At 68.9% G+C, this 98,266-nt stretch carries 95 protein-coding genes, 1 tRNA gene and 2 pseudogenes (1 of these 98 cut by a window edge); 31 read left to right on the plus strand and 67 right to left on the minus strand.

What is annotated here, in order from left to right; translation table 11 throughout:
* Positions 1-209, plus strand: partial view of a sterol desaturase family protein gene (locus IFS44_RS12015; protein ID WP_031439740.1) — the 3' end only. Its footprint begins 547 nt before the window's first position; only the last 209 of its 756 coding nucleotides appear in the window; the start codon falls outside the window, past its left edge; it ends in the stop codon at positions 207-209.
* A gap of 147 nt (positions 210-356) precedes the next feature.
* Here IFS44_RS12015 and IFS44_RS12020 read toward each other — a convergent pair whose 3' ends face one another.
* Both IFS44_RS12020 and IFS44_RS12025 read right to left on the minus strand, forming a co-directional pair.
* A complete protein-coding gene (locus IFS44_RS12020) occupies positions 357-626 on the minus strand; it encodes a hypothetical protein (RefSeq protein WP_031393429.1) in 270 nt (89 codons plus the stop codon).
* Positions 627-833: 207 nt separating this feature from the next.
* Positions 834-926: transfer RNA gene (locus tag IFS44_RS12025), tRNA-Ser, on the minus strand.
* Between the two features lie 162 nt (positions 927-1,088).
* On the opposite strand from IFS44_RS12025, the gene IFS44_RS12030 reads away from it, so the two are divergent.
* The gene (locus IFS44_RS12030; RefSeq protein WP_192098593.1) at positions 1,089-1,838 is read left to right on the plus strand and encodes a DUF1134 domain-containing protein; all 750 of its coding nucleotides are present in this window, start codon (positions 1,089-1,091) and stop codon (positions 1,836-1,838) included.
* A gap of 244 nt (positions 1,839-2,082) precedes the next feature.
* On the plus strand, positions 2,083-2,433 hold the full coding sequence (locus IFS44_RS12035) for a hypothetical protein (RefSeq protein ID WP_192098594.1): 351 nt from the start codon (positions 2,083-2,085) through the stop codon (positions 2,431-2,433).
* A gap of 91 nt (positions 2,434-2,524) precedes the next feature.
* Here the strand turns inward: IFS44_RS12035 and pyrC are convergent, their stop codons facing one another.
* Positions 2,525-3,565, minus strand: a complete 1,041-nt coding sequence (pyrC, locus tag IFS44_RS12040; RefSeq protein ID WP_192098595.1) for a dihydroorotase — start codon at positions 3,563-3,565, stop codon at positions 2,525-2,527.
* A gap of 82 nt (positions 3,566-3,647) precedes the next feature.
* Here pyrC and ygfZ point away from each other — a divergent pair, with 82 nt between their 5' ends.
* On the plus strand, positions 3,648-4,400 hold the full coding sequence (gene ygfZ / locus IFS44_RS12045) for a CAF17-like 4Fe-4S cluster assembly/insertion protein YgfZ (RefSeq protein WP_192098596.1): 753 nt from the start codon (positions 3,648-3,650) through the stop codon (positions 4,398-4,400).
* A 368-nt stretch (positions 4,401-4,768) separates the two neighbouring features.
* Here the strand turns inward: ygfZ and IFS44_RS12050 are convergent, their stop codons facing one another.
* The 19 genes and pseudogenes from IFS44_RS12050 to IFS44_RS12140 form a co-directional block, all read right to left on the minus strand.
* Positions 4,769-5,893 (minus strand): OmpA family protein, encoded by a 1,125-nt coding sequence (locus IFS44_RS12050; protein WP_056673813.1) that lies wholly within the window; start codon positions 5,891-5,893, stop codon positions 4,769-4,771.
* A 118-nt stretch (positions 5,894-6,011) separates the two neighbouring features.
* Positions 6,012-6,515, minus strand: coding sequence for a DUF2793 domain-containing protein (locus IFS44_RS12055; RefSeq protein ID WP_192098597.1), 504 nt, complete (start codon positions 6,513-6,515; stop codon positions 6,012-6,014).
* A gap of 17 nt (positions 6,516-6,532) precedes the next feature.
* On the minus strand, positions 6,533-8,713 hold the full coding sequence (locus IFS44_RS12060) for a phage tail protein (protein ID WP_192098598.1): 2,181 nt from the start codon (positions 8,711-8,713) through the stop codon (positions 6,533-6,535).
* On the minus strand, positions 8,701-9,138 hold the full coding sequence (locus IFS44_RS12065) for a peptidoglycan endopeptidase (RefSeq protein ID WP_192098599.1): 438 nt from the start codon (positions 9,136-9,138) through the stop codon (positions 8,701-8,703). The genes IFS44_RS12060 and IFS44_RS12065 overlap by 13 nt, the downstream gene beginning before the upstream one ends.
* Positions 9,135-9,900 (minus strand): DUF2163 domain-containing protein (locus tag IFS44_RS12070; RefSeq protein WP_192098673.1); only part of this gene is annotated, 766 nt, incomplete at its 5' end. The genes IFS44_RS12065 and IFS44_RS12070, both read right to left, overlap by 4 nt.
* A gap of 303 nt (positions 9,901-10,203) precedes the next feature.
* Positions 10,204-12,479: pseudogene (locus IFS44_RS12075) on the minus strand (DUF2460 domain-containing protein).
* Between the two features lie 334 nt (positions 12,480-12,813).
* Positions 12,814-13,383, minus strand: a complete 570-nt coding sequence (locus IFS44_RS12080; protein WP_192098600.1) for a tail tape measure protein — start codon at positions 13,381-13,383, stop codon at positions 12,814-12,816.
* Positions 13,376-13,570, minus strand: a complete 195-nt coding sequence (locus IFS44_RS12085; protein ID WP_107930597.1) for a phage tail assembly chaperone — start codon at positions 13,568-13,570, stop codon at positions 13,376-13,378. Before IFS44_RS12085 ends, IFS44_RS12080 begins: the two co-directional genes overlap by 8 nt.
* Entirely contained in the window at positions 13,570-13,884 is a 315-nt protein-coding gene (locus IFS44_RS12090) for a gene transfer agent family protein (protein ID WP_107930599.1), read from the minus strand. The genes IFS44_RS12085 and IFS44_RS12090 overlap by 1 nt, the downstream gene beginning before the upstream one ends.
* 292 nt (positions 13,885-14,176) lie before the next feature.
* Positions 14,177-14,584, minus strand: a complete 408-nt coding sequence (locus IFS44_RS12095) for a phage major tail protein, TP901-1 family (RefSeq protein ID WP_159512218.1) — start codon at positions 14,582-14,584, stop codon at positions 14,177-14,179.
* Between the two features lie 14 nt (positions 14,585-14,598).
* Positions 14,599-14,982: a tail completion protein gp17 gene (gene gp17 / locus IFS44_RS12100; RefSeq protein ID WP_166746353.1), complete on the minus strand. Its 384-nt coding sequence runs from the start codon at positions 14,980-14,982 to the stop codon at positions 14,599-14,601.
* The gene (locus IFS44_RS12105) at positions 14,979-15,326 is read right to left on the minus strand and encodes a head-tail connector protein (protein ID WP_107930605.1); all 348 of its coding nucleotides are present in this window, start codon (positions 15,324-15,326) and stop codon (positions 14,979-14,981) included. Before IFS44_RS12105 ends, gp17 begins: the two co-directional genes overlap by 4 nt.
* Positions 15,327-15,441: 115 nt before the next feature.
* Positions 15,442-16,434 (minus strand): phage major capsid protein, encoded by a 993-nt coding sequence (locus IFS44_RS12110; protein WP_192098601.1) that lies wholly within the window; start codon positions 16,432-16,434, stop codon positions 15,442-15,444.
* A 129-nt stretch (positions 16,435-16,563) separates the two neighbouring features.
* The gene (locus tag IFS44_RS12115) at positions 16,564-16,986 is read right to left on the minus strand and encodes an HK97 family phage prohead protease (RefSeq protein ID WP_342366420.1); all 423 of its coding nucleotides are present in this window, start codon (positions 16,984-16,986) and stop codon (positions 16,564-16,566) included.
* Entirely contained in the window at positions 16,983-17,300 is a 318-nt protein-coding gene (locus IFS44_RS12120; RefSeq protein WP_243845577.1) for a DUF6127 family protein, read from the minus strand. The genes IFS44_RS12115 and IFS44_RS12120 overlap by 4 nt, the downstream gene beginning before the upstream one ends.
* On the minus strand, positions 17,300-18,421 hold the full coding sequence (locus IFS44_RS12125) for a phage portal protein (protein WP_192069546.1): 1,122 nt from the start codon (positions 18,419-18,421) through the stop codon (positions 17,300-17,302). Before IFS44_RS12125 ends, IFS44_RS12120 begins: the two co-directional genes overlap by 1 nt.
* 139 nt (positions 18,422-18,560) lie before the next feature.
* The gene (locus IFS44_RS12130) at positions 18,561-19,883 is read right to left on the minus strand and encodes a DNA-packaging protein (protein ID WP_192098602.1); all 1,323 of its coding nucleotides are present in this window, start codon (positions 19,881-19,883) and stop codon (positions 18,561-18,563) included.
* Entirely contained in the window at positions 19,883-20,428 is a 546-nt protein-coding gene (locus IFS44_RS12135) for a hypothetical protein (RefSeq protein ID WP_192098603.1), read from the minus strand. Before IFS44_RS12135 ends, IFS44_RS12130 begins: the two co-directional genes overlap by 1 nt.
* Before the next feature lie 139 nt (positions 20,429-20,567).
* On the minus strand, positions 20,568-21,437 hold the full coding sequence (locus IFS44_RS12140) for a 3-hydroxyacyl-CoA dehydrogenase NAD-binding domain-containing protein (protein WP_192008197.1): 870 nt from the start codon (positions 21,435-21,437) through the stop codon (positions 20,568-20,570).
* 90 nt (positions 21,438-21,527) lie between these two features.
* On the opposite strand from IFS44_RS12140, the gene IFS44_RS12145 reads away from it, so the two are divergent.
* Positions 21,528-22,679: a DUF1176 domain-containing protein gene (locus IFS44_RS12145; protein ID WP_192098604.1), complete on the plus strand. Its 1,152-nt coding sequence runs from the start codon at positions 21,528-21,530 to the stop codon at positions 22,677-22,679.
* Between the two features lie 133 nt (positions 22,680-22,812).
* On the opposite strand, the gene IFS44_RS12150 is transcribed toward IFS44_RS12145, so the two are convergent.
* The 3 genes from IFS44_RS12150 to ispG all read right to left on the minus strand — a co-directional run bounded on the left by IFS44_RS12150 (position 22,813) and on the right by ispG (position 25,864).
* On the minus strand, positions 22,813-23,289 hold the full coding sequence (locus IFS44_RS12150) for a GNAT family N-acetyltransferase (protein ID WP_192098605.1): 477 nt from the start codon (positions 23,287-23,289) through the stop codon (positions 22,813-22,815).
* Entirely contained in the window at positions 23,286-24,188 is a 903-nt protein-coding gene (locus tag IFS44_RS12155) for a DMT family transporter (protein ID WP_342366415.1), read from the minus strand. Before IFS44_RS12155 ends, IFS44_RS12150 begins: the two co-directional genes overlap by 4 nt.
* A 536-nt stretch (positions 24,189-24,724) precedes the next feature.
* Positions 24,725-25,864 carry a flavodoxin-dependent (E)-4-hydroxy-3-methylbut-2-enyl-diphosphate synthase gene (gene ispG / locus IFS44_RS12160; protein WP_192098607.1) on the minus strand — a complete coding sequence of 380 codons (1,140 nt, stop codon included), beginning with the start codon at positions 25,862-25,864 and terminating at the stop codon, positions 24,725-24,727.
* Positions 25,865-25,979: 115 nt separating this feature from the next.
* Here ispG and IFS44_RS12165 point away from each other — a divergent pair, with 115 nt between their 5' ends.
* From IFS44_RS12165 to IFS44_RS12180, 4 genes are all read left to right on the plus strand, one after another.
* Positions 25,980-26,501 carry a DUF1993 domain-containing protein gene (locus IFS44_RS12165; RefSeq protein ID WP_192098608.1) on the plus strand — a complete coding sequence of 174 codons (522 nt, stop codon included), beginning with the start codon at positions 25,980-25,982 and terminating at the stop codon, positions 26,499-26,501.
* A gap of 84 nt (positions 26,502-26,585) precedes the next feature.
* On the plus strand, positions 26,586-27,767 hold the full coding sequence (locus IFS44_RS12170; protein WP_192098609.1) for an acyltransferase family protein: 1,182 nt from the start codon (positions 26,586-26,588) through the stop codon (positions 27,765-27,767).
* An 8-nt stretch (positions 27,768-27,775) separates the two neighbouring features.
* The gene (locus IFS44_RS12175) at positions 27,776-28,705 is read left to right on the plus strand and encodes an isoaspartyl peptidase/L-asparaginase family protein (RefSeq protein WP_192098610.1); all 930 of its coding nucleotides are present in this window, start codon (positions 27,776-27,778) and stop codon (positions 28,703-28,705) included.
* Positions 28,702-29,568, plus strand: coding sequence for a S1/P1 nuclease (locus IFS44_RS12180; protein ID WP_192098611.1), 867 nt, complete (start codon positions 28,702-28,704; stop codon positions 29,566-29,568). Before IFS44_RS12175 ends, IFS44_RS12180 begins: the two co-directional genes overlap by 4 nt.
* A gap of 220 nt (positions 29,569-29,788) precedes the next feature.
* On the opposite strand, the gene pal is transcribed toward IFS44_RS12180, so the two are convergent.
* From pal to IFS44_RS12225, 9 genes are all read right to left on the minus strand, one after another.
* On the minus strand, positions 29,789-30,316 hold the full coding sequence (gene pal, locus IFS44_RS12185) for a peptidoglycan-associated lipoprotein Pal (RefSeq protein ID WP_031395926.1): 528 nt from the start codon (positions 30,314-30,316) through the stop codon (positions 29,789-29,791).
* A gap of 52 nt (positions 30,317-30,368) precedes the next feature.
* Positions 30,369-31,724: a Tol-Pal system beta propeller repeat protein TolB gene (gene tolB, locus IFS44_RS12190; RefSeq protein WP_192098675.1), complete on the minus strand. Its 1,356-nt coding sequence runs from the start codon at positions 31,722-31,724 to the stop codon at positions 30,369-30,371.
* A 200-nt stretch (positions 31,725-31,924) separates the two neighbouring features.
* Positions 31,925-33,001 carry a cell envelope biogenesis protein TolA gene (locus IFS44_RS12195; protein WP_107045508.1) on the minus strand — a complete coding sequence of 359 codons (1,077 nt, stop codon included), beginning with the start codon at positions 32,999-33,001 and terminating at the stop codon, positions 31,925-31,927.
* A gap of 27 nt (positions 33,002-33,028) precedes the next feature.
* The gene (gene tolR, locus IFS44_RS12200; protein WP_037531582.1) at positions 33,029-33,466 is read right to left on the minus strand and encodes a protein TolR; all 438 of its coding nucleotides are present in this window, start codon (positions 33,464-33,466) and stop codon (positions 33,029-33,031) included.
* Between the two features lie 35 nt (positions 33,467-33,501).
* A complete protein-coding gene (tolQ, locus tag IFS44_RS12205) occupies positions 33,502-34,194 on the minus strand; it encodes a protein TolQ (protein ID WP_031440027.1) in 693 nt (230 codons plus the stop codon).
* On the minus strand, positions 34,191-34,652 hold the full coding sequence (locus IFS44_RS12210; RefSeq protein WP_031440026.1) for a YbgC/FadM family acyl-CoA thioesterase: 462 nt from the start codon (positions 34,650-34,652) through the stop codon (positions 34,191-34,193). The genes tolQ and IFS44_RS12210 overlap by 4 nt, the downstream gene beginning before the upstream one ends.
* A gap of 93 nt (positions 34,653-34,745) precedes the next feature.
* A complete protein-coding gene (locus tag IFS44_RS12215; protein WP_192098612.1) occupies positions 34,746-35,546 on the minus strand; it encodes a hypothetical protein in 801 nt (266 codons plus the stop codon).
* A gap of 133 nt (positions 35,547-35,679) precedes the next feature.
* Entirely contained in the window at positions 35,680-36,699 is a 1,020-nt protein-coding gene (locus IFS44_RS12220; protein ID WP_031440024.1) for an NAD(P)H-dependent flavin oxidoreductase, read from the minus strand.
* 97 nt (positions 36,700-36,796) lie between these two features.
* Positions 36,797-38,050 (minus strand): aspartate kinase, encoded by a 1,254-nt coding sequence (locus IFS44_RS12225; RefSeq protein ID WP_192098613.1) that lies wholly within the window; start codon positions 38,048-38,050, stop codon positions 36,797-36,799.
* A gap of 52 nt (positions 38,051-38,102) precedes the next feature.
* Here IFS44_RS12225 and ubiG point away from each other — a divergent pair, with 52 nt between their 5' ends.
* Complete coding sequence (ubiG, locus tag IFS44_RS12230; RefSeq protein WP_107930641.1) at positions 38,103-38,843, plus strand: bifunctional 2-polyprenyl-6-hydroxyphenol methylase/3-demethylubiquinol 3-O-methyltransferase UbiG; 741 nt, start codon at positions 38,103-38,105, stop codon at positions 38,841-38,843.
* 371 nt (positions 38,844-39,214) lie between these two features.
* Positions 39,215-40,714 carry an ArnT family glycosyltransferase gene (locus IFS44_RS12235; protein ID WP_192098614.1) on the plus strand — a complete coding sequence of 500 codons (1,500 nt, stop codon included), beginning with the start codon at positions 39,215-39,217 and terminating at the stop codon, positions 40,712-40,714.
* Here IFS44_RS12235 and IFS44_RS12240 read toward each other — a convergent pair.
* From IFS44_RS12240 to IFS44_RS12250, 3 genes are read right to left on the minus strand one after another with little or no spacing between them, the layout of a single operon-like run.
* Complete coding sequence (locus IFS44_RS12240; RefSeq protein WP_166746371.1) at positions 40,596-41,792, minus strand: glycosyltransferase; 1,197 nt, start codon at positions 41,790-41,792, stop codon at positions 40,596-40,598. The genes IFS44_RS12235 and IFS44_RS12240 overlap by 119 nt on opposite strands.
* Positions 41,793-41,810: 18 nt before the next feature.
* On the minus strand, positions 41,811-42,338 hold the full coding sequence (locus IFS44_RS12245; RefSeq protein WP_446740855.1) for a DUF2141 domain-containing protein: 528 nt from the start codon (positions 42,336-42,338) through the stop codon (positions 41,811-41,813).
* Between the two features lie 20 nt (positions 42,339-42,358).
* Complete coding sequence (locus IFS44_RS12250; protein WP_244650217.1) at positions 42,359-43,342, minus strand: hypothetical protein; 984 nt, start codon at positions 43,340-43,342, stop codon at positions 42,359-42,361.
* An 88-nt stretch (positions 43,343-43,430) separates the two neighbouring features.
* On the opposite strand from IFS44_RS12250, the gene IFS44_RS12255 reads away from it, so the two are divergent.
* Positions 43,431-44,612 carry a glycosyltransferase gene (locus tag IFS44_RS12255; RefSeq protein ID WP_342366417.1) on the plus strand — a complete coding sequence of 394 codons (1,182 nt, stop codon included), beginning with the start codon at positions 43,431-43,433 and terminating at the stop codon, positions 44,610-44,612.
* Here the strand turns inward: IFS44_RS12255 and IFS44_RS12260 are convergent.
* From IFS44_RS12260 to pyrE, 5 genes are all read right to left on the minus strand, one after another.
* Positions 44,557-45,624 (minus strand): AI-2E family transporter, encoded by a 1,068-nt coding sequence (locus IFS44_RS12260; RefSeq protein WP_192098615.1) that lies wholly within the window; start codon positions 45,622-45,624, stop codon positions 44,557-44,559. The two genes, IFS44_RS12255 and IFS44_RS12260, sit on opposite strands and share 56 nt — an antisense overlap.
* A 1-nt stretch (position 45,625) precedes the next feature.
* Positions 45,626-46,621 carry a signal peptidase I gene (gene lepB, locus IFS44_RS12265; protein ID WP_192098616.1) on the minus strand — a complete coding sequence of 332 codons (996 nt, stop codon included), beginning with the start codon at positions 46,619-46,621 and terminating at the stop codon, positions 45,626-45,628.
* Entirely contained in the window at positions 46,618-47,040 is a 423-nt protein-coding gene (gene acpS, locus IFS44_RS12270; protein WP_031439336.1) for a holo-ACP synthase, read from the minus strand. Before acpS ends, lepB begins: the two co-directional genes overlap by 4 nt.
* A 171-nt stretch (positions 47,041-47,211) precedes the next feature.
* A complete protein-coding gene (locus IFS44_RS12275) occupies positions 47,212-47,952 on the minus strand; it encodes a pyridoxine 5'-phosphate synthase (protein ID WP_107045503.1) in 741 nt (246 codons plus the stop codon).
* Positions 47,949-48,533, minus strand: coding sequence for an orotate phosphoribosyltransferase (gene pyrE, locus IFS44_RS12280; RefSeq protein WP_192098617.1), 585 nt, complete (start codon positions 48,531-48,533; stop codon positions 47,949-47,951). The genes IFS44_RS12275 and pyrE overlap by 4 nt, the downstream gene beginning before the upstream one ends.
* 269 nt (positions 48,534-48,802) lie before the next feature.
* On the opposite strand from pyrE, the gene coxB reads away from it, so the two are divergent.
* From coxB to IFS44_RS12335, 11 genes and pseudogenes are all read left to right on the plus strand, one after another.
* Positions 48,803-49,990, plus strand: coding sequence for a cytochrome c oxidase subunit II (gene coxB / locus IFS44_RS12285; RefSeq protein ID WP_244650261.1), 1,188 nt, complete (start codon positions 48,803-48,805; stop codon positions 49,988-49,990).
* A 1-nt stretch (position 49,991) separates the two neighbouring features.
* Positions 49,992-51,656, plus strand: a complete 1,665-nt coding sequence (gene ctaD / locus IFS44_RS12290) for a cytochrome c oxidase subunit I (protein ID WP_031393246.1) — start codon at positions 49,992-49,994, stop codon at positions 51,654-51,656.
* Between the two features lie 271 nt (positions 51,657-51,927).
* A complete protein-coding gene (locus IFS44_RS12295; RefSeq protein WP_192098619.1) occupies positions 51,928-52,569 on the plus strand; it encodes a L,D-transpeptidase family protein in 642 nt (213 codons plus the stop codon).
* 91 nt (positions 52,570-52,660) lie between these two features.
* Positions 52,661-53,560, plus strand: a complete 900-nt coding sequence (locus IFS44_RS12300; protein ID WP_192098620.1) for a heme o synthase — start codon at positions 52,661-52,663, stop codon at positions 53,558-53,560.
* Positions 53,557-53,700, plus strand: a complete 144-nt coding sequence (locus IFS44_RS12305) for a hypothetical protein (protein ID WP_166746380.1) — start codon at positions 53,557-53,559, stop codon at positions 53,698-53,700. The genes IFS44_RS12300 and IFS44_RS12305 overlap by 4 nt, the downstream gene beginning before the upstream one ends.
* Complete coding sequence (locus IFS44_RS12310; protein WP_031441785.1) at positions 53,700-54,239, plus strand: cytochrome c oxidase assembly protein; 540 nt, start codon at positions 53,700-53,702, stop codon at positions 54,237-54,239. The genes IFS44_RS12305 and IFS44_RS12310 overlap by 1 nt, the downstream gene beginning before the upstream one ends.
* Before the next feature lie 29 nt (positions 54,240-54,268).
* Positions 54,269-55,195, plus strand: a complete 927-nt coding sequence (locus tag IFS44_RS12315) for a cytochrome c oxidase subunit 3 (RefSeq protein ID WP_031441784.1) — start codon at positions 54,269-54,271, stop codon at positions 55,193-55,195.
* A gap of 257 nt (positions 55,196-55,452) precedes the next feature.
* A pseudogene (locus IFS44_RS12320) lies at positions 55,453-55,786 on the plus strand (DUF983 domain-containing protein); the annotation flags it as partial.
* A complete protein-coding gene (locus tag IFS44_RS12325) occupies positions 55,783-56,415 on the plus strand; it encodes an SURF1 family cytochrome oxidase biogenesis protein (RefSeq protein ID WP_342366418.1) in 633 nt (210 codons plus the stop codon). The pseudogene IFS44_RS12320 and the gene IFS44_RS12325, both read left to right, overlap by 4 nt.
* A gap of 11 nt (positions 56,416-56,426) precedes the next feature.
* Positions 56,427-57,827 carry a threonine synthase gene (thrC, locus tag IFS44_RS12330; protein WP_192098621.1) on the plus strand — a complete coding sequence of 467 codons (1,401 nt, stop codon included), beginning with the start codon at positions 56,427-56,429 and terminating at the stop codon, positions 57,825-57,827.
* Positions 57,824-58,699, plus strand: a complete 876-nt coding sequence (locus IFS44_RS12335; protein WP_056017567.1) for a class I SAM-dependent methyltransferase — start codon at positions 57,824-57,826, stop codon at positions 58,697-58,699. The genes thrC and IFS44_RS12335 overlap by 4 nt, the downstream gene beginning before the upstream one ends.
* Positions 58,700-58,808: 109 nt before the next feature.
* Here IFS44_RS12335 and IFS44_RS12340 read toward each other — a convergent pair whose 3' ends face one another.
* The 3 genes from IFS44_RS12340 to IFS44_RS12350 are packed head-to-tail and all read right to left on the minus strand — an operon-like array spanning position 58,809 to position 60,453.
* Positions 58,809-59,450: a heme exporter protein CcmB gene (locus tag IFS44_RS12340; protein ID WP_192098622.1), complete on the minus strand. Its 642-nt coding sequence runs from the start codon at positions 59,448-59,450 to the stop codon at positions 58,809-58,811.
* Positions 59,450-60,034: a heme ABC exporter ATP-binding protein CcmA gene (ccmA, locus tag IFS44_RS12345; RefSeq protein WP_192098682.1), complete on the minus strand. Its 585-nt coding sequence runs from the start codon at positions 60,032-60,034 to the stop codon at positions 59,450-59,452. The genes IFS44_RS12340 and ccmA overlap by 1 nt, the downstream gene beginning before the upstream one ends.
* A complete protein-coding gene (locus IFS44_RS12350; protein ID WP_244650221.1) occupies positions 60,031-60,453 on the minus strand; it encodes a metallopeptidase family protein in 423 nt (140 codons plus the stop codon). The genes ccmA and IFS44_RS12350 overlap by 4 nt, the downstream gene beginning before the upstream one ends.
* 47 nt (positions 60,454-60,500) lie before the next feature.
* On the opposite strand from IFS44_RS12350, the gene IFS44_RS12355 reads away from it, so the two are divergent.
* On the plus strand, positions 60,501-60,797 hold the full coding sequence (locus tag IFS44_RS12355) for a 4a-hydroxytetrahydrobiopterin dehydratase (protein WP_031394518.1): 297 nt from the start codon (positions 60,501-60,503) through the stop codon (positions 60,795-60,797).
* A gap of 137 nt (positions 60,798-60,934) precedes the next feature.
* Here the strand turns inward: IFS44_RS12355 and IFS44_RS12360 are convergent, their stop codons facing one another.
* Entirely contained in the window at positions 60,935-61,720 is a 786-nt protein-coding gene (locus IFS44_RS12360; RefSeq protein ID WP_192098624.1) for an SDR family oxidoreductase, read from the minus strand.
* A 53-nt stretch (positions 61,721-61,773) separates the two neighbouring features.
* On the opposite strand from IFS44_RS12360, the gene IFS44_RS12365 reads away from it, so the two are divergent.
* Entirely contained in the window at positions 61,774-62,535 is a 762-nt protein-coding gene (locus IFS44_RS12365; RefSeq protein WP_192098625.1) for an ABC transporter ATP-binding protein, read from the plus strand.
* Entirely contained in the window at positions 62,532-64,073 is a 1,542-nt protein-coding gene (locus tag IFS44_RS12370; protein ID WP_192098626.1) for an ABC transporter permease/substrate-binding protein, read from the plus strand. Before IFS44_RS12365 ends, IFS44_RS12370 begins: the two co-directional genes overlap by 4 nt.
* A 43-nt stretch (positions 64,074-64,116) precedes the next feature.
* On the opposite strand, the gene IFS44_RS12375 is transcribed toward IFS44_RS12370, so the two are convergent.
* The 13 genes from IFS44_RS12375 to IFS44_RS12430 form a co-directional block, all read right to left on the minus strand.
* Positions 64,117-66,747, minus strand: a complete 2,631-nt coding sequence (locus IFS44_RS12375; RefSeq protein WP_192098627.1) for a TonB-dependent receptor — start codon at positions 66,745-66,747, stop codon at positions 64,117-64,119.
* A 65-nt stretch (positions 66,748-66,812) separates the two neighbouring features.
* On the minus strand, positions 66,813-69,212 hold the full coding sequence (locus IFS44_RS12380) for a DUF3772 domain-containing protein (protein WP_192098628.1): 2,400 nt from the start codon (positions 69,210-69,212) through the stop codon (positions 66,813-66,815).
* A gap of 400 nt (positions 69,213-69,612) precedes the next feature.
* Complete coding sequence (locus IFS44_RS12385; protein WP_192098629.1) at positions 69,613-71,625, minus strand: acetyl-CoA carboxylase biotin carboxylase subunit; 2,013 nt, start codon at positions 71,623-71,625, stop codon at positions 69,613-69,615.
* Positions 71,626-71,680: 55 nt separating this feature from the next.
* Positions 71,681-72,052 carry a lysozyme inhibitor LprI family protein gene (locus IFS44_RS12390; protein ID WP_192098630.1) on the minus strand — a complete coding sequence of 124 codons (372 nt, stop codon included), beginning with the start codon at positions 72,050-72,052 and terminating at the stop codon, positions 71,681-71,683.
* Positions 72,043-73,086 (minus strand): biotin synthase BioB, encoded by a 1,044-nt coding sequence (gene bioB, locus IFS44_RS12395; RefSeq protein ID WP_192098631.1) that lies wholly within the window; start codon positions 73,084-73,086, stop codon positions 72,043-72,045. The genes IFS44_RS12390 and bioB overlap by 10 nt, the downstream gene beginning before the upstream one ends.
* Before the next feature lie 113 nt (positions 73,087-73,199).
* Positions 73,200-75,350 carry a methylmalonyl-CoA mutase gene (gene scpA, locus IFS44_RS12400; RefSeq protein ID WP_192098632.1) on the minus strand — a complete coding sequence of 717 codons (2,151 nt, stop codon included), beginning with the start codon at positions 75,348-75,350 and terminating at the stop codon, positions 73,200-73,202.
* Entirely contained in the window at positions 75,347-75,541 is a 195-nt protein-coding gene (locus IFS44_RS21905) for a hypothetical protein (protein ID WP_206757836.1), read from the minus strand. The genes scpA and IFS44_RS21905 overlap by 4 nt, the downstream gene beginning before the upstream one ends.
* Before the next feature lie 130 nt (positions 75,542-75,671).
* Complete coding sequence (locus tag IFS44_RS12405; RefSeq protein WP_183936157.1) at positions 75,672-76,457, minus strand: enoyl-CoA hydratase-related protein; 786 nt, start codon at positions 76,455-76,457, stop codon at positions 75,672-75,674.
* 130 nt (positions 76,458-76,587) lie between these two features.
* Positions 76,588-77,007, minus strand: a complete 420-nt coding sequence (gene mce / locus IFS44_RS12410; protein WP_192098633.1) for a methylmalonyl-CoA epimerase — start codon at positions 77,005-77,007, stop codon at positions 76,588-76,590.
* On the minus strand, positions 77,004-77,522 hold the full coding sequence (locus IFS44_RS12415) for a hypothetical protein (RefSeq protein WP_192098634.1): 519 nt from the start codon (positions 77,520-77,522) through the stop codon (positions 77,004-77,006). Before IFS44_RS12415 ends, mce begins: the two co-directional genes overlap by 4 nt.
* Entirely contained in the window at positions 77,519-77,731 is a 213-nt protein-coding gene (locus IFS44_RS12420) for a hypothetical protein (protein ID WP_037530777.1), read from the minus strand. Before IFS44_RS12420 ends, IFS44_RS12415 begins: the two co-directional genes overlap by 4 nt.
* Positions 77,728-78,027 carry a hypothetical protein gene (locus tag IFS44_RS12425; protein WP_192098635.1) on the minus strand — a complete coding sequence of 100 codons (300 nt, stop codon included), beginning with the start codon at positions 78,025-78,027 and terminating at the stop codon, positions 77,728-77,730. The genes IFS44_RS12420 and IFS44_RS12425 overlap by 4 nt, the downstream gene beginning before the upstream one ends.
* A gap of 59 nt (positions 78,028-78,086) precedes the next feature.
* Positions 78,087-79,613, minus strand: a complete 1,527-nt coding sequence (locus IFS44_RS12430) for an acyl-CoA carboxylase subunit beta (RefSeq protein ID WP_192098636.1) — start codon at positions 79,611-79,613, stop codon at positions 78,087-78,089.
* Between the two features lie 101 nt (positions 79,614-79,714).
* On the opposite strand from IFS44_RS12430, the gene IFS44_RS12435 reads away from it, so the two are divergent.
* Positions 79,715-81,109 (plus strand): helix-turn-helix domain-containing protein, encoded by a 1,395-nt coding sequence (locus IFS44_RS12435; protein ID WP_192098637.1) that lies wholly within the window; start codon positions 79,715-79,717, stop codon positions 81,107-81,109.
* A gap of 419 nt (positions 81,110-81,528) precedes the next feature.
* Here IFS44_RS12435 and IFS44_RS12440 read toward each other — a convergent pair whose 3' ends face one another.
* A complete protein-coding gene (locus tag IFS44_RS12440) occupies positions 81,529-81,930 on the minus strand; it encodes an acyl-CoA thioesterase (protein WP_107931458.1) in 402 nt (133 codons plus the stop codon).
* Between the two features lie 170 nt (positions 81,931-82,100).
* On the opposite strand from IFS44_RS12440, the gene clpB reads away from it, so the two are divergent.
* Complete coding sequence (gene clpB / locus IFS44_RS12445; protein ID WP_192098638.1) at positions 82,101-84,680, plus strand: ATP-dependent chaperone ClpB; 2,580 nt, start codon at positions 82,101-82,103, stop codon at positions 84,678-84,680.
* Between the two features lie 69 nt (positions 84,681-84,749).
* On the opposite strand, the gene IFS44_RS12450 is transcribed toward clpB, so the two are convergent.
* Together IFS44_RS12450 and IFS44_RS12455 are read right to left on the minus strand one after the other, a co-directional pair.
* Positions 84,750-87,830, minus strand: a complete 3,081-nt coding sequence (locus IFS44_RS12450; protein WP_031396144.1) for a TonB-dependent receptor domain-containing protein — start codon at positions 87,828-87,830, stop codon at positions 84,750-84,752.
* A 415-nt stretch (positions 87,831-88,245) separates the two neighbouring features.
* Positions 88,246-91,341 (minus strand): TonB-dependent receptor domain-containing protein, encoded by a 3,096-nt coding sequence (locus IFS44_RS12455; protein WP_244650223.1) that lies wholly within the window; start codon positions 91,339-91,341, stop codon positions 88,246-88,248.
* 348 nt (positions 91,342-91,689) lie between these two features.
* Here IFS44_RS12455 and IFS44_RS12460 point away from each other — a divergent pair, with 348 nt between their 5' ends.
* The gene (locus IFS44_RS12460) at positions 91,690-92,226 is read left to right on the plus strand and encodes a hypothetical protein (protein ID WP_192098640.1); all 537 of its coding nucleotides are present in this window, start codon (positions 91,690-91,692) and stop codon (positions 92,224-92,226) included.
* Between the two features lie 13 nt (positions 92,227-92,239).
* Here IFS44_RS12460 and IFS44_RS12465 read toward each other — a convergent pair whose 3' ends face one another.
* Genes IFS44_RS12465 through xseA form a run of 3 tightly spaced genes read right to left on the minus strand, consistent with a single transcriptional unit; the run spans position 92,240 to position 94,786 of the window.
* Positions 92,240-93,094, minus strand: a complete 855-nt coding sequence (locus tag IFS44_RS12465) for a M23 family metallopeptidase (RefSeq protein ID WP_446740852.1) — start codon at positions 93,092-93,094, stop codon at positions 92,240-92,242.
* Complete coding sequence (locus IFS44_RS12470) at positions 93,091-93,291, minus strand: DUF2093 domain-containing protein (RefSeq protein ID WP_031441717.1); 201 nt, start codon at positions 93,289-93,291, stop codon at positions 93,091-93,093. Before IFS44_RS12470 ends, IFS44_RS12465 begins: the two co-directional genes overlap by 4 nt.
* 31 nt (positions 93,292-93,322) lie before the next feature.
* A complete protein-coding gene (gene xseA, locus IFS44_RS12475) occupies positions 93,323-94,786 on the minus strand; it encodes an exodeoxyribonuclease VII large subunit (protein ID WP_446740853.1) in 1,464 nt (487 codons plus the stop codon).
* On the opposite strand from xseA, the gene purD reads away from it, so the two are divergent.
* Together purD and IFS44_RS12485 are read left to right on the plus strand one after the other, a co-directional pair.
* Positions 94,785-96,056, plus strand: a complete 1,272-nt coding sequence (gene purD, locus IFS44_RS12480) for a phosphoribosylamine--glycine ligase (protein ID WP_192098641.1) — start codon at positions 94,785-94,787, stop codon at positions 96,054-96,056. The two genes, xseA and purD, sit on opposite strands and share 2 nt — an antisense overlap.
* A 127-nt stretch (positions 96,057-96,183) precedes the next feature.
* Positions 96,184-96,999: a hypothetical protein gene (locus tag IFS44_RS12485; RefSeq protein WP_192098642.1), complete on the plus strand. Its 816-nt coding sequence runs from the start codon at positions 96,184-96,186 to the stop codon at positions 96,997-96,999.
* Between the two features lie 51 nt (positions 97,000-97,050).
* Here IFS44_RS12485 and IFS44_RS12490 read toward each other — a convergent pair whose 3' ends face one another.
* Both IFS44_RS12490 and IFS44_RS12495 read right to left on the minus strand, forming a co-directional pair.
* Positions 97,051-97,293: a hypothetical protein gene (locus IFS44_RS12490; protein ID WP_192098643.1), complete on the minus strand. Its 243-nt coding sequence runs from the start codon at positions 97,291-97,293 to the stop codon at positions 97,051-97,053.
* Positions 97,294-97,759: 466 nt separating this feature from the next.
* On the minus strand, positions 97,760-98,266 hold a 507-nt coding region (locus tag IFS44_RS12495), incomplete at its 5' end, for a hypothetical protein (protein ID WP_206757837.1).

The following is a 98,266-nucleotide window of genomic DNA, read 5'->3' on the forward strand; positions in this document are numbered from 1 at the left end:
GGTGGGAGATCTTCCCACGCTTCATGTGGAGCGGCCCGCTGGGCGGCTGGCTGATCACCGCCAGCCATCATCAGCGCCATCACGAACTCTATGGCTGCAATTACGGCCTGTATTTCCGCCACTGGGACCGGCTGTGCCACACCGATCGCGGCGTCGGCGATTTCACGCGCGAACACGCCCGCGCCGCCCGGCGGGCCGATGCGGCCTGACCAGCCGACTGCGCGATAGGCGACGCCAGCGGCGCCCGGCTCACAGTCCCCGAACGCAAAAAGGGCATCCGGGTCGCCCCGGATGCCCTTCTCTGCACGTCGCTTGGGGACGCAGGCAGCTTGGCCCGCGACCCTGAGCGCTGTGGCTCAGATACCGTTCGACAGATTGGTATCAGCGTCGTTGGTGCGCATGTCTTCAGCCTGGTTCTGGCCGGTCGCACGCACCGCGTCAGCCTTGTTCTCGAGGCTTTCTTCGGCTGCTTCGTTGCCCGTGAGGTCGGCAGCGTCCTCGAGGTTGTCAGCGACCGCCTCGGTGTTCGACTCGATGTTGTCGGCTGCCTGCTCGCGCGGGCTGGTGTTGCAAGCTGCGAGCGAGAACAGGCCGGCAGCGACGGCGACAGCGAAAATCTTCTTCATGATCAACCCTCTTAGTGGTGCCACACGCATACACGACAACAGCCGATATTCAACGCCGATCCGTTAGGTGGGATATCGAAGAGGGGCGATGATCGAAGAGGCCGGACGTCAAAGTCGCGCCTGGCCCACCGCGCAAGCGGCCCGCTACCCTGCGTCGGCACGCTTGATGGGGGGGCACACCGTCGATCACACTGCCGGTGACGAAAATGGCGGAGACGGAGGGATTCGAACCCTCGGTACCAGTAAACCCGGTACGGCGGTTTAGCAAACCGCTGGTTTCAGCCACTCACCCACGTCTCCGGCTGCAGCAGATGCGGGGCTATAGCGAGGGTCTGCGGCGGGGGCAACCGTCGTTACGCGGGTACCGGACGCGAATTCGACTCTTCCCGCCGTTTCATTCATTGCGGGGTCAGGCGGGGGTTTGTTAACTCACGCGCACTCGGCATTGGGGAAGATAGCATCATGCGCAGTTTCTGGCTTGGCCTCGGCGCCTTCGCAGCGTCGATCGCGAGCAGCGCGCCCGCACAGGTCCGCACGATCGATCCCAACCAGGCGATCGACGGGGATCTCGCGCCCCAGACCAACACCACCCCATCGCGGGGGCAGCAGGTCCCCGACCAGCGCTATCCCGAGCCCGCGCCGGTCGAGCCGGTCCAGCCCGCCGCGCCGCCCCCACCCGCGCCTGGCCCCGGCGCGACGACGCGCGCGGAGGCGACGATGAGCGCCGCGGACACCTATGAGCGCGACGACCTGCTCGCCGCGGGCGAAGGCGTGTTCGGCAAGGGCGCGGCCGGGCTCGGCGGGATCCTCGAGAACATCCTGAAGGACCAGGGCCAGCCCAATGCCTATATCGCCGGGCGCGAGGCGTCGGGCGCGTTCATCCTCGGCGTGCGCTACGGCTCGGGGCTGATGAACCACAAAGTCGAGGGCGAGAAGCCGGTCTACTGGACCGGGCCGTCGGTCGGCTTCGACGTCGGCGGCGACGCGAACAAGGTCTTCGTGCTGGTCTACAATCTCTACGACACCGAGGAGCTCTACAAGCGCTTCCCCGCGGTCGAGGGCCGGCTCTATCTCGTCGGCGGATTCGCCGCGACCTATCTCCGCCGCGGCAACGTCGTGCTGATCCCGATCCGGCTCGGCGTCGGCTGGCGTGCGGGCGTGAACGTCGGGTACATGAACATCACCCACAAAAGCAGGTGGCTGCCGTTTTAAGGCGAAGGTGGGCAGCCGGCCACGCCCGGCTGACTCCAACAAGCCCGGCCGGCGGCGCGTAGCGCCGCCCGACGACGCGGGCTTTGCCCGCGGCGCGGCACCACCCCCGCCAAACACCCCTCATCCCCACAACCCTGGACTCCCGCCTTCGCGGGAGAACAGCGTGTGCGGCGGGCCGCCGGGCACCCACGGCGACACCAGCCCCCGGTAGCGCCCACCCCCACAATCGCCTAACGCCACGCGAATGGCCAAACCCGACCGCCTCGCCCGTCTCGACGCCCAGCGCGAGGATCTCGAAACCGACTATCGCGCAACGCTGATCGCCGCGCTCGAAAAGACTGCGAACGGCGCGCTCGGCCTGTTCGACCGCAGCAGCGACCGCCGCGTCCGCACCGCAATCGCCCCGACGATCGCCGCGCTCGTCGAGATGGCCGCCGAGATCGACGCGATGCGCGACCGGCTGATGCTCGACCCGTTCGCGCTCCACCGCGACTTCTTCGCCGCACGCGGGCCGGTCAGCGCGAGCGCACCCGGCGAACAGAAGGAAGCGCGGCTCTGGCTCGACCGACTCGCGGAGGAAGATCCGTCATCCTGACGAAAGTCAGGATCCAGAGCCAGGCAGGGCAACGCGCATAACCCTGGATCCTGACGTTCGTCAGGATGACGGGAGAAACAGACGGCGCGCCCTACCCCGCGAACCGCCACCCCGCATCAGTCCCCGCCAGGAACGGCACGACCGACGTATCCCCCTCCCCGACCCGATCGGGCACCATCACGCTCTCGCGCACCAGCGTCACCGTACCCTCGTTCAGCGGCAGCCCGTAGAACCGCGCGCCGTGCTCCGACGCGAACCCCTCGAACCGGTCGATCGCGCCCTCCGCATCGAAGACGCCGAGATACGCCTCGAGCGCGAACGGCGCGTTGAAGATCCCCGCACAGCCGCAGCCCGATTCCTTCGCCCCCACAACATGCGGCGCGCTGTCGGTGCCGAGGAAGAAGCGCGGGCTCCCCGACACCGCGGCCTTCCGCACCGCAAGCCGGTGGGTCTCGCGCTTGAGCACGGGCAGGCAATAGGCGTGCGGCCGAAGCCCGCCGTCGAACAGCGCGTTGCGGTTGATCAGCAGATGCTGCGGGGTGATCGTCGCGGCGATCGGGTGATCCGCCTCGGTCACGAACGCCGCGGCTTCGGCGGTGGTGATGTGCTCGAGCACGATCTTCAGCCCCGGATAGTCGCGCGTCAGCGGCGCGAGCGTCCGTTCGACGAACACCGCCTCGCGGTCGAAGATGTCGATCGCCTTGTCGGTCACCTCGCCGTGGATCAGCAGCGGCATGCCGATCCGCTGCAGCGTCTCGAGCACGCCGGTCAGCGCGCGGATATCGGTGACGCCGTGCGCCGAATTGGTCGTCGCATGCGCGGGGTAGAGCTTGCACGCGGTGAACACGCCCTCGGCATGGCCGCGCTCGATCTCGGCGGGATCGGTGCCGTCGGTCAGGTAGCAGGTCATCAGCGGCGTGAAGCCCGCCTCGGGGCCGCCGACCGCGGCGAGGATGCGCTCGCGATAGGCGCTTGCGGCCGCGATCGTCGTCACCGGCGGGGTGAGGTTGGGCATGATGATCGCGCGCGCGAACTGCCGCGCGCTGTGCGGCGCGACCGCGTCCAGCATCGCGCCGTCGCGCAGGTGGAGATGCCAGTCGTCGGGGCGGCGGATCGTGATGCTGTCGGTCATGCGCCCTCCTACCGACGCGCGGCAGGCGACGCCAGACGGTTGCGCGCCTTGGAAATCGCCGGGCACGCACTAGGTGAAGAAGATGACCCAGACCGACAGCGCAACCCTTCTTGCCGACCGCGCGGTGCTGCGCATCGCGGGCGAGGACGTCCGCGGCTTTCTGCAGGGGCTGGTGACCGCCGACACCGCGTTGCTCGCGCCCGGCGCGCCCGGCTGGGCCGCTTTGCTGTCGCCGCAGGGCAAGGTGCTGTTCGACTTCATCCTCTGGGCGGACGGCGCCGATGTGCTGGTCGATGTCGAAGCCACGCAGGCCGAGGCGCTGGCGAAGCGACTGACGCTCTACCGCCTGCGCCGCGCGCTCACGATCGCCCCCGATCCGCTCCATGTCCACTGGGCGCCGACGGGGACTGAGGGCAGCCCCGACCCGCGGCTTCCCGCGCTCGGCCACCGCTGGCTCGCCCCCGCGGACGCGGCGGCAGGCGATGCGTCACCCGCCTGGCACGCGCACCGGCTGTCGCTCGGCGTGACCGAAGGCGTTGCCGAGCTCGGCAATGGCGAGACGCTCTGGCTCGAATGCAATGCGCGCGAGCTGAACGGCGTCAGCTTCACCAAGGGCTGTTATGTCGGCCAGGAGAACACTGCGCGGATGCACCACCGTTCGAAGGTCAACCGCCGCCTCGTCGTCGCCCCCTTCACCGAACCGAGCAGCCGCACCCGCGTCACCTATCCCGACCTTGCCCTGATGATCGACCACCGCCGCACCGACGCCCTCGGCGACGCCCTCATCCCCACCTGGCTCGCCCCCGCGCTGGCAGAAGACGATCCCACCAGCTGACGCAAACCGCCCTCACCCCACACCCGTTATCCTGACGAACGTCAGGACCCAGGGTCACGAACGCTGGCGCTGCCTGGCTCTGGATCCTGACTTTCGTCAGGATGACGAGAGGGGGAGGTGCCGCTCGGCTCCGGGTCCTGACGCACGCACGACAGCACCCCCCGCGCGCAGCGCAACAACAATCCCGCCGCATCCTCCACGCCGCCCATCCCAAGAGGCTCCGCGCCTCCGCGCCTCCGCGCCTCCGCGCGAACCAAACTTCTTCCCGCCCCAACGAACAGCAGACAAAAGAAAAGGGAGGCCGGCTCGCGCCGACCTCCCCGATCTTTTTCCTGCATCCGATCCCGAAGGACCGGAAGGCGGAAGTCTTACTGGCCCGAACCCGGACCGTAGGTGACTTCCACACGACGGTTCTGCACTTCGCGCACGCCATCGGCAGTGTCGACGCGCGGACGGCTCTCACCGAACGCTTCGGTCGAGATCACGCCATCCGGGATCGCATGCGACGACAGATAGGCGCGGACGCCGTCTGCACGACGCTGCGAGAGACCGACGTTGTACGACGCCGAACCCGACTTATCGGCGTGGCCTGCCAGCATGACCTGTGCGTTGCCGCACGACTGGTACTGCGTGACGGCGTTGTCGAGGATCGACGCAGCCTCAGGCGTGATGTCCGACTTGTCCCACTCGAAGAACACGATGAACGGACCAGGCGAGCAAACGACTTCGACCGGCGCCGGCGGCGGCGGGGGAGCCATCGGCTCGGGTGCCGGCGGCGGGGGAGGAGGTGCCATCGGCTCGGCAGGTGCGCCGAAGTTGTACGTCACACCACCAAGGATGCTGTGCGAACGGTAACGACCGTCGAACACGCGGTTGGTGTTGTCGACCAGCTTGACGTTCTCGGCGTTGAAGAAACGATACTTCAGCGTCGCGTCGATGTGGTCGGTCAGCGGTGCACGGATACCGGCGAGGCCCTGATAGGCGAACACGGTGTCCGAATCGTTCAGGAACGAACCGTTGTCGTTGAGGGCGTAGTTCGCCTTGACGCGAGCAACACCGACACCACCGCCGACAAAGCCCTGGATGCCGTCATCCGGACCGAAGTCCAGCAGGCCGTTCAGCATGAAGCTGAGTGCCGACGAAGAACCGCCAGCATAGTCATAGTTGCCAGCCGGTACGGCGACGAGCGCGCCTGCACCCGTGAAAGCTGGCGTGGTCGTGGTCGACGAATAGCCGTCCACAGTGGCCTTGCGGTAACCGACTTCGGTTTCGAGGCGGAAGCCACCGAAATCGTAGCCCATGACTGCGTCGACGTCATAACCATAGTCATGGTCGACCGAACCGGCATTGTTCAGAGCACCGATGTCGTAATCGATGTCTTCAACGATCATCGCACCGCCTTCGATGCCAACGTACCACGACTTGTCGCGGGCGAGGGCAGGAGTGGCGAGTGCGGTGGAGGCGAGTGCCAGAACGACGGCAAGCTTCCGCATATAAATCCCCTTTCATGAGTGTCACACGGACATCGCAAACTCCCTATCCTTCAGCTTGTTTCCACGCAAGCGCACAAAAGTTCGAGGTGTTGCTGGAACGCCACAGTTTTTAGAGTGTTTAGGCGGCGATCAATCCGTGGCTCCTCAATAGCACCAGAACGGCGGAAAGTGTAGCCCGGGCGGACGTATCGACCACGGCTCCACCGACCGGATCGGCAATTGCCGCGCCTTGCGCGCCGACCACCTTGTTACCGCCGATCACGACTCGCCCGCCGGTGATATCGGCGGCTGTCCAGCCCGTCCCGTCATGCCGGATCAGCGTCGCCAGATCCTCGCGCCACACCGTCATGCCGGCCCGCGGCGCGGCGAACCGCCACCCGCCGGGCGTCCAGCCTGCCAGCGCCTGCGCATGCCCCCCCCAGTCGCCGGTCGGCGCGGCGCCGACGATCCAGCACGCGCCGCGCGCGGGCGCGGCCGGCGGCACGTTCAGCCCGACCGTGACCACGCTCGGCTGGAGCAGCAGGTCGATCAGCGCGAGCGCCTCGTTATGCCCCATCTCCTTCTGCGCCTGCCCCGGCTGCAGCAGCGGCAACCCCGTCCGCACGCTCGTCTCGTCCGTCATCGCCACTCTCCCCCTCGTCACACCATCAGCATCGCGGGCAGCGACACGCCGAAGTCGCCGCGCTGGCGCACCTCGACCCGCACCGCCCCCGCTGCGCGCTCCGCCGCGGACAGCGTCACGACCGGCGTCGCGGTCTCGACGAGCCGCGTCACCCCCGCGCCCGTCAGGACCGTCACCGCATAGGCTTCGCCGCCCTCGCCCAGCGGCACGTCGCCGCCATCGATCCAGCGCCACCCCGCCCGGCTCCGCCGCGTCCAGCGCAGCGTCGCGCCGCCATCCGCTGTGATCGTCGCGCGCAAGCCGACTGGCGACGGCGGCAGCACCGACGCGCCCGCCAGCACCAGCCGGGTCTCGACCGGCACCGCATCGCCCACCCCCGACGCCATCACGCGCACCGTCCCGCCGATCGCCGCGACCGGCAGGTCGATCGTTCGCACCGCATCCGCCGTGATCAGCACGAAGCCGTCGCCCGGCGCCTGCGTGCCGATCGCCGCCTCGGTCCCGCGCCGCCCGCGCAGCAGCTGCGTCAGCCGCCACCGCCCACCACCGAGCGGCGTCGCGCGGCCGAACTGGATCAGCTCGCCCCCCGCCATCGCCAGATTGGCCCCCGCATCGAGCGCCGCCGCATCCGCGTCCGCGAGTGCCAGGTCGCCGCGCACCAGCACCACCTCGAATGCGCCCGCCCGGTCGCTCAGTGTCGCCGGCGCCGCCTCTGCGACGACCGCGATCGTCCCGATCGTCGCCGGGGCCGCACTCGCTCCCGCCGCGATCCAGCTCGCGCCGTCGTCGAGCGAATAGAGCAGCGCCGCATGCCGCCACCCCGCCCCCGTGCCCGTCGCCGCCACCGACAGCCGCGGCGCGGCGAGCGGCGCATCCTCGAGCCCCGGCGTCTCGAACGCTGCGATCCGCGTCGTGCCGATCAGCGCATCCGCCGCGCCGACGATCCGTCCGCTGCTCCCGCGCACCGGCAGCGGCGCGGGCGTGAGCGGGGTCAGCACCAGGCTCGTCACCATCGCCTCGACCCGAGTCTCGACGATCCGCCAGATGCCCGGTTCTCCCATAATCTCGACGCAGCCGCCGGGCAGCAGCGCCAGCCCCGACAGCCCCAGCCGCACCGTCCGCCGCACCCGCGCGGTCTCGGCCCGCGCGAGCAGTCCGGTCGCGATCGTCTTGGCGGTCCCGGCATCGATCACCGCCGCCACGTCGATCCGCGCGTCGCGCACCCCCGCGCCCGGCCGCGCCACGCGCTGCAGCCCCGCCTGATAATCGCGTGCGGCATCATAATAGCCGAGCGTCATCGTCCGCGGCACCGTCTCGATCGCCGCCACCGTCCGCGTCCGCCGCGAGCCCGCTTCCCCCTGGCCCTCGACGACTCCCGCATCGGCAACGCTCGCGACCGGCCCCGCCGCATCGCGCATCACCAGCGCATCGCCGTCCCCCGCGGACACGAACCACGCGCCGCTCGCCTCGGCCAGCGCCGCCAGCACCGCGCCGACGCTCCCCCCCGCCGCCGTGAACCCGTCGAGCGACAGCGCCACCGCCCCCGACACGCCCCCGTCCGACACGTCTTGCGCGATCGCGGCGACCGGCACCGGCCCCGGATCGGCGATCACCTCGAAGGTCAGCGACGGGATCCGGTTGCCGTAATCGGCCAGCGCCATCCCCTCGAACACGGCATAGGCGCAGCCGCGATGCGCGGGCGTCATCGCGCCGCCCTCCGCCGCCGCGATCAGCGGATCGACCGCCTGGTCCTCCCCGCCGGTGTGTAGCCGGAACCCGGTCGCGGTCTTGAAGTCGCCGCCCGCCCCGCGCAGCAACTTCCCCTCCGCCCAGATCCGCCCGATCCCCAGCACCGGCCGCGCCGACAGCAGCACCGCGAACGACGCAGCGTAGCTATAGGTCGACACGCTCGGCTGCCCCTTGCCGCCGCCGCTCGTCGCCCGGCTCTCGATCAGGTCGGTCGCCCAGATCACCGTCCCCGCAACGCGCATCGTCCCGAACAGTGCGGGCACCTGGCTGCCGTAGCTCGAGGTCTGCACCGCCAGTTCGGTCAGCCGCGGCCCCTCGCGCCGCGCCGGCCGCAACAGCGTGCCGTCGATCGTCCGCCCGACCAGCGCGCCGATCGTCCCGCCCAGCGTGCTCCCGCCCAGCGGCCGGCCGATCACCCGCCCGACCGCGTTCAAGATCAATGTCGCCACGGCCCCACCTCCCCGCTGTTGCCTTCGCCGATCCGCCAGCACCCCAGCACCGGCGCCTCGACCGGCCCCGGCCGCTCGACGACGCGGCGAAGCGTAGCATCGGCATGGACAAGTCCCCGCGTCGTCCTGACCGCGAAATGCAGCTGCCCCGGCCCCGTCCGCAGCATCAGCACGTCGCCCGCTTCCGCCGCGTCCACCCTCACCAGCACGCGATCGAGCCACGCCGCCACCCGCACCGGATCGCCACCCCGCAGCGCATAGCCGGTCGGCACCTCGACCCCGCACCCGCCCGCCTTCAGCGCCAGCGCGACCAGCCCGACACAGTCGAGCCCCGTCGCCGCCACCCGGCCATGCACCCGGAACCGGCTCCCCACCGCCGCCAGCGCCGCCGCCTCGACGGCCCCCACGACCTCGGCGCCGCTCATGCCCCGGGATACCGCGTCAGCAGGTCGATCCCCGGCAGATAGGGCTCGCCGCGGAAATTCACCGCATTGCCGAACCGCGCGGCACAGGTCGCCAGACTCCTGTCGCACCCTTCGCTCAGCTCGACGAGCACGCCCGGCACCACCGCCAGCATCGGCGCCCGCGCCAGCGTCACGCGGGTCCTCCCCGCCGCCCCCGCGTCCGACGCCGCGACCGCGCTCTCCAGCCCGCTGTTTGCCCCCCCGAACCAGCGCAGCAGCCCGCCCGCATAGAGATCGCCCGCTCCCGCCGCCGCCAGGTCGAGCGTCACGACCGCCCCCTCGCACGCCGTCACCCGCGCGAACCGCCGCCGCGCCGCCATCGCCACGCGGCACCGCCGGTCGCCCAGCGTCGCGCGACATTCGGGCGACGTCTCCTCGACCACCGGCCGGTCGAACGCCGCGCTCGCGCCGCGCAGCTCGGCGGTAAACCCGTCCTCGCCCAGCTCGACCGCGCCGATCACCCCCTCGCCCAGCGTCAGCGGCGCGCGCGGATCGGTCCAGTCGACCGCGAACACGCGCACCCGCGCGCCGTCCCACCGCCCGCTCAGCAGGTCGCGCTCGCCGATCGTCGCCGAACTCAGCGCGCCCGCCACATCCATCGTATCCGCCTCCGCCCCCGGCTCGAGCACCCCCGACCGCGCGATCGCCGACGGCGTCATCCCCGGCGCCGCGCGGTGGACCAGCCCGTCGACCAGCAGATCCCGGTCATGCCCCCCCCCCCCCNAACGCCACCGTCGTCACCCCAACATCCGCCATCGAAATTCTCCAAAACCCCTCTCCCCCCGGGGGAGAGGGAGGGGCCCACGCAAAGCGTGGGAGGGTGAGGGCAAGCGAGGCTCGGGCCCGACGCCCAACCCCCGTTCGCCCTGAGCGTGGTCGAAAGGCCCGCCCGCCAAAAGTGCTTCGACTGCGCTCAGCACGAACGGAACGAAGGCGCGCCCACCCCTCCGTTCGCCCTGAGCGAAGTCGAAGGGCAGGCCCCGCGCGCCAGTGCTTCGACTACGCTCAGCACGAACGGCGTGGAGCCTACCCCTCCCGCACCTCCACCAGCGGCACCGAAGCCGCGACCCCCGCCATAAACGTCGCCCGCGCGACACTCAGCCGGTCCTCCGCAAACCGCACCGGCACGTCGAACGCGAACCCCGCGCTCACCACCGCACCCGCCGCCGGCGCCACGTCGAGCACCACCCACCCCCCGGCCACCACCGAGAAACCCGACGTCGCGACGCCGTCGACCGCGACCGACACGCTCCCCGCCACCGGCCGCGTGATCCGCCGCGTCGCCGCGTCATAATGTTTCACCAGCGCGAACCGCCGCGCGATCCCGTCGCCGACCCCCAGCACCTCCCCGACCGCCTCGGCATCGAACGGATCGCGCAACCGGAAGCTGCGCGCCGGCCCCATCCGCGCGCGGAAGAACGCCAGCAGCACGCCGATATCCGCCTCGCTCCGCAGCCCCGGCCCGACATCATAGCTCGTCCGCGCCTCCGCCCAGGCCGCGTTGCGCTGTTCGGCGCCCCCCGCGCTGGTCAGGATCGCGGTCGAAAACCCCGGTATCACCTCCGCCTCGCGCCCCAGCGCGAGCGGAAACAGCACGTCGTCATGCGCGTCCACGGCCCCGTCTCCTTCCTCAGTCTCGAAATGCACGAACCCGTCGCGCATCACCTGCGGCAGCGCCCAGACGAACGTCTCGCCGACGCCGCGCCCCCGCGCCGCCACCGCCGCCGCCTCGATCCGCGCCCAGTCGCCCGCGCGCTCGCGCGCGGTCACGAACCCCGACAGATAATGCTGCCGCGCGGCAGGATAGCCCAGCCGCGCCGCGACCAGCGCGACCGCATCCGCCGACGACGCGACGTCGCCCGCCGTCACCCAGTCATAATCCTCGAGCTGGAGCACATCGAACGCCGGCGATGCCCAGCCGACCGGCATGTTCGCGCGCTTCGCCTCGGGCGCCCCCGCATCGAGCACGGTCGGCAGATAGGTCAGCAGATGCGTCACGCACCCGCCCGCTCCCGCCTTTACCGCTGCGACCAGCGCCGCGGTCGACGCCGCCAGACACGCCCCCGCCGCCTCCAGCGTCGCGATCTGGTCTGCGCTCTTGCCCCCGCGGATGCTCGCCATCGCCACCGGCGCGAACGCCGCGACCGCGCTCGCATCATAGAGGCACGGCCGCCCGTCGGGCATCACCCACCACCAGGGCTCGCCGACCTGGAACTGCGCCGGCAGTCCCGCCGCCACCGCGAGCCCGACAAACGCGCGCGCGACCGCCTGCAGATACGCCATCGCCCCGCCATGCGCCGGCGACAGCAGCGTAGACGGCGGCTCCCACCCGGTCAGCGCGGGCGCGCCGTCCGCCGCGCGCTGTTTCCAGTCGTTCCAGCAATGCGCGTCGAACAGCTCGTAGCTCAGCGACCAGATCACGCCGTAGCCCAGCGCCTTTGCGCGCCCCGCGAAATCCCGGTGCCACGCTGCGCAAGCCGCGTTCAGCACACCCCCCGCCAGCGACACGTAAAATCCACCGCCCGCCGGCTCGAGCCGGGAATAATGGCTCATCCCCACATAATGGACGATGTTCCCCCGATACCCTAGGTGCAGCGCGTTGCGCAGCAGCCGCGCGGGCGTCAGATTATAGCTGTCGTCATAGCCGCTCGCGATCCGCAGCCCATGCTCGGGCACCACCGCCTCGCCGATCGCGAGCACCGATCCCGGCCCCTCGCACGCCATCTCGGTCAGCTCGACCCAGCCCTCGCGCATCCCCGCGAGCGGCGCGTCGACGCCGCGATAGTCGGGCGGCACCAGCGACACGAACATCCGGTCGATATCCCCCGCCCAGACGGGCTCGCTGTCCTCGGGCAGGTCGAACCCGCCGACCAGCGCCGCGAAATCGAGCGACACCAGCGCATCCTCCGGCGTCCCCACCGCATAATTCCACAACCGCACATACCAGGCCCGCGCGACCCCCGCGGCATCACGCCCCTCGATCGTCAGCGTCGGGCCATTGATCGCATCGAGCGGCATCACACCCCCCGACCGCCACCGGAACCGCAGCCGACACGCCCGAAAATCCCGCGCGGTCTCGTAGCGCAGCAACGGATGATCATAGCGATCCTCCGCCGCCCAGATCAGCCCCGCCAGATCATCCGCCCTGTAGAACACCGCATCGACGCGCAGCGCATCCGGCCCCGTAGTGACCACCGACGCCATCATCGGCCGCGGAAAACGACCGTCCAGAACCGCGGATCAAACCGCGACACCGTCCCCTCGACCTGCCCCGTCCGCCCCGAACACACCCACTGCGCCATGAACCATCTCCAATCCCAAAGGAGAGCGACCAAAAACCCCTCTCCCCTCGGGGGAGAGGGAGGGGCCCACGAAAAGCGTGGGAGGGTGAGGGCAAGTGAGGCTAAATCCCCCGCCCAACCCACACCCGTCATCCTGACGAAAGTCAGGACCCAGGGTCACACACGCCGACGCACTTGGCTCTGGATCCTGACTTTCGTCAGGATGACGGCAGTAGGGATGCGAGCGAGCGCCCCCCCAACCCCTCTCCCCTCGGGGGAGAGGGAGGGGCCCGCGCGAAGCGTGGGAGGGTGAGGGCACGTGAGGCTCGCGACTCCCCCTCACTCCACCGCCCCCTCACTCCACCGCCAGCGCCGCCCGAACCGCCCGCGCCACCTGCCGCCCCGACTGCGCGAGCACCCCCGGCGCCGCCCCCGCCGCCGCATTGACGGTGATCGCCACCCGCACCTCCCGCACGCCACCCGAGCCACCCGCCTCGACCCGCCCACTACTGGAAGGCACGAACAGCTCGGGCCCACGCTCGCCCACCACATAAGCCCGCCCCGGCGACACCGGCCCCCCGGTCGCACGCCCCGGCAGCCCGCCGACCAGCCCCGCCAGCGCCTCCCCGAGCCCGCCCCCGTTTCCCAGCAAACCGCTCCCGCCAAACAGCGACCCCATCCCCGCCTTCAACGCCGCCCCCGCAATCGCATCGAGCGCGGACAGCGCGACGCCCTTCAGCTCCTCGAACCCGAACGTCCCCGTCTTCACCGCGCGCAACAGCGCCGTCTCGAGCCGCAGCGCCGCACGCTCCGCCCCCACGCCCAGCACGTCGTCGAGCTCGCCGCGCATCGCCGCGACGTCGCGCGCAAACGCCGCGCTGTCGCCGCGCACCCGCACCAGCACGGGCTCCAGATCGTCATCCATCGGGAAAAGCCTCCTGCAACCGCGCGATCGCCGCCGCATCGGGCGGCGTCGGCATGTCCCCCGTCATCGCCGCGACCACCGCGCCCAGTTCGGCGGGCGTCGCGCGCCAGAACGCGTCGGGGCTCCACCCCAGCACCGCGCCGGCAAACCCCGCGAGCCGCCCCGCGGCGTCCGCGAACGTCCGCATCACCGCCCCGCCAGGATCTGCCGCAGCAGTCCGCGCAGCACCGGCGTCGCGACGGCAAGCCCCGCCTCGACCACCGCCTCCCCCAGCCGCTCGCGCGTCAGCCCCTCCGGGCAATCACGCAGGCAATGCCAGAACAGCGCCACCATCTCGCCAACCCCCAGCTTCCCCTCCGCCGCCCGCTCGACGAGCGCAAACAAGGGCCCCAGCTCCTCCTCCGCCGCCACCAGCGCCGCAAAACTCGGCCGCACCACAAGCGTCTCCCCGGAGACCCGAAGCGCCCCCTCCCCCCGAACAGAATTCGCCACATCGCTCATGAAATTTCTCCAAAAACCCCTCTCCCCCAGGGGGAGAGGGAGGGGCCCACGCAAAGCGTGGGAGGGTGAGGGCAAGCGAGGCTAAGAACCCCGATCCCGCGCGCGCCCCGTCATCCTGACGAAAGTCAGGACCCAGGGTCCCAAACACCGCCCCCACCCCACGTCATCCTGACGAAAGTCAGGATCCAGAGCCGCCCAGGACAACGCTTGTGGCCCTGGATCCTGACTTTCGTCAGGATGACGGAAATGGGTCAGGACGAAGGTGGGTCAGCACGAAGCCAAGAGGGGACCCTCACCCCGCCACCACCGCCCCGGAACTCTCGAGACTCAGCGTGTAGGATCGCTCCCCATTGAAATCCCCGGCATAATCCAGCCGCGACACGAGGAACCGGCCGGTCATCGTATCGCCCCCCTCGAACGCCAGCCGGTAATCGTCGAGCACCCCCGACAGCGCACTCGCCTTGATCCGAAGCTCCGCCGCCGAGCCCGTGAACACCCCCGCGCCCGATACCGAGACGCTGCGCACCCCCGCCCCCGACAGCAGCTGCCGCCAGCCGCCCGAATCCTTCGTCGTCACCACGATCGCCTCGCCGTTCACCGACATCTGAGTCGTCCGCAGCCCCGCCACCGTCGCATAGACGGGCGTCGCCGCGCCGTTCCCGACCTTCAGCAGGAACGCGCTCCCCTTCTCCACCGCCATGTCCGTCTCCCCCTTCAGCTCTCGCGGTACATCCGCACCAGAAACTCGCTCGTGCCCCGCCACCGCTCGCCGACGCGCAGCACGCGCGAGCGCAGCATCTGCACGCGCACCAGCCGCCACCCTTCGCCCAGATCCGCGTCGAGCGCCTCGACCGCCTCCTCCGCCGCCGCCAGCGCCGCGCGCAGCCGCACCGGCCGCTCGCCGCCATCGTGCAGCGTCACGACGACGCGCCCCTCGCGCCCGCGCCACGTCGTCGTGCTCCAGTCGCTCAGCACCGGCTCGTCGACCACCGCATAGGGCAGCGCGCTGCGCACCGGCGGCGCGTCATAGACCCCGCCCTCCAGCACCGCCTGCAGCCGCGCGACCACGCCCGCCTGCAGCACCCCCCGCGCGCTCACGCCGCCACGTCCGGGCTCAACCGCAGCCGCCGATAGGGTCGCCACAAAGCCGCCACCGCCGCGGGCGGCACCGCATCGCTCTCGCGGTGATCGAACAGATGCGCCGCCAACATTGCCACGCCCTGCGCGACCGGCGCCGGCACCGCGTCCCAGCTCTCCGCCGCGCCGTCGCCCGCCACCCGCGCGACGATCGCCCCGCCGACGAACGCCTCGCACACCAGGATCGCCGCCGCACAGACCCGCCCCAGCAACGCCGCCTCCGCACTCCCCTCCAGCCGCAACACCTCCCTGGTGGCCGCAACCGCCTCCGCGATCACCCCCACCGGCACCCCCTGCTCACCCATAGGATTCTCCCAAAAAACCCCTCTCCCCCGCAGGGGAGAGGGAGGGGCCCACGCGCCCTTGCGCGTGGGAGGGTGAGGGCAAGCGAGGCTAAAAACCCCACCCCCTCACACCCACTCAGCTCACCGAAAACTTCATCAGCTTGATCGCCTCCGAATTCGTCACGCACCCGCCGACCCGCTTGGTCGCGTAGAAATTGACGAACGGCTTGTTCGAGTACGGATCCCGCAAAATCACCGTCTCCGCCCGCTCGGCGATCAGATACCCAGCTTTGAAGTTCCCGAACGCGATTCCCAGCGCATTCGCCGCGATGTCCGGCATGTCCTCCGCCTCGATCACCGGATAGCCGAGCAACGTTGCCGGCTGCCCCGCGGCCAGCGAAGGCGCCCACACGAACGCCCCGTCGCTCGTCTTGAACTTCCTGATCCGCGCCAGCGTGCTCGCATTCATCACGAAGCTCGCCCCCTGCCGATACGGCGCGCGCAGCGCCTGGACGAGGTCGATCAGCCGCTCCTGCGGGCTGGCCGAGAAATCCCCCGCCGTCCCGGAGGCCAGATATTGCAGCGTCCCGAACGCCCGCGTCCCGTCCGCGGTCGCCGCGGTCGGCTGCGTCAGGAACCCCTTGGGCCGCCCGCTGCCCGATCCGCCGACGAACGCCGCGCCTTCCGCCTTGGCGAATTCCATCGCGATCTCGCCCGCCAGCCACGCCTCGACGTCGAACGCCGCATCGTCGAGCATCGCCTGGCTCGCCGCCGGATTGGCATAGAGCTCGCCGGTCGGCGGCACGATCTCGACGAACACCGGCGTCGCCGTCTCGGGCCGCGCCGCATTCTCCGCCGCCCAGCCGGACGGCGTGCCCCCGGTCGTGACCAGCTTGCGATACCCCGCCGAGCCCACCTTCACGACATTGGCGATCCCCCGGATCGGCGAGATCCCTTTCAGCACCGCATCGATCTGCGCATCCACCTCGCGCGGCACCGCATAGCCGCCCGCATCGCCCGAAACCCCGGTAAACGCCTTCATCTCGATCGTCGCACCACTCCGCACGAACCCCGCAAACGCCCCCGAAGGCGCCGCCCCCTCCAGCATCGGCCTATCCATCACCGTCATGTCCATCTCCCTGCCAAGAAACAAAAAAAGGCGCCCCGAAGGACGCCTGAAACTACCCCTCTCCCCTTAGGGGAGAGGGAGGGGCCCACGCAAAGCGTGGGAGGGTGAGGGCACGTGAGGCTCCAAACCTCACCCCACCACCTCCACCCGAGCCAGTCCCTGCATAGGCACCCCCACCAGACTCACCTCGACCAGCTCCACCCCCAGCAGCACCCGCCGCGCCCCCTGCACGACCCGCACCGCCCGATACCCGACCGACAGTCCGGCAACCGCCCCAGACCGCACCAGCCCCACAAGCTCGGGATCCTCGACCACCCCCTCGACGCGCAACCCCCGCGCATCCTCCGCAACCGACGCCAGCACCCCCACCGCGCCCCCGCGATGCTGCCACAGAAGCGGCACCACCCCGGCCCCGGCAAAGGCCCCCCGCCGCATCACGTCCCCCGCGCGATCGACCACGTCGAACACCGCCGCATAGCCCGCAAACGCCACCCCGCCCCGTTCGTCCCGAGTAGCTGTCGAGCCTGTCGAGACGGCGTATCGAGGGATCACTTCAGCCACGCCGCGAACCCCAGCTTCACCGCCAGCCCCGCCAGCATCAGCGCCACGAACAGCCGCGCGATCCACCCCGCGACCGCCTTCCACACCGACCGCTTCGCATCGCGCCACGCCGCCAGCAGCTCGCGCAGCTCGGCCACGTCGCCGCGCGCCCGCTCGTCGCTCAGCCCCAGCCGCGCCAGCGCGCGCGTCGCGCCCAGCTCGCCCGCCTCCTCCGCGATCGCGCGCAGCGTCACCAGGTCCGCCCCCCGCTCCGCCCCCTGCGCCATCAGCTGCGCCAAGACTTGCCCGTCCATCGTCGTGCCCATCACGCCCCCTCCTTCACATCGAGCATCGCGCGCTTCTCCGCATCGCTCAGGAACGTCGCCGCGCTGACCATCCCCCACAGCCGCTCGCGGTCCTCGACCAGCGCCGGCACCCGGTCGAGATCGACGCGCAGCGCCGCCCCCTCGAACCAGCCCGACAGCCCCTGCGCGATCCCCGTCAGCACGCTCGTCGCCAGCGGCAGGATCGCCAGCCGCCACAAAGCGCGATTGGCCTCGCGGTAATTGGCGTAGCTATTGTCCCCCGGCAGCCCGAGCAGCATCGGCGGCACCCCGAACGCCAGCGCGATCTCGCGCGCCGCCGCCGACCGCGTCCCGGCAAAATCCATGTCCGCGGGCGTCAGGCTCAGCGCCTGCCATTTCAGCCCGCCCTCGAGCAGCATCGGCCGCCCCGCATTCCCGCTCCCCGCAAACGACGCCTCGAGCTCGCTCTTCAGCCGCGCAAACTGGTCCGCCGACAGCGCCGACCCGTCCCCCGGATCATAGACCAGCGCCCCCGACGGCCGCGCCGCATTGTCGAGCAGCGCCGTGTTCCACCGCGCCGCCGCATTGTGGATCCCGACCGCAGCGGCCGCCGCGCCCAGGCACCCCAGCCCGTAATGATCGTCGACCGGATGAAACGCCTTCAGGTGGATCACCTGCGGCCGCACCGGATCCGCCGACAGCCGCGTCACCCGCGCGCCGACCGCATAGCGATAGGCCGCGGGCCACCCGCCCGCATCCGCCTCGACGCTCACCCGCTCGGGCCGCAGCGCGTACAGCTCGGCCGCGCCGCCATCGGCATCGCGCAGCACCTGGACATAGGCATTGCCGTGGAGCAGCAGCTGCGCCGCCACCGTCTCGATCAGCATCTGCCCCCCCGACCGCGCGGTGACGAGCGCGACCAGCGCCGGATCCGACCCGTCGAGCGGCGCCGACCCGACGCCTTCGACGACCAGCTTCACCGCCCGCTGCGCCACCGCATTCCCCAGATACGCCTCGCGCACCTGCGCCTCATACCCCCGCGCCCCCGCGACACCGCCCGCCCCCGCCCAGCCAAGACTCCCCGCCCCCGACAAAGCCGGCCGCGCGCCCTCCCGCCCGGACTTCCACCCGAACAACCCCATAGAATCCTCCCGAAAACCATAACAAAAACCCCGCTCCCCCAAGCGGAGAGGGACCCAAAAACCCCTCTCCCCCCGGGGGAGAGGGAGGGGCCCACGCAAAGCGTGGGAGGGTGAGGGCACGTGAGGCTCACACCCCCCCTCAAACCACCCTCACCCCCACCTTAACCCGCCGCCGCAAGCACAACTCCGTCAGCGCCCACACCAGCGCATCCGCCCGATCCGGCGAGCGCCCGGGCCCGACATACCCCCCGCTCACCAGCCCGCAGAGCTCGTCCTCCAGCGCCGGAAATGCCCCGACATGAAAGACCCGCCCGCCCTCGTACAACGTCGCCACCGGCTCCGCCCGCGCCACCTTCCCGCGGCTCGCATGGACCAGCCGCACCGGCAGCGCACAGTCCGCCGCCATCAGCACGCTGCGCACCATCTCCCCGCCCTGATTGCACTCCGCGACCACCCGGTCCGCGCCATGCCGCGCCGCACAGTCCGCCACCGCGCGCGCCCAGCCCTCGGGCGACAGGCCCGCAACGCTTGCATCCTCGAGCACATAGGCGAGCCCGTCCTCGCCCAGCGCGACACAGACGATCCCGCACGCATCGCCGCCGGTCCCCGCCGGCGGATCGACCCCCACGACCACCCGCACCAGCGCCGGCACCACCCCGCACCGCTGCCGCTCGAGCAGGTCGCGCGTCCACAGCGCCCCCTCGACATCGTCGATCAGCTCGCCGTCCAGCTCCTGCCGCCCCAGCCGCGTCCCCGCATAGGTCTGGGTCATCGCCGCGACGAACGACGCGGGCAGGAACGGATTCTCCCCCGTCCCCCCGCGCGATTCATACAGATCCGGCAGAGCGAGCAGCCGCCGCATCAGCGGCACCGGCCGCGGCGTCGTCGTCACCAGCACCCGCGGCCGGTCGCCGATCCGCAGGCCCATCATCAGATTGTCCCAGGTCGCGTCGCCATACCGCCACTTGGCGAGCTCGTCGCACCACGCCGCATGATGCTCGGGCCCGCGCAGTTTCTCGGGCGCCTCCGCCGAATAGACGAACGCGCGCGCGCCGCTGTCGAACACGAACTCGCCCGCGTCGCGCCGCCAGCGATAGGTCTCGCCCGCCTGCGCCACCGCGATCAGCCCGCTCTCGCCCTCGACCATCACCTTGCGGACGTCGTCTATCGTGCCGCCGACCATCGCGATCCGCGCGCCGGGCATCGCGCGGGCCAGCGCGCTCACCCATTCGGCGCCCGCGCGCGTCTTGCCGAAGCCGCGGCCCGCGCGGATCAGCCAGACCTGCCAGTCGCCCGCGGGTTCGCGCTGCCCCGGCAACGCCCAGATCGCCCAGCTCTCGTGCAGCGTCCTGAGTTCCGCCTCGGACAGCTCGCGCAGCAGCGTCACCAGCTGCCCCCGCGGCAACCCCCGCAAACGTGCGAGCACGGCAGGATCGAACGTCGCACCCTCGGTGTCCGCCATCACGCATCCCCCGCCGCGGACGCCGCCTGCGCATCGAGCGCATCGAGCCGCGCGACCAGCACCGCCTCCAGCTCGGCCAGCGACACGCGCTTGCGCAGCGTCCCCGCCCCCGCTCCAACGGCAGCGCCCCCACGCTTGCGAAACCCCAGCGCCTGCACCGCGACCCGCGGATCGAAATGCGCCCCGCGCAACTCCGCCTCCGCATCCCCGTCAACGACCCCGTCAGCTTCCCCCTCAGACTCCGCCTCAGCTTCCCCCTCGGTTTCCCCCAGCGCATAGGCCAGCAAGCGCACCTCGAGCGTCTCGTACGCCGCCTCGATCGCCCGCGCCCAGTCGGCCGCGAACACCGCGTCGCGCGCCTTCAGCGCATGCGCCCCGCGCGGCGCCATCCCGACCGCGCGCGCCGACGCCGCGATGTTGCACGTCCCCGCCAGATGCTCGAGAAACGCCGCGCGCTTGGCGGGTGTCCAGCCGCCCTTGGCGGCCTTGCGCACCTGCAACCGGCCCCCAGCTTTCCCGCCACCCGCCGCCCCACCCGCCGCCATGCGCCATCCCCCAAATGGATCGGGCCGGTCCGCCGCCGGGGGATCACCCCGACCGCGTCCGGCCCGACTCGCAATTCGTCATCGTTCCCGTTATGTGCCAGAACAGCGTGACGATGTCAAGGGTGAATAACCTATCTGGTTAGCGCGTCGGCACCGGCTCCGCGCCCGAATAGTCATAGAAACCGCGCTTGGTCTTGCGTCCGAACCACCCCGCCTCGACATATTTGACCAGCAGCGGCGCGGGCCGGAACTTCGGATCGCCGGTCCCTTCGAACAGCACGCGGGTGATCTCCAGGCACGTGTCGAGCCCGATGAAATCGGCCAAGGTCAAAGGCCCCATCGGATGATTGAGCCCCAGCTGGCACGCCAGATCGATGTCGCGCACCCCCGCCACGCCTTCGCCCAGCGCGAAGCACGCCTCGTTGATCATCGGCATCAGCACGCGGTTGACGATGAACCCCGGCGCGTCGTTCGCATGCACGACCTGCTTGCCGAGCTTTTCGGCAAACGCCTCGACCGCGGCGACCGTCGCGTCCGACGTGGCGAGCCCGCGGATCAGCTCGATCGGCCGCATGACGGGGACGGGATTGAAGAAATGCACCCCCATGAACCGCGCCGGATCGGGCGCCGCCTGCGCCAGTCGCGTGATCGGGATCGACGAGGTGTTCGACGCCAGGATCGCGTCCGCTTTCAACACCTTGCCGACCTCGGCAAAGATCGTCCGCTTGATCGCCTCGCGCTCGGTCGCGGCCTCGACGACGATGAAACAGTCGCCCATCTCGGCGACGCTCGCGACCGGCTCGATGTTCGCCAGCGTCGTCTCGCGGACGTCGGCGGTGATCTTCTCCTTCTCGACCAGCCGCGCCATCGCCTTGCCGATCCCCGCCTTGCCCGCCTCGGCCTGGGGCAGGCCCATATCGGCCAGCAGCACGCGGTAGCCCGCCTGCGCGGCGACCTGCGCGATCCCCGCGCCCATCTGTCCCGCGCCGATTACGCCGATCGTCTGCATCGCACTCTCCATCTCTATTGCCGGTTGTTCGACTATGGCCTCGCCCCTATCGAAGCGGGACCGTCGCCGCCAGACCGGTCAGGAGGTCGCATGCGCTATCCAGTTCTCGTTTCGCTTCTGCCCGTTTCGGTTCTGGTGGCCGCGACGGCCTGCAGCCCCAGCGGCAACACCGGCGCGCCCAACGACGCCACCGTCCCGCTCGAAACCCCCGCCCGCCCCAAAGCGCGCCCGATCGCGCGCGGCTCGGCCCCGCAGGCCCCCGCGGAGCCTGCCGTCGACTCGAAGGCACGCCCCCGCCCGACCAGCGTAAAGACCTTCGGCGCCTGGGGAATTGCCTGCGACAACGGTGCCTATTGCACCGCGGTCTCGATGGCGCCCGACGATTCGAGCATCGCCGAACTCTCGATCGAGGTCGAGCGCGGCCCCGCCGCCGACGCGCCCGTGTCGGTGACGATCGGCACGCCGGGCAGCGCGCTCCGCCGCGTCGTCGTCGCGATCGACGGCACCCCGCTCGCCAGCGGCAATCCCGGCGACGACCGGCGCTTCACCGTCACCGGCCCGGTCGCGATGACGCTCGCTAAACGCCTCGCCACCGGCACCGCGATGACCGCGCGACTCGACGGCCGGACGATCCCCGTCGTCATCACCGGCGCCGCCGCCGCGCTCCGCTACGCCGACGCGCAACAGGGCCGCGCGGACACCGCCACCGCGCTCGTCGCGACCGGCGACACGCCGCCCGCGACCACCCCGCCCGCGCTCCCGACGATCCTCGCCGCCCCGCTCACCGACCGCCGCGCGCAGGCCCCCGCCGCGCCGCTCGTTGCGCAGATGCGCCAGCGTACCGGCTGCGCCGCGGACCAGTTCGGCCCCGTCACCAACGAGACCCATGCGCTCGACGCGACCACCGATCTCGTCCTGCTATCCTGCGGATCCGGCGCGTATAATGTCATCACCCGCGCGCTGATCGTCCGCGACGGCAAGGTCAGCGAAGCGCCGTTCGACCTGCCCCCGCAATTCGGCGAACCCGGCGCGAAACCCGCACTCGTCAACGCGGGCTATGACCCGAAGACCGGACTGCTCAGCTCCTACGCCAAGGGCCGCGGCATCGGCGACTGCGGCGTCGGCCAGGACTATGTCTGGGACGGCACCCGCTTCCGCCTCGCCGAAATGCGCATGATGGGCGAATGCCGCGGCGCGATCACCTGGCCCGTCATCTGGCGCACGACCGTCGCCCGCAACTGACGCCCCTTCTTCTTCCGTCATCCCTTCTTCTTCCGTCATCCTGACGAAAGTCAGGACCCAGAGCCAAACAGGACAGCGCGAAGTAACTCTGGGTCCTGACTTTCGTCAGGATGACGACCCCTCCGACGGCCCTCTACCGCCCCGCCAGCTTCACCAGCGCATCCCCCGTCAACCGCTGGATCGTCCAGTCCTCCATCCCCACCGCACCCAGCTTGCGATAGACCGCGATCGCATCCGCATTCCAGTCGAGCACCGACCATTCGAACCGCGCGCACCCGCGGTCGATCGCGATCCCCGCCAGATGCGCCAGCAGCGCACCGCCGACCCCCTGCCCGCGCGCCTCGGGCGTCACGTACAGATCCTCCAGATACAGGCCGCGCTTGCCCGTCCAGGTCGAGAAATTGTGGAAGAACACCGCGAAACCGACCGGTCCCTGCGGCCCGTCCGCGATCACCGCCTCCGCCGCGGGGGTATCCCCGAACAGCGCCTCGCCCAGCGTCGCCTCGGTCGCCTCGACCGCATCGGGCTCGCGCTCGAACGCCGCGAGTTCGCGCACGAAGCGCAGGATCGTGCCGGTATCGGCGCGGGTGGCGGAACGGATCTGGGTCATGCGGCGGCCTCCATCGACGTCTGCGCGATATCGCGCCGCCGCGCCGCATACAGGCATGCGACGACGATGACACCCGCGCCGCACGCGGTAAACGCCGACACCCGCTCGCCGAACACCAGATAGCCAAGCCCCGCGGCATAGACGAACGAGCTATATTCGGTCGTCGCCAGAAATCCCGTGTCGCCGTGCGCATAGGCCCAGCCGAGCAGCCACAGCGACGCGGTCGCCAGCCCCGCCGCCAGCAACAGCCGCGGCCATGTCGCCGCATCGGGCACCACCGCCAGCCACGGCGCGGCTAGCGCGAGCGTCGCGGTCACCACCAGCGCCTGGAAGAACGCGATCTCGCCCGGCCGCGCCGCCTGCGCCTGCACCCGCGCGATCACCAGGTTGACCGCATAGAGCAGCGCCGATCCCAGCACCGCGGCGACCCCCGTCAGGCTCGCCGCCCCCGCCGCGCCCTCGCGGCCATGCCCGATCATCACGATCCCGACCCCGCCCAGCGCCAGGATCGAAGCGACCACGACCCGGCGCCCGACCCGCTCGCCGAGGGTGACGGCGGCAAGCAGCAGCGCGAGGATCGGCGAGATGTAGGTCAGCGAAATCGCCTGCGCCATCGGCACGCGCGCCAGCCCCCAGAAGAACAGCAGCGCCATCGCCGCGGTCACCAACCCTCTGGCAATATGGAGTTTCAGCGCCCGCCCGCTCGGCCGCCCGCTCCGCCCGAGCTTCCAGGCGACCGCCCCCAGCCCGACACTCGCCATCTGCCGCCAGAGCAGCGCGTTATACACCCCGATGCCGAGCACGAGCGACTTCATCACCGCGTCCATCACCGAGAACAACCCGATCCCGAGTGCGGCGACAGCAAAGGCCAGAGCAGGCGAAACGCTGCGCCCCCTCACGCCGTCCGCCCCGCCGCCGAGAAGATGCCAATACCCATCCCCCCGCTTAACCGGCATCCCCCACCGACGCCATCATCGCCCGCAGGCTGTCAGCATCCTCACGATCGCGAGTGTCGGTTCCCCCGCGAAAGCGGGGGCCCAGAAGCCCCACCCCCACCGCAAAAACCCTGGACTCCCGCCTACGCGGGAGAACAGCGGAGGCGTCCTCCCCGTCATCCTGACGAAAGTCAGGACCCAGAGCCAAACAACGCCACCCCCTCCCGTTCGTGCTGAGCGAAGTCGAAGCACCGCCACGCCCCTCCCGCTCGGGCTGAGCGAAGTCGAAGCACCGCCACACCCCTCCCCGCTCGTGCTGAGCGAAGTCGAAGCACTGCTAAAATCCGAGACGTTCGTCAGGCCACCCCATCATCCTGACGAAAGTCAGGATCCAGAGCCAAACAGCGCCACGCCCCGCAACCCTGGATCCTGACCTTCGTCAGGATGACGAGGCGCAAGCAAGGCCCTCAAACGCAGCCAACCGCCTGGTAAAACCCCGCTTATTCCGCCGCCATCTCCGGCACCAGCGCCGCGACCGTCGCATCCGCGGCCTCGATCTCCGCCGCCTTGGCCTCGACCAGCTTGACGATATGGTTCACCATGTCCGCATCCTGGACATGATGGTCGGTGACCCCCGACAGATACACCATGTGCTTGCCGTTGCCGCCGCCGGTGATCCCGATATCGGTCTCGCGCGCCTCGCCCGGCCCGTTCACGACGCAGCCGAGCACGCTGAGCGACATCGGCGTGCGGATATGCTGCAACCGCTCCTCGAGCGCCTGGACGGTGCGGATCACGTCGAACCCCTGCCGCGCACAGCTCGGGCACGACACGACGCGCACGCCGCGGTTGCGGATGCCGAGCGCCTTCAGGATCTCGAACCCGACGCGCACTTCCTCCTCGGGCTCGGCCGACAGCGAGACGCGGATCGTATCGCCGATCCCGTACCAGAGCAGGCTGCCCATCCCGATCGCCGACTTGACCGTGCCGCCGACGAACCCGCCCGCCTCGGTGATGCCGAGGTGCAGCGGGCAGTCGACCTGTTCGGCGAGCTGCTGATAGGCCGCCACCGCGAGGAACAGGTCGGACGCCTTCACTGCGACCTTGAACTCGTGAAAGTCATGGTCCTGCAGTAACTTGATATGATCGAGCGCTGATTCGACGAGCGCATCGGGGCACGGCTCACCGTATTTCTCGAGCAGATGCCGCTCGAGGCTCCCGCCGTTCACGCCGATCCGGATCGCGCAGCCATTGGATTTCGCCGCGTCGACGACCTCCTTCACGCGGCTCGCAGACCCGATATTGCCCGGGTTGATCCGCAGGCACGCCGCGCCCGCATCCGCCGCCTCGAGCGCGCGCTTGTAGTGGAAATGGATATCCGCGACGATCGGCACCCGGCTTGCGCGGACGATCTGCTTCAGCGCGCTGGTCGATTCGACATCGGGGCAGCTGACGCGGATGATGTCGACGCCCGCCTCTTCGCAGCGGCGGATCTGGTCGACCGTCGCCTTGATGTCGTCGGTCGGCGTGTTGGTCATCGTCTGCACGGTGACGGGCGCATCGCCGCCGACGGGGACGTTGCCGACCATGATCTGGCGGCTCGTACGGCGGGTGATATCGCGCCAGGGACGAAGGGACATGAAGATTCCTCGTGGGTTCACCGCCGTATATAGCGGCTGGACGCGGCGAGCGAAACAACGCTGGCACATGCCGCCGCACGGCCATAGGTTGCCGCATCTCAGCGGAGCCCGATCGATGACCCTGTCCCTCTACGATGCGACGATCCCCTCCAATCTCCAGGTCCTGCGCGCGCTCGACGCACTGCTCGACAAGGCGGAAGGCTTCGCCACCGAGCGCGGGATCGACCCCGCCACGCTGATCGACGCGAAGCTCGCCGACGACATGCTCCCCTTCGGCTATCAGGTGAAGTCGTGCGTCGCGCATTCGGCGGGCGGCGTGCAGGGCGTCCGCGACGGCGTCTTCTCCCCCGACCGCAGCGCCTGGCCGACCGATTTCGCCGGGCTCCACGCCGCGGTACAGGGCGCGATCGCGACGCTCGAGGCCTATGACCCGGCCGAGTTCGACACGCTCGCCACCGCCGCGACGAAGTTCGAATTCGGCAGCTATGTCATGCCCTTCGCCGGCGCGAACTTCCTTTTGTCCTTCTCGCAGCCCAATTTCTACTTCCACGCCAGCATCGCCTACGCGATCCTGCGCGCGCAGGGCGTACCGCTCGGCAAGCGCGACTTCCTCGGCGTTCCCCGCATGGCCGCCTGACCGGGCCGGGCCGGGCGGGCCTGCGCCGGCGTGACGGGGCAGCGCGTGCTTGCAGCCCCGTCACCCGCCGCCTAGGGCGCTGCGATGACCCGGCATTACGGCATGGACTGGCTGCGGATCGGCGCCTTCGCCCTGCTGATCCTTTACCATATCGCGATGGTGTTCGTGCCGTGGAACTTCCACGTGAAGTCGGCGCATGTCGAGGACTGGGTCCGGCTGCCGATGCTCGCCACCAATGCGTGGCGGCTGACGTTGCTGTTCGTCGTCTCGGGCTATGCCAGCCGCGCGCTGCTCCGCCGGTCGAGCGGCCCGGTCCGCTTCTTCGCGACGCGCTGTTACCGGCTGCTCGTGCCGCTCGCCTTCGGCATCCTCGTCATCGTCCCCCCGCAACCCTGGGTCGAGCTCGTCACCCGGCACGGCTATGCGGGCAGCTACTGGACCTTCTGGACGCACGACGCCTTCCGCTTCGCCCCGCTCGACGGCCTGTGGCTGCCCGCCTGGAACCACCTCTGGTTCGTCGTCTATCTCTTTGTCTACACGACGGTCCTGACGCTCGGGGTCGCGCTGGTCCGGGGCCCGCGCAGCCTGCGCAGCCACCAGAATGTCCGCAGCCGCGGCGCGCAGCGGCTCTTCGACCGCGTCTTCGGCGGCTGGTTGGTGCTGCTCCTGCCGCTCGCCTGGCTGGTCTTCGTCCATGGCTGGTGGTTCCAGATGGCGGCCGAGAGCCAGGCGCTGTTCGGCGACTGGATCGCGCACATCACCTATTTCCCCGCCTTCCTGTTCGGCTTCGGTCTCGCACGCTCCGAACCCGCAATCGCCGCGATCGCGCGGCTGTGGAAGGTCGGCGCCGGGCTCGCGCTGCTCGGCTATGCGACGATCCTCGGCATAGAGCTCGGCTGGCCCGCCGGGGTTGCGAAGCCGCACTGGCTCTATACCGCCTACGGCATCGCGCATGCGCTTGAACAATGGGGCGGAATCGTCGCGCTGATCGGGCTCGCCGAACGCCATCTCAACCGCGACCATCGCTGGCGGCCGATGCTGACCGAGGCGGTCTTCCCCTTCTACCTGATCCACCAGACGATCATCGTCCTCGTCATGTACGCGCTGCTCCCCGCCGGCCTTCCCGGCTGGGCGGAGTTCCTGGTGCTGCTCGCCGCAACGCTGATCGGCTGCTTCGCCTTCTACCGAATCGGCCGCAGGGTCGCGCCCTTGCGCCCGCTGATCGGGCTGCGTCTCCACCTTCGTCCCACCCCGCCAACCTTGTGAAAGCCCCCATGCCCCAACCCAACTGGACCCTCGTCATCCACGGCGGCGCGGGCAAGCTCGACCGCGAGATGCTCTCCGCGGAGCAGGATTCGGGCGCGCGCGCCGGCCTGTCGCGCGCACTCGACGCCGGCTCCGCGGTGCTTTCGGGCGGCGGCACCGCACTCGACGCGGTCGAGGCCGCGGTCCGCGTGCTCGAGGATGATCCGCACTTCAATTCGGGACGCGGCGCGGTCTTCACGCATGACGGCGGGATCGAGCTCGACGCCGCGATCATGGACGGCCGCACGCGCGCCGCGGGCGCCGTCGCCGCCGCCACCACGACGCGCAGCCCGGTCGGCCTCGCCCGCGCGATCCTCGACGACGGCCGCCACGTCTTCCTCGCAAGTACCGGCGCGGACGCGTTTTCGCGGGAGCACGGCCTCGAACAGGCGGATCAGGACTGGTTCGCCACTGACGAGCGCCGCCGCCAGTTCGCCGAGCTCCAGGCGAGCGGCGACATGTTCGACGTCGACATGAAATACGGCACCGTCGGCGCGGTCGCCTGCGACACGCACGGTCATGTCGCCGCCGCCACCTCGACCGGCGGCGTCACCGGCAAGCGCTGGGGCCGGATCGGCGATTCGCCCGTCATTGGTGCTGGCACCTTCGCCGACGACCGCGCCTGTGCGGTCTCGTGCACCGGCTCGGGCGAGTTCTTCCTGCGCGTCGGCGTCGGGCATGAGATCGCCGCGCGCGTCCGCCTGACCGGCGAGTCGCTTCAGGCCGCGACCGAGGCGGTCCTCGCCGAAGTCCGCGCGCTCGGCGGCACCGGCGGCGCGATCGTCGTCGCCCCCGATGGCAGCATGGCCTGGTCGTTCACCACGCCGGGCATGTACCGCGGCACCGCGTCCGCAAAGGGCGCGCGCAGCGTCGCCATCTACGCTAGTGAGCAGCCATGATTCGCAAGCCCCTGACCGCGCTCGGCCTGCTCGCCGCGACCGCGCTGACCGCCGCCCCCGCCACCGCCTATTGGGAATATGGGCATGAGACGGTCGCGCAGATCGCCTATGCCAATGTCGCGCCGCGCACCAAGGTCGCGATCCGCCGCCTCCTCGCGCAACAGGCGCTGCTCGACACCCCCGAATGCCCGGCCGGCACGATCGAAGAGGCAAGTGTCTGGGCGGACTGCATAAAGCCGCTCAAGACCGCCGACGGCAAGTCGCGCTTCGGCTTTGCGTACAGCTGGCATTACCAGAATGTCGATGTCTGCGCGCCGTTCGACCTGACGCCTGCCTGCAAGGATGGCGACTGCGTCTCCGCGCAGATCGACCGCGACGTGAGACTGCTCCGCGACCGCAAGACGTCGCCGCACGACCGCGTCCAGGCGCTCGCCTTCCTCATCCACTTCGTCGGCGACCTGCATCAGCCGCTCCACGCGGGCGATCGCCACGACAAGGGCGGCAACGACGTGAAGACCGATTACGGCATCTACGCCCCCGCCCGGCTCAATCTCCATTCGGTCTGGGACGGCACGCTCGCCGAACGCGCGATCTCCGCGCCACCCTCGCTCGTCCGCCGCTACCCCGCCGCCGAACGCGCGCGCATCGCCGCCGGCACCGTCGCCGACTGGAGCCGCGAAAGCTGGCAGGTCGCGCACGACGTCACCTATGCGTCGGCGCTGGGCGGCGACGCCTGCGCCCCCGTCCCCCCGCGCGTGAAACTCGACGAAGCCACGATCGCCCGCATCGCCCCCGTCTCCCGCGAAGAAGTCCGCAAAGGCGGCCTCCGCCTTGCCAAACTCCTCGACAAGGCCCTGACCTAAAACCCCTCTCCCCTTGGGGAGAGGGAGGGGCCCATGCGCCCTTGCGCATGGGAGGGTGAGGGCACGAGGCTAGAGATACCCCCAGCCCAAAGTCATTCCCGCGAAGGCGGGAACCCAGACCGGCTACCCTCGCGACCATGCCCGACCGTCAGCCAGTCTGGATCCCCGCCTCCGCGGGGATGACGGCAGGAAAGGCCCCCGAAGGGCCCGCCCCCGGCCCTCAGTTCAGCACAATCGTGACCGCCCGGCGGTTCTCCGCCCAGGCCGCATCGTCCGACCCCTGCGCCACCGGCCGCTCCGAGCCATAGCTGATCGTCGTCATCCGCGACGCCGACACGCCGCGTGCCGCGAGGTAGTTCTTCGCCGAATTGGCCCGTCGGTCGCCCAGCGCCAGGTTATACTCGCGCGTGCCGCGCTCGTCGCAATGCCCCTCGATCGTGATGCGGACATTGGGGTTGCGCGCCAGCCACTCGGCCTGGCTGTCGAGGATCGCGCGCGCGGTCGGATCGATATCGTACATGTCGAGCGCGAAATTGACCGTGTTGCTCTGCACCGAGCGGCGGAAATCGGCGTCCGACCCGGGCACGATCGCGCCGTTCGCGCCGCCATTGGCCAGCCCGCCGGTCGGGTCGACGCCCGCCGACGAATCGACGGGGGCGGGCGGCAGGGTCTCGGGGCGCTTCTTGGCGCAGCCCGCGACGGCGATCAGCGCGGTCGCGCACAGCAGCGTTGTCGTAAACTTGGCCATCACATCTTCTCCCGTGGTCGGAACATATTCCAACATAGATTACATAATCGGTCTAGGGCCGCAGCGGACCCCAGGCTGGATCCGACCCGTCGAGCGGGGTCGGAATCTTGCGCTCGTTGACGCCCGTCAGGTCGACGGACCACAGGTCCGCCTTGCCCCCGCCACCGCGTCCCGAGCGGAAGAAGTTGATAACGCGGCCGTTCGGCGACCAGCTCGGCCCCTCGTCCTGCCAGTCGTTGGTCAGCAGCTTCTCGCCCCCGCCGCTCGGGCTCATGATCCCGATCCGGAACCCGCCGCCCAGCTTGGTGAACGCAATCAGGTCGCCACGCGGACTCCATACCGGCGTCGCATAGCGCCCGCCGCCGAAGCTGATCCGCTGCTGGTTCGATCCGTCGGCGTTCATGACATAGATCTGCTGCCCGCCCGACCGGTCGCTCTCGAACACGATCTTCGATCCGTCGGGCGAATAGCTCCCGCCCGTGTCGATCCCCGGCGAATTGGTCAGCCGCTGCGGCGCGCCGCCCTGGCTCGACACGCGGTACACGTCGGTGTTGCCGCCCTGCGCCATCGAGAACAGGATGTTGCGGCCATCGGGCGAGAAGCGCGGCGCAAAGGTCAGGCTGGCATTCTGCACCACCAGCCGCTGCCGCCCGGTGCCGATGTCATAGACATAGATCGCCGGCCGGTTGTTCACATAGCTCATATACACGATCGACTGCTGGTTCGGCGCGAAGCGCGGCGTCAGCACGATCGACTGGCCGTTCGTCAGGAACCGGTGGTTGGCACCATCCTGGTCCATGATCGCCAGCCGCTTGATCCGGCGGTTTTTGGGTCCGGTTTCCGAGACATAGACGACGCGGCTGTCGAAATAGGCGCCCTCGCCGGTCAGCCGCGTATAGACCATGTCCGCGCATTTATGCCCGGCACGCCGCCAGTCCGACGGCGGCACGACGAACCCCTGCCGGGTCAGCTCGGCACGCGACGACACGTCGTACAGATAGCAGCCGACCGTCAGGTTCCCGTCGCCATTCGCGCGGATGAACCCCTGCACCAGCGCCTGCGCACCCGTGCTGCCCCAGTAATCGAACCCCGGCGCGGTGACCTCGGGAAAGCCGATCGCGCGCAGCTGCCCGGGGGCGAGCGGCGTGAACAGCCCCGAATTGCGCAGGTCGTTGGTGACGATATCGGCCAGCTGCCGGCCGAGCACGTCGGTCGACCCCGCTGGCGTCGACACCACCGCGGACGTCGGCATCACCGGCACCGCGATCGGCATCGGCGCGGAGATCCCGCCCGTCACGTCGACCACCAGCCCGCCGGACTGATCCTCCGCCGCCGCCGGCGTGCCCGCCTGCGGGACCGGCGCCGGCGCGTCCTGCGCACTGGCCGTACCGCCGGCAACGAGTGCCATCAACCCGACCGAAGCAAGCACCGCCCTCACCCCAGACCCCACCCCGGCGAAGGCCGGGGCCCAGCTGGGAGACGCTGCTGCAAGCACGGTGCGCGCCGTCACGAAAACCTCTCCACCTGGGCTCCGGCCTTCGCCGGGAAGGAGGCTGGAGATCATGGCGGGCCGGCGGGGGGACAGCGATCGGAACATAACGGACATCCTCATCCGGGAAGCTTGTAACGCAGGCTGAAATTGCTCCAGCCATTCTGCACGTCATACAGGTCGTCGGGCAAACCGCGCAGCGGCGAACAGCCCGTGAAGGTCGCGATCGCGAGATCGTCGACGCGGTCGACATAGCGGCGATTCTCGTCGTCGACGCCCGCATGCCCGGTGATCGTCGGCCGCGATTTGAGCGTCCCGTCGCGGTTGAGCTTCAGGTTGATCGTCACGCGGATCCGCTCCGCGCCCGGCCCCGGCGTCACCTGCCGGTTCGCGCAGGGCTGCACCTGCCGCAGGATCGCCGAGCCGATATTGGCCGCCGCCTGCGCGCCGAGCTTGGCCGCCTTGGGCGCTTCCGACTTGCTCGGCGACGGATCCGCCGACAGGCCCTTCAGGAAGTTGTCCCCCAGCCGCGACCCGCGCGGCCGCGCCGCCTTCGCGTCCGCAGTCGATCCGCTGCCCTTGGTCGCGGACGGCTTGGCGGGCTTTGCCGAGGACGCCGCACTCTTGGCGGGCGCCGCGCTCGACTTGGCCGCGCTCTTCGCCGGTGCCGCCTTGGCAGGCGATGGCTTGGCCGCCGGTTTCGCGGGCGCAGGCTTGGATTTCGCCGGGCTCGGCTTGGCCGGCGCAGGCTTTGCCACCGGCTTCGGGACTGGCGCAGGCTTCGCCACCGGCTTGGGCGGCGCGGGCCTGGGCTTGGCCACCGGCTTGGGCTCGGGCTTCGGCTCGGGCTTGGGCGCCGGTTTGGGCGGGGCAGGTTTGGGCGCAGGCTTTGGTGGGGCCGGCTGCGGCGCAGGCGGCACCGGATCCGGCTGCGGCTCGGGCTCGGCCTCCTGCGGCGCGGGCGGTGCCGCATCCTCGGGCGTGCCCTCGTCGGGCGCGACCGATTCGGCGGGCGTCTCCGCCGATTGCGGCGCGGTCGCCTCGAGCGCCACGTCGGGCACCAGGCTGATGTCGATCGGCTGCTGGACGATCTTGGGCGGCTCGGGCGTGTCGAGAAACCCGACCGACAACAGCGCGAACAGCACGACATGCCCGACCAGCGCGACGCCGAACCCGATCTTTTCGGAGCGATCCATCACCAAGGGCCCATCACCGCCGCGACATCAGTTGGGTGTGCCCTCGACCGTCACCAGCGCGACGCGGTTCAGCCCGGCGCGGTTCAACTCGCCCATCACGCGCATCACCCGGCCGTAGTCGAGCTTGCGGTCCGCGCGCAGCAGCACCTGCGGCTCGTTGCCGACCGCCCGGCTCGCCGCGATCGAGGCGAGCCGCACCGGCAGCGCGTCCTCCCCGATCTGGTCCTGGTCGATGAACACCGCGCCGGTCGCATCCATCGAGATCTCGACGGGTTTCTGCTCCTGGTCCAGTGCCTTGGCGCGTGCATCGGGCAGGTTCACCGGCACGCCCGCGGTCATCAGCGGTGCGGTCACCATGAAGATGATCAGCAGCACCAGCATCACGTCGACCATCGGCGTGACGTTGATGTCCGCCATCGGCGCGCGCCGCCCGCGACCGCGACCCGAAGGAAGGTTCATCGCCATCTACGCGCCTCCCGTGCACAGCACCGGCCGGCCGCTCATCGCGCGCCGTCCAGCTGCCGCGACAGCGTCGCGTGGAAGCCGTCGGCAAAGCGGTTGAGGCTCGCCTCGATCCGGTTGATGCCGTGGCTGAAGCGGTTGTACGCGATCACCGCCGGGATGGCCGCGAACAGGCCGATCGCGGTCGCGAACAGCGCCTCCGCGATCCCCGGCGCGACGACGGCGAGCGAGGTGTTCTGCGCCGCCGCGATGCTCGTGAAGCTGCGCATGATGCCCCAGACGGTGCCGAACAGCCCGACGAACGGCGCGACCGACCCGACCGTCGCCAGCACGTTCAGCCGGTCCGACAGCGTGTCGATCTCGTGCGCGACCGCCGCACCCATCGTCGTGGCGAGCCGCTCGCGCGTCCCGGCCTTGTCGATCGTGCCGCCCGCGGTCGACCGCCGCCACTCGGTCACCCCGGCCGCGAACACGCGCGCCGACGGCAGGTCGGTCTCGCTCTCGGCCTTGTAGAACACGTCGATGTCCTCGGCCTTCCAGAAGTCGCGCTCGAACCGCACCAGCCCCTTGCGCGTCTTGCCCAGCCGCCGCCAGAACGCGACGATCAGCGCCCAGGTCCAGACGCTGGCGAGCAGCAGCCCGATCATCACGCCCTTCACGACCAGATCGGCCTGTAGGAACAAGTGGATCGGCGACAATGTCGCGCTATCCATAGTCAGAACCGGATTCATGCTTCCCCCTGCCAGACAAGGCGTTCGTAGATGTCAGTCCATGCGCGCGGCTGGCGACGCGGCCGGCCGTTGGGGGCGATCAGCGCCGCCACCACGTCCGCCTCGGCCAAGACAAGCCCGCCGCACATGACTCGTTGATGAATGGCGACGCTGGCCGCGCGGACCTGCGTGATCCGTGAGACGATCACCAGCGCATCGTCGAGCCGCGCGGGCGCGGCATAGCGGATGGCGAGGCTTGCGATCGCATAGGAGCCCTCGCCCGCCTCGAACGCGGCGCGCTGGTCGATTCCGCCGACGCGCAGCATGTCCGACCGCGCGCGCTCCATGTAGCGCAGGTAATTGGCATGATAGACGACGCCCGACAGGTCGGTGTCCTCGAAGTACACGCGCAGCGCGAACCGGTGCTCGCGCCCCGCAAAGCGCCCTCCCGCCGGTTGATCCTGCTCTGCGTCAGCCATTCCGGGGGCTGTTAACCCAAGCATCGCCGCGAAGAAAGCATTCGCGTCGCCCGACCCGCGGTTTCACACCGGCGCAGGCGGATACGCCTCGTCTTATTGCAGGGCGCCCGGATCGACCTGCAGCTGTGGACGCGGCGCAACAGGAAGCGGCGGCTGCGTGACGGGCCGGAGCTGCGCCTGCAACCCCGGCGTGGCGGGCGCGGCGGACGGCAGCGGTGCCACGCCCGAACCGCCGACCGGCACCGCGCCGTTGCTCGCAAAGATCACACGCTGTGCCGGGAGCGGCTGCACCGCGGTGCCGCGCCAGGCGTCGAACGCACGGTAGAAGTCGGTGAAGGGCTGCTCCAGCATCGGCAGCCGCGTCGCGGCAAAGCTCGCCAGCATCGGCCCCGGCACGCTCGCGCCCTCGGCCAGCACGCGCCCCGCCGCTTCGCAGAACGCATCGCGCGACGGCGACTGCGAGAAGAAATTGTAGAGCCGCGTCATCGAATCGTCGTAGCGATCCTGCCAGTCGCCGCCGCCCGCGCGATATTCCGCCGAATAGGTCGCCTCGGCCTTGGCGAGCACCGGCTTCTGCGCGGCGAGCATCGCGTTGTACCCCGCGACGATCACCGCCTCGTCCGGTCCGCGGCACGCGAGCGCCGCGACGTTCAGCGCAGCGCGCAGGTGCCAGATCTTTGCGGATTCGGTCAGGTTGCGGTTCGGCGTCGGATAGGTACCGTCGGCGAGCACCGCGGGGATCTTCATCCCCGGGAATGCACCCTTGGGCAGCGGGGCCGCGACCGGCACCGGCGCGACCGGCGCCGGTGCGGGCGCCGCGACCTCGACCGGCTTCCGCGCGCACCCGGCGAGCAGGGCTGCGGTCACCGCAATCATCGCAAACTGACGCTTCATCGACTCAAGTCCTCGCTGTCCCCCGACCGAGACAGACCTGCCGCGATAAGGTTAACAGGGTATAAAACGCGTACGCGACTGCAACCCTAATGCGACGAACGGCACGATCGCAGCGTGTTAGGCCGGCGAAGGATCAGGCCGCGCGCGCCTCGAGCGCCGCCGCCGCCTGCGCCATCAGCTCGGCGATGATGTCCGCGACCGGCTCTTCCTTGGTGACCATGCCGACCGACTGGCCCGCCATCACCGACCCATGCTCGACATCGCCGTCGACCACCGCGCGGCGCAGCGCGCCCGCCCAGTAATGCTCGATCTGCAGCTGCGCCTCGCCCATCGCCACGCGCCCCTCGTCGAGATGCCCCGCGACCTCGCGCTGCTTGGCCGAGAACAGCTCGCCCGCCGCATTCTTCAGCGCGCGGACCGGGATTACCGGCAGCCGCGCGTCGAGCTGGACGCTGGCGATCGCATCGCGTGCCGACGCGCGGATGAACGCCTTCTTGAAATTGGCATGCGCGATCGATTCGGTCCCGCAGACGAACCGCGTGCCGAGCTGGACGCCCGCCGCCCCCATGTCGAGATAGCCCGCAATCGCCTCGCCGCGACCGATCCCACCCGCGACGAACACCGGCACCAGCTCGGCGATCTCGGGCAGCATCTCCTGCGCCAGCACGCTCGTCGACACCGGGCCGATATGCCCGCCGGCTTCCATGCCCTCGATCACCAGCGCATCGACGCCACTGCGGATCAGCTTCTTGGCCAGCGCCAGCGTCGGCGCGAAACAAATGACCTTGGCGCCGCCCGCCTTGATCGCCTCGAGGCTGCCCTTGGGCGGCAATCCGCCCGCAAGCACGACATGGCCGACCTTGTGGCGCGTGCACACCGCGATCAGCTCGACCAGGTCGGGATGCATCGTGATCAGGTTCACGCCGAACGGCTTGTCGGTCATCGCCTGCGTCGCGGCGATCTCGGCATCGAGCAGCGCGGGCGTCATCGCCCCGCACGCGATTACCCCGAACCCGCCCGCATTCGAGATCGCGGAGACGAGGTTGCGCTCGCTCACCCACGACATCGCCCCGCCAAGGATCGCGACCTCGGACCCGAGAAATGCGGCGCCGCGCGCCATGCGGCGCTGAAGCCGGTCGCTGCCGATGGTCATTACAAAACTCCCGTTCGTGTCGAGCGAAGTCGAGAAACCCCGCGCAGTATCCGTGACATATTTCCCGACAATGCTCGAAACGAACGGACGGTGTCCGTCAAGCCGCATCCTCGGCATCAAGCCCGTAAGCCGTATGCAGCACACGCACCGCCAGCTCGGTATAATCCTCTTCGATCAGCACGCTGACCTTGATCTCCGACGTCGCGATCGCCTGGATGTTGATGCCGCGTTCGCCGAGCGTCGTGAACATCGTCGAGGCGACGCCCGCATGGCTGCGCATCCCGACGCCGACCACCGACACCTTGGCGACGCGCGTGTCGTGGACCAGGCTCGCGAAACCGATCGCGTCCTTTGCCTTGTCGAGCACGTCGAGCGTCCGCGCCAGATCCGCCGAGGGCACGGTGAACGTCACGTCGGTCGACCCGGTCGAATGCGCGACGTTCTGGACGATCATGTCGACGTTGATCCCCGCATCGGCGAGCGGCGCGAAGATCGCCGCGACCGATCCCGGGCGATCGCTGACCTGGGTCAGCGTGATCTTCGCCTCGTTCTTGTCATGCGCGATGCCGGTGATGAGCTGGCGTTCCATATCGTCGATTTCCTCTTCGCCCACGATCAGCGTGCCGCGGTGTCCGTCACTGGTATCGCCATCCTCGAACGAGGACAGCACGCGCACGCGCACATTCTCTTTCATTGCCAGGCCCACCGACCGCGTCTGCAGCACCTTGGCGCCGACGCTGGCGAGTTCCAGCATCTCCTCATACGTCACCTTGCCGAGCTTGCGCGCACGCGGCACGATCCTTGGATCGGTCGTGTAGACGCCGTCGACATCGGTATAGATGTCGCAGCGATCGGCCTTCATCGCCGCCGCCATCGCGACCGCCGACGTGTCCGATCCGCCGCGCCCCAGCGTGGTGACGCGCTGGCCCTCCGCCACGCCCTGGAACCCCGGGATCACCGCGACGACACCGTCCACAAGACTCGCATCGAGCGCGACCGTGTCGATCTCGCCGATCCGTGCCGAGCCATGCGCGTCCGACGTGTTGATCGGCAGCTGCCACCCCAGCCACGACCGCGCCTTGCAGCCCGCGGCCTGAAGCGCGATCGCGAGCAGCCCGCTCGTGATCTGCTCCCCCGCCGAGACGACGACGTCATATTCCTTCGCATCGTACAGCGACGACGCCTCCCGGCAGAAGCCGACCAGCCGGTCGGTCTCGCCCGCCATTGCGGAGACGACGACCGCGACCTCGTTGCCCGCATCGACCTCGCGCTTCACGCGCGCCGCGACGTTGCGGATACGTTCGATCCCGGCCATCGACGTCCCGCCGAATTTCATCACGATACGGGCCATGGGCAGCGTAAATCCCTTTGGGTCGAAGCGGCGGCCCTGATAGGTAGCGCGCATGATACTGGCAAGTGACCGCAACGAAAGCGCAACAATCGATCCCCGGGAGGCCGCGCATTTCGGCACGATGGCGGCCGACTGGTGGAACCCGAAGGGCTCGTCAGCGCCGCTCCACCAGCTCAATCCGCCCCGCCTGCGCTACATTCGCGACCGGGTCGACACGCACTGGCACGGCGACGGCACGGGCTTCACCCCGCTCGCCGGCCGGACCGCGCTCGACGTCGGCTGCGGCGCGGGGCTGCTCTGCGAACCGCTCGCGCGGCTCGGCGCCAGCGTGACCGGGATCGACGCCGCGCCCGAAAATATCGCCGCGGCAGAAATACATGCGGCGCAGAGCGGGCTCGCGATCGACTATCGCGCGGGCGGCGTCGAGGGGCTCGACGGCCAGTTCGACCTCGTCACCAGCCTCGAGGTGATCGAGCATGTCAGCGACCCTGCAGGCTTTGTCCGCGGCCTCGCGCGCGTGCTGGCCGACAATGGCCTGCTGATCCTGTCGACCCCCAACCGCACGCCCTTGTCGCGGCTCGCGATGATCACGATCGCGGAAGGCACCGGCCGCATCCCGCGCGGCACGCACGACTGGAACAAGTTCCTCACCCCCGAGGAACTGACCGCGCTGCTCCGCGACGCCGGCCTCCACGTCGTCCACACGCAAGGCCTCGGCTTCTCGCCGGCGACCGGCTTCGCGCTCAGCGATTCGACCAGCCTCGACTATTTCCTGACCGCGGTAAAAGCCTGACCCTTGCCCCGCCCGGCACCACACCGGCGGGCACGGCCACCCCAGTCGGCAAAACCAACCCGGCAGGCACTCCCACCCCAGTGCACGCTACCACCGCGGCAGGCACTACCACCCCAGCGGGCGCTACCATCTCAGCGGGCGCTACCACCCCGGCGAAGGCCGGGGCCCAGTTGGGAAAGCCTGAGTAACGGAACGCGACCCTCAGCCATGACCGTCCCCCAACTGGGCCCCGGCCTCCGCCGGGGTGGAACCAAATCCCGCCGGGGTGGAACCGAAGACTGCCGGGGTGGGACCGAATAATGGAGCCCAGCCCTCCCCATCCCTGTTCACCCGCGAAGGCGGGTGCTCAGACTGGACACCCGCCTTCGCGGGTGAACATCCTTCTTCTAGTCGGTGTAGCCGCGCTCTACATCGCGCTCGCCCTCCTCCGCCCCGTCGACCACGACGAGAGCCAGTATGTCGCCGCGGCCGTCCTCACCGCGCACGGCCTGCTCCCCTATCGCGACTTCGCCTATCTCCAGACCCCGCTCCAGCCCTTCCTCCTCGCACCGATCGCCGTCCTGACCGGCGCCTGGACCTGGCCCGCGCTCCGCCTCACCAACGCGCTGCTCGGCCTCGCAACCGTCGCGTTCGTCCACGCCGCAGCGCGCCGCACCGGCGCCGGCCCCGTTACCGCGCGCCTCTGCGCCGCCTTGTTCGCGACCACCGACATCCTGCTGTTCAGCATCGGCACCGCGCGCAACGACGCGCTTCCTGCCACCTGCCTCGCCGCTGCGCTCTGGCTGATCGTCCGCGAAGACCGGACCCGCGCCGGCGCGCTGACAATCGGCCTTCTGCTCGCCGCCGCGGTCGCCGCGAAGATCTCCTACGCCTTCCCCGCCGCCGCCTATGGCCTCTACGCGCTGGTCCATCTCCGCCACCGCGTCTGGCTGGTCGCGCTCGGCGCGCTCCCAATCGTCGCGTTCGTCGGCTGGACCTTCGCGCTGTCGCCCGAAGGCTTCCTGTTCGGCACGCTGAACTTCCCCGCCCAGGCGCCCGCGGAATATTACGCGGCCCGGCCCTGGAAGCTGTCGCTTGCCGCCAAGGCGCTCGATACGCTGAAGTTCCTTGCGCTCGGCGCCGCGCTGCCCGCCCTCGCCCTCGTCGCGCGCGCCGCGATCCGTCGTCGTCGCGTCACCCTGCCCGACCTGCTCGTCCTCGCCGGGCTGGTCGCCGCGCTGCTGCCGGTGCCGACCTGGCGGCAATATCTGCTGCCGATGCTCCCCCCGCTGTTCGTCGCGCTCGCCACCGCCTGGACCGCGGAACCGCCGACCCGCGCAACCACCCGGATCATGACGGTCTTCGCGCTGCTCGGCCTCGCGCCGACGCTCACAGCGCTCGTCGAGCCCGGCCGCCTCCCGCTCGTCACCGCCATGCGCGAAGCCGCCACGCTGAGACGGACGCTCGACGCGCGCCGGATCACCGGCCCGATCGTCACGCTGTCGCCGCAGGTCCTGCCCGCCACCGGCCGCATGCCCGATCCCCGCTTCGCCGCCGGCCCCTTCTACTTCCGCAGCCGCACCCTGCTCAACCCTGCCGCCGAGGCCCGGCTCCACCTCGTCGCGCGCGATCGCCTGCACCTCGCCCCCGCCACCGTCATCCTCACCGGTGGCGAATCCGCCGCGACCGCGGGCGATCGCCGGCTCGACGCCGCGCTCGAAAAAGCGGCATCCGGAACGGTCGCCGTCCCCGGCACCCGCTTCCGGCTGTCGGTCACGCCGCCAGCCGCCCCCGTCGCGCCGCGATCAGCCCGGCATAATAGTCCACCAGTTCCACCGCATGCGCATGATCCGAGCGGACCTGCGCCGACGCCACGACCGCCGCGCGCCTGAGCATCCCGCGGTCGCGCGCGAACAGCCGCGCGATCGCCGCCGCCGCCGAGGTCGCATCGCGCGCCGTATAGAGCTCGCTGGCATGCCGGTCCGCAATCTCGGCGCACCCGCCCGTATCGGGCACGATCAGCGGCAGCCCCGACGCCATCGCCTCCGACGCGACCAGCCCGAACGGTTCGGCCTCCGACCCGTGGATCAGCGCGTCGCAGCTCGCCATGATCGCGGCCAGCCGCTCGCGGTCATAGACCGGCGCAAACATCCGGATATGCGGCGATCCGCCGATCCTCCGCGCGATCGCCTTGCTCTGGCTGCCCGTGCCGAACAGGATCAGGCCGATCGGCAGGTCGGTACCCGCGCGCGCGACCGCGTCGACGACCAGCGGCCAGCGCTTCTCGCCGTGATGCCGGCCCAGCCCGATCAGCAGCATCGCGTCCGCCGGCAACCCGCATTGCTGCAACAACCGCGCCCGCAGCGCCTCGTCGCGCAGCCGCGGCGAGAAATGACCGCGCTCGATCCCCAGCGGCATCGCCGCGTCGATCCGCACGCCGCGCGCGCGCAACCGTTTCTCCAGCGCGGGTCCGTTGGTGACGACCGTATCGAACCGCGTCAGGAACCGGTTCATGTACCGGCTGTACCAGCCGAACGCGCGCTCGATCCGGTCGTGACTGGCAAATCCTGCGAACCAGCGCTGCGCATAGGCGGCGATATTGTCGTTGTGCATGAAGAAGGATTTCAGCGCGCGCTGCTGCCCGTCGGGCCCCGTCCAGTCGCCGACGAACCAGGCCGGCCGCCACGGCGAACAGCATTCGACGACATCCGGATCGAGCTCGTCGAGCACCCGGTGAATCGCCGCACGGTCCCAGAACAGCCCGTAATTGCGGTCGAACGGCATTCCCGGCGACTTGAGGTAGATCACCCGCCCGCCACCCGGCCGCTCCTCGACGCGGTCCTCGCGGCCCGGCGCGACGACGATCAGCTCGTGCCCCAGGTCGGCGAGGATCCCCATCTTCCGATCGATATAGGTGCGCACGCCACCGCCGGTCGGCGAGTAGAATTCGTTGACGTCGACGATCCGCATCTCAGCCCGCCCGCCCCCTCACTTGCCGTCCAGCGGGCCGAACCCGCTGAGCCCGCGCAGATATTGCGCGCGGATCGTGACATGCGTGAGTCCGGGCCCGACCTCGACGATCGCCTGGTCGACCTTGGGTCGCGATCGGCCGAGCCGGTCGCCCTTCACAAAGCCCGCGCCGTCCGACCAGACACTGAACTTGGCCCGGCCGTCACGGTCGTGCGTGAACAGCAGCGCATAGCGGCCCGGGTGCGGCACGCGGATGCACAAGGCGGTCGGACCGGTCGCGGGGGCGGGCACGCTGATACGGCGAAACGTCTTGCCCGCCGCGATCAGCTCGCGGTCGCCGCGCAGGAAATCGGCCTCGTCGGGCGGATAGAGCTCGAGCATCAGATTGCCCTTGCGATCCTTCAGGCCGACGATCGTCGCTGCGATCGCCGGCCCCTCGTCACGCTCGCACGCCTGCGCGTCGCTGCCGAGCATCGGCTCCTGGATCGCCGTCCGACCGCCGGCCCATGCCGGGGCGGCGCCCGCGACCAGCCCCGCCAGCATCATCCCCGCCCCAAGCAATCGGTTCACGCACGCGTCCTCATCGCGATCGCATGCCCGCTGAATATGACAATCAGAATGACATGGACGAGCAGCGTCAGCGCCGCGGTGAACGCGACGAGCTCGGACAGCGCCTGGTCCTGGCCGATCAGCAGGATCGCGAAATTGGCGAATAGCAGATCCTTGTTCGGCACGAGCGGCAGCCGCGACACGAGCAGCCGCCCCGCCGCCAGGAACAGCCACATCGCGATCGACACGCCGGGCAGCGCAAAATGCCAGGCGAGCGCGATCAGCAGCGATCCGCACATCAGCCGGATGCAGTGGATCATGAACACCCACCACAAGGTCGCACGCGGCAGCGAAAAGACCCTCCGCGAGAAGATCAGGAACGGCAGCGAGATCGCAAAGGTGATCGCCGCCGACCCCAGCACCGTCTTGAACAGGTCGGGCGGCAACAGGTCGCGGCTCAGCGGCAGCGCGATCGCGACCATCGCCAGCGTGATCGCGTTGCCCGCGATCGCCGACAGGATCGTCACGTCCTTCACCGCACCGAACGGCGACGCCACCATCCGCGCCCGCGCCCGCGCCCAGGCATAGAAATAGGCGTCGCCCGAATAGCCGAACACCACCTCGTTCGCGATCCGCTTCTTGATCAGCGCGACCAGCCCCGCGACCGGGATCCCCCATAACCGGCGGAAGATCACATAATCCCCCGTCGGCGGCGACATGTAGAGCAACGCGAAACACAGGTAGAATCGCGGATCGGACGGCACCGACCGCGACAGTCCGGCCAGCCCGTGCGCGAACAGCTCGCGCGCGAGCCCCGCGATCATCGCCAGCGTCAGCACCGCGCCGATGATCGCCGGCCACCGGCTGCGGAAGGTCTTCAGCGGTTCGAGCCCGACGATATCGGCCCCCGCCTGCGCCACGCCCGCCTGCACCACCCCGGCCGCGGAACGACCCGGCGGGTTCCCGGCCGTCAGCGCGGAGCCCGTCATACGCGTACGCATCGAACGATCCTCGTCCTGTACCGCGCACCCGGCCTTTCCGGGCATGCCATCACGCCGCGCCAATAGCCGCCCCGCCGCCGGCTTGCACGTGAAGATCGAGTCATCCGTCCCCGAACCCGCGCGGTTCGCCGCCGCTTACCCTCTCGCCATCGCGCCCCGGCCGCGCCATCTGTGCGCGATGCCCGGCGCGCACCACATCCTCACCTATGCAGACGACCTGTCCGGCGGCGGCGTCGAGCGCGCGCAGCTACGGCTCGCGCGCGGCTGGCTCGCCGCAGGGCGCCGCGTCACGCTGGTGATCGGCGACCCGACCGGCCCGCTCGCCGCCGAGCTTCCCGACGGGCTCGAGGTCATCCCCGGCACCGCGCGCACATTGCCCGGCCTCGTCCGCCGCATGGCCCCCGACATCCTCTTCTGCCCCGGCAATCATTATACCGGCATCGCCGCCTGGATCCGGCTCAGGCTCGGCCGCGCCTGTCCGCCGATCGTCGGCAAGATGTCGAACGCGCCCGACCGCGGCGACCATGGCCGCCTGCTCCACGCCGCGCACCGCGTCTGGCTCGCGCGTCACGGCCAGTTCCTCGATCATCTCGTCGCGATGACGCCGGCCACTGCAGTACAGGCCGCCGCCGCGACGCGCATGCCGGGCCGGGTCAGCGTCATCCCCAACCCGCCGGCACTCGCGGCGCCTGGCGCGACGCTCCCCGTGCTGCCGTCGCGGTTCATCCTCGGCGTCGGCCGGCTCGAACCGCAGAAGCGCTGGGACCGGCTGCTCGCCGCAGTCGCCGCACTTGCCGATCGCGACATCGCGCTCGTCATCCTCGGCGAAGGCACGTGTCGCGACGCGCTCACGGCGCAGACGACCGCACTAGGCCTCGCCGCCCGCGTGCACCTGCCCGGCCATGTCGCCGATCCGCTCCCGGCAATGGCGCGCGCGCGCCTCGTCGCGCTGACCTCGGATTTCGAAGGCGTGCCGGGGGTCCTGCGCGAGGCACTGTCGGTCGGCACCCCCGTCGTCGCGACCGATTCGAGCCATGCGATCGCCGAGATCGTCGACACCCCCGCACGCGGCACGATCGTCGCGCGCGACGACGGCCCCGCACTCGTCGCCGCACTCGACGCCTGGCTCACACCCGGTACGCCGCGACCGGCACCCGTCTTGCAACCCGGCAGCGACTCGGCCGAACGCTACCTCGCGCTGTTCGACACGCTCGTCAGCCCGCGGCCTTCTCGTCCTCACGGTCCGACCGACGCTCGAGCGCGGTCTTGAGCATCGCGGTCATCGGATCGGCAAGCGCGAGGCCGAGGATCCCGAACAGCGCGCTCGCGAGGATCTGCGCGCCCAGCGTCAGCGCCGGCGGCAGGTCGACGGTGCGCTTGGCGACCATCGGCACGATCACATAGCCGTCGATCGTCTGCACCACGAAATAGGTACCGATCGCCCAATAGCCGGTGTCGACGCCCGCGCTGAAGCCAACCGCGACCATCAGCACGCCGGTGACGATCGCACCGATATTGGGAATGAAGGCGAGGATGCCCGCGATGATCCCGAGCAGCATCGCCATCGGCACGCCGCCGATCGCCAGCGCGATTCCCGTCGCGACGCCCTCGACCGCCATGCCGAGCAGGCGCCCGGCCAGCAGCCGCCGCATCGTCTCGCCCATCGTCACCATCGTCCGGGCGAATTCGTCGCGCAGATCGGTCGGCACCATCCACTGCACGCCGCGCGCATAGGTGCCCGGATCCATCGCGATGAACAGCCCGAGCACGAGGATCATGAACAGGCTGGTCAGCGCGCCGATCGCGGTGCCGACCCACGATGTCACGCGCCCGACCGAGCCCAGCGCCTGCTTGGCGATCCCGCTCACGTCCGACACGCCCGGCATCAGCCCCTGCGACGCCAGATAGCCCGTGAACCGGTTCGCCTGCAGCTCGAGCGTCGAGCGCAGCTGCGTCACCTGTTCGGTCACCTGCACCCCGGTCAGCACGAACGTGCCGATCATGAACACCAGCACCAGCACCACGACGATCAGCAGCCGCCATCCGCGGCTGATCGGCAGCACGCGCCCGAGCAACCGGACGCCGCCGTCGAGCAGCGATGCGAACACCACCGCGGCGAAGATCAGCAGCAACGGCTGCACCAGCACGATCGCCAGTGCGATCAGGCAGGCGAGCCCCAACCAGATCGTCGCGCGCCGCACTTCCGTGCGCAGCGCCGGGTCGCGCATCTCGACCGGGCTTGCCTCGTCGACGCGCTTGGTCGCGCCGCTATCGTCGGCCATCTCAGTTCGCCGATACGGGATGCAGCGACGTACCCGCGCGATCCGACCGGAGCGATCCCCACCAGGTCAGCGGGTTGTAGGTCGCATCGCCGTCGAGGCTGAAGGTGATGAACTCCGCGCGCCCGCCCAGATTCTCGTACGGCACCGGCCCGCCAAGGCCGAGCTGCGTCAGCGCGAAACGGCTGTCCGCGGACCGGTCGCGATTGTCGCCCATCAGGAAGACATGAGCCGCCGGGATCGTGATCGGCCCGTAATCGTCGCCCGGGCTCCAGCCCATCTCGATCGTGTCGAACCGCCGGCCATTGGGCAGCGTCTCGGTGATCGTCGGCAGGCGACAGATCATCGCGCCGTCGGCCCGCGTCTCGCGCGCGCCGGGATATTCGTCCTCGCTGCACGGGCTGTTGGTGTCGACCGGGATCAGCGTGTCGTGGACGGGACCGCGCTTCACCGGCACGCCGTTCAGGATCACCGTCCCGCCGCGCACTTCCAGCCGGTCGCCCGGCAGGCCGATCACGCGCTTGATATAATCGTTCTGCGTCCCCGGCGGCGTCACGATCACCACGTCGCCGCGCGTCGGCAGCGACCCGAACAGCCGCCCCTTGATGAAGGGGATCTGCACGCTCCAGCTGTCTTCCTGCTGGCGAAGCACGACGCTCTTGAAGATCGCGACCGGGTTCGGGATCGTCGGCGACACGAACGACCAGCCATAGGCGAACTTGGTGACGACCAGCCGGTCGCCGATCCGCAAGCCCGGCAGCATCGATTCGCTCGGGATGTAGAAGGGCTTGGCAATGAAGCTGTGGAAGCCGAGCACCACCAGCACCAGCCAGAATATACCCTTCACCTCGCCCCACCAGTCGGTCCCGCGGCGCGCGGGTGCCGTCGTCGTGGTGGGAGGGGAACCGTCGTTGCCCGGGGGCGGGACGGGTGTGGCGCCGACCCGCGATACTGCCGGATTTTCGAGCGACTCTTTGCCGTCCAACGCCGCTTCCTTCATCGATCTTTATCCGCGGATAACAGGGGTATCGCTTCGATTATCACAAAGGCCTGCGCCCAGGGATGATCGTCCGTCATGGTCAGGTGCACGCGTGCGGCGTGGCCTTCGGGGGTCAACGCGTCAAGCCTCGCCTTGGCCCCGCCGGTCAGGGCCAGCGTCGGCGCACCGCTCGCGGCGTTGACGACGCCGATGTCCTTCATGAACACGCCCGCGCGAAACCCGGTGCCGACCGCCTTCGAAAACGCCTCTTTCGCCGCGAACCGCTTGGCGAGCGTCCCCGCCTTGGTGAACGGCCGCCGCGCCGCCTTGGCCAGCTCCACCTCGGTAAACACCCGCTGCTCGAACCGCTCGCCGAACCGCTCGACCGACGCCTTGATCCGCTCGATATTGCACAGGTCCGACCCCAACCCGATGATCATCGCGACGCCTGGAGTCGGAAGACAGAAGAGTCTGTTCGCGCGGAGGCGCGGAGGCGCGGAGAATTTGATGGCCGCAAGTGCGGCAGGATGGAAAAGCACGCGGGACGATGCCCGACACCCCTCTTCTGCTCCGCGCCTCCGCGCCTCCGCGCGAACAAACCCTTCTTAAAACTACCGCGCCGCATCCATCGCCTCGCGCATCCGCCGCACCGCCTCGCCAAGCCCGACGAACAGCGCCTCGCCCACCAGGAAATGCCCGATGTTCAGCTCGCGCACCTGCCGGATCGCCGCAATCGGCGCGACATTGTCATAGGTAAGCCCGTGCCCCGCATGCACCTCGATGCCGTTCTTCGCCGCCAGCGCCGCCGCATCCTCGAGCCGCCGTAGCTCGACGCTGCGCGCATCGCCCGACAGCTCGGCATAGCGCCCCGTGTGCAGCTCGACGACCGGCACCTTCAGCCGCACCGCCGCCTCGATCTGCCGCGCGTCGGGCTCGATGAACAGCGACACGCGGATCCCCGCCCCCGCCAGCGCGTCGACCAGCCGCGCCATCCGGTCATAATGCCCCGCGACGTCGAGCCCGCCTTCGGTGGTCAGCTCCTCGCGCTTTTCGGGCACGATGCACGCCGCATGCGGCCGGTGGCGCAGTGCGATGCCGAGCATCTCGTCGGTCGCCGCCATCTCCAGGTTGAGCGGGATCGCAAGCTCGGTCGACAGCCGCGCGATATCGTCGTCGGTGATGTGCCGGCGATCCTCGCGCAGATGCGCGGTGATCCCGTCCGCCCCCGCCGCCGCCGCGACCAGCGCCGCGCGGACCGGATCGGGATAGCCCGCCCCGCGCGCGTTGCGCACCGTCGCGACGTGATCGATGTTGACGCCCAGGCGCAGATGCGCGGTGCCGGGGGGGCTCATGCGACCGCCCTGCTGCCGGGCTTGATCGCCGGGATCGCCGCGAGTTCGGGGGGCAGCGCATCCGCTGCATAGGTCGGCACGTCGAGCCGGATCAGCGGGAAGAACGGCACGCCCAGATCCGCCGTGCCGTTCGACCGGTCGACCAGCGCCGCCGCCGCGACCGTCTCGCCGCCCGCGCGCCCGATCGCCGCGATCGCCTCCTTCGACGACAGCCCGGTGGTCACCACGTCCTCCATCATCAGCACGCGCTGCCCCGGCGCCAGCCGGAACCCGCGGCGCAGCTCGAACACGCCGTCGGGCCGCTCGAGGAACATCGCCTCGACGCCCAGCGCGCGTGCCATCTCATGACCGCAGATCACCCCGCCCATCGCCGGCGACACCACTGCGCTGATCGACGCGCGCAGGTTCTCCGGGATCCGCGCGACCAGCGCATCCGCCAGCCGCGCGCCACGCCTCGGGTCCATCAGCACGCGCGCGCATTGCAGATAGCGCGAGCTGCGCAGGCCCGAGGACAGGATGAAATGCCCCTCGAGCAGCGCCTCGGCAGCGCGGAATTCGGCGAGCACGTCGTCTTCGGTCATCGCGGGTCATCGCTCCAATGAAATCTGTCGCGCTGTACGATCGCGGCAAAGTCCACGCAATGACAACCGCCACCGCCCCCGCGCCGGCCGCCCTACGCCCCGAAAAATTTGCCGGCCCGTGCAACAAATTCAACAAAGCCCGCACCGGGGTTGAGGCTCGCCCCGCCGCCGCCTATAGCCGAATGTCAAAATGATAAGCAGACATCCGCGCGTCCGTGATACGGGTTCGCACCAAACCGGGGTCAAGAAAAACGATGCGCATACTGGGGATGAGAGGATTGGCGATCGCAGCGGGGCTCGCACTGGCGAGTCTTGGCGGCGTCGCCGGGCAGGCTGCACCGGCTTCGCAGGCCGCCGCGACCGCGCCTGACACCGGCGCCGCGGGCGCTGCACCACAGGCCGCGGCCGGCCCGGCCGGCGTGTCGAACACCGCACCCACCAGCGCTGCCGCCCCGGCGACCGCGAATCCCTCCAGCCCGGCGCTGGCCGAGGATGGCGGTTATGCGATGGCCCCGACCCCCGGCGTGGGCCAGCCCACCCCCGGCACCGTCGGCCTCCAGCCACAGGTCACCAAGAACGGCGTCTTCGCGCACTGGATGCACAATGCGATCCTGATGCCGACGATCACCGCGGTCTCGCTGCTGGTGCTCGCTTTGCTGTTCTGGGTGGTGTTCCGCTATCGCCGCGCCGCCAACCCGGTGCCGTCGAAGACCAGCCACAACACCGTGATCGAGATCATCTGGACGCTCGCCCCGGTGATCATCCTCGTGCTGATCGCGGTCCCGTCGATCGGCCTGCTCTCCGCCCAGTTCAAGCCGGCGCCCGCGGGCGCGGTGACGATCAAGGCGATCGGCAACCAGTGGTACTGGACCTACCAGTATCCCGATAACGGCGGCTTCGAAGTCACCGCGAACATGCTGAAGGAGGCCAAGGACGTCGGCGCGGGCGAACGTGCGCGCACTGATGCCGACGGCCCGCGCCTGCTCGCGACCGACAACCGCATCGTCCTGCCGGTCGGCGTGCCGATCCGCCTCATCACCACCGCGAACGACGTGATCCACAGCTGGGCGGTCCCCGCCTTCTGGATCAAGCTCGACGCGATCCCCGGCCGCCTGAACGAGACGAGCTTCACGATCGACAAGCCCGGCCTCTATTTCGGCCAGTGCTCCGAGCTCTGCGGTGCGCGTCACGCGTTCATGCCGATCGCGGTCCAGGCCGTCTCGCCAGCACAGTTCGCGGCGTGGGTCCGGGCCAAGGGCGGCTCGATGCCGACCCCGGGCCAGGCCTCCGACAGGGTCATTCCGCAGCCCGGCGCCGACGGCTCCGCGGCCAAGGTCGAGGAGGCGGCGGAAACCGCCAACGCCACCGGCCCGGTCGAAAACGTGACCACCGCAGCGCCCGCGACGACGCAGGGTGCCACCTCCAACCCGGCCGGCGCCGGCAACGCGGGACTCTAAGATGACCGACACCGCTCTCAACCCGTCGGCGTTCGTCGCCCATGATGCGCATGCGCATCATCACGATGCCGATCACAAGCCCGGTTTCTTCGCGCGTTGGTTCATGTCGACCAACCACAAGGACATCGGCACGCTCTACCTGATCTTCGCGATCGTCGCGGGGATCATCGGCGGCTCGGTCTCGGGCCTCATGCGCGCCGAGCTCGCCGAACCCGGCATCCAGTATCTGCAGGGCTGGGCCGGCATGCTCCATGGCGGCAGCGCCAGCCTCGACGAATCGCTTCACCTCTGGAACGTGCTGATCACCGCGCACGGTCTGATCATGGTGTTCTTCATGGTCATGCCGGCGATGGTCGGCGGGTTCGGCAACTGGTTCGTGCCGATCATGATCGGCGCGCCCGACATGGCGTTCCCGCGCATGAACAACGTGTCGTTCTGGCTGCTGATCCCCGCCTTCACGCTGCTGCTCGCCTCGCCCTTCTTCGGTGGCGCCGGCAATGGCTGGACGCTCTACGCCCCGCTCTCGACCTACGGCGAGCCCGGGCCGTCGACCGACATGGCTATCCTCGCGCTCCATCTCGCGGGTGCGTCGTCGATCCTCGGCGCGATCAACTTCATCACCACCATCTTCAACATGCGTGCGCCGGGCATGACGCTGCACAAGATGCCGCTGTTCGTCTGGTCGATGCTCGTCACCGCGTTCCTGCTGCTGCTCGCGCTCCCGGTCCTCGCGGCCGCGATCACGATGCTGCTGACCGATCGCAACTTCGGCACGACCTTCTTCGACCCGGCCGGCGGCGGCGATCCCGTCCTCTACCAGCATCTGTTCTGGTTCTTCGGCCATCCCGAAGTCTACATCATGATCCTGCCGGGCTTCGGCATCGTCAGCCAGATCATCTCGACCTTCAGCCGCAAGCCCGTCTTCGGCTATCTCGGCATGGCCTATGCCATGGTCGCGATCGGCGTGGTCGGCTTCGTCGTCTGGGCGCACCACATGTTCACCACCGGCCTGTCGGTGAACACCAAGATGTACTTCACCGCCGCGACGATGGTCATCGCGGTCCCCACCGGCATCAAGATCTTCTCGTGGATCGCGACGATGTGGGGCGGCTCGATGAGCTTCAAGACGCCGATGGTCTGGTCGATCGGCTTCATCTTCATGTTCACCGTCGGCGGCGTGACTGGCGTCGTGCTCGCCAACGGCGGCATCGACGACTACATGCAGGACACCTATTACGTGGTGGCACATTTCCACTACGTGCTCAGCCTCGGCGCGGTGTTCTCGCTGTTCGCGGGCTTCTATTACTGGTTCCCGAAAATGTCGGGCAAGATGTACAACGAGTTCCTCGGCCAGCTCCACTTCTGGGTGTTCTTCATCGGCGTGAACGTCATGTTCTTCCCGATGCACTTCCTCGGCCTCCAGGGCATGCCGCGCCGTTACCCGGACTATCCCGACGCCTACGCGCACTGGAACTATGTCGCGACGGTCGGCTACATGATCATGGCCGCGGGCATGGCGATCTTCTTCGTCAACCTGATCTGGTCGCTGATCGCGGGCAAGAAGGCGGCGGACAATCCCTGGGGCGAAGGCGCCACGACGCTCGAATGGACAATCTCCTCGCCCCCGCCCTATCACCAGTTCGAGACCCTGCCGAAGATCGACTGAGGGCGGACAAGGGCCATCAGGCCCCCGCCCGGCCGGCGCGGCAACGCCGCGTCCGACGACACGGGACTTTCTCCCGTGTCGGGGCCAGCCAGAAAACGCCTCGGGGCAACCCGGGGCGTTTTTCATATTCGCCGTCCCCCCAATCCGTCATCCTGACGAACGTCAGGACCCAGAGCCCGGCAGCACAGCGCTCGCTCGAAAATCGTCCCACCCCGGCACGCCCCGAAATCCCCCGCTAGCCAAACCCCGCGCGGGTCCCCAAACACGGCGCATGCCGACGCTCCAGCACCTCGCCGTCTCGATTCTCGGCCTGACCCTCGCCGGCGGCACCGCGATTGCACTCACCGGCGCCCGCCCCGTGACCGCCACCCAGGACCCCGCCGCACCCCGCACCGCGCCGAAGGCCCGCCCCGCGGCACCCGCCCCGAAACCCGGCGCCCCGGATCCCGCCGCCTACACCGTCAAGCGCATCCTCCAGATCCCCGGCCCCATGCGGCAGGGCGACCATTACTGGGACGAGACCGGCGCGCCCCAGGGCCCCGTCATCGTCACCGTCGACCTCGCCGCGCAGACCGTCTCGGTCTTCCGCGCAGGTTACGAGATCGGCACCGCGGTCATCATCTACGGTGCGGACGACAAGCCGACCCCCTTGGGCGTCTTCCCGATCACGCAGAAGGACGCGGACCACGTCTCCAACATCTACAATGCGCCGATGCCGTACATGCTGCGGCTGACCAATGACGGCATCTCGATCCATGGCAGCGATGTCGGCGACGGCTATGCTACGCATGGCTGTATCGGCGTGCCCAGGGCGTTCGCGAAGCGGATCTTCGATGCGGTAAAGCTCGGCGACCGGGTGATCGTCACCGATGGCGAGCGACTCGACCTCGGCCAGCCGATCACCGCCGCCTGATCGGCGTTCGCCACCATACCGGGGTTTCGATTTCCCCAGCAGAACCATCGCTTTCCCCGAACGGCAGGGTCGCGTATAGGCCTGCTCAACCATGACCACTGCGACGCCCCTGCTTCCCCCCGCCGAATGGCGCGACTTTCTGGCGCTGACCAAACCCCGGGTGATGACGCTCGTCGTGTTCACCGGGCTGTGCGGCATGCTCGCCGCGCCCGTCGGCATCCATCCCGTGATCGGCTTCACCGCGATCCTGTGCATCGCGCTCGGCGCGGGCGCCGCGGGGGCGCTCAACCAATGGTATGAATCCGATATCGACGCGGTGATGCGCCGCACGCAGAAGCGCCCGCTTCCCGCCGGCCGGATGGACCGTCAGGCCGCGCTGCATTTCGGCGTCGGCCTCGCCAGCTTCTCGGTCCTGCTGATGGGGCTCGCGGTCAACCTCGCCGCGGCCGCGATCCTGACCGTCTCGATCCTGTTCTACGTCCTCGTCTACACCGTCTGGCTCAAGCGTCGCACGCCGCAGAACATCGTCATCGGTGGTGCGGCAGGCGCCTTCCCGCCGCTGATCGGCTGGGCGGCCGCGACCGGCGACGTGGCGCTGCTCCCGCTGCTGCTCTTCGGGCTCGTCTTCCTGTGGACGCCGCCGCATTTCTGGGCGCTCGCGCTGTTCGTGAAGACCGATTACGCCAATGCGGGCGTGCCGATGCTCCCCGTCGTCGCGGGCGAGCGCGTCACCCGGACCCAGATCGGCCTCTACACCATCCCGATGGCGCTCGCCGCGGTGCTCCCCTGGCCGCTCGGCCTGGTCGGGAATTTCTACGGCGTCGTCGCGACCGTCCTGACCGGGATCTTCGCCTGGCTCGTGGTCGTCGTCGCGACGCGCACGACCGGTGTCGACGACGCGATGAAGCCCGAGCGGCGCTTGTTCAAATATTCGATCCTGTATCTCTTTGCGATGTTCGGCGCGCTCGTCGTCGATAGGTGGCTGGCATGAACGACGACAAGACCCGCGAAGACCTGATCCGCCGCCGCCAGATGGGCCGGGCCAAGGTGATGGCGCTGCTGCTCGGCGCGTTCGTCATCCTCGTCTTCGCGATCTCGATCGCCAAGATCCAGGCGGGGATGCCGCACTGATGCGGGTGGAGCGCACCACGCGAACCGCCCTGCTCGCGGTGCTCGGCATCTGCTTCATGACCGGGCTCGCCTTTGCCAGCGTGCCGCTCTACCGCCTCTTCTGTCAGGTCACCGGCCTCAACGGCACGACGCAGCGCGGGCTCGTCGCCCCGGGGGGGACCGATCGCCAGATCCGCGTCGATTTCGACGCCAATGTGAACCCGAAGCTGCCGTGGAAGTTCGCGCCCGAAAATCCGTCGGACACGATCGCGGTCGGCGCGCGCGACATGGCGTTCTTCACCGCGACCAACACCTCGGACCGGCCGATCACCGGCACCGCGACGTTCAACGTAACGCCCGCGCAGGCCGGCAAATATTTCACCAAGATCCAGTGCTTCTGCTTCACCGAGCAGACGCTCAAGCCCGGCGAGACCGCGCGGATGCCGGTGATCTTCTTCGTCGATCCGAAGATCCTGAAGGATCCCGACGCGGCGGATATCCAGACGATCACGCTCAGCTACACGTTTTACCCGGTGGATTCCGCGAAAAACGCAAGCTAGGACAGTCGTAAAGAACATAGGGGAGTACCATGGCCGGCGCCAAGAACCACGATTATCACATCCTGCCGCCCAGCGTCTGGCCGCTGGTCGGGTCGATGTCCGCGCTCGTGATGGCGGTCGGCGGCGTCATGTGGATGCATGGCGGCCATGTCGACAAGCCCAATGGCGGCGGCTGGATCTTCTTCATCGGCCTCGCCGGGCTGCTCTTCACCTTCTACAGCTGGTGGGCGCAGGTCATCGCCGAGGCACGCGCGGGCGACCATACCCCCGTCGTCCAGCTCCATTTCCGCTATGGGATGATCCTGTTCATCGCCTCCGAAGTCATGTTCTTCGTGGGCTGGTTCTGGGCGTTCTTCGACTTCTCGCTCTTCCCGACCGCGATGAGCATCGTCGACGGCCAGGTCGAACGCGCCGCCGAAGGTGCGGCTGCGGTCGCCGCACAGTGGCCGCCCAAGGGCCTCACCGTCATCAACCCGTTCGAGCTTCCGCTGCTCAACACGCTGATCCTGCTGACGTCCGGCACCACCGTCACCTGGGCGCACCATGCGCTGATCCACAACCAGCGCGGTGGCGAGAAGACCGGGCTGTGGGGCATGATTGGCGTCGGCAACCGCGACGGCGTGCTCAAGGGCCTGTGGCTGACCGTCATCCTCGGCGCGCTGTTCAGCGCGATCCAGGCCTATGAGTACATGCACGCGCCGTTCCCGTTCAAGGGGATCAACTATGGCGCCGCGTTCTTCATGGCGACCGGGTTCCACGGTTTCCACGTCCTCATCGGCACGATCTTCCTGATCGTCTGCCTCGTCCGCGCCTATAAGGGCGACTTCACCCCGCGACAGCATTTCGGCTTCGAAGCCGCCGCCTGGTACTGGCATTTCGTCGACGTCGTCTGGCTGTTCCTGTTCGTCACCGTCTATGTCTGGGGCGGCTGGGGCGCCCCCGTCCACGGCGGTTGAGCGTCCACGCCTCCATCCCTGCCTACCACCCCGGCGAAGGCCGGGGCCCAGTTGGGAAGGCCGCAGTAACGAAGCGCTGCCCTCAGTCAGCAACGTCTCCCAACTGGGCCCCGGCCTGCGCCGGGGAGGCGACACCTGGCGAACCGCCCGCCCTCCCCAATCTGTTCTCCCGCGAAGGCGGGAGCCCAGCCTGGATCCCCGCCGTCGCGGGGAGCCACACCGGGCAAGGCGACCGCGCATGAGCCCCCCCCCCCCCNCGCGCTCAAGGGCCTGTGCCCGCGCTGCGGCAAGCCCACCCTCTTCGCCAGATGGGTCGAATTCGCCGACCGCTGCTCCAATTGCGGCCTCGACTTCAGCAAGTTCAACGTCGGCGACGGCCCCGCCGCGTTCCTGACGCTGATCCTCGGCGCGATCGTCGTCGCACTCGCGATCACGCTCGAGCTGACGCTGCACCCGCCGCTCTGGGTGCACATGCTGGTCTGGATCCCGTTCACCGCCGTGGGCGTCATCCTGTCGCTCCGCGCCGCCAAGGGTGCGCTCATGTCCGCCGAATATCGCAACGCCGCGCGCGAGGGTCGCAGCCAGCCGTGACGACAACCCGGCGTTTCCCCGTCCTCCCGACGCTGCTCGTAGCCCTCGCGGTCGCGGCGATGATCGCGCTCGGCCTGTGGCAGCTGCTCGACCGCCTCCCCAAAAAGGAAGCGTTCCTCGCCCAGCTCGCCGCCAACCCCGCGCGTCCGCCGATGGCGTTCCCGAGCCTCCCCGACGAGACGCTGCTGTTCCGCCGCGCGACGGGCGTCTGCCTCGAGCCGACCGCGATCCGCCTCGCCGGCGCGGGCAAGGCGGGGTTCCGCGTCATCGCCGACTGCCGCACCGGCGCCGAGGGGCCCGGCATGATCGTCCAGCTCGGCACGACGCGCGATCCGAAGCTCAAGCCGCAATGGCCCGGCGGCGCGGTCTCGGGCTATATCACCCACGCCCCCGACGGCCGCTCGCTGATCGGTTCGCTGTTCGACCCGACCCCGGCGCGGCTGATGCTCGTCGCCGACACGCCGCCCGCCGGCCTCGCCCCCAATGGCAGGCCCGACCTCGACGCGGTCCCGAACAACCATCTCGCCTATGCCGGCCAGTGGTTCTTCTTCGCCGCCATAGCCGCGATCATTTATGTCCTGGCACTGGGCAGGCGCGGCAAGGTTGTGTCGAAAGCTGCGTCCCGCTAACCGGCTTGGCCATGCGTTACATCAGCACCCGCGGCTCGGCCCCCGTCCTCGATTTCGAAGCGGCGACGCTCGCCGGCCTCGCATCCGATGGCGGCCTCTACCTCCCCGAGACATGGCCGACGATGACCCGCGACGAGATCGCCGCGCTCGCCGGCCTCTCCTATGTCGACACCGCGGTCGCCGTCATGGCGCCGTTCGTCGGCGACGCGATGACGCGCGACGAGCTGAAGGCGCTCTGCGACCAGGCCTATGGCCGCTTCTCGCACGCCGCCGTCGTCCCGCTGGTCCAGCTCGACCATGACCAGTGGCTGCTCGAACTCTTCCACGGCCCGACGCTCGCGTTCAAGGACGTCGCGCTCCAGCTGCTCGGCCTCTTCTTCGAACGCTTCCTCGCGGGCACCACCAAGCGCCTGACGATCGTCGGCGCGACCAGCGGCGATACCGGCTCGGCCGCGATCGACGCGGTGGCGGGGCGTGAGGGCATCGACATCTTCATGCTCCACCCCGCGGGCCGCATCTCGGACGTGCAGCGCCGCCAGATGACGACGGTGCTCAGCCCCAATGTCTACAACATCGCGATCGAAGGCAGCTTCGACGACGCGCAGGCGCTCGTGAAGGCGATGTTCAACGACCCCGGCTTCTCCGACCGGTTTGCGCTGTCCGCGGTGAACTCGATCAACTGGGCCCGGCTGATGGCGCAGGTCGTGTACTTCTTCTACGCCGCGGTCCGCCTCGGCGCACCCGACCGCGAGGTCGCCTTCTCCGTGCCCACGGGCAATTTCGGCGACGTCTTCGCCGGCTATGTCGCCGCCCGCATGGGTCTTCCCGTCGCGCGGCTGATCGTCGCGACCAACGTCAACGACATCCTCCACCGCGCGCTCAGCAGCGGCGACTATTCGAAGACCGGCGTCGAACAGACCCCGACTCCGTCGATGGACATTCAGGTCAGCTCGAACTTCGAACGCCTGCTGTTCGACCTCGGCAGCCGCGACGGCAGTGCGCTCGCCGCGCAGATGGCAGGCTTCGAATCCTCGGGCGCGATGCGGCTGACCAACGCGCAGTCGCAGGGGGCGGCGGCGCTGTTCCAGAGCGACCGCGTCGATCTCGACGACATGACGCTCGCGATGCGCTGGGCGCACGAGCATGCCGGCCAGGTGATCGACCCGCACACCGCGATCGGCCTCGCCGCCGCGCTGCGTACCGAGGTGCCGCCCGGCACCCCAGTTGTCACGCTCGCCACCGCGCATCCCGCCAAGTTCCGCGACGCGGTCGAGCGCGCGACCGGCGTCCGGCCTTCGCTCCCCGCGCGTGTCGGCGACCTGTTTCAGCGCGAGGAACGCTACGTCACCTTGCCTGCCACCTTCGACGCGATCACCGCCTATATCGCCGACCGCGCGAAGCCGTCGGCATGAAGACGCTCGACACCCTCATCGGCGAACCCTGGGCCGATTACGGCCTGATCGATTCCGGCCATGGCAAGAAGCTCGAACGCTATGGCCGCTTCCGCTTCATCCGCCCCGAACCACAGGCGATGTGGGCCCCCGCCTCGACCGACTGGAAGGCACAAGGCGAATTCGTCCCCGGCTCGGACGAGGATGGCGGCGGCCGCTGGGAATTCTCGGAGCCCGTCCCCCGCGAGGGCTGGACGCTCAAGTGGAACGAGGTGTCCTACACCGCGCAGACCACCCCCTTCCGCCATCTCGGCTTCTTCCCCGACATGGCGCCGGTGTGGAGCTGGATGCGCGAGCGCGTCGCCGGGCTCGACAGCCCCGAATGCATGAACCTGTTCGGCTATACCGGCGTCGGCACGCTCGCGATGGCGACCAAGGGCGTCCGCATGGTCCATGTCGATGCGTCGAAGAAATCGGTCGAGGCGGCCAAGGCCAATGCGCGGCTGTCGGGCATGGCCGATGCGCCGATCCGCTGGATGACCGACGACGCCGCCAAGTTCGTCGCGCGCGAAGTGCGCCGCGGCCGTCGCTATGACGGCATCCTGCTCGATCCCCCCAAATATGGCCGCGGTCCCGAGGGCGAGGTCTGGCGGCTCGAGGAGGATCTCCCCCGCCTCATCGCCGATTGCCGCAAGCTGCTCGACGAGAATTCGCGCTTCCTGTTCCTGACCGTCTACGCGGTCCGCATGTCCGCGCTCGCGATCGGCGAACTGCTCAACCAGGTCTTCGCCGACCTGCCCGGCAAGGTCGAGGCGGGCGAACTCGGCGTCCGCGAGGAAACCCGCGGCCTCACCCTCCCCACCGCCATCTGGGCCCGCTGGTCCCGCGACTGACGCGGGACCAGCCCCAAGCCGTTCGTGCTGAGCGAAGTCGAAGCACAGCCCCGCCCCAACCCAAACCGTTCGTGCTGAGCGAAGTCGAAGCACCAGCCCCAACCCCCGCCTACTCCATCCCCGCCCGCATCGCCGCCCCCGCGACGAACGGCGCCCCCGCCACCAGCACCAGGCTCACCGCGCCGAGCAGCTTGAACGCCCCCGCCCCGCCGACCGGATCGAGCGCCCCCGCGCCAAAGATCAGCAACGGCACCGCGAGCGGCAGCATCACCAGCCCCGCCACCGCACTCCCGCCGCGCAACCCCGCGACCAGCGCCCCCGTCGCGACCGCAAGCGCGGCGAGCCCCGGCGTCCCGATCGCCAGCCCGATCTCGACCCGCAGCAACGTCGCCCCCGACAGATCGAGCAACCCCGCCGCGATCACCGCCGCCAGCATCAGCGGCGGCGCGAACGCCACCCAGTGCGCGACGATCTTCGCCGCCGCGACCAGCGCCAGCGACACCCCGCGCACCCGCAACTGGTCGAGCACCCCGCTCTCCAGGTCCGGCCCCACCAGCCGCTCGACCGGCAGCAAGGCCGCGAGCAGCGCTGCCGCCCAGATCACCCCGCCCCCGACCCGCGCGAGCACCGCCGCATCGGGCCCGATCGCGAACGGAAACAGCACCGCGACCAGCAGGAAGAACGCGACGACCAACGCCGCCCCGCCCCCCGCATAGCCGCGCCGCACGTCGCGCAAGGTCAGCGCCAGCATCACGCCGTCTCCTCACCCGACAGATGGATCGTCTGCGCCCCCGGAATCGCCAGCGGCAGATGCGTCGCGGCCAGCACGATCCCGCCCCCGCCCCGGTGCCGCGCGATCAGCGCCTCGAGCCGCCCGAGCGACTTCGCATCGAGCCCGTTGCCCGGTTCGTCGAGCAGCCAGATCGGTGCGCCCGACGCGACCACGCGCGCCATCGCCACCCGCCGCCGCTGCCCGGTCGACAGCATCCGCACCGGCACCCCCGCCAGCGCCGCGAGCCCGACCGCGTCGAGCGCCTGCGCCACCGCCGCACTATCCGCGCCGTCGAGCGCCGCCCAGAATGTCAGCCCCTCGCGTACCGTGCGCTCCGCATCCAGCGCCGCCGCCTCGGCGAGCAGCGCGATGCGCCCGATCGCCGTGGCCTCACCCGCGGCGGGCCGCAACAGCCCCGCGGCGATCCGGATCAGACTCGACTTGCCGACGCCGTTGGGCCCCGCGACGACCGCCGCCTCACCCGCCGCCAGCGCGAACGACACGTCGTCGAACAGCCGCCGTCCGCCGCGGTCGCAGGCGACACGGCGAAACGCCAGGCTCACGCCGCGGCGTCTTCCAGCGCATGCATGTCGTCGTCGCTCAGCCCGAAATGATGCCCGATCTCGTGGATCGTGACATGCGCGACCAGATCGTCGAGCCGCACCCCCGTCTCGATCCATTCCTCGAGGATCGCACGCCTGTACAAGGTGATGCGGTCGGGCATCGCGCCCGTATCCATCGACGATTTCTCGCCCAGCGGCCGCCCCTGATACACCCCCGACAGGTCGAACGGATGCTCGATGCCGAGCTCTGCCAGCGTCTCCTCGTCGGCGAATTCCTCGATGGCGAAGACCACGTCGCCCAGATGCACGCGGAATTCGGCGGGCAACCGCGCGATCGTCGCGCGCCCGATCGCCTCGATCGCAGCCGCATCGGGCGCGAGCCCCTGCGTATCACCATGGATTGTCGCTTGCCCGCTCATGGCTCCAGCCATACGCGTTGGCGATCCATAGCTGCAAGGGTACGCGAATGATCGAGGCACTGAACGAGACCGAGCGGGCCGAGGCGCTCGATGGACTCGACGAGTGGGATTATGACGATGGCCGCGACGCGATCACGCGGACGATCGTGTTCGCCGATTTCGTCGAGGCATTCGGCTTCATGACTCAGGTCGCGCTGATCGCGGAGCGCGCCAACCATCATCCCGAATGGAAGAATGTCTGGAACCGCGTCGAGATCCTGCTGACCACCCACGACGCCGGCGGCCTCTCCCCCCGCGACATCGAAATGGCCGAAGCGATCGACGCCATCGTCGGCGACTCCTGACGGTCCTCCCGTCATCCTGACGCCCCCCGTCATCCTGACGAAAGTCAGGATCCAGAGCCACAAACGGCAACGCCCGCAACTCTGGGTCCCGGGTCGAGCCTGGGATGACGGATAGGGCGCGACACCCCGCCGCCCCCCTAGCGCTTCACACTCCGCCGCATCCGCTTGCGCAGCGACCCCGGCATCCAGCGCGCGGCGAACGCCATGCGGTGCGCGGTCTTGCCGACATAGGTGTGGACCGCATTGCCGTGCACCGCCGCCCAGGCCGCGTCGGCGACCGCCTCGACCCCGGTCAGCTCGAGCCCCGCGCCCTTCACCGTCTCGCGGATCGACCGGTTCGATCCCCCCGCGGTCGTGTTCAGCAGCGGCGTGTCGATGAAGCTCGGCACGATCGCGCGCACCTTGATCCCGTCGCCCGCCCATTCGCCGTCGAGCGCCTCGGTGATCGCGCGCACCCCGAACTTGGTCGCCGAATAGGGCGCCAGCCCCGACGAGCCATAGATCGCCGACGCCGACGCGGTGTTGAGCAGGCACGATCCCGGCGTCCGCTTCAGATAGCCATGGCCGATCTTCGCCCCGTTCAGGACGCCGACCAGGTTGACGCCGACCACCCGGTCGATCTCGGCGAACTCGGTCGTCGCGAGCGGCCCGCCTGAGCCGATCCCGGCATTGTTGAACAGCACGTCGAGCCGCCCGCCCGTCACGGCCGTGAACGCATCGAGCGACGCCACCCACGCGTCGCGGTCGCGTACGTCCATGACATAGGTCGACGCCCCCTCGGGCAGCAGCGCCGCGGTCTCGGCCAGCCCCGCGGCGCTGACGTCCGCCAGCCCGATCCGCCAGCCCTTGCGCGCGAACAGCAAAGCGGTCGCGCGGCCGATCCCCGATCCGCCGCCGGTGATGAATATGCTCTGCTGGCTCATGGCCGATCCTCTCCGTTTGATTTTGCGGTATGTTTCCCGCATCCTGCGCCCAGATGCCAGATCAATCTCCAGCGCTCGCTTTCGAACGCGTCACCAGGGCTTACGGCGCGACGATCGCGGTTGATGCGGTCTCTCTCGAGATCGCGGGCGGCAGCTTCGTCGCGCTCGTCGGCACGTCTGGATCGGGCAAGTCGACCCTCCTCAAGACGATCAACCGCCTCGTCGAGCCCAGCGACGGCCGCGTCCTGCTCGACGGCACCGACGTCACGCACGGCCCCGCGCCCGCGCTGCGCCGCCGGGTCGGCTATGTCTTCCAGAATATCGGCCTGTTCCCGCACATGACGATCGCCGAGAACATCGCGATCGGGCTGCGCATCGCCGGCCGCGGCGACGAGGCCGATGTCGGCGCGCTGCTCGATCTCGTCGACCTGCCGCGCGGCATCGCCGGACGCCTGCCCGACGCGCTGTCGGGCGGCCAGCGCCAGCGCGTCGGCATCGCCCGCGCGCTCGCGCCCGGGGCAAAGCTCCTGCTCCTCGACGAGGCGTTCGGCGCACTCGATCCCGTCACCCGCGACGCGCTCGGCACGCGCATCCGCGAGCTGCACGACCGGCTGGGCCTCACCACCATCCTCGTCACGCACGACATGGCGGAGGCCTTGCTGCTCGCCGACCGCGTGCTCGTCATGAAGGCCGGGCGGATCGTCGCCGATGCGACCCCTGCCGCGCTCGTCGCGGGTGAGGGCGGCGACGACGCCCAGGCGCTGGTCCAGGTCCCGCGCGCGCAGGCCGACCGCCTCCGGGCGCTCGTCGCATGAGCGCGTTCCTCGACGCGCTGACCCGCGTGCCGCCGCTGCTCGCCAGCCACGTCCTGCTGTCCGCGGCGGCGCTCCTTCTCGGCATCGCGATCAGCCTGCCGCTCGCCATCTGGTCCGCGCGCAACGCCGCGGTCGCACGCGTTGCGCTGGGCTTTGCCAGCCTCGTCCAGACGGTCCCCAGCCTCGCGCTGCTCGCGCTCTTCTATCCGCTGCTGCTCAGCCTGTCCGCGCTGGTCGGCGGCGGGATCCCCGCCTTGGGCTTCCTCCCCTCGCTGATCGCGCTCACGCTCTATGCGCTGCTGCCGATCCTGCGCAACGCGGTCGCGGGGCTGCAGGGGCTCGATCCCGCGGTGTCGCAGGCCGCCGACGCGGTCGGCATGACGCCCGCGCAGAAGCTCCGCCTCGTCGAGGCCCCGCTCGCCGCCCCCGTCGTCGTCGCCGGTATCCGCACCGCCGCGGTCTGGACGATCGGCGCGGCGACGCTGTCGACCACGGTCGGCCAGCCGAGTCTGGGCGACCTGATCTTCGCCGGGCTCCAGACGCAGAACTGGGCGCTGGTCCTCGCCGGCTGCGTCAGCGCAGCGGCGCTCGCGCTTATCGTCGACGCGCTGATCGGCGGGATCGAACAGGGCATCCGCGCACGCCGCCGCTGGCTGTGGATCGCGAGCGCCGCGCTGCTGGTCGCAGGGACCGCGCTCGCCACCGCGCCGCTCTGGCCCCGCGGCGGCGGCGGCGACCGGACGGTCGTCGTCGGCGCGAAGAACTTCTCCGAGCAATATATCCTCGCCCGGCTGATCGGCGACCGGCTGACGCGCGCCGGCTACACCGTCACCTATCGCGACGGTCTGGGCTCCGCGCTCGTCTTCGGTGCGCTCTCAGGCGGCGATATCGACGTCTATGTCGACTATGCCGGCACGATCTGGGCCAACGAGATGAAGCGCAGCGACGTGCCCGAGCGCACGAAGATTGTCGCCGATATCGGCGCTTGGGCGAAGAGCACGCACGGCGTCGGCCTGGTCGGCACGCTCGGGTTCGAGAACGCCTATGCCTTTGCGATGAAGGCGGACGTGGCGCGCCGCCAGCGTATCGCGAGCCTCGACGATCTGGTGAAGGCCGCGCCCGGCCTGACGCTCGGCAGCGACCTCGAATTCCTCGAACGCCCCGAATGGGCGGCGGTGAAACGCGCCTATCCGCTGCGCTTCGCGCGCACCACGCCGTACAGCCCGACCTTCATGTACCGCGCACTGCAGAGCGGGAAGGCGGACGTCATCTCCGCCTTTTCCTCGGACGGCCGGATCGCCGCGGACAAGCTGACCGTGCTCACCGACCCGCGCCACGCGATCCCGGGCTATGACGCGATCCTGATGGTCGCCCCCGCGCGTGCGAACGACGCGCGCTTCACCGCCGCGCTCCGCCCGCTTATCGGCCGCATCCCGGTCGAGGCGATGCGCACCGCCAACTACCAGGTCGACCGCGACACCGACAAACAGACCCCCGAAGCCGCCGCCCGCTGGCTCGCGAGCAAGATCGGCCTCTAACCTCAAATCCGTCATCCTGACGAAAGTCAGGATGACGCGAGCCTCAGAAAAACAGCTTCCGCACGCTCAACCGCACCGTCCGCCCCAGCGGATCCAGATAATCCGGCTGATAGGTATTCGGCACCGCCCCGCTCGCATCGGTCACCCGCTGCCGCGTGTTGAACACATTGTCGACCGACAGCGTGACGCGCATCCCGCGCAGCCACGGCCGCGCCTTCACCCATTCGAGCCGCTGCCCCAGATCCGCGAACAGCCGCACGTTTGCGGTCGCCAGCCCGCCGAAATTGAGCGTCTCGGGCGCCGCCGCGGTCCCGCCATCGACCCTAGTGCCCGCCGCGTAATTCGCCGACAGCCGCGCGCCCAGACCATTGTTGCTATAGCCCGCCTGCGCCTCGAGGCTGTGCCGCGCCGACCCGCCATTATTGCCGATCGCATCGCCGTCGAGCAGGTTCAGGCTCGGCCCGCCCTCCGCGACCAGCACGCGGTCGGTAAAGCGCCAGGTGTGATACAGCGCGAACTGGACACGCCCGCCGCCCTGCCCGCGCCCGCCGCGCCCGAAGCCGCCGCCCCCGCCGCCCGGACCGCCCGGGCCACCGCCGCCGCGTCCCTCACCCGGCCCGGCGCCTTCGCCCCGCGGTCCTTCACCCCGCCCGCCTTCACCACGCGGCCGCCCGCCGCCGGGCGGCTGCATCCCGGCAAACGGATTGGGCCCCGTCCCCGCGCGAAACGCCTCGAGCTCGCGCTGGATCTTCGACTTCAGCGGCGCGGAGAAATTGATCCCCCAGCGCAGTTCGGACCGTTCGCTCCGCGCGAAATTGATCGGCCGCCGGTCGACCTGCAGCAGCGCCCCCGTCGCGTCGCGGACGAACCGGTCCGGAAACGCCGCCTCGATCGCCGCGGTCGCGGCCGGGAAGGCGGCGATCGGATTGTCGGTCCGGCTGTCGACATAATTGGCGGTCAGCGTCACCTCGCGCCCCGCCCAGGGCTTCACCGTCAGCCCCAGCTTTGTCACGCGGTTATTGTCCGCGCTCAGCCCGGGATTGCCGCCGCTGATCGTGGTGACGGTCGCGGTCGTGCCCTGGACATAATCGAACACGCGGACATTGGGCGTCGTGATCGACGGATTGCCCAGCTGCTGCGCGGTCGGCGCCTGGTCGGTGTCGGTCACCGACGCGATCAGCCGCACCGCCGGGATCGGCGCCCAGTTCGCGCCGTAACCAAGCGTGGTCAGCGTGCCGAAATCCGACAAATGATCCTGCGCCAGGTTGAAGTTCGCCGACAGCGTGCCGAGGAACGGCAGCACGTCCTTCGACCGGCTCGCGATCGGCAGGTCGACATTGACCTGGCCGTTGACCGTGTCGCGCGCCACCTGCCCGCGCTGCGCGAACCCGCCGCGATCCGACCGGCTGTCGAAGTCGGCGGTCTCCGCGCCCAGCTTCAGCGTCGTCGACACGTCGCCCGCAGGCAGCGCGAACAGCCGGCCATTGGCGACCGCGTCGATCCCGCCGATGCTCTGCGTCGCATAGGCGCGGTTGCCCGCCGCCGCGCCGATATCCGCCGCGGTCAGCGCGCCCAGCGGCACCGCGGTCGGATCGCCCGCCGCCAGCCGCGCATTGAACGCGCCCGCATCGACGCCGGTATCGGTGAAGGTCTGCGTATCGCTGCGATCGTAATTGCCCGTCACCGTCCAGCGCCACGTGCCGACATCGCCGTTCAGCGTCGTGCCCAGATGCGCCGCGATCGACGACGCGCGCTGCGCCAGCGGCAGGAAGCCCGGATCGTCGAGCGCACGGTTGATCACGCTGCCGTCCGCCAGCGTCAGCGCGGCCACGGGCAGGCCGTTCAGGCTGCGGCTGTCGGTCGATTCGAGCCGTCCGTTGATCGTCGCGCCGACATTGCCGAAGATGTTGCGCGCATAGACGCTGTTCGCGGTGAAGGTGCTCGTCTGGCCCTGCAGCGTGCGGAACGGCGTCGGATCGACGACCGCGCCGCCCGCTCCCACCGCCCCGCTGCCGTTGCCCCCGGCGATCGGCACGATGTCGCGCTCCGCCTCGGTCAGCGCCGAACTCGTCGTATATTCGGCATGCAGGTTGACCCGCCGGTCGCGCGCGATCGTCAGCAGGTCGAGCTTGGCCTGCGGCGTATTCGTCCCCCCCTCGGTCGGCATCCGGTCGATCGCCTCCGCGGTCACCGCGCGAAAGCGGCGGCGCAGCACGAAGTTCACGACCTTCTGGTCCGCGCGATAGCCATATTTCAGCGCGACCTCCTCGGGCAGGATCTCGACGCGCTGGATCGCCTCGGTCGGGATGTCGCGGATTTCGGAAAAGCTCGAGATGCGCCGCCCGTTGAGCAGCACCACCGGCGCGCCCCCGCTGCCGCGCCCGCTCGTCGTCTGCGGGCTGAGTTCGGCAAGCAGGTCGGACACCGAGCTGACGCCGTAGGAGCGGATGTCCGCCTGGCCGAGCGTCTGGTCGGGCGGAATGTCGCCGACCACCGATCCGGGCAGCTTGCGCGATCCGGTGACGACGATCTCCTCGCCCTCGACGCCATCCTCCGGCTCGGCTGCAGCGCCGTCCGTCTGCGCGCCCTCTGTCGCCGGCACCGGCGCGGGCGCCTGTTGCGCCGCCGCCATCGCCGGCAGGCTCACCGCCAGCATCAAACCCAGTGTACGCATAACCCTGACATCCCATCGACCTGACCCCGGCACCTAGGGGCCAATTGTCGCAGGATTATGCCGCTTCACCGCGCCGCGTCGGTCGGTCCGGCCATGATTCCGGCAGCCCCGGCGGCGGGGGGCGTCCCGATCAGTTCCATCCGCGTGGTCGTCGCGCCGAGGTCGATCCCCGCCTCGCGGAACTGGCGCAACAGCGTGAACAGCAGCGCGCTGCGCACCGGATAGGCATCACGCGGGCTCGCGACATAGGCAAAGCAGTTGAGCTTCGCGCGGCCACCATCGACCGAATCGATGAACACCTTCACCTCGGGATCGTCGAGCACCTCGCTCTGGTCGGCAAAGGCGGTGAACAGCATCGTCCGCACCGCGTCGAGATCGCTCTCGATCGGCACCGAGAATTGCAGCTGGATCCGCCCGATCGGCGCGGCCAGCGTCATGTTCTGGATCGTCTTGGTGATCAGCTCCGAATTGGGGACGATCAGCGTCGATCGGTCGGCGACCTGGATCTCGGTCGACCGCACGTTGATCCGCTTCACATCGCCCTCCTGGTTGCCGATCCGCACCCAGTCGCCGATCTTGACCGGCCGCTCGGCGAGCAGGATCAGCCCCGACACGAAATTCTGCGTGATCGCCTGCAAGCCGAAGCCGATGCCCACCGACAGCGCACCGAGCACCACCGCCAGCTTCTCCATGCCGATCCCGAGCGCGGCGAGCGCCCACAGCACCGCGGCGATGATCCCCGCATAGCGCGCGACCATCGTCACCGAATTCTGCGCGCCCGCATCCATCGCGGTCGTCGGCAGGTAACTGTTGACCAGCCAGTGTTGCAGCCCGCGCATGATCGCCAGCGCAACGAACAGCACCGCGATCGAGCGCAGCACCGCGCCCGGCGAGATCGTGATCTCGCCAACCGTGATCCCGCCCGCAAGCGTCCCGAACAGCTCGAACACCGACGTCACGCCCGCCCCGAACGGCGCCATCACCGCGCCGAACGCCAGCATGATCAGCATCAGCCGCAGCACCGCCGACAGCAGGACGCCGATCTGGTCGACCGTCCGGTTGCCGACCCCGAAGCCGCTGTTCGCGCTGCGGCCGATCCGGTTGCTGCTCGACAGCGCGGCACGGCAGGCGTCGTCGGTGAAGGTCATCATCAGGTACAGCGTCGCGCCGACGATCGCCCCCCACACCATCCACTGCGCAGTCTTCAGCGCGAAATTGACGTATCCGGTCAGCGTGGCGACGAACGCGACCAGCACCGCCAGCCACACGACCAGCGCGACGATCGCGAGCAGGCTGTTGCGGGCGGGCTTCTCGGGATCGGGCTGGGCCGCCGCCCTCAGTCGCCCGAGCGCGACCAGCACGCCGGCGATCAGCGCCAGGTGGAGCAGCGCGATCAGCGCGTTCGCCGCGGTCGACGCCGCCGCACTCGCACCGACCAGCACGTTGGCCGTGATCAGCAGCTGGCCGAAGAACACCAATCCCGCCGCCGCCCAGGTGAAGGGGCGCAGCGTCTGCGCTGCGCTGTCGCCGATCGGCAACAGCCGCCAGCTCGGCTGCGCGCGCAACAGCAACGCGCCGCCCAACGCCGACAGGAAGGCCGCAAAGAACGACAATCCGACAAAACGCGCCGCGATCTGGTCGAACGCGGGCGACAGCAGGGCGGACCAGCGCAGCGACTCGACGAACGCCAGCGCGGCGAATCCGGGCAACATCGTGCCGATCACCACCAGCCACAGCGCATAGGCGGACCGCCGGATCCGCCCTCCCGGCGCATGATCGGTCGCATAGCCGCGCCCCAGCCGGTGGAGCGCACCGCGTACCGGCACGAGCAGCACCAGTGCTGTCAGCAGCCCGGTCAGCGCGATGATCGCCGCCTGCATGTCGAACCGCTGGACGAACTGGCGCACGCCGGTCGCCGCGAACCGGTTCAGCCGCGCGGTGTCGCGCGGCAGGTGATCGACGATCGCGGTCCACAGCGTCGGCGACAGCGGCGACGCGCTGCGCTCGGACAGTTGCTGGCCCAGCTCCTCCGCCTCGGCCGCACCGATATCGTCGATCTGCTGCTTGGCCTCGACCCCGATCAGCCGCGCGCGCTTGATCGCCGAATCGATCGCCGACTGGCTCTGCGCGAGCAGCCGGCGCTGCTGGCGGATCTCGGGCGCCTCGACCACCCCCGGCGTCGCCGCGCCCAGCTCGGTCACCCGCGCCTGGACCAGCGCCATTTCGGGCGTCAGCACCCGCACCGCCTCCGCCGCGGTCGCCTGCACCGCCTCCGCCCGCGTCCGCAACGCCTGCCGCGCCGCATCGTCACGCGCCTCGACCGCCGCATCGTCGACCGCCTGCAACTCCGCCGACGCCCGCGTCAGCCCCGCCGCCACGGTCGCCACCTTCGCCTCGTCCTGCGCGACGGCAGGCACGGCGGACACGAGCAGCAGCAACGCGGCGAAATAGCGCAAAACGATCATCCGCCCGGCTCTACAGCGTCACAGCCAAAAACGGGAGAGCCCGCCGCGATGGCCCGCCCTCCCTACACACCACCCCGGCGAAGGCCGGGGCCCAGTTGGGAAAGCTGAAGTAACGACGCGCAGCATCAGCCCAGCCACGTCCCCCAACTGGACCCGGCCTCCGCCGGGGAGGCGCACAATGCGTGCGGCAATAGCCCCACCCCACCCCACCACAAACCAAACCACCCCGGCGAAGGCCGGGGCCCAGGTGGGAAGGCTCGAGTAACGACGCGCAGCATCAGCCCAGCCACGTCCCCCAACTGGACCCCGGCCTCCGCCGGGGTGGTGAAGCCCATGTTCTCCCGCGCAGGCGGGAGCCCAGTCTGGGTCCCCGCCTTCGCGGGGACACAAGAGCTGAAACCTATTCCAGCTCCAAAATCACCTGATCCACCGCCAGGCTGTCCCCCGCCGCGGCCGACACCGACTTCACCACGCCGGTCTTCTCCGCGCGCAGGATATTCTCCATCTTCATCGCCTCGACCACCGCGAGCGCCTGCCCCGCCTCGACCCGGTCCCCCGCCGCGACATCGAGCCGCACGAGCAGCCCCGGCATCGGGCAGATCAGGAATTTCGACAGATCGGGCGCGACCTTCTCGATCAGGTGCGCGGCATAGGGCGCGACCCGTGCGGGCAGCACGCGCGCGACATGGCTCGCGCCGCGCGTCGTCAGCCTGAACCCCGCGCGCGCCTTCGCGATGCGGATCGTGAGATGCTCGTCGCCCTCGACCATCACCATCCGATCCCCCGGCGTATATTCGAGCGACAGGTCGAGCTCTTCGCCATCGACCGAAATCCCGTCGGTCGACACGCACACGTCGTGATCCGTCCCGCCGATCGTCACCACCCAGTCCGCGGGCGGACGCAGCCGCCGCCCGAGCTGCCCGTCGATCCGCCGCGCGCGGTCGGCTTCTGCCGTCGCGGCAAAGGCGGCGACCGCGGCGAGCGTCGTCAGCAACGCCGCATCCGCAGGCGCGCCGTGGAACCCGTCGGGATATTCCTCGGCGATGAACCCGGTCGTCAGCGCCCCCGACTGGAAGCGCGGATGCTGCATGATCGCCGACAGGAAATCGATGTTGTTCCCCGGCCCCTCGAGCTCGAACGCGTCGAGCGCCGCGATCTGCGCCGCGACCGCCCCGTCGCGCGTCGGCGCCCAGGTGATCAGCTTGGCGATCATCGGGTCATAGAACATGCTGACCTCGCCCCCCTCGCGCACGCCATCGTCGACACGGACGCGGGGTTCTTCTGCTCCCCCTCCCGCAAGCGGGAGGGGAGACGTCTCAGGCGGATTATACCGCACCAGCCGCCCGATGCTCGGCAGGAACCCGCGATACGGATCCTCCGCATAGACCCGGTTCTCGATCGCCCAGCCGTTCAGCTTCACCGCGTCCTGCGCGAACCCCAGCGGTTCGCCCGCCGCCACCCGGATCATCAGCTCGACCAGATCCAGCCCGGTAATCTCCTCGGTCACCGGATGCTCGACCTGGAGCCGCGTGTTCATCTCGAGGAAGTAGAACCCCTCGCCGGTCGTATCCGCGCCCGACACGATCAGCTCGACCGTCCCGGCCGAATAATAGCCGACCGCCCGCGCCAGCGCGACCGCCTGCTCACCCATGGCCTTGCGCATCTTCGGCGTCACGAACGGCGACGGCGCCTCCTCGACGACCTTCTGGTGCCGCCGCTGGATCGAGCATTCGCGCTCGTTGAGATAGACGATGTTGCCATGCTGGTCGCCGATCAGCTGGATCTCGATATGCCGCGGGCTTTCGATGAACTTCTCGATGAACACGCGGTCGTCGCCGAACGACGCCAGCCCCTCGCGCTTGGTCGCCTCGAAGCCCTCGCGGACGTCCTGCTCGCCGTAAGCCAGCCGCATGCCCTTGCCGCCGCCGCCCGCCGACGCCTTCATCATCACCGGATAGCCGATGTCGCCCGCGATCCGCACCGCCTCGTCGGTGTCCGCGATCTCGCCCAGATAGCCCGGCACGACGTTGACGCCCGCCGCCTTGGCGAGCTTCTTCGATTCGATCTTGTCGCCCATCGCCGCGATCGCGGCGGGCGGTGGCCCGACGAACGCGACCCCCGCCTCGGCGCACGCCCGCGCGAAGCTCTCGCGCTCGGACAGGAAGCCGTATCCCGGATGGATACAGTCCGCGCCCGTCTCCTTGGCCGCCAGCAGGATTAGCTCGGCCTTGAGATAGCTCTCCGCCGCGGGCGCTGGCCCCAGCCGCACGCTCTCGTCCGCCATCAGCACGTGCGGGCTGCGCACATCGGCGTCGGAATAGACCGCGACGGTCTTGATCCCCATCGCCTTGGCGGTGCGCATCACGCGGCATGCGATCTCGCCGCGATTGGCAACCAGGATTTTCTTGAACATCTCTCGCCCTAAACTGTGCCGTCTCCCCGGCTTGGCGCCGGGTGCGGACGTGTATTTACTGGTACCAGATCATCGATTTGAGCTGCGCGGTCCGTGCCTTGGTCAGGGCGGTGCGGCAGCCGGCGATCGTCATCGCCTGCGCCGATCCGCCGGCATATTGCCCGCCCTCGATCACGCATTGCGTGTCGCGGAACTTCAGCCACGCGCGCTGGCTTTCGAGCAGCGATCCCGCAAACCCGAAGCCACCGCCACGCGACGTGTCCTGTGCATCGCGCCGCTTCATATAGGCATAGGTCCGCTTCCACTGCGCGGTCATCGCCGCATCCGCCTGCGCATAGCTGCTGCCCGCGGACCGGGTCATCTGCGCCTGCGCCTGCGACTGGGGCTGCATCGGCGCGGCGGCGACCAGGAGTGCGATCAGCAGCATGTCTTGGCCTCGCGCATCGGTTCGGCACCCGTCATCGGCGTCATCCCCAGCTTGGCCAGCAACGCCGCATCCGCGCTGTCGCCGGCATTGCCCGTCGTCAGCAGCGTGTCGCCGGTGAAGATCGAATTCGCCCCCGCCATGAAGCACAGCGCCTGGGTCGCCTCGGACATGCTCTCGCGCCCCGCCGACAGCCGCACCATGCTCAGCGGCATCGTGATCCGCGCGACCGCGACGGTCCGCACGAACTCGATATCGTCGATCTTGGCGAGCGGCGTATCGGCGAGCATGTTGCCCAGCACCGTCCCCTTGACCGGCACCAGCGCATTGACCGGCACGCTCTCGGGATGCCGCGGCAGCGTGGCGAGCGCATGGACGAAGCCGACGCGGTCGCCGCGCGTCTCGCCCATCCCGACGATCCCGCCGCAACACACCGAGATGCCCGCATCGCGCACGTTGGCCAGCGTCTCGAGCCGATCCTCGAACGTCCGCGTGGTGATGACGTTGCCGTAATTCTCCGGCGACGTGTCGATGTTGTGGTTGTAGTAATCGAGCCCCGCATCGGCGAGCTGCCGCGCCTGCTCCGCATCGAGCATCCCGAGCGTCATGCACGTCTCCAGCCCCATCGCGCGGACGCCCTCGACCATCGCCACGACCTTCGGCATGTCGCGGGCTTTAGGGTTGCGCCACGCCGCGCCCATGCAGAAGCGCTGCGATCCCGCCGCCTTGGCGTGCGCCGCGTCGGCGAGCACCGCATCGACGTCCATCAGCTTTTCCGCCTTCAGCTGTGTATCCGCGCTCGCCGACTGCGAACAATAGCCGCAATCCTCGGGGCAGCCGCCGGTCTTGATCGACAGCAATGTGCACAGCCGCACCTCGCTCACCGCGTGATGCGCCCGGTGCACGGTCTGCGCCCGGTACATGAGTGCGTCGAACGGCAGGTCGAACAGCGCCGCGATCTCCGCGCGCGTCCAGTCGGTCCTAACTTCACCCCCCTCCCCTTCAGGGGAGGGGCTGGGGGTGGGGCCCGTCCGCATATCCGACGCAGCGTTCGCGGCGGAACCCCACCCCAACCCCTCCCCTGAAGGGGAGGGGCTCGCAGGTGCCCCATATACGTCACCGGAGGGGCTCGTGCGGATCATCGTATCGGTCATTCTGCGGCTTCCTCTTGCGGGCCCATATTATGGCCGAGGAGCTTCAACACGTCCTCGGCGGCCTGGATCAGGTTGGTGCCGGGTCCGAAGATCGCCTGGACCCCGGCATCACGCAGCGCCTGATAGTCCTGTGCGGGAATAACGCCACCCGCGATCACCTTGATATCCGCGCGTCCCGCCTCGCGCAGGTGGCCGATCAGCTCGGGGATCAGCGTCTTGTGCCCCGCCGCCAGGCTCGACGCGCCGACCACGTCGACGTCCTTGGCCAACGCCAGCGCGGCAACCTCCGCCGGGGTCTGGAACAGCGCGCCCGGCACGATCTCGAACCCCAGATCGCCGAACATCGACGAGACGAGGTTGGCGCCGCGGTCATGCCCGTCCTGCCCCATCTTGGCGACCAGCATCCGGGGCTTGCGTCCCAGCCGCCGCTCGGTCGCTTCGACCCCGTCGGTCAGCCGCGTCCAGCGCGCATCATCCTCGTACGCGCCGCCATAGACGCCCGACACCGGCGTCGGCTGCGTGCCATAGCGCCCGAACACATCCTCCATCGCCGACGAGATCTCGCCCAGCGTCGCCCGCGCCCGCGCACACTCGACCGCCAGCGCCAGCAGGTTCTCGGACCCCTTCGCCCCCTCGCGCAGTGCATCGAGCGCCGCCCGGCACGCCTCCTCGTCCCGCGTCGCCTTCACCCGCGCGATCCGCTCGACCTGGCCTGCGCGCACCGCGACATTGTCCACGTCGAGGATCTCGATCGCGTCCTGTTCGGCCAGCTTGTACTTGTTCACGCCGACGATGACGTCCTCGCCGCGATCGACGCGCGCCTGGCGTCCCGCCGCGGCCTCCTCGATCATCGCCTTGGGCCAGCCCGCCGCGACCGCCTTCGCCATCCCGCCCTCGGCCTGGATCCGCTCGATCAGCGTCCACGCGCCATCGACCAGGCTCTGCGTCAGGCTCTCGACATAGTAACTGCCGCCGAGCGGATCGACGACCTTGGTCATCCCCGTCTCTTCCTGCAGCACGATCTGCGTGTTGCGCGCGATCCGCGCGGAAAAGTCGGTCGGCAGCGCGATCGCCTCGTCGAGCGCGTTGGTGTGGAGCGACTGCGTCCCCCCCAGCATCGCCGCCATCGCCTCGATCGTCGTGCGCATGACGTTGTTGTACGGGTCCTGCTCGGTCAGCGACACGCCCGACGTCTGGCAATGCGTGCGCAGCATCTTCGATCGCTCGTCCTGCGCGCCCAGCTCGGTCATCGCGCGGTGCCACAGCACGCGCGCGGCGCGCAGCTTGGCGATCTCCATGAAGAAGTTCATGCCGATCGCGAAGAAGAACGACAGCCGCCCGGCGAACTTGTCGATGTCGAGCCCGCTCGCGACGCCGTATTTGACGTATTCCATGCCGTCGGCGATCGTGAAGGCGAGCTCGTGGAACTGCGTCGCCCCCGCCTCCTGCATGTGATAGCCGCTGATCGAGATGCTGTTGAACTTGGGCATCTCGCGCGACGTGTAACCGAAGATGTCCGAGATGATCCGCATGCTTGGCTCGGGCGGGTAGATGTACGTGTTGCGGACCATGAACTCCTTGAGAATGTCGTTCTGGATGGTCCCGTCGAGCAGGTGCCGCGGCACGCCCTGCTCCTCGCCCGCGACGATGAAGAAGGCGAGGATCGGGATCACCGCACCGTTCATCGTCATGCTGACCGACATCTTGTCGAGCGGAATCCCGTCGAACAGGATCTTCATGTCCTCGACGCTGTCGATCGCGACGCCGGCCTTGCCGACATCGCCCGTCACGCGCGGATGGTCGCTGTCATAGCCGCGGTGCGTCGCCAGATCGAACGCGACCGAAAGCCCCTTTTGCCCCGCGGCAAGATTCCGCCGGTAGAACGCGTTCGACGCCTCCGCGGTCGAGAACCCCGCATATTGCCGGATCGTCCACGGCCGCCCCGCATACATCGACGCCCGCACCCCGCGCGTGAACGGCGCGAACCCCGGGAGGCCGGGGTCGGCGGTCACGTCCGCCGCGGTATAGAGCGGCTTGACGTCGATCCCCTCCGGGGTCGCCCAGGTCAGGTCGGCGCCCTTCACCTCCTTGGCAGCAGCAGCCTCCCACTCGGCAAGCGTCGGATTTGGTTTGTGCGTATCAGTCATACTTGAAACACCACCCCGGCGAAGGCCGGGGCCCAGTTGGAAAGGTCGAAATTATTGAGCGCAGCACCAGCCAATCCGCCGCTGCCCAACTGGGCCCCGGCCTTCGCCGGGGTGGCGCGATCAATGGGTGCCATGGCCCCGTGAACACCGGCGTGCCCGTCTGAACGGGTGGAACTCGTCGCGCCAGTCATGCCCAAAACACCACCCCGGCGAAGGCCGGGGCCCAGTTGGAAAGGTCGAAATAATTGAGCGCAGCACCAGCCAATCCGCCGCTGCCCAATTGGGCCCCGGCCTCCGCCGGGGTAGTGAAACAAACGGATGTCACGTCCCCGTGAACACCGGCTTGCGCTTCGTCAGGAACGCGATCCCGCCTTCCATCGAATCCGCAGACCCGCGCGCCGCACGCTGGTTGACCGCCTCGGCCTCCATCGCGCCCGCATAATCGCTCGCATAGGCTGCGGTGATCGCGCGCCGCATCAACCCCAATGCCACCGTCGGCATCGCCGCCAGCCGCTCCGCCAGCGCGAACGCCTCCGCGTCGAGCGCATCGTCCGCGACGACCTTGTGCACCATCCCCCAGTCGAGCGCCTTCGCCGCGGGCACCCGCTCGCCCAGCATCATCATCTCGGTCGCGCGTGCGCGCCCGATCAGCCGCGGCAGCATCCACGACGCGCCGCCATCGGGCACCAGCCCGATATTGACGAACGCCTGGAGGAAATACGCGCTCTCGCTCGCGACGCAGAAATCCGCGGCGAGCGCGAGGCTGCACCCGATCCCCGCCGCCGGCCCGCGCACTGCGCTGACCACCGGCACGCCCAGATCGGCGATCGCCGCCATCGCCGGATTATAGCTGCCCGTCAGCGCTTGATAGGTCGCCGCACCCGGATCGTCCGACCCCAGCGCCCCGCCGCCGACATCCGCGCCCGAACAGAACGCCCGCCCCGCACCCGCGATCAACACCGCCCGCGCACCGTCGAGCGAGGCGACCGCCGCGGCGATCTCCTCGAACATCGCCGGCGGCGCCGCATTCAGCCGGTCGGGCCGGTTGAGCGTCAGCACCAGCACGTCGCCACGCCGCTCGCTCAGGATATGCTCATAGGCGGTCATGCCAGTCTCCCCCATCGATTACGCCCCAGTCCGCAAGCCCCACCCCGTCCGTTCGCCGTGAGCGAAGTCGAAGGGCCTGAGTCCCACGCACTCCGACCACGCCCACCACGAACGGACGAAGGATGCAGGCTCAATGATCCTCCCCCGGCGTCTCCATCAATTCGACGAGCATCCCGCCAAAGTCCTTCGGGTGGACGAACACGATCGGCGTGCCATGCGCGCCGATCCGCGGTTCGCCGAGCACCGTCGCCCCCTTGGCCTTCAGCTCCGCGACCGCCACAGCGATATCGGGCACCTCGAAACACACATGATGCTGCCCGCCCGCCGGGTTCTTGCGCAGGAACCCCGCGATCGGCGAGCTGTCGTCATAGGGCTCGATCAGCTCGATCTGCGTGTTGGGCGCATCGATGAAGCATACCTTCACACCCTGCGCGGGCAGGTCGAACGGCTCCCCGATCACCGTCGCACCGAGCAGCACCCGGTACGTCTCGACCGACTTCGCGATCGACGGCGTCGCGACCCCGACATGGTTGAGGCGGCCGAGAGTCATTGCGCATCCTCCGCCGCGGGCGGCGCGGGCGGCGGCGGCGGCACGACGCCGAGCGTATAGCCGCACACCCCCAGCACCTGCCGCACCATCGCATCGCTCGGCGGCGCGACGAAATTGGCCTGCACTGCAAAGCCCGCGCCGTTGGTCGCCTCGACGCGCAGCGTCTTCGATTTCACCAGGAACGTCGTCAGCCGCGTGATCGCCACGGGATCGGTGATGTAGGTCCCCGTCCCCGGAAACTGCCAGTTATAGGTGAAGGCCGGCCCGCCATCGAAGCGCACCGCGACCGGCTTGTCCGCGCCCTGCCCGAGCGACTGCGGCTGGATGAACTGGATCGACACGATCGACTCGGTGCCGACGTCGCACTTCACCACGAACCGCGACAGCCCGTCATTGCCAGTGACCGAGGTGGAGATGCTCCGCACCCCCGCCGCATTGGTCCGGTCGGCGAGCTTCCACGCGGGCGTCGCTGTGCTTGTCGCAGCCGCGGCTTGGAGAAGCAGAAGCGCGATCATTGCTCGATCCTCGGGGTCGGTCGTATCCCGGACCGCATTTCCTCGAACGTTTCCAGGCGGATCAGGCGTCCGTTGATCTGGATGACCGAGTCGACCACGCGTCGCACCTGCCCGTTGGTCGCGGCAAGTTCCTCGTTCAACCGCTCGACCTTGCTGCGGAGCAGGATGACGGACTCGATCGTCCGCATCGCGTCGCCGATCATGCTCATGCGACACGCTCTGCGGACAGCCCGGCCTCGCGCAGCCTGGCGTCGATATCGGCGCGCAGACGCTGCTGCCCCTCGATCGCCGCATCGAGCGCGGCGTGCATCGCCGGGAGCGCCTCGTCGAGTTCGTGGATCAACAGCTTGAAGCGGTCGTCCTCGGTCATGTCGCCCTCCACGACATAGCGCGACGTCGCCTCGCGAACGACATGCCCGACGGACATGCCGTTGCTCGCCGCAAACGCGTCGAGCGCCGCCTTGTGATCGGGGGTGGTCAGAAACGTCACGCGTTCGGTCTGCATGTCACGACTCCTTCGCATGACATGATAATGTGCTTGGCATGACCCAACAAGCCGCCCGGTCAGAGCGGGATGTTGTCATGCTTCTTCCACGGATTCTCGATGCTCTTGCCGCGCAGCTTGCGCAGCCCCAGCGCGATCCGCCGCCGTGTCGAATGCGGCTGGATCACCTCGTCGATGAACCCCTTGCTCGCCGCGACGAACGGGTTGGCGAAGCGCGCCTCATATTCCGCGGTCCGCTCCGCGATCTCCTCGGGCGTCTTGCCGCGGAAGATGATCTCGACCGCGCCCTTCGCGCCCATCACCGCGATCTCCGCGGTCGGCCATGCATAGTTGAGGTCGCCGCGCAGATGCTTCGACGCCATCACGTCATACGCGCCGCCATAGGCCTTGCGCGTGATCACGGTGATCTTCGGCACGGTCGCCTCGCCGTACGCGAACAGCAGTTTCGCGCCGTGCTTGATGATGCCGTTATGCTCCTGCGCGGTGCCGGGCAGAAAGCCGGGGACGTCGACGAAGGTCACGATCGGGATCTCGAACGCATCGCAGAAGCGCACGAACCGCGCCGCCTTTTTCGAGCTGTTGATGTCGAGCACGCCCGCGAGCACCATCGGCTGGTTCGCGACGAAACCGACGGTCCGCCCCTCGATCCGCCCGAAGCCGGTGATGATGTTGGCCGCATGCGCCGGCTGCGTCTCGAAGAAATCGCCCTCGTCGACGACCTTCCGGATCAGCTCGTGCATGTCATAGGGCTGGTTCGCCGACGCCGGGATCAGCGTGTCGAGGCTTTCCTCGACCCGGTCCCACTCGTCCGCGGTCGGCCGCTCGGGCACGCCCGCCCGGTTCGATTCGGGCAGGAAGTCGAAGAAGTCGCGCGCCGCGAGCAGCGCCTCGATGTCGTTCTCGAACGCATTGTCCGCGACCGACGTCTTGGTCGTGTGCGTCACCGCGCCGCCCAGCGCCTCCTGCGTGACCACCTCGTTCGTCACCGTCTTGACCACGTCGGGCCCGGTCACGAACATGTAGCTCGAATCCTTCACCATGAAGATGAAGTCGGTCATCGCCGGGCTGTACACCGCGCCGCCTGCACACGGGCCCATGATCAGCGACAGCTGCGGCACGACGCCGCTCGCCAGCACGTTGCGCTGGAACACCTCGGCATAGCCGCCAAGGCTCGCGACGCCCTCCTGGATGCGCGCGCCGCCGCTGTCGTTCAGCCCGATGATCGGCGCGCCGACCTTCATCGCGCTGTCCATCACCTTGCAGATCTTCTGCGCGTGGCGTTCGCTGAGCGACCCGCCGAATACCGTGAAATCCTGGCTGAACACGAAGACGAGGCGGCCGTTGATCGTGCCCGATCCGGTGACCACGCCGTCGCCGGGGATCACCTGGTCCTGCATGCCGAAATCGACGCAATTATGCTCGACATACATGTCGAGCTCCTCGAACGATCCCTCGTCCAGCAGCACGTCAAGGCGCTCCCTTGCGGTGAGCTTTCCCTTGGCGTGCTGCGCTCCGATCCGCTTGATACCCCCGCCCACTCTTGCGGCTTCGCGGCGTCGTTCAAGCTCTTCGATCGTCGATGACATCGTCTCTCCGTCCTGCTGGGGGCTTTCACAGAGCGGGACGCAATGCGCAAATGCAATGTTGCAAACTTGTGCCACCCATGTTTGCAAACTACACCCGCCGCATGACCACACCCCCACGCCGCCTCTTCGTCGGACACCGGCTGCGCGACCTTCGCGGCACGCTCGGGATCAGCCAGGCGGCGATGGCGGTGCGGATCGGCATCTCGGTCAGCTATCTCTCGCAGATCGAGAATGGCGACCGCCCGGTCAGCGAGGCGGTGCTCGTCACGCTCGCACGCGAATTCCCCGCCGACTGGGGCAGCATCGACGCCGCCGACGACACCGCGCTGCTCGTCGCGACGCTTGAGGCCGTCACCGACACCAGCGTCGCCGCACCGACGCTCGACGAAAGCGCGATCCGCCGCGCGGTGAAGCACCAGCCCTTGCTCGCCCAGCGGCTCGTCGCGATGCACGACGCCTATCGCCGTGCGCAGGAACAGTTGCGCGCGCTCGATGACCGGCTGGTTGCGGGGTCAGGCGCGCCCGGGCTGCTCCCCTGGGAGGATGTCCGCGACTGGTTTCACGCCGCGGGCAATTATGTCGACACGCTCGATCGCCGTGCGGAGGAAATCGGCGAGACGCTCGGCAGCGACCGGATCACAGCGCTCGAGGCGCGGCTCGCGGCACGCGGCGTATCCGTCGCGATCTCGGGCGCGCTAGCTGCCCCCTTGCGCGACTATGACGGTGCAACGCTGCGGCTCGACGGATCGCAGCCCGGCGAGACCACGCTCTTCTCGCTCGCGCATCAGGTCGCGCGCGGCGAATTCGCCGATCTGATCGCCGACATCGTCGCCGCCTCCGACATGGCGTCGGAGACCGCGCGCGCGCTGCTCACCGCGGGGCTTACCAATTACGCCGCGGGCGCGATCGTCATGCCCTATACCCGCTTCCGCGCAGAGGCGCGCAGCGTCCGCCACGATATCGACCGGCTGCGGCGGATCTTCGGCACCAGCTTCGAACAGACCTGCCACCGGCTCTCGACCTTGCAGCGCCCCGGCGCGCTCGGCATCCCGTTCTTCTTCTGCCGCGTCGACATGGCGGGCAACATCACCAAGCGCCACTCCGCCACCCGCCTCCAGTTTGCGCGCTTCGGCGGCGCCTGTCCCTTGTGGATCGTCCACGAAGCGGTCGCGATCCCCGACCGCATCCTCACGCAATTGCTCGAGACCAGCGACGGCATCCGCTACGTCTCGATGGCCAAAGGGCTGGTGAAACCGTCCGAAACCTATACCCGGCCCGCGCGCCGCTATGCGGTGGCGCTGGGCTGCGAGGAGGCGAACGCGTCCGAATTCATCTACGCCGACGCGCTCGGCACCGGCGGTATCGCCACCCCGATCGGCGCCTCCTGCCGCATCTGCCTGCGCCCCGACTGCGACCAGCGCGCCTTTCCGCCGGCCGCCAGCGAAATCCGCGTCGACCCCAACCGCCGCGGCGCGGTCCCGTATGAGGTGGTGTGAGCGGCTAGACCACCTCCCCGGCGAAGGCCGGGGCCCAGTTGGGGGCCGGAAATAAGGTGAGGCGACGCGGAGTCATGAGGGCCGTCCCACCTGGGCCCCGGCCTCCGCCGGGGAGGTAGTGTACGTCGCTGACCGCTCGCCCCAATCCGGCGACCCAGGACAGGCGGCCGCATCCAGCCCGCCCCCCCAAAACCCGTCATCCCCGCGAAGGCGGGGATCCAGACCGGCAAACCACGGCGATACCCACAAAAGCCAGCCGCTCCGGCTTCCCGCCTCCGCGGGAATGACGGCACGGGTCGCACGTCCCGGTCAAAAAAACCCCGTTCCCCCGCGAAAGCGGGGGCCCAGGGTCAAGCAACGCAGCGCTTCATAATCCTGGACTCCCGCCTACGCGGGAGAACGGCCGGGGCAAACGCCCCTCAATCCTTCGGAAAGAACCGCTCCACCACATGACTCGCCAGTCGCGAAGGCCGCAGCGTCTCCGCATCCAGGCAACACCAGCTCGACTTCACCTCGGCCAGCACATCCTCGCCGCGCTTGATGATCGTCTCGTAAAACGCCCGCGCGCCCTGCACCTTCTCGAGCAGCACCGTCGCGATCACGTCGTCGTCCAGAAACGCCGGCTTGCGGTAGGTAATCTCGTGTTTCAGCGCGACCCACAAATGCCCCGCCACCGCCTCGGCCGGGGCGAGACGCTGCCAGTGATCGATCACCGCGGCCTGTACCCACTTCAGATAGTTCGCGTTGTTGACGTGACCCATGAAGTCGATGTCGGCCGGCTCGATGCCGATGGCGTAGATATGGGGAATGGCTGTTGACACCCCACCCATATAGCATGGGCGGGGGCTTATAGCGATGACGACGCTGCTTCGACACCGACAATAAACGCTATTCCGGCCCGCGGCGCTTGTCCCTAGCATGATGCAACGCCGCCCTCTTGTGTTGCCTAAATACAACACCATCTCTGGCCAAAGACCACAGGGATACGCCCATGAACATCGACAAATTCACCGACCGCGCGAAAGGCTTCCTCCAGTCCGCGCAGACCGTCGCGATCCGCATGAACCATCAGCGGATCGCGCCCGAGCATCTGCTGAAGGCGCTGCTCGAGGACGAACAGGGCATGGCCGCCGGGCTGATCGCGGCCGCGGGCGGCGACGCCAAGCGCGCGACCGCCGAGACCGACCTCGCGCTCGCCAAGATCCCCGCCGTCTCGGGCTCGGGCGCGCAGACCACGCCGGGGATCGACAATGACGCGGTCCGCGTGCTTGACCAGGCCGAACAGATCGCGACCAAGGCGGGCGACAGCTTCGTCACCGTCGAGCGTCTGCTCGTCGCGCTCGCGCTCTCGCTCAACACCGCCGCGGGCAAGGCGCTGAAGACCGGCGGCGTCACCCCCGAGGGGCTCAACACCGCGATCAACAGCGTCCGCCAGGGCCGCACCGCGGACACCGCGGGCGCCGAGGACCGCTATGACGCGCTCAAGAAATTCGCGCGCGACCTCACCCAGGCGGCGCGCGACGGCAAGCTCGACCCCGTCATCGGCCGCGACGAGGAGATCCGCCGCACGATCCAGATCCTCGCCCGCCGTACCAAGAACAATCCCGCGCTGATCGGCGAACCCGGCGTCGGCAAGACCGCGATCGCCGAAGGCCTCGCCCTTCGCATCGCGAACGGCGACGTCCCCGATACGCTCAAGGACCGCCGCCTGATGTCGCTCGACATGGGCTCGCTGATCGCGGGCGCGAAATATCGCGGCGAGTTCGAGGAGCGGCTGAAGGGCGTGCTCGACGAGGTGAAGGCCGCCGAGGGCGACGTGATCCTGTTCATCGACGAGATGCACCAGCTGATCGGCGCGGGCAAATCCGAAGGCGCGATGGACGCGGGCAACCTGCTCAAACCCGCGCTCGCCCGCGGTGAACTCCACTGCGTCGGCGCGACCACGCTCGACGAATATCGCAAATATGTCGAGAAGGACCCCGCGCTCCAGCGCCGGTTCCAGCCCGTCATGGTCGGCGAACCCACGGTCGAGGACACGATCTCGATCCTGCGCGGCCTGAAGGAGAAATACGAGCTCCACCACGGCGTCCGCATCACCGACGGCGCGATCGTCGCCGCCTCGACGCTGTCGAACCGCTACATCACCGACCGCTTCCTCCCCGACAAGGCGATCGACCTGATGGACGAGGCCGCGAGCCGGATCCGCATGGAGGTCGAATCCAAGCCCGAGGAGATCGAGAATCTCGACCGCCGGATCATCCAGCTCAAGATCGAACGCGAAGCGCTGAAGCGCGAGACCGACGAGGCCTCGATCGACCGGCTCGACACGCTCGAGGGCGATCTCGTCAATCTCGAGGAACAGTCCGCCGAGCTGACGACGCGCTGGAAGGGCGAGAAGGACAAGATCAACGCCGAGGCGCGACTGAAGGAACAGCTCGACGCCGCGCGATTGGAACTCGACCAGGCACAGCGCTCGGGCGACCTCGCACGCGCGGGCGAGCTCTCCTACGGCACGATCCCCGGGCTGCAGCGCCAGCTCGACGAGGCCGCGGGCGCGACCAAGGGCGCGATGCTGCGCGAGGAGGTCAATGCCGACGACATCGCCGGCGTCGTCAGCCGCTGGACCGGCATCCCGGTCGAGCGGATGCTCCAGGGCGAGCGCGACAAATTGCTCGCGATGGAGGCGACGATCGGCAAGCGCGTCATCGGCCAGGCCCATGCGGTCAAGGCCGTCTCGACCGCGGTCCGCCGTGCGCGCGCGGGGCTGCAGGATCCCAACCGCCCCTTGGGCAGCTTCCTGTTCTTGGGGCCAACCGGCGTCGGCAAGACCGAGCTGACCAAGGCGCTCGCCGAATTCCTGTTCGACGATCCGTCGGCGATGGTCCGCATCGACATGAGCGAGTTCATGGAAAAGCACGCGGTCGCCCGGCTGATCGGCGCGCCTCCCGGCTATGTCGGTTATGAGGAGGGCGGCGTGCTGACCGAGGCGGTCCGCCGGCGTCCCTATCAGGTGATCCTGTTCGACGAGGTCGAGAAGGCGCATGGCGACGTGTTCAACGTGCTCCTCCAGGTGCTCGACGACGGCCGCCTGACCGACGGCCAGGGTCGCACGGTGGATTTCAGCAACACGCTGATCATCCTGACGAGCAATCTCGGCAGCCAGTATCTCGCCAACATGGCCGAGGGCGACGACGTCTCGTCGGTCGAACCGCAGGTGATGGAGATCGTCCGGTCGCACTTCCGCCCGGAATTCCTCAACCGCCTAGACGAGGTGATCCTGTTCCACCGTCTGGGCCAGGCGCACATGGCGCCAATCGTCGACATCCAGGTATCGCGCGTCGACAAGCTGCTGGCCGACCGCAAGATCACGCTCGACCTCACGGAAGCCGCCCGCGCCTGGCTCGGCCGCGTCGGCTACGACCCCGTCTATGGCGCAAGGCCCCTCAAACGCGCGGTCCAGCGCTACCTCCAGGACCCGCTCGCCGACATGCTCCTGCGCGGCGAGGTCAAGGACGGCGCCACCGTCCATATCGACGAGGGCGACGGAAAACTGGTGCTCGCGGTCGGCTGAGCCCCCGAACCGCAGGCACAAAAAAAGGGCGGGTCCCGAAGGACCCGCCCTCATGCAGAATGCTCGTTCTTAGAAGTCGACGCGAGCGCCGACCCGGAAGAAGCGACCCAGGACGTTCGCCGTCGTCCATGCGGGGTTGTACTGGTTGATGCTGTACCCGCCGCTCGGATCGAACGGGGGCTTGATGTCGAAGATGTTGAGCACGTTGGTGTACAGCGTGAACCGGTCGTTGACCTTGACCGTCGCGGTCATGTCGACGTTCCACGTTGCCTTCGCGTTGCACAGCACGGGCGAGCCGTCCTGGTACGTCACGACCGACGAACCGATGCTCGCCTCGCAATCGCCCTTCACACCGCTGTAACCGTTCGAGACATCGGTCGATGCCAGGTCATAGCCCCCGGTGTAGTAGGCGGTCGCCGAAAGCGACGCGGCTCCGACTTCGACGGTGTTCTGCCACGTCGCACGCCACTTGGGCGAACCCGAGCACGACGTGTTGTTGCAGGGGCTGAGCGTACCGTCATAGCGTTCGGTGTTGCCGTCTGCAGTCCGCTTGTCGAACCGGAGCAGGTAAGACGCATCGGCCGACGTGGTGAACGTGACGTTGTCGCCGATCGGGAAGCGCGCATTGGCACCAAAATCGATACCCTGCACGTTCTGCTGATCCGCATTCTGGTACGAGACCTCGATGAAGCCGATCTGTGGCAGTGCCGCAGGGTTGTCATTATCGGCCAGGCCGGGACGGACGACGACGCCGGGCAGGTTCACGACACCATTGTTCGCGTAATACTGCTCGAACGCGCCGGCCGAGCTGGCCGGGTTGATGATGCCCTTCACCTTGATGTTGAAGTAATCAACGGTGAAGTTGATCCGCGATGTCGGCTCGAAGATCGCACCGAGCGTCCAGCTGGTCGACTTTTCGGGGTCGAGGTTCGGATTGCCCGTTGAGGTGTTGCCGACCGAGAACTGACCCGTTGCATAGGAGTTGCCGCCATGCGCGGCGATGAACGCAGCCTGCGCCGGGATGCTCGGGTCGAGCGACCGCGTGACATAACCCGTGGTCGGCAGGCCGTTAGCTTCGTTGAAGCTCGGGATGCGGAACCCCTTCGAATAGGTACCGCGCAACGAGAACTGCTCGATCGGGGTGAACTTCGCACCGATCTTTGGCGAGAAGTTGCTTTGACCCGACGAATAGTCGTCATAGCGGCCCGAACCGTTGATCACGAGCTGGTCGAGGACCGGCGCGTTGATTTCGAAGAAGGCCGACTTCACGTTGCGGCTACCCACTGCACCGACCGAATTCACGCCATAATAGCGGTCATAAGGGGCGGCGTCGTTCTGCGGGTTCGCGCTGGGGTTGTCGATCGACTCCTTGCGATAGGCCGCACCCACCGCGACCTGCAACGGACCACCTGGCAGCGTAAACAGCGCCTTCGAGATGTTGCCCTGGATCTGCCAGAGATCGGCCGTCGAGCGCGTCCGGTTTTCGGGCGCGATGTAGTTGCGACTCTCTTCCGAGTTCGCGCTCGGGTTGACGAAGTTATACGTCCCCCGCGCGATCACGTCGAGCAGGCGCTGCGGGATCAGGTAGTTCTTCTGGATGACGTCGAGCTGCGTGTTCGACGCGGTGAAGTCCGCATTGTAGTTCCAGTCGTCGCCGAACGAACCCTTGAGCCCTGCGGCGATGCGCAGCGCGCGCGAGTTGGTCTCGATCGTACGCGGCCGGTCATACAGGCTCAGCAGCTGCGCACGGTTGCCGCTTGCCGCGAAGGGGTTGTTCGGGTTCAGAACCCCGTTCCCCACGTTGCAGCCCGTGTTCAGCATCGTCAGCGAACCAACGCCGCCGGCGCAGACATAGGTCGGCAGGAAGAGCGGGTTCAGCACGACCGCACCCGGCGGCGTGGTCTGGTTGTTGTAGCCGAGCGGGCTCAGCTGCGTGAAGGTGTTGGTCCGGTAATAGTTACCCGAGACATAGGCCTGTGCGTTCTCGCCGACATTGGCGGTGAAACGACCGGCAAAGCCGTACCGCTCCTGTTGCGGCAATACCTGCAGATACTGCTTGCGGAAGTCCTGCTGACAGACGACCGACCCGGCGGTCGGGCTCTGCCCGGGAAGAACCGTCACGGGGTTCAGGTTGCGACACCCATCGGCCGCGTTCAGGATATTGTACCGGCCGAGCGCGGCGCCGGTCGCATCGACGGGACGGACCAGCGGTACGGTCGTCGACGCCAGTCCGGAAAACGTACCGTCGGCATTGAAGAAGTTGCGTGCACCGGCGGGCTGGCGGATGCAGCTGCCCGCGTCGTTGCAGATCCGGCTCAGGTCCGACGAGTTGAACGGATAGCCGCGATCGCTTGCATTGACTGCTGCGGTGTTCTGATACTCGCCGTTGACGTAGAAGTTATAGCCCTGGGTGGCGAGGTCGCCATAGCCCCAGGTGGCATCGAGCCGCTGCTCGGCGCCGTCGCCGCGATCCGAAATGCCCGCAGATCCGTTGAGGTGGAGACCCTCGACCTGCTTCTTCATGATGACGTTGATGACGCCCGCGACCGCATCCGCGCCATAGGTCGACGATGCACCGTCCTTGAGCACTTCGATCCGCTCGACCAGCGCGCTCGGGATCGTGTTCATGTCGACGAAGTTGCGCTGGCCGTCATCGGCCAGCGGATAGGGTGCCATGCGAAGGCCGTCGAACAGCGTCAGCGTCGACTGGACCGACAGGCCGCGAAGCGACGCCGCGGTCGCCCCGGTCGCAAAGTTGCTGCCCGTGTTCCAGCCCTGGCTGATCGTACCCGCACCGTTCGACGTCAGCCGCTGCACGGCCTCGGCCGCGGTGTTGATGCCGCGCTCCTGCAGAGTCGCGGCGGTCAGCGTGGTGACGGGCGACGGGCCGGTGTCGCGCCCGCGGAACAGCGACCCCGTGACGACGATATCCTCGCCATCCTGTGGCGTGTTGGCGGTCGGCGGCAACTGCGCAGCGTCGGAAGCGGGTTCCGCTTCGTTGGTCGGGGCCGTCGTCGGCGCCGATGCGGGGGGCGGCACGGTCTGCGCCGACGCCGGGCCGGCAAAGACGATACCGGCACCCATCAGCATGAGCGCCTGCAAGGCGGTTCCCCCGCGCAGCGCGCAGCGTGCGAAACTCGAATTGGTCACTTGAGCGTTATCCCTCGCTTGTACCCTTGCGGCTGCATCGCAGTCCGCCGGGCAATGTCGCGCCCCCTTCATCGCGCGCAGTGACGCGACCCCAAAGGACAATGGCGATGGGATGGAGGTGCTGTCGCATCCTGTAAAGAATGCATCCGGGCGGCCGAATGCTTTGGCAATCTCGTGTAGCGAAAAAGACACAATCACTGGTGCTTTTTCTTACAATCTGTTGCTTTTTCCGACAGCAGATCCTCGCTGCGCATAATAATTAGGCAAAGGCATTTTCACGTCGCACCCGCGACAGGCGCTTGGCGAGGCCTTGGTTCGGGCTTCAGCGTCACTCCGGACCGGCCGCCCGAACCAAAAAAAGGGGGCGGCGGATCCATGATCCGCCGCCCCCCGATATCGCGTCCGGAAGGATCGCTTACATGTCGATCGTCAGGCCGACGAACAGGTACCGGCCGAGCGCGTCATAGATGCCCGGATAGGTGTTGCCGTTGCCGAACGAGCCGATCGGCGAGGCTGTCGCGCTGAGGATCGGCGGCGTCTTGTCGAGCACGTTGTTGACGCCGAGGCGGTAGGTGACCTTGTCCGCGACCCGGATGGTGGCGGCGAGATCGAAATAGTCCTGCGCCTTCACGCGGCCGTCATTGGCAAAGAACGGCCCGGCCAGATCCGCATCGCTGCTGGTCCGCTCGAACTTGGTCGCCGACAGATGGCGCCAGTTGCCCGACAGGCCGATGCCGCCCAGCGTGGTCAACGACAGACGCGCCTGGTGACGCCACTTGGACATCGGATAGCCGCACTGTGCGCCGTACAGGCCCGCGCAATCGAACTTGGTGCCGACCTTGTCCGACGTGAACTTGTCGACATAGGTGCCGTTGAACGACAGCCCGATCGTGCCGATGCTGTCCGAGCGGTAGGTATAGCCCGCCGAGGTCTCGATCCCCTGCGTGGTCAGCGACCCTGCGTTGACGTTGGTGTCGACGATGAAGCCCGCATTGCCCTGCCACAGCGTGCCGTTGGCATCGCGGTTGATCGCACTGCAGAACTGGTCGTCGGCTGTCTGGAGGCACTGCGCGATGATCGTGTCCGCGCCGACGACGCCGATCCGGTCCTTCAGCTTGATGCGGAAGCCGTCGACCGACAGGTTGAAGCCCGGCAGGAACGACGGCCGCAGGATCACGCCCGCGGTGAACGTGTCGGCCTTTTCGGGGCGCAGGTTCGGGTTACCGCCGAGCAGGCCGTTATACTGCTCGGACGGGTTGGCGGCGATCAGGCCGAACCGGTTCGCGGGAACGCCGGTCAGCGCGCACTGCGCGGCCGTGTTGCCGTTGACCAGACCGTTGACCGCGCCGCCGGCGCAGGGATCGGTCGCACCGTCGAGCTGGACCGACTGCTGCGCGAACAGCTCCTGCGTGTTCGGCGCGCGGACCGCACGGTTGTAGCCGCCGCGGAAGCGGACGTCGGAGACCGGCGCCCAGACCAGCTCACCCTTGTACGAATGCGCCGAACCCGCGGTGCTGTAGCTCGAATAGCGATAGCCGCCATTGACCGTCAGCTCGTTGACGAACGGGCGGTCGCTGACCAGCGGCACCTGGATTTCGCCGAACACTTCCTTGACGGTGTAGCTGCCGCGGATCGGCAGCGTCGCGCCGCCCTGGCCGGCCAGATCGCCGCTCAGGAACGCGTTGTCGACTTCGAGGCTCAGCGATTCCTTGCGGTACTCGCCACCGACGTTCAGCGCGATGCCCTCGCTCGCGAACGGCGACTGCACGCCGTATTCGGCGCCCTTGAAGGTGAAGTTCGCGTTGAGGACGGTTTCCTTGTTCTCGCCCGACTGGAAGCCCGGGGTCTGGACATAGTTCAGCGCCTCGGGCGTGATCCCGGCCGCGCCGAAGATGTTGAGCGGGACGCAGGTCGGATCGGTGCCGTCGACGACCGAGCGGCAGACCGCCTGACCGGTCGTTGCCAGGCCGGGGCGTGTGTCGATGATCGCGTCGAGCGCGCGCGTGGTGCGCGAGATCGAGAATTCATTGCGATACACCTGGCTGAACACGGTGCTGCCGAACTGGCCATAGGCCTCGTACGAAATGCCCTTGTCGATATCGCCGGTCGCGCCCGCGACGAAGCGATACTGGGTGTGGCGAAGATCCGCCTGACGCCCGCCGCCCTCGACGTTGCGACGGCCGATGCGGACGTTCGCCTGCTGATACTGCGAGCCGTCCGGGTTGGTCAGGTTGACCACCGCGCCATTGGCGTCGGTCACCAGGTTGGACGCACGGCAGAAGGTCGAGACCTGCGCCGCCGACAGCAGCGGGTTGTTGCAGTTCAGGACCGTCGTGTTGTTGAAATCACCTGACGGCGCGATCTGCGCGACCGAGCGATCGTCCATGAACATGAAGTCGGCATAGGGCTTGAACGCGTCGCTGACTTCATACTTGGCGAGGAAGCCCGCGGTGTAGCGCGTGTCCGGACGCTGGTAATAGTTCAGCGGGTTGGCGTTGTAGAGCGTCCGCCCCGCGACGAGCTGGCCTGCTGCGTTCAGCGTATAGCCGGTCGGCGGCCCGCCCTCGGTCGCATCGCCGAGCGTGAAGTTCGCCGGGAATGCGGTGGCCGATCCGCCGCAGACATAATCGTTGCCGACATTGCCCGACGGCGCGTTCAGCCCGCACGAGCTATAGTCGCGCGACCCCTGCAGGATCGCGCCGATCTTGCGATAGCCGCCATAGCCGACGACATGGCCGCGGCCGTCGCTGGTTGCCGCGCCGACCTTGAAGTTGATGTCGAACTGCGTGCCGTCGAACGCCTGGCCGCTCGGCGCGGGATAGCCGCTTGCCGCCGACAGCGCCTGGAACCGCTCGCTGCGGTTGTTGTGGTTGTTGATGCCGCCCGACACGTCGACGCTGAAGCCTTCGTAATCGGTGTCGAGCACGAAGTTGACGACGCCCGCGATCGCGTCCGACCCATAGACCGAACCGGCGCCGCCGGTCAGCACGTCGACGCGCTTGATCAGCGAGGCGGGGATCATGTTGACGTCGGCGGCCGCACTCGCGGTGCTGCTCGACGAGGGGTTGCCCGGCATCAGGCGGCGGCCGTTGATCAGCACCAGCGTGCGCGATTCACCCAGGTTGCGCAGGTTGATCGTCGCCGTACCGGTCGACCCGTTCGACACCGACGAGGTCTGCGTCGCGAACGACGCCGGCAGGCTGTTGAGCACGTCCTCGATCCGCGTCGCGCCGCGCAGCTTGATGTCCGCCGCGTTGACCACGGTGATCGGGCTGGCAGAGGTCAGGTTGGGGTTCGAGATACGCGATCCGGTGACGACGATGTCGGTACCCGCGGCGGTCCCGGCTGCAGCGGGATCCTCGCTCGGCGTGTTCGAGACTGCCGGGGTCGTCGCTGCCGCGCCGTCGTCGCTGGTGGTGCTCTGCGGTGCGGGAGCCGGCTCGGCTGCCGGTGCAGGAGCCGGTGCGGTCTGGGCCGCTGCCGGAAGCGCCACGACGGCGCCCGCGATCATCGTGGACGCGAGCAGGCAGTCCCGAAACATATGATTCCGCATGTATTCATTCCCCTTTCGCGCCGTCATCCGTGATGACTGACGCGATGTGTTGCGGCGCGCTCCGGCGCACTGACTGGGGGCCGGTTACGCAAACGGCAGCGCTTTTGTCCAAAATAAAATTGTAAAATAGTAACGGATCATCGCATTGACGTACCATTGTTACAAAAAGGCAACATCGTGAAACCGGCGCCCTGCGGCGGGTTTTCCGAAGGAATCAAAGGGGATATTCCGGGGATGGCGGGCCCTGCGCGCCCCCGCCCCGGATCGGCCCCGGATTGCCGAAGCCGATACGAGGATGACACAGACATGCACATATCGACACGACGGGCGGCCGCCGGCCTGCTGACCACCGCCCTGTTGATCGCGGGCCTGCCGTCCGCTGCGACCGCGGGGTCGCCCCGCGGCGAACGCGCGCCCGTGCTGGTCGCGCTCAGCCAGTGCCGCACGCTGTCGGACACCGCCGCGCGGCTCGCCTGTTTCGACCGCTCGATCGCCGCGCTCGAACAGGCTGAAGCGAACCGGACGATCGTCATCATTGATCAGCAGCAGGTCCGCGAGACGCGGCGCGCGGTGTTCGGCATCGCGCTTCCCGAAACCGGCCTGCTCGGCAAGGCCGAGGAGCTGCCGCAGATCGAGGCGGTTCTCGCGGGTGCGTCGGTCGACGACTCCGGCCATTGGCGCTTCCAGCTCGGCGATGGCGCGCGCTGGACCCAGACCGACGACAATGTGATCGCCCGGCGCCCCCGCGCGAAGGACGCGGTCGTCATCAAGCGCGCCGCGCTCGGCAGTTTCCGGATGAGCGTCGGCGGTCAGCCCGCGGTCAAGGTCCGCCGCCTCACCTAGACGTCGCGCGCTCTTACTTCATCACCCCCGCCACCAGCAACGGATCAAGCTTCGCGTCCCCCCAGCGCAGGCTCCAGTGGAGATGCGGACCCGTCGCACGCCCGCTATTCCCCACCGCGCCGACCGGCTGGCCCTGCGTCACCCGGTCGCCCGGCTTCACGTCGATCCGCGACAGATGCAGGAACGCGCTGTTCAGCCCCATGCCGTGGTCGATCATCAGCAGATTGCCCTCCAGCGTGAAGGGGTGATCCGCCGCCAGGATCACCACCCCGTCCGCGGGCGCGACCACGACCGTCCCCGTCGGCCGCGCGATGTCGATCCCCGAATGATAGGAGCCCGCCTCGCCATTGGCATAGACGCGCTGCGACCCGAATAGCGTCGAGATCCGCCCCGTCACCGGCCAGACGAACGCCTGCCGCCAGCCGTCCGACACCGCCGCGATCCGCCGCGCCGCGACGATCTGCGCCAGCTCACCGGGGCGCACGCGCGCGAATTCGGGCGCGGGGACCGGATATTTGGGCAGGCTCGACAGCCGCGAAATGTCCCATCCGCGCGCTGCGATTCCCAGCGGCTGCTGCACGACGCGCCCGTCCGCCAGCGTCGCGACGAGCATCGCCTGCGTCCCCGCATCACGGTCGAACCCCGCGACGAACCGGCGATCGGGCGCGACCGTCACCGGCCGCCCGTCGAGCGTCAGCGCGCGCGTCCCCGCAGGCGCGGTGCCCAGGATCAGCCCGCCCTGGCTCAGCGTCCCGGTCCAGACGAACCCCGTCGCCGGGGGGGCGACCGCGACAGGCGCCGGCACGGTCTGCGCGACGCCGCCCGACGCCAGCAGTATCAACGGCAGCAGCAACAGCGGGCGGATCACCGCGGTTTCATCGCCTCGGCGGCGCCCGCCGCGGTCGCATAGGCCTCCTGCCGCTCGACGCTCCAGTAGCGCAGATCCTCGAGCAGGATGCGGTGGCCGGTGACCGCGCACACGACATGATCCCCCGGGCTCAGCACACGAAAGCCGTTCGCCATGTAATGCAGCTTGGCGGCGCGGTCGGAATTGGACATCAGCATCGGGTTTCTCTCGTCGTCACAGGGGGAAGGATCAGAACAGGGTCGGCTGGCGCGGCGCGGCACCGGCGGCAGCGGACGGGGCGGCAGACGGCGTCGGCCGGCTCACAGGCTTCGGCCTGGCGGCGACCTCGCGCTCACCCCCATCGACGGTGGCATCGACCATCCCGTCACGGAAATGCAGCGTCAGCGCCCCCGCTGCACGCGCCGCCGCCGCCGACGCCAGCGTCGTGCCCCCCGGAGCCCGAGACGTCACCCGCGCATAGCCCCGGTCGAGGATCGCATCCGGGTTGAGCGACTGGACCAGCCGCCACGTCGCATCGAGCCGTGCGCGCGCGCCCTCCAGCTTGCGCTCGAGCGTCGCCGGCCGCAGCGCAGCGCCCGACCGGTCGAGGCTCCCGCGCGCCAGCGTCAGCCGCCGCTCGAGCCCGCGGTCGAGCCGCTGCCCGGCATCGTCCGCACGCTGCCGCTGCGGCCCGAGCAGCTGGTCGCGCTTGGGCAGATGCCGCGCGAGCGCGTCGAGCCGCTCGCGCCCGCGCTCGACATAGCGTCGCGCGCACCGCTCGGTCCGGTTGCGATGGCTGTCGATCGTGAGGCGCAGGTCGGCGAGCACCGGCACCGCGATCTCGGCCGCCGCGGTCGGCGTCGGCGCGCGCAGGTCGGCGGCATAGTCGCACAGCGTCGTGTCGGTCTCATGCCCGACCGCGGAGATGATCGGGATCGAGCAGGCGGCGACCGCGCGCACCACGACCTCCTCGTTGAACGACCAGAGATCCTCGACCGACCCGCCGCCGCGCGCGACGATCACCAGGTCGGGGCGCGGCACCGGCCCGCCGGGCGCGATCGCATCGAACCCGCGCACCGCCGCGGCGATCTCGGCGGCCGATCCCTCGCCCTGCACCTTGACCGGCCAGACGATGACGTGCGTCGGACAGCGATCCTCGAGCCGGTGGAGAATGTCGCGGATCACCGCACCCGTCCCCGACGTCACCACGCCGATCACCTGCGGCATGAACGGCAGCGGCTTCTTACGGCCCGCGTCGAACAGCCCCTCGCCGCCGAGCTTCGCCTTCAGCTTCTCGAGCAGCGCCATCAGCGCGCCCGCGCCCGCCAGCTCCATCCGGTCGATCACGATCTGGTATTTCGACCGCCCGGGATAGGTCGTCAGCTTGCCCGTCGCGATCACCTCGACGCCGTCCTGCGGCACGAAGGCGAGCCGCGCCGCGCTCCCTTTCCAGATCACGCCGTCGATCACCGCCTGATCGTCCTTCAGCGCCATGTAGCAATGCCCCGACGCCACGCGCTTCCATCCCGAAATCTCGCCGCGCAGGCGGACATGGCCGAATTCGCCCTCGACCATCCGCTTCAGCTTGAACGCGAGTTCGCCGACCGACATGGCGAGTGCGTTGTCGCCGGCGACCGGCTCGGCTACCAGCCGCCCCATATCGCTCGCCAGCATGTCGCTGGACACGACGTCATCGGAAAAGGGATCGGGCATGAACGTCCTGCTGTTGGGCTCGGGGGGCCGCGAACATGCGCTCGCGTGGAAGCTGGTGCAATCGGCCAGCTTTTCTCCAGGCCTCGATACGCTCTATGCCGCGCCGGGCAACCCCGGCATTGCCAGCCTTGCGACGCTCGTGCGTCTCGATGCGACGGATCACGCATCGGTCGTCGCCTTCGTCCGCGAAAAGGCCATCGGCCTCGTCGTGATCGGCCCCGAGGCGCCGCTCGTCGACGGCCTCGCCGATAGCCTGCGCGCCGCCGCCATCCCCGTCTTCGGTCCGTCGAAAGCGGCCGCCCAGCTCGAAGGGTCGAAGGGCTTCACCAAGGATCTGTGCGCGCGCGCCGGCATCCCGACCGCGGGCTATGTCCGCGTCGCGAGCCGTGCCGATGCCGACGTCGCGCTCACCCGCACCTTCTCGCTCCCCGTGGTCATCAAGGCCGACGGGCTCGCTGCGGGCAAGGGCGTCGTCATCGCCTTCACCCGCGCCGAGGCCGATGCCGCGCTCGACGCGCTGTTCGCGGACGGCGAGGCGGAGGCGGTGATCGAGGAATTCCTCGAAGGCGAGGAGGCGAGCCTCTTCGTCCTCACCGACGGCACCACGCTGATGCCGTTCGGCTCCGCGCAGGATCACAAGCGCGTCGGCGAGGGCGATACCGGCCCCAATACCGGCGGCATGGGCGCGTACAGCCCCGCCCCCGTCCTCACCCCCGACCTCGAACAGCGCGCGCTCGACGAGATCGTCGCGCCCACCGTCGCGGCGATGGCGGCGGACGGGATCCCGTTCAGCGGCGTCCTTTATGCCGGCCTCATGCTCACCGCGCAGGGCCCCAAGCTGATCGAATATAACGCGCGCTTCGGCGATCCCGAGACGCAGGTGCTGATGATGCGATTCGAGGGCGACCTGATCGCGACCATGCTCGCGGTCGCAGAAGGTCGCCTCGCCGATCTCCCCCCCGCCCGCTTTAGCGACGCCACGGCGCTGACCGTCGTGATGGCGGCCCAGGGCTATCCCGGCACGCCCAAGGCGGGCGGCGCGATCATCGGCCTCGATTCGGCACGCGCGGCAGGCGGCACCGTCTTCCACGCCGGCACCCGGCTCGAGGATGGCGGCCTCGTCGCCGCGGGCGGCCGCGTCCTCGCGGTCACCGCCACCGGCGACGACCTCGCCTCCGCCCAGGCCAACGCCTACCGCGCGGTCGAGGCGATCGATTTCGCAGAAGGCTTCTACCGCCGCGACATAGGCTGGCGCGAACTCACCCGGTAACAGAAAAGCCCCTCCCCTTCAGGGGAGGGGTTGGGGTGGGGCGCATCCCCAACCGCAACGCCACTGATACCACCGCCAACACGCATTAAGTCTCGCCCCCCCCGACCCACCCCGCTACTATAGGCAAATGAACGAAACTTCCGCGACGTCCGCCTCGGGCGACAGCCTGCTCCCCGACGGCATCACCACGCTGACGACGATCCATTTCGCGATCATCGCGGTGCTCGCGCTCTTCGTGATCGCCGGGCTGCTCTGGGGCATCAAGGCCAAGCGCAGCCGCAAAAAGGCGTCGCGCGACGTCATCGCCAACGCGCGCGAAGCCGGCGTCGAACCCGCACCCAAGCCGACCCCCGATCTGCCCCCCGCGCCGACGCCCGTCGCCGCCAGCGAAACTCGCCCGGCCCCGGCCCCGAAGCCAGCCCCGAAACCGACCCCCGCCCCCAGCCAGTCGCAGGTCCAGACTGCCCCGACCCCGACCCCGACCCCCGCCCCGATTCCGGTCGCGCGTCCGGTCGCGCCCGCACCGCAGCCAGTCGCGCCCGCGCCCGCTCCCGCGCCGGCCCCCGCGCCGCTGTCCGACGAACCGATCGCCGCCGCCAGCTTCGACGCCAACCCCGCCGCCGAAGCCGCCACCCCGACCGAGGCGCCAGCCCCCACTCCGACACCCACCCCGGCACCCGCTCCAACCCCAGCGGTCGACCACGCAGCCGCCCCCGTCACCCAGCTCAAGGGCCTCGGCCCCAAGGTCGCCACCCGCCTCGCGGAATTGGGCGTCACCACCGTCGGCGACATGGCCGCACTCTCCGAAACCGAAGCGCAGAACATCGACGCGCAGCTCGGCGCCTTCACCGGCCGCATGGGCCGCGACCGCTGGATCGAACAATCCCGCCTCCTCGCCGCCGGCGACAAGCCCGGCTTCGAAGCCGTCTTCGGCAAACTCTGACGCCCGGGCCGCGCGTCAGCGTTTTGCATCGCGAATGGTTGGGATTGGCGGTCAGCTGCCGTTCGGGTTTGCCGGGCTGAAGGGAGCGCGGTCGCCGACGACTACGCCGACCTTCGCACTAAGGTGGACGGGCGCGGCCATCACCAAAGCGTGCAATTCCTTGGCGGGCAGAGCGGGAAAGACCAGTGTGACCAAGCCGTTGGTCTCGCCCTCCACCCTCAGAGGGCGAAACCCATGCTCATCGAAGCACGCGCGAGCCGCATCCTCGTTCTGCGGATAAACGCTGAATCGCATGCCGTCCCGTTTGCGCATAGCTAGAGAGTGACAGCGGCAACAAAGGTCCGCAAGTGGTGGTGAGCCGGACGTTGCGGATGATCAGGGTGCAGCTACAACACCTTCATGCTGTGGAACGTAATTGATAGACGCACTCGTCCATATCGTTGGCGTGAGGTCGACGCAATCGTGGAGGCGGTTGAGCACGATAATAGTTGTCCCGAGGCCGATCAGGCGCCCGAAAGTAATCCATCGCTGGTGGTCGACTACGACGCGCTCGAAGCTGTTTCGGTTTAGGAGGCAATAGCTTGGGCAAGCCAGCAGCAATGCCCTGTAACTCTATATCTGTATGACCTTGGTAGTGGCTTCACAAGGGAACAGCACTTTAACGAAATGGGTGTCCGCTTCCCCGACAGCGACGAAAAATCAGCGGATTGAACGTCCGTTTGTGGGCGAAAGCTGAATGGCCGGAAATGGTGGAAAGCGGTCATACCTTCATGGATTTTGCCGTAGTTGCCACCGCTGCGAGCAAATGCTCAAATTCCTCGATTTCAACAGGTGAGACGCCAAACTTCGTCAATAAGGAAGATGTGGTTCGTATGCCGCCTACGTACGCATCCACTTGGTCATCGAACTCTCCGCCGACGAATGTTTCATAATGGAGTTGCGGGGAGCAATCCAAAACTCGCTGTTTGATTCGTGCCTTCGAGCGCGAAGGATAGCGATCAAGCATTTCAGTCGGCATGATGACAGGAATGTAACGCAGGAGAAGCTCAACAGCGGCGAAGCGAGAGTTTCTCAATTGATGATTTAATAAGGGTTCGATTACACGGCGCACCGCCTCGCTCGCTTGATCGGCTGGTCCGTAAATCTCGCTCGACGCCCAAAATTCCACGACCGACTCCTGCAAAGCTTCCTCACCTTGTAGAAAAACGGGGATGTCCACAATTGGGCGATTGTGTTGAAAAAGTCGGGCTTGCAGTAGTGTCGGCGG

The organism is Sphingomonas sp. CFBP 13706, from assembly GCF_014842355.1.
Taxonomy (GTDB): Bacteria; Pseudomonadota; Alphaproteobacteria; order Sphingomonadales; family Sphingomonadaceae; genus Sphingomonas; species Sphingomonas aerolata.

Coding starts and splice junctions, on each gene's coding strand:
- IFS44_RS12180 (WP_192098611.1), top strand. CDS start 28,702: ATGATTCGCAAGCCCCTGACCGCGCTCGGCCTGCTCGCCGCGACCGCG.
- IFS44_RS12405 (WP_183936157.1), bottom strand. CDS start 76,457: ATGACCGCCTATGAGCATATCCTGAGCGAGCGGCGTGGCGACGTGCTG.
- IFS44_RS12435 (WP_192098637.1), top strand. CDS start 79,715: ATGACCACACCCCCACGCCGCCTCTTCGTCGGACACCGGCTGCGCGAC.
- IFS44_RS21905 (WP_206757836.1), bottom strand. CDS start 75,541: ATGACTGGCGCGACGAGTTCCACCCGTTCAGACGGGCACGCCGGTGTT.
- IFS44_RS12030 (WP_192098593.1), top strand. CDS start 1,089: ATGCGCAGTTTCTGGCTTGGCCTCGGCGCCTTCGCAGCGTCGATCGCG.
- IFS44_RS12425 (WP_192098635.1), bottom strand. CDS start 78,027: ATGCAGACCGAACGCGTGACGTTTCTGACCACCCCCGATCACAAGGCG.
- IFS44_RS12305 (WP_166746380.1), top strand. CDS start 53,557: ATGAACGACGACAAGACCCGCGAAGACCTGATCCGCCGCCGCCAGATG.
- pyrE (WP_192098617.1), bottom strand. CDS start 48,533: ATGACCGAAGACGACGTGCTCGCCGAATTCCGCGCTGCCGAGGCGCTG.
- IFS44_RS12490 (WP_192098643.1), bottom strand. CDS start 97,293: ATGCGATTCAGCGTTTATCCGCAGAACGAGGATGCGGCTCGCGCGTGC.
- IFS44_RS12355 (WP_031394518.1), top strand. CDS start 60,501: ATGATCGAGGCACTGAACGAGACCGAGCGGGCCGAGGCGCTCGATGGA.
- IFS44_RS12050 (WP_056673813.1), bottom strand. CDS start 5,893: ATGCGGAAGCTTGCCGTCGTTCTGGCACTCGCCTCCACCGCACTCGCC.
- IFS44_RS12335 (WP_056017567.1), top strand. CDS start 57,824: ATGAAGACGCTCGACACCCTCATCGGCGAACCCTGGGCCGATTACGGC.
- IFS44_RS12275 (WP_107045503.1), bottom strand. CDS start 47,952: ATGAGCCCCCCCGGCACCGCGCATCTGCGCCTGGGCGTCAACATCGAT.
- tolB (WP_192098675.1), bottom strand. CDS start 31,724: ATGGCACTCGTTGCCGGCGGTACGGCCAGTGCGCAGGACGCGCCGGCG.
- IFS44_RS12485 (WP_192098642.1), top strand. CDS start 96,184: ATGAACGAAACTTCCGCGACGTCCGCCTCGGGCGACAGCCTGCTCCCC.
- IFS44_RS12460 (WP_192098640.1), top strand. CDS start 91,690: ATGCACATATCGACACGACGGGCGGCCGCCGGCCTGCTGACCACCGCC.
- IFS44_RS12135 (WP_192098603.1), bottom strand. CDS start 20,428: ATGGCGGCGGGTGGGGCGGCGGGTGGCGGGAAAGCTGGGGGCCGGTTG.
- xseA (WP_446740853.1), bottom strand. CDS start 94,786: ATGCCCGATCCCTTTTCCGATGACGTCGTGTCCAGCGACATGCTGGCG.
- IFS44_RS12415 (WP_192098634.1), bottom strand. CDS start 77,522: ATGATCGCGCTTCTGCTTCTCCAAGCCGCGGCTGCGACAAGCACAGCG.
- lepB (WP_192098616.1), bottom strand. CDS start 46,621: ATGAAGGAAGCGGCGTTGGACGGCAAAGAGTCGCTCGAAAATCCGGCA.
- pal (WP_031395926.1), bottom strand. CDS start 30,316: ATGGCCAAGTTTACGACAACGCTGCTGTGCGCGACCGCGCTGATCGCC.
- IFS44_RS12080 (WP_192098600.1), bottom strand. CDS start 13,383: ATGGATGACGATCTGGAGCCCGTGCTGGTGCGGGTGCGCGGCGACAGC.
- thrC (WP_192098621.1), top strand. CDS start 56,427: ATGCGTTACATCAGCACCCGCGGCTCGGCCCCCGTCCTCGATTTCGAA.
- IFS44_RS12420 (WP_037530777.1), bottom strand. CDS start 77,731: ATGAGCATGATCGGCGACGCGATGCGGACGATCGAGTCCGTCATCCTG.
- tolR (WP_037531582.1), bottom strand. CDS start 33,466: ATGGCGATGAACCTTCCTTCGGGTCGCGGTCGCGGGCGGCGCGCGCCG.
- IFS44_RS12220 (WP_031440024.1), bottom strand. CDS start 36,699: ATGACCATCGGCAGCGACCGGCTTCAGCGCCGCATGGCGCGCGGCGCC.
- IFS44_RS12065 (WP_192098599.1), bottom strand. CDS start 9,138: ATGAGCGGCGCCGAGGTCGTGGGGGCCGTCGAGGCGGCGGCGCTGGCG.
- IFS44_RS12175 (WP_192098610.1), top strand. CDS start 27,776: ATGCCCCAACCCAACTGGACCCTCGTCATCCACGGCGGCGCGGGCAAG.
- IFS44_RS12310 (WP_031441785.1), top strand. CDS start 53,700: ATGCGGGTGGAGCGCACCACGCGAACCGCCCTGCTCGCGGTGCTCGGC.
- IFS44_RS12035 (WP_192098594.1), top strand. CDS start 2,083: ATGGCCAAACCCGACCGCCTCGCCCGTCTCGACGCCCAGCGCGAGGAT.
- IFS44_RS12245 (WP_446740855.1), bottom strand. CDS start 42,338: ATGATGCTGGCGGGGCTGGTCGCGGGCGCCGCCCCGGCATGGGCCGGC.
- ispG (WP_192098607.1), bottom strand. CDS start 25,864: ATGTCCCTTCGTCCCTGGCGCGATATCACCCGCCGTACGAGCCGCCAG.
- IFS44_RS12340 (WP_192098622.1), bottom strand. CDS start 59,450: ATGCTGGCGCTGACCTTGCGCGACGTGCGGCGCGGCTATGCGGGGGGC.
- IFS44_RS12120 (WP_243845577.1), bottom strand. CDS start 17,300: ATGGGCACGACGATGGACGGGCAAGTCTTGGCGCAGCTGATGGCGCAG.
- IFS44_RS12170 (WP_192098609.1), top strand. CDS start 26,586: ATGACCCGGCATTACGGCATGGACTGGCTGCGGATCGGCGCCTTCGCC.
- IFS44_RS12145 (WP_192098604.1), top strand. CDS start 21,528: ATGCGCTATCCAGTTCTCGTTTCGCTTCTGCCCGTTTCGGTTCTGGTG.
- IFS44_RS12125 (WP_192069546.1), bottom strand. CDS start 18,421: ATGGGGTTGTTCGGGTGGAAGTCCGGGCGGGAGGGCGCGCGGCCGGCT.
- IFS44_RS12455 (WP_244650223.1), bottom strand. CDS start 91,341: ATGATCGCGGGCGCCGTCGTGGCGCTTCCGGCAGCGGCCCAGACCGCA.
- IFS44_RS12055 (WP_192098597.1), bottom strand. CDS start 6,515: ATGACGGACGAGACGAGCGTGCGGACGGGGTTGCCGCTGCTGCAGCCG.
- IFS44_RS12315 (WP_031441784.1), top strand. CDS start 54,269: ATGGCCGGCGCCAAGAACCACGATTATCACATCCTGCCGCCCAGCGTC.
- IFS44_RS12390 (WP_192098630.1), bottom strand. CDS start 72,052: ATGCTGCTGATCGCACTCCTGGTCGCCGCCGCGCCGATGCAGCCCCAG.
- IFS44_RS12260 (WP_192098615.1), bottom strand. CDS start 45,624: ATGGCCGACGATAGCGGCGCGACCAAGCGCGTCGACGAGGCAAGCCCG.
- IFS44_RS12360 (WP_192098624.1), bottom strand. CDS start 61,720: ATGAGCCAGCAGAGCATATTCATCACCGGCGGCGGATCGGGGATCGGC.
- IFS44_RS12095 (WP_159512218.1), bottom strand. CDS start 14,584: ATGGCGGTGGAGAAGGGGAGCGCGTTCCTGCTGAAGGTCGGGAACGGC.
- IFS44_RS12470 (WP_031441717.1), bottom strand. CDS start 93,291: ATGCTGATGTCCAATTCCGACCGCGCCGCCAAGCTGCATTACATGGCG.
- IFS44_RS12110 (WP_192098601.1), bottom strand. CDS start 16,434: ATGACGGTGATGGATAGGCCGATGCTGGAGGGGGCGGCGCCTTCGGGG.
- IFS44_RS12385 (WP_192098629.1), bottom strand. CDS start 71,625: ATGTTCAAGAAAATCCTGGTTGCCAATCGCGGCGAGATCGCATGCCGC.
- ctaD (WP_031393246.1), top strand. CDS start 49,992: ATGACCGACACCGCTCTCAACCCGTCGGCGTTCGTCGCCCATGATGCG.
- ygfZ (WP_192098596.1), top strand. CDS start 3,648: ATGACCCAGACCGACAGCGCAACCCTTCTTGCCGACCGCGCGGTGCTG.
- acpS (WP_031439336.1), bottom strand. CDS start 47,040: ATGATCATCGGGTTGGGGTCGGACCTGTGCAATATCGAGCGGATCAAG.
- IFS44_RS12210 (WP_031440026.1), bottom strand. CDS start 34,652: ATGGCTGACGCAGAGCAGGATCAACCGGCGGGAGGGCGCTTTGCGGGG.
- IFS44_RS12195 (WP_107045508.1), bottom strand. CDS start 33,001: ATGGATCGCTCCGAAAAGATCGGGTTCGGCGTCGCGCTGGTCGGGCAT.
- coxB (WP_244650261.1), top strand. CDS start 48,803: ATGAGAGGATTGGCGATCGCAGCGGGGCTCGCACTGGCGAGTCTTGGC.
- pyrC (WP_192098595.1), bottom strand. CDS start 3,565: ATGACCGACAGCATCACGATCCGCCGCCCCGACGACTGGCATCTCCAC.
- IFS44_RS12380 (WP_192098628.1), bottom strand. CDS start 69,212: ATGATCGTTTTGCGCTATTTCGCCGCGTTGCTGCTGCTCGTGTCCGCC.
- IFS44_RS12130 (WP_192098602.1), bottom strand. CDS start 19,883: ATGGCGGACACCGAGGGTGCGACGTTCGATCCTGCCGTGCTCGCACGT.
- IFS44_RS12370 (WP_192098626.1), top strand. CDS start 62,532: ATGAGCGCGTTCCTCGACGCGCTGACCCGCGTGCCGCCGCTGCTCGCC.
- scpA (WP_192098632.1), bottom strand. CDS start 75,350: ATGACTGATACGCACAAACCAAATCCGACGCTTGCCGAGTGGGAGGCT.
- clpB (WP_192098638.1), top strand. CDS start 82,101: ATGAACATCGACAAATTCACCGACCGCGCGAAAGGCTTCCTCCAGTCC.
- IFS44_RS12215 (WP_192098612.1), bottom strand. CDS start 35,546: ATGAAGCGTCAGTTTGCGATGATTGCGGTGACCGCAGCCCTGCTCGCC.
- bioB (WP_192098631.1), bottom strand. CDS start 73,086: ATGCGGACGGGCCCCACCCCCAGCCCCTCCCCTGAAGGGGAGGGGGGT.
- IFS44_RS12090 (WP_107930599.1), bottom strand. CDS start 13,884: ATGAGCGATGTGGCGAATTCTGTTCGGGGGGAGGGGGCGCTTCGGGTC.
- IFS44_RS12240 (WP_166746371.1), bottom strand. CDS start 41,792: ATGCGGATCGTCGACGTCAACGAATTCTACTCGCCGACCGGCGGTGGC.
- IFS44_RS12250 (WP_244650217.1), bottom strand. CDS start 43,342: ATGCGTACGCGTATGACGGGCTCCGCGCTGACGGCCGGGAACCCGCCG.
- tolQ (WP_031440027.1), bottom strand. CDS start 34,194: ATGAATCCGGTTCTGACTATGGATAGCGCGACATTGTCGCCGATCCAC.
- IFS44_RS12300 (WP_192098620.1), top strand. CDS start 52,661: ATGACCACTGCGACGCCCCTGCTTCCCCCCGCCGAATGGCGCGACTTT.
- IFS44_RS12430 (WP_192098636.1), bottom strand. CDS start 79,613: ATGTCATCGACGATCGAAGAGCTTGAACGACGCCGCGAAGCCGCAAGA.
- IFS44_RS12295 (WP_192098619.1), top strand. CDS start 51,928: ATGCCGACGCTCCAGCACCTCGCCGTCTCGATTCTCGGCCTGACCCTC.
- IFS44_RS12365 (WP_192098625.1), top strand. CDS start 61,774: ATGCCAGATCAATCTCCAGCGCTCGCTTTCGAACGCGTCACCAGGGCT.
- IFS44_RS12225 (WP_192098613.1), bottom strand. CDS start 38,050: ATGGCCCGTATCGTGATGAAATTCGGCGGGACGTCGATGGCCGGGATC.
- IFS44_RS12375 (WP_192098627.1), bottom strand. CDS start 66,747: ATGCGTACACTGGGTTTGATGCTGGCGGTGAGCCTGCCGGCGATGGCG.
- IFS44_RS12105 (WP_107930605.1), bottom strand. CDS start 15,326: ATGGGTGAGCAGGGGGTGCCGGTGGGGGTGATCGCGGAGGCGGTTGCG.
- IFS44_RS12085 (WP_107930597.1), bottom strand. CDS start 13,570: ATGCGGACGTTCGCGGACGCCGCGGGGCGGCTCGCGGGGTTTGCCGGC.
- purD (WP_192098641.1), top strand. CDS start 94,785: ATGAACGTCCTGCTGTTGGGCTCGGGGGGCCGCGAACATGCGCTCGCG.
- IFS44_RS12150 (WP_192098605.1), bottom strand. CDS start 23,289: ATGACCCAGATCCGTTCCGCCACCCGCGCCGATACCGGCACGATCCTG.
- ubiG (WP_107930641.1), top strand. CDS start 38,103: ATGATACTGGCAAGTGACCGCAACGAAAGCGCAACAATCGATCCCCGG.
- IFS44_RS12020 (WP_031393429.1), bottom strand. CDS start 626: ATGAAGAAGATTTTCGCTGTCGCCGTCGCTGCCGGCCTGTTCTCGCTC.
- IFS44_RS12350 (WP_244650221.1), bottom strand. CDS start 60,453: ATGAGCGGGCAAGCGACAATCCATGGTGATACGCAGGGGCTCGCGCCC.
- mce (WP_192098633.1), bottom strand. CDS start 77,007: ATGACTCTCGGCCGCCTCAACCATGTCGGGGTCGCGACGCCGTCGATC.
- IFS44_RS12165 (WP_192098608.1), top strand. CDS start 25,980: ATGACCCTGTCCCTCTACGATGCGACGATCCCCTCCAATCTCCAGGTC.
- IFS44_RS12140 (WP_192008197.1), bottom strand. CDS start 21,437: ATGCAGACGATCGGCGTAATCGGCGCGGGACAGATGGGCGCGGGGATC.